The organism is Mycolicibacterium helvum (genome assembly GCF_010731895.1).
Taxonomy (GTDB): Bacteria; Actinomycetota; Actinomycetes; order Mycobacteriales; family Mycobacteriaceae; genus Mycobacterium; species Mycobacterium helvum.
In genome coordinates, this window is record NZ_AP022596.1 from 5,279,474 (window position 1) to 5,394,816 (window position 115,343).

Below are 115,343 nucleotides of genomic sequence, written 5' to 3' on the forward strand. Positions count from 1 at the left end.
AGTGCCACACCGTATCTTCACTGCCATCAGCGGGGATCAGCCAACCGAACTGTCCCTTGGCGGGGTCGGTCAGTTTGGCGGCCGCAGAACGAAAGTCGTCCCAGGTCCACTCGGGCGAGGGCGGCGCGACGCCGGCGTCGGCGAAGAGCTTCCTGTTGTAGACGATCGCCAGGTTGTCGACGAGTGCGGGCACGCCGACGACCTTGTCGCCGACCGTCGCCGCCTTGCGTTCGGCCTCGTAGAAGTCGTCCCACTTCCAGTCGGGCTTCTTCACTTCGTCGGCCAGGTTGACCAGCGAGGGGATCTTGGCGATGTTCGGCGACCATGATCCGAACATGTACGCGATGTCCGGTGCGCTGTTACCGCGAACAGCGGTAAGAACCTTTTGCAGCACAAGGTCGTTCGACGAGTACAGCTCGGACACCTTGACGTCTGGATGTTCCTTGTTGTATTGGTCGACGAGGCTCTTGAACACCTGGCCCTCGGTATCCTGGTAGCCGTGCCACACCGCGATTTCGGTGGGGCCCGATGATCCGCCTCCGCCACCACATGCGGCGAGGACGCCAGTGAGGACGGCGATCAGGGCGATGCACAACCTACGTCGAATCACGGTGACACTCCTTAATTGGCGATTTCTCGGGCGGACGTGGAGCGCAGAGATGGGGGCAGCAGATCACCGTGCGCGACGGTTAGCTCGTCGCACAGTTTCCAAATCTGATCGACGGTCAGTGTCGCGGCAGTGTTCGGATCGACCATCGCCGCTGCGCGCACCAGGCGTGGGTCACCCTGGACGGCAGCTCGTACGGTGAGATCCACCGGTCCGAGGAATCCCCGGTTGAGTGCCGCGCACTGCGGAGGGAGATCGCCGACCTTCATGGGGTGCGCACCGAGTGCGTCCAGAAGTGTTGGCACTTCAACGGCAACCCCGTTGGGCAGGTTGGTGATCAGCCCGTCGTTGACGACGTTGGCCGAGATCACGCGCGGCGTGCCTGTCTCCAGCGAGTGGATGACCTGCGGTGCGTATTCCGTCGAGCTGGTGTCGATGGCAAGCGATTGTGCGTCTGCCAATTCTGCTCGCGCGCGCGCATATTCGGCCAGGTTGGCTTCGCTGATGGACACGTACTCACCCACGTTGATGCGCAGCCGTTCGATCTCGGCGGGATCGTGAAGATACCAGCCGACGTATTCGCTGCTGTGCTCGCTGGTCTCCGTGGGGTAGTAGCCCAACCGTCGGTACATGTCGACGCGCACGCGCCTGCGCAGCTCGGGATCCGCGGCGATGCGTTCGTCGAGGAGCGGATAGAGGTTCTGGCCGCCACGTTCCCACCGCAGCACCCACGCCTGGTGGTTCACGCCTGCCGACCAGTACGACACCTCGTCATAGGGCACGTCGATGAGCTCGCACAGGCCGACCATCGTCCAGTACACGGAATGGCACAGGCCGAGGACCTTCAGTTGTGGCGCGACCGCGTGCAGGAACGTCACGTTCATCGCCATCGGGTTGGTGTAGTTCAGCAACCAGGCGTCGGGGCACAGCTCGGCCATGTCCCGCGCGATGTCAGCGAGGACCGGGAATGTCCGCAGCCCGCGGAAGATTCCGCCGACGCCGATCGTGTCGCCGATCGTCTGCTTCAACCCGTAGCGCGCCGGTATCTCGAAGTCGCGCACGGTGGCTTCGTGCATGCCGACCTGAATGACGTTGATGACGTAGTTCGCGCCATCGAGGGCACGACGACGGTCGAGGGTGGCGATGATCTCGGGATCGGCGCCGGCCGCGTGGGCGCTCGCTCGGGCGATCGCCTCTGCGGTCGCCAGGCGCTCGCGGTCGATGTCGTGCAGCACCACCCGCGTTGACCCCAACTCCGGGAACGACAGGATGTCGCCGAGCAGTTCTCGGGTGAACTCGACGCTGCCCGCGCCGATGATAACGACGGTCGGTTTCACCGCACGGCCCGCCCTTCAGTGCTCGCCGGACGATCGCCGACCACGGCTTCGGAGAGTGCCTCGCCTCGCTTCTCATCGCTGTAGACCATCAGCGTCGAGCCGATCAGTGCCAGCGCGATGCCGATCGCGCCGTAGAGGGTCGGCAGCGTCTGGTAGGCGATCAGCGAGATGATCACTGTGAGTGCGGGCGCTAGCGCATTGGTGGTCGGCGCCACAATCGAGGCCTTGCCCCTGGCGAGGGCCATCACGAGAGACAGCGCTCCGACGGCGTTGAGTACCTGGGTGGCCGCGGTCAGCGCAGGCGCCTGCCAGGGGAAGTCGGTGGGTACGTCGCCGAGGGAGATGAGCGCGACCGGTATCAACGCGAGGCCGCTGATGGTCATCCATCCGAATGTGGTGGCTTCGTTGACCCCGATCGTCGCGGTCTTGCGCATGAAGTACGCCTGCACGCCCCAGGCCGCGCAAATCAGGACTGACAGCAGCAGCCAGGGTCCCGACGAGTTCTCCGATTCTCCGCCGGTGATGGTGAACAACACGATGGCTGCCAGCGCCATGATCAGGCCGACCACTGCCAGTGGTGAAATGCGTTCCCGCAGCAGGACCATTGCCATGATGACGGTGATCGCCGGGGAGATTGAGACGATCGGGAAGATGAGGTAGGCCGGTCCCATTGTGAGTGCCTGGAACAGGATCAACTGGCCGCCGGCGCCAGTGAGTCCGATGAGCAGGCCGTAGATGGTCGCGGCCGGGCGGCGATCCCACCTCTTGCCGCGAAGGATGAACGCAGCGGGAATGATCATTGTCAGCGCCCAGATGCTGTAGATCATCTCGTCTGGATAGCCGTACTTCGACGACGGCAGCGCCGAGAATGCGCCCCAGACACCCCAGAACAGAATGAGAAGAGTGGCGTAGAAGATCCACCCGCGGGTTCGGGCTGTAGTGGTAGTGGCACTAGTCATGTGACGTCACCTCGTCGGGTTCTCGTCGGAAAGGCGTTGCACGGCTTCTGGACTCAGCGGATGACCGCTGTGTTTCGCGGCGTAGAGCGCACCGCCGACGGCTGGGTCCAGCCGGGGAGTTTGCAGGTCGTACTTGGCCGCAGCAGCCTGCAGTGCGGTGACGAACTGGCGCAGGAAGCCCTCGTTGGAGAACATTCCGCCCGAGTAGGACACCGGGACGGTTTCCTGATCGGTGAACCCGACCAGCGTCCGCGTCGTTTCGATGAGCGTGACCAGCTCCTCGACCGCGGCGGACAGGATGCGCGACGACGCCTCGTCGCCAGTTGCTGCGGCCTCGCAGACCGTCGTCGCCAGTGCGGCGATCTTGCTGCGGTTTCCCTTCCAGGTGTCGATCACCAGACTGACGACGTCGAGATCGCCGGTGACTTCCAGGCGGTCCTTCATCAATCCATGCAGCCGACCTTTCGGCAGCCTGCCGTCGCTCATCCGGGAGAAGGCGTTGAGCGCCTGCGCCGCAATCCAATACGCCGAGCCCTCGTCGCCGAAGAGTTCACCCCAACCGCCAACACGGTGGCCGACGCCCTGACGCTCGCCGTAGGTCATCGACCCGGTTCCGCTGATGACGTTGATACCGTCCTCGCCGGCGAGTGAGCCGGCCCATCCGCAGACCATGTCGTTGTCGCAGCTATACCGGTCGTGGCTGAGCACGCCGGCGGGCACGGCGTCGAGCGCCGCGATATCACCGCTGGCCTCGCCGTACCCGGGAAGCCCGAAGAAGGCCGCGTCGATGTCGGCGGGCGTGATGCCTGCTTGCCCGCAGATGTCCGTAACACCCTGCGCGAGTGACTTTTCGACGATGTCGAAGCCGTCGTTGAAGTAGTAGGACGTCGGTGCGGTCGCGCGGGCGATGACGTGTCCGGTGTCGTCGATGAGTGCGAAGGCGGTCTTCGAACCGCCGCCGTCGACGCCGAGGTAGCGGGCCACGTCATGCTCCGTTCTGCGTCATCGGGTAGATGGTGACGCCCTGGACGACCCGGTTGACCTCGCCGGAGGGGAAGGGATTGTCGGGTGTCTTGCCGTGCTCGAGCGCGGTGAACAGCGCGAGGTATTGGGCGAACACCAGAAACGGGAGGGCGGCAAGCGCGTCGTCCACGCCGTCGAGTCCCGGCAGCACGACGGCGGGACCAAGATCGGTGGGAAGGGGGGCGGTGGTGATCACCGTGACGGCGTCCTCGCCGAGTTGGGCACGGATCTCGGCGACGATGTCAAGGTCGTAGCGGCGCGTGTAGGGGTCGCTGGAGACGTACACCACGGCGAGTGTGTCTCCGTCGAGTGCGGACTTCGGTCCGTGCCGAAAACCGAGCGGGGAATCGAAGTAGGTGACCACGTCTCCGGCTGTCAGTTCCAGCATCTTCAGGGCGGACTCGCGCGCGAGCCCCGCCAGCGGTCCGCTGCCGAGATAGAAGAACCGTTGCTTCTTGGCTCGCGCGAGAGCCGCGATGTCCTGTTGCAGGCCGATGACCTGCTCAGCCGCCCGGGCCAGCGCGTCGACGTCGCGGTCGGTCCCGGGCCCGAGCAGCAGCAGGCACGTCAGCAGCATCGATGTGAGGCTCGATGTCATCGCGAAACCGGTGTCATTGGTGCGTTCCGGCATGTAGACGACGCGCGAGTTGGCCCGGCCGGCGTGCGTCCGGCCCAGTTCGCCGGCGGGATCGCAGGTCAGGATGAGATGTGTGATGTCGTCGACTAGTTCGTCGGCAAGGGCTGTGGTGGCCAGGCTTTCTGGACTGTTGCCCGAGCGGCCGAAGGACACCATGAGTGTCGGAGTGTGCCGCTCCAGGTGATCGAGCGGGCTGGCGACGATGCTGGTGGTCGGGATCGCTTCGACGCGACGGCCGAGATGGCGCCGCACAGCGGCGGCCGCGATCTCACCGATGAATGCTGAGCTTCCGGCGCCGGTCAGGATGACCCGGAGGTCGGGGCGCTCGGCGACCTCGCTGATGAACTGCGCGACCGCGGGGTCGGTGTGCCGGGCAACGTCACGCCACACACCCGGCTGTTGCCCGATCTCGAGAATCGTTGCCCCGCCTGCTTCTTGGGTGGGGATGGTTTTCGTCATTCGGTGACTCCACTCACGGCTCGGGCGTAGGGCCGCATCGCGTCGCGGATTCGATCGATCACCAGCGACGACGCTGTCGGATCGAGTTCGCCGGCGCGGATCCGGTCGTACTGATTGGGTAGGAATTGACTGATGAGCGGCATCGGTATCCCGACGTCATCGAGGTTGTCCAACAGACTCCGGCGCGCTGCGTCGACCTCGTCGTCGGCCCAGTAGTACCGGAGCCGGTCGCTGTAGCTGTACCGCCTGGCCGTCCTCTGATTTTGCGGGTTCCCGTCGTAGTAGCCCTGCCAGTATTCGGGGTTGGCGAGCATGCGGCGCTCGATGACATCGATCAGGTTGGACCGGGACGGCTGCGGCACGAGTTCGTTCTCGATGTGGGAGAGCGCAAAGAGCGCTTCGCGCATCGCGAAGGTCAGCGCCGGTCCGACTTTCATTACGGCCCAGTGGTCTTCGACGAGCTCTCGCAGTTGTGCGGGCCGCTGATAATCGGTCGAATGAGCCTCGAAGACCAGATGGGGCTCCTCGTCGAGGATTCGCCGTAGCGCCACGGTGGCATCGCGTTGGTAGTCGATGACCTGAAGGTGATCGAACTCGACGCCGGGCTGGACCACCAATCCCATCACCCTGGGCCACACGTGGTCGAGGCCCGCCTCCCGGAACGCCTTGCGATGGGCGGTAATCGTCTGCTGCGCACGGTCCGCGGGCGTAGGTGTCAGGGTTTCAAGGGTTTCGTGCGCTCCACCGGGCACCGGCACCTCCGTGCCGATGACGTACATCGGCAGGTCGGTGCCGTTGCGGTGCGCGCAGTCCTCGGCCACCTGCATCAGGCGGGCGGCGCGGCGGGCGACGATCTCGTCGTCGAGGACGTGCGGGTCGTCGGCGCAAGGCATGCTGCAGTCGAGGTGGATCTTGGCGTAGCCGGCCTCCACGTAGGCGGCGATGAGCGTGTCGGCCTTGGCCATTGCGGCGTCGGCGGTTTCGCCTTGCCACCGGTTCGGGCCGAGATGGTCGCCGCCTAGCACGATGCGTTCGCGCGGGAATTCGCAGCGATCGGCGATACCGAGAACGACATCGCGGAACTCGGCCGGACGAAGTCCGGTGTAGCCGCCGAACTGATCGACCTGATTCGAGGTGGCTTCGATGAGCACATGACTGCCGTCGGCGGCGGCCTGAACGATGGCCGCCTCGACGACGGTGGGGTGCGCCGAACACACGGAATAGATGCCGACCGCCTCGCCGGATTTGTGCCTGCGGATCGTGTCGGCGAGCGAGCTGATTCGCTGCCCGGACATTTGCAACATTGCTCGATCATGGGAAGCTCGCTCAGAGTGCGCAATGCAATGGCGTCAAGTGATCACTAAAACTGATCGTTTGACGCCAGCGCACAGGCCTGCGAAACGAAGGAGGCAATGCCGTGTCGACCAGGCGCACCGATCGGATGCGTGCGGTGCTGTCACTATTGCGCGAGCGCGGCGAGGTCGATTCGCAGGTGCTGCGCACCGAATTGCGGGTATCGGCCGCGACGCTACGCCGCGACCTCAGCGAGCTCGAGGATCAAGGCCTCCTGGTCCGGACGCACGGCGGGGCCCGGGCACTCGACCCCAGCGACAGCGAAATTCCCGTGCGGCTGCGCGATCACCGGACAATCGCCATCAAACGGCGGATCGCCCAGCACGCCGCCGCGCTGGTGCCTGCCGGTCCGCAGGCGGTGGCGTTGACCGGCGGGATCACCACGGGCGAAGTCGCACGATCGCTGAAGGGCCGCCCCCAGATGACGATCGTCACCAACTCCCTGACGATCGCCGCTGATTGCGCGGTCGACGCGCAGATGAAGGTGATCGCGACCGGCGGTCTGGTGCGGGCGAATTCGTTGGAAGCGGTTGGCCCGATGTCGGAACACGCATTTCAGGTGATCAACGTCGGAACCGCGGTCCTCGGCGCCGATGGGATGTCGGCGGAGGTGGGGGCGACCACGTTCGACGAGGCTGAAGCGCGCACTGCGATGGCCATGGCCGCCAGCGCGCAACAGGTCGTCGTCGCGGTCGACGGCTCCAAGATCGGCAAGGTGACACTCGCAAAGATGGTGACAATCAACGAGATCGATCACTTGGTGACAGATTCGACCGCCGACCCGGTTCAGCTGGAGCGGATCGTCGCGGCGGGGGTGCACGTCCACGTCGTCGAAGTTGGCGACGACTGAGGCTCGCGACTATCCGTGGATCGCGGTGATCAGCGTGGCGACCGTCTCGGCGATCGCATCGCGTGCGGGGGATAGGTAGCGGCGAGGATCGTTGACCTGAGGGTCAGCAGCCAGGTAGGCGCGCACCGCATCAGTGAACCGGACGTTGAGCAGCGTGCCCACATTGATCTTGGTGAGTCCCGCCTCGACGGCCTTACCCAGATCGGTGTCGGCAACACCTGAAGAGCCATGTAGCACAAGGGGAACCGATATCGCGGCACGCAGGCGCTTGACGAGCTCAAGATCCAGGGCGGCGTTACGCTGCGACATCGCGTGGGAGCTGCCGACCGCGACAGCCAATGCATCAACCCCGGTGGCTGCGACGAACTCGGCTGCCTCGTCGGGGTCGGTGCGCACGCCGGGCGCATGCGCACCATCCTTGCCGCCGACCTCACCGAGTTCGGCCTCCAGGAACAATCCCTCTTGATGTGCCCATTGCGCTGCGGCTTTCGTAGCAGCGACGTTGCCGGAATAGTCCAGGGCGGATGCATCGAACATGACGGACGAAACGCCGGTGCCGGCGCACGCGCGCAGGAGCTGCTCATCTTCGACATGGTCAAGATGAACCGCGACGTCGATTGCCGCCGCTGCGGCGACGGCGCTGGCCGCCGCGGCGATCGGCTGCAGCCTGCCGTAGTGGAATCTGACGGCGTTCTCGCTCAGTTGCAGGATCACCGGCCTACCAACATGTTCGGCTCCGGCGACAATGGCTTCGGCGTGTTCGAGCATGATGACGTTGCAAGCGAGTATTCCTGATCCCTCGCGGTAAGCGGTGGCGATCAGATCGGCGGTTCGAGCGAGCGGCATGTGCCTGTCCTATCAGCGGGGTGCCGCGGTGTCCAGCACGGCACCAAGGACGCTGTCAGCGAGAGCCTCCGTTTACCGCACCCGCGGTTGAATAAAGACTCCTTCCGCGCGCACGGTGACGCCGTCCGCGGTACTGAGGTGCCCGACGGCATAGGTCTTGGCTCCGTCGACTCGGTCGACGTGAGCTTCGGCCCGCACATCTCCGAGTCGCGTCCCCAGCTCGTAGCGCAGAGTGAGCGTCCCGGTGACCGCGGGGCGGCCGGGTTTGTGTGCGGTTGCGCCGAGAACGTGATCGAGAAGCAGCGCGCAGATTCCGCCGTGTACATGACCCGGTGGTCCTTCGTAAGCCGCGCCCAGCGTGACGTCGGCCCAGACACTGCCGTCGGCTTCATGGTGCACGACGAGAGGGGGAGCCAGGGCGTTGCGCAATCCAATGACAGCGTTACCCCACGCGCGAGGCCGCCCGTCGCTGCCCTGTTGAACGCCAAAAGACCCAGGGATCAGGGTTTCGCTCAATTCGTCGGCCGCGGCGTCGATTTTCGCTTTTGCTGACGCGATCCTGTCGGTATTGGATTGACTGCGGATGGTGACATCGACCAGCCGGCGAACGGAGTCGGTGAGCGACACGTAAAGCGCCTCGGGGTGCATACTCCAAGGTTCCAAGCGGTACCGGTCCCTATGCAATGCGGCGTCCCGGCCAGCGGTTGGTACAAGCGAAACCGCGTGACCTGGGTTGATACCCTCAATCCGTGACCGAACCAGAGCCTGCGACCACGCTGCCGCTGTCTGCGACGGGCTGGGCGCTGCTCGGGATGCTCTCCTACGACACGGAGCTGTCGGGTTATGACATTCGCAAGTGGATCGACTGGAGCATGCGGTACTACTACGGCAGCCCGGCGTTCAGCCAGATCTATTCCGAGCTGAAAAAGCTGGAAAAGATGGGTCTGCTCACCTCGCGACTGGATGGCACCGGCACGCGCAACCGCCGCCTCTACAAGATCACCCAAACGGGTATGGAAGCCGTAACCCGGTGGGCGCGGGAAGCCCCGCTGGAGCCGCCTTCACTGAAACACCCGGCGATCTTGCGGGTGACATTGGGCCATCTGAGCGATCCCGCTGCGCTCAAGCAGATGCTGCAAGACCACATCGCGTATATCGACGATATGCAACGCAGTGCCGCCAAAGAAGCACGGTGGGCCGCAGCAGATCCGTCATGGGCCTACGCCAAGGTCGCTCTGGACTGGGCGCAGCGCTACTACGCGTCCGAGCGCGAGCTCACCTTGAAGATGATCAAAGACCTCGATGAGGCAGAGGCGAACTTTCCGAAAGTCGGTGAGGGCGCGAAGATCCCGTGGCCGGATCCCGCGTATTGGTACGAGATCGAGCGCAAGGCCGACGCTGAAGACGTCGACTGACTACGAAGGGTTCGCCGCGTCGAGGGCGGCGATGTAGCCGTACACCAATCCTTGCGCGATGGTCGCACCAGCACCGGGATAGGTGTTTCCGAAGGCGTTGGCAGCCGTGTTACCTATCGCGTACAGCCCGGTGATGACGGTGCCGTCCTCACGGAGCACGCGGGCCCGCTCATCGGCGCGCAGACCACCGCAGGTGCCTAAGTCACTCAGCACCATCTTGACGGCATAGAACGGCCCTTTGACCAGCGGCCGCAGGTTCGGGTTGGGCGTGACCGTGGGATCGCCGTAATAGCGGTCGTATGCGCTTCGGCCCCGTTGGAAGTCGGGATCCTCGCCGGCGAAGGCGTTCTCATTGAATCGCGCCGTGGTCGCGCAGAAAGCATCGACGGGAACCCCCATTGCGGCAGCGAGCTCACTGAAATCATCTGCTCGAACAGCGATTCCTGCCTCATACCATCTTCGGGGGATGGCCATCCGGGGGAACAGTTCAGCGGCAAAGACATAGCTGTTGCGGTACTGCTGGTCGAAAACGATCCACATGGTGTCCACCGGCGTTCCCGCCGCTTCGAGTTGGAGAACTCGCTGTCCGAAGCTCATGTAGTCGGACGATTCGTTGGCAAACCGCTGACCGTTCTGGTCAACGATGAACGAACCGGGCAGTGACCGCTCAGCCAGCATCACAGCGGGGGCCGCGCCTGGCAGTGGCGCGACGGCGGGGAACCACCACGATTGATCCATCAGTGCAATGTCTGCACCGACATCTTGGCCGATCCGAATCGCATCACCGGTATTGGACTCTGCCCCGAGGCTGAGATTGCTTGCCAGGCTTTCGGATTGGAACTTCCACCGCATATCCATGCTGTGGTCGAAGCCGCCGGCGGCGAGTACGACGCCGCGCCGCGCTGTGACGGTGACGGTCTTACCCAGGTGTTCGACGACGGCTCCGGTGACGTTGGATCCGTCGGTGATCAACTCGGTCAAGGCGGTGCGCAACCAGATCGGGATCCCGGCGCGAATGGCACCGGCGAACAGACCGGCGGCCAGTGCCTGACCGCCGGCGGCATAGCGCCTCCCGAGGGCGAGGCCCCCAACACCCTGCGCAAGCCGCTTGGCGATAGTGGGCAGGCCCTTGCGGGGCACCCGACTCATGAGGTTCATCCATCGGTAGTCCGCGCCGGTGGTCGGCATCGGGAAGCTGGCCTCCATGATGCCGGGACGTAGATCGGGCAGGTAGGGGCCAAGAATCGCCGTGTCCAGCGGCCGGCATTCGCAGGTGCGTCCAGCAGCTGAACCACCCGGCACCTCGGGGTGGTAGTCGGAGTATTCCTTGGCCCAGAACAGCTTCATCGGTGTGGTGCGGCGGAGCATGTCGACAGTCGCCGGCAGGCCTGCGAGATAGGCCGTCGAACGCTCCGGTGGGGCCGAACCGCCAACGACACCGTCAAGGTACGTCTGCGCCCGGGTCGCGGAGTCAACACCACCGCATTCCTCGATCACCGAGCTCGACGGCAGCCACAGGGCGCCACCGGATCGGGCTGTCGACCCGCCGACGTGGGAAGACTTCTCGACGACAAGAACGGACAGCCCCAGCTCGTGGGCGGCCAGCGCCGCAGCGAGCCCGGTGCCCGACCCGACGACCAGAAGGTCCACTTCGGTGTCTGCGATGGTCAGTCCGGCGGGCACAGTGTCGTGGCTGGTGGCGGTCACGATTGCCGACGATAGGGCGGTCCGTGAAGATTTCGATTCCAGCATCCCTTTGAGCGGAACGCGGACCTCTGTGGGGCCATCAAGCGCAGTTCAATGGGTATCAGCCCGCGTATCCATCGATCGAAGGACGGACGCACAATGACGACGCATTCCGAGGCCGACGAAGTTCGGCTGATCGAGGCCGGTTCGGTGCCCACCCGGTTTGCCCGGGGATGGCATTGCCTGGGTTTGGTTCGCGATTTCGGAGACGGAAAGCCACACCAAATCAACGCCTTCGGCCAGAAGCTTGTGGTGTTTCGCGGCGAGGACGGTGCCATCAACGTGCTCGACGGATACTGCCGGCACATGGGCGGCGATTTGTCGCAGGGGACGGTCAAGGGCAACGAGATCGCATGCCCGTTCCATGACTGGCGTTGGGGCGGCGACGGCCGGTGCAAGTCGGTGCCCTACAGCAAGCGGACACCCCGGCTGGCGCGCACCGCGTCGTGGCCCACGCTGCAGCAGGACGGCATGTTGTTCGTCTGGAATGACCCCGAACGGAACGCGCCGTCAGACGACGTGACCATCCCACGTATCGCGGGTGCGACGAGCGACGAGTGGACCGACTGGCATTGGTACACCACGGTGGTTAATACGAACTGTCGCGAGATCATCGACAACGTCGTGGATATGGCCCACTTCTTCTACATTCACGGATCGCTGCCAACGCACTTCAAGAACATTTTCGAGGGCCAAGTGGCGACGCAGTATATGAACAGCGCCGGCCGTCCCGATATCGGGGAACCTGGCGAAACTCAGATGTTGGGGACGACATCGGTGGCGTCTTACTATGGCCCGTCGTTCATGATCGACGATTTGACCTACCATTACACCGACGTTGATCACCACACCGTGCTGATCAACTGCCACTATCCCATCGACGCTAATTCCTTTGTGCTGCAATATGGAATCATCGTGAAGAAGTCGGCTGAGTTGCCTGATGACCTGGCCATGCAAACGGCGATAGGTCTCGGTGACTTCGTCAGGATGGGCTTCGAGCAGGATGTCGAGATCTGGCGCAACAAGACCCGTATCGACAACCCGCTACTGGTGGAAGAGGACGGGCCGGTGTATCAGCTGCGACGCTGGTACGAGCAGTTCTATGTCAACATCGCCGATGTCACGCCAGACATGGTGGACCGCTTCGAATTCGAGCTTGACACCACCCAACCGACCGCAGCGTGGATGAAGGAAGTGGAGGCCAATATCGCGGCCAGGTCCTCGGCGTCCGGACCGGTGGGGTGACGATGACTGTGCGTCCAGACAACCGTCTCGACGACGCCCCGATGGTCCCGGTTGTTTGCGCGCGCTGCGGAGCTGGTGTGCACGTGCGGAAAAGCAGCTGGAACCAGACCAGCGTGCAGTGGAGCGGCCCCGCGTTGGATCGATGTGAAGAGCGGTGTACGGCCGTGCAATTAGTCGGAAATGGCGGACGAGGTCTGTTTCTAGCTTGTTCGGCACTCAAGAGATCGATTGCCGAGGCAGTGCGCGCTGGAACCGTCCCGGTCGTGGACAGCTCCACCGAGGCTTGAGTTTGCCGGTGAGTGTTGTCGTTGACGTCGACGAGACATACTGCGGTGGGCGGCTTTCGGCTTCCGGACCGGGCAGTTGGGGCAATGAGGGCGGTGGTGCACGGCTCCTTCGCCCTCACCTTCAAACTCGACAGAAGGGGTCAATGCATATCCCGTCGGTGCAGGGGTCAAGTTCAATCTGGTGTTGACACCAGGCCTGGGGTGGAACCCATTTAGGGCTGTGGCGAGCCCAGGATGGCCATGGTGCCGCCATGGCCGGATGACGTGGCCATAGGCGTGCGATCAAGGGCGGCGATGAAAAGATCATCAGGACTGGATGATTCGGGAACGCCAGAAGCGAAGGTGATCACGCCGCGGCCCTCAAAGCTGATCCAGCGAGCACCACTGTCAGCAATCGTCGTAGCAGTCTGAAGTCGGTCTTCTGCTGATAGATAGGCCAGGGTCGCGGAGTGCTGAATGACGGCGGTCGCCCCGGTGGGTACCTCTGCCAGGAGGGCGGTCAGGCCGTCACTCAGATCACCACGATCGGTGCGGATCGACACGTTTGCGGCCACGTTCAATGCTGCGAGGAGCCGGGCGCGTCGATCGTCGTGCTCCGGCCAGATCAGTGTGGTCAACCAGGCAGCAGTGTCTGGATCGGAGGCGTCTAGTGGGTTGAGGTCCAATCCGGCACGCCACACGACATCGGGTGTGGCGAGATGCGGTGGCAGGCCGCCCGTGGTGATCTGGCAATCGATGACGACCGATGAGGGCCCGGTGGGTGGGTGCACGATGGTGCCGTCGGAATAACGATAACTGTATTGGTCGGGAATGAGGCACAGCCCAGCGGCGGCACCGATCTCGATCAGGGCGATCGGTCCCGGTATCTGATGCACGAGAGGAAGCAAGACGGCGCATCGTGCGGGCTCGTTGGTTTGGGTGGAACGCTTCAGAATTGTGGTGCGTAGCCGGTCCCAGTGTGCCAGGACGCCTTCACGTAGGGAATCCGCGTTCCCGGGTTGCGCACCGTGCCAACGTAGACAGGCGAACACCAAGTTCGGTTGCCTCTTGGCTTGTGGCAGTCTGGCCAACCGGCTGAGGACTGCTGAATCCTCGACGACGGTGCGCGCCCACGACTCCAGGCTTGGCGAGCTGCCACGGGCCTGCTGGTCGGCAAACTGCGCATACACCTGCGCGATCCGGTCACCGACATCCACCATCTCAGGATGCCCTCCCGTCGCAGAGCTCGCCATTGCTGAAACAACGCGTTGGCCCGTTCTACTCTGGTCGGCATCGCTGATGGCTGTCTCATCACCTGATCAGCACGCCCGACCTGGTGTCTTCAGCAGCGCTGCGGGTGAATCGGCTGCAACAATCTGCACATGACAGCTAAGCCCGCCGTGCTGCTGCGCGCGGCGACCCCTGGCGACGATGCCTTCGTCGTCGAGATGGCGCGTCATGCGTGTGTCATTGAAGACTGGCCCCTTCCTGACCCGGACGACGATGAAGTGCTCGAGATGCTCCCGCCTTCTCAAGTCGTGCCGATCATCGCTGAGGATGAGGGCGGTGTACCCGTCGGCGCGGTGTGGACCTACCACAGCAGTCCGCCGCTGCGTTCTGATGCGGCCGGCGTGCCGTTGCCGGAACTGTGCATCGCTGTCGCGCCCGAGTGGCGCGGAGCTGGAATAGGCGGCTTGCTCCTGGCCGCGCTGTTCGCCGATCTTGCAAGAGATTTCGACACGATGTGCACCAACGTCCACGTACGGAATCCCGCCAAGCGTCTCTACGAGCGCACGGGATTCCGGGTGGTGGGCCAGGGCAACGGCCCGCTCGGGATCGCGATGGTCAAAGACCTCCGTTGACACGCTCCCGGAACTCGTTCAGCATCCAAACGCGAAGCTGAGCCTTAACTCGGTCGACGTCCTCGGCCTCGGTGTGCGACGGTCGAGTTATGTCCTGGGATATGCCGGATCGGCGTTGGCAGTTTCTGATCGGAGACGGCCGAGGTACTTTTGGACGCTGCTACCGTGCTGCCGTTGATTGCAGAGACCGACGTCGAGGGGGTCGGGTTCTACCGTGCCATCGGATTCACCGTCACCGCCCTGGGCGAGAAGTATCCTGGCGCGCAGAGGTTTCATGCCCACCTACACGCGCGACACGACGGAGCCACACGTTGAGGGCCTTGGTCTCCGTCCAGAACGGGGACAGCGGTCATATGACCTTGAGTCGAGTTGTAATTCGATAAGCCGGTCGGAGTCGTCCGTACCGTTGAGTAAACCCGTCGATCTCATCGGAATCGACTGATAATCTCCAAGTTCGATCGTTGTGGGCACGCGGCGGGCCGGCGATTGCGCTGCCAGAGTTAGGTGCTCAGGCTCAATCCATGGGTGTGGGGGCATGCAGTGTGACGAAACACGATCCGGGGTCGGCATGATTGAGGTTAGACAGGCGACAGCGCAGGATGCGATGGGTGTGGCGCAGGCGCATGTCCGCTCATGGCAAGTGGGCTATCGGGGACTCATCTCGCAGGGATACCTCGATGCCCTACGCCCGGAGGACAGGGCCCAAGGCTACGGCTTCGATCAGATGAAACGCGAAGGCCCTTTCACGCAGGTGGCCGTAGACGGTGACACGATATGTGGGCACGTCACTACCGGCCTAAGCCGAGACGACGACCGGCAAGGGGATGGGGAGATCTGGGCGATCTACGTCGACCCAGCCAGATGGGGCACCGGAGTCGGGCGCCACTTGATGGCCGCCGGATGCGAGCACCTCCGCCGTCAAGGTCTTGGCGCCGCGTGTCTTTGGGTGCTCTCTGGCAACGCCCGCGCCCGCCGCTTCTACGAATCCTTGGGATGGCGGTGGCAGGGGACCCAGCGGACCGACAACATCGGCGACGACGTTGTGTACGAAGTCCGCTACGAACGCGCACTGCTGCCGGCCAGCCTTCGATCTTGAGCTCGCTCGACGCGGGTGTCGCCCCCGGGGCCGTTCACCTTGCTGACCGACACGTCTCGGTTGAATGAGTCGACAGCGACGAACGGGCGGACGGCACGATCCGTCAGGCTGGGAGGTGGCTAGCGTTAGCAGTCGCTTCGTCCGGTGGGCCGCAGCTGGTGTGAAATCCTGGATCGGTGGGCTCAGGGTTCTTGTCGCAGATCCGATGCGTGGCGTTCGACGTCGGTGAGACGTTGGTCGATGAAACTCGGATATGGGCCGAGCTTGCGCAGCGGCTGGGCGTGACGCCGTTGACTTTGAGTGGTGTGCTGGGAGCCGTGATCGCCACTGGCAGAGGTCATCACGATCTCTGGGATATTCTCGGTGTCGACCGCCCCGTAGTTGGTCTGGACCCAGTTCATGGTGATCTGTATCCCGATGCTCTGGAATGTGTCGCGGCTGCGCGCCGGGTGGGGTTGACCGTCGGCGTCGCCGGTAACCAGCCTGCGACCGTCGAGCAGGTGCTCGTAGCGGCCGGACTGGAGGCTGACTTCGTCGCTTCCTCGATGACGTGGGGTGTGGCTAAGCCAGATCCCGAGTTCTTCGTCCGGCTGATCGCCGAAGCGCGCGTTCCTGCTGAGAGCATTTTGTATGTGGGTGACCGCCTCGACAATGACGTCCTGCCGGCCCGGGCGGTCGGGATGCGCACGGTGTTTGTCCGGCGCGGGCCGTGGGGCCATATTCACGCCCTCAAAGATGAAGCGGCGCTTGCTGATCTGCGTGTGGACTCCCTGCAGGAACTCGCCACGCTGTTAAGCGCTGTCCGCAGTTGAAGCCGACTCGCCGCTTTCTAGAGTGGGTTTTCGCATGGCGTGGTCGCGGGTGTGACCCATACGTTATGCGGCAGTCCCGGTTTCGATGGTGGTTCCGCCGAAGGTGAGGCGGTCGACGATCGCTGCGCAAAGCCTGGCTGCGTATTGGATCTGGCCGAGTGTCCGGTCATCGTCGGCCAGCAGCAGGAGGCCACGACGGTGGTGCCAGACGCCAATGGCATTGCTCTGGCGTCCAGGGCCGGACCTAGAGGAAATGTGACCGACCTTTCGACGTCCACGTGGACCGTGCGGCTGGGTCGATCGGCGGTGGACTGCCTATCTCAGTTGCGCATTGGCATGTGTCACCGATCAGCCCTCGTTGATGTTCAGGTGCAGAGCAGGGGTGGTCATCCGATCCGACTCGTCTACTGCTGTTGTGTCCCAGCGGCTGATGGTGAGGGCGGGTATAGCCATGGCCATTTCTGCGCTCCATGAGGTACGCCAGTCGTTGGGAAAGCAGCGTTGCAGGAGGTCGATCATGCTCGGTACAGCGGTCGATGCCCCAGGGGATGCGCCGAGGAGACCGGCGATGGATCCGTCGGCGCTGACGACGAGTTCGGTGCCCTGTTGGATGACCCCGATACGGCGGCGGTCGGGGGTGATCAGTTGCGCTCGTTGTCCTGCCGCGAAGAGTTCCCACTGGTTTGGGTCGGCGTGGGGGTAGTAGCGGCGAAGGTGAGCGAACCTCCTTCGCGGCCGAGCGGCTAGCTGAATGAGCAGGTAGGTGATCAGCGTCAGGTTTTGCAGGATCGCCGCTGCGATCACGTGCACGTTGTGCCAGCGAATAGTGGTGAAGAAGTCAGTCCACCGGCCGTGTTTGAGAAGTCTGGTGCTGAACGTTGCGTACGGTCCGAACATCAGGTGTGGCGTGCCGTCGATGACTCGTCTATCGAGGTGCGGCACCGACATCGGTGGCGCACCCATCTCAGCTTGGCCATAGACCTTGGTGTCGTGCTGGTTCACCACGGCCGGATCGGAACATCGCAGGAATGCCGCACCGACGGGCAGAACGGCGTATCCGCGGACCTCGGGGAGGTGTGCACGCTGTAACAGCCGCAGTGCGTGACCGCCAGCACCGACGAACACCCACCGTCCGCGCACCGTGAAGTCACCTATCTGGTTGCGGCCACATACAACCCACGATCCGTCACGGTCCTGGTGCAGCGCTTGCACCTCATGGCCCAAGCGGACCTGCCCACCACTCCGCGAGGTGATTATGCGGGTTAATCCCTTGGTGAGAGCGCCGAAGTCGACATCGGTGCCGCCTGGATGTCGAGTGGCCGCGACGACCTCGCCGGGATCGCGCCCCTGCATGACCAGCGGCGCCCATTGCGCGATCGTGGTGCGTTCATCACTGAACTCCATGCCGGAAAACAACGGATCGCAGGTGAGGGTCTCGAAGCGGCGACGCAGATAGCAGACATCGTGATCGCCGAACACCACGTCCATGTGGCCGGCGGTGTGGACGAATGTCTCCGGGTCGAGCAGTCCGCTAGCAGCGAGATGAGACCACCATTGACGGCTGGACTGAAATTGGGCCGCGATCGCTGAAGGTTTGGCGCCATCGTTGGGGTCGGGCATGTAGTTGAGCTCGCAGAATCCGCTATGCCCGGTGCCGGCGTTATTCCACGGGGCGCTGCTTTCGGTGGCCAGCGCGTCGGCGCGCTCCAGCATCACGATCCGCCAGCCGGGCTCGAGTAGTGCGAGCATCGAACCCAACGTCGCGGACATGATCCCGCCGCCGATCAACACGACATCAGCGGCCTGCCCGACACTGACGTTGTCCTCGGCGATGTGGGGGGATGGGGCCATGTGACACCAACTTTCGGCCAATCAATGATCTTGGTCTGCAGTGATGTCCAGGATTCGCCATGCACATCCGTTCCGTCCAATGAACGATCGGGGCGATATCATCCGATCATGGATCAATGGAGTGCGCAGCTTGCGCCACAACTACGGGCATTGGTCGCGCTCGCCCTCCACGACGGCCACATGACGCAAGCGGCAGCCAGCCTCGATATTCCGCAGTCATCGATGAGCCGGCGTATCAACGCCCTGCAGGCCACGCTGCGTGTTCCGCTGCTGATCCACAATGGCCGAACGGTTCGACTCACACGCGAGGCGCAACATCTGGCGTTGCGGGCCCGTGGTCCACTCGACGAACTGGACCAGATCCTCGCCGAGACCACTGGCGACGCAGACCCCGATCACGGCACTGTGCGCTTCGGCTTCCCGCTGACCATGGGATCCGGACACATCCCCGACCTACTCGCATCTTTTCGATACCACCACCCAGGAATTCGGGTGCAGCTCAAGCAGGCCCACGGATCCGAACTCGAAACGGACCTGCTGGCCGGCGACCTGGATCTAGCCGTCGTCATCCCCGCACCTACGCGCCTCCACCACATCACCATCGGCGCCCAAAGAATCTATGTCGCGGTGCCGGAGGACCACCATCTCGCGGCCGCGGGTGAACTGCAACTCGACGCTCTCGAAGGCGAAACGTTCATCGCCAACCCGCCCAGCTACAACCTGCGCCAACTCACCGAAACCTGGTGCCGCGAGGCCGGATACGACCCAGACGTTGCTATCGAAGTCACCGAGTTCGCAACCATCCGCGAACTCATCAGCCGAAACCTCGGCATCGCACTGCTACCTCACGATGACCGCACACCCACAGGTATCGCCGAGATCCCACTCGCCGGTCCGCACTACACGCGCACAATCGCACTGGCATGGGGCACCACCAGCCTGTCAGCGCCAACCCGCCGTCTCAACGACTTCCTGCTAAGTCACCGCGATCCGACCGCCGTAACCAACGTCATGACTCGCAATAGCTAGCTGCACCCAGGGGCCACCGTTCGTATGCGTGTGGACCGGGGGCGCGACCAATGATCGGTGGCGCGTCGTAAAGCTCTCTTGAGCTGGATTTTCGCGACGAGGACTAACAAGCCTCCACGAGATGCCAAGTGTTGGTTGACCCGGCGATAAGGGTTGAGCGCGCATCAGGTGCGGCCGCAGGGACACTAGACGTTCAGCCAGCCAGGTGATTCCAGGTATCGGCGAGATCCGACCATGGTCCGATGGCCGCGATTTGGCCGCGGACGAGAACGACCACTCTGTCGGCATTGGCCAGGGCGGCCTGCTTAGACGTGGCGCCGACGACTGTCGCGTGTTGTGCGCGCAGATTTGCCCACAGCTGGACCTCGGTGGTCGCATCCAAGGCACTCGAAATATCGTCGGCCACAAGGAGTTCTGACTCGGTCGCGAGTGCCCGGGCCAGCGCCAGCCGCTGGACCTGGCCGCCTGAGAGTCTCACCCCGCGGTGACCGATGAGTGCACTGACGCCGCCGGCTGCTTCGACATCGTCTGCCAGGCAGGCGTGGCTGATCGCCGAGGCGACTTGCCGATCGTGGTGGTCCATAGCGATGTTGTCGGCGAAGCTTCCCGACAGTACGCGCGGCACCTGGGCAACGTAGGCGACTTGTCCGGGGCGCAGGAATGTTTGGGGATCGGCGACGGGGGCGCCGTTCCAGCGGATCTCGCCGGTGTGGTGAACCAATCCGCATAGTGCTGCCAACAAGCTGGACTTGCCCGATCCAATCTGTCCGAGCAGCAGTACCAGCTCGCCCGCCTCGATGGTGAGGTCGACGCCGGCGATGCCGCGAGTGCCGTCATCGTGAATGGCACTGAGGTTGTGCAATTCCAGCCGTTGCAGCGGCTTTCGGGAAGCTGGGGTGGGTGGCGGGGCGGTTCCGGTCAGTAGGTTGATGCCCGGTGGGATGTCCATCAGATCAGCTCCGCCGGCGAACCGGCTGGTGGCCTGCTGCCACGCCCGCGTCCCGGGTGCTTCGGTGACAGCAGCGGCAACGACACTGCCGAAGTAGTCAAACCCGAAGACCGCACCGGAGACGAGCAGCGCTGAAGCCAGGCTCCAGCCGCCGCTGAGGTACACCGCCCAGGCTGTCAGGACGCCCAGATGCACGGTCACTATTGGCACGAGCGCGAGGATTGTCTCTACGCGGTGCTCTCGTACTGCTGCGTCGACACGATCCTTATCGACCCGAATGAGGTGTGCGTGTACGTCGTTGGTGGCTGCAGCGAGCTTGATCGTGCGGACGCACTCCAGGGTTGCGGCCAATGCCGATCCGAATGCGGCGCGCGATGCCGACGCGGCTGCGGCCGACCGGCCAGCGATGGACCTGCCGGCCACCGAAGCGGATGCCGAGGCGAGCATCACTGCCAGCAGAATGGCGCCCGCGATCAGTGTCCCGCTGAGCAGTGATGTGATGGCCACGATCAACACCGCGCTGATGACTTCGTTCCAACGGTCCGCGTAGCGAAGGAATCGGTCGGCATCTAGCAGTCGGGCCACCACCTCCCCAGGTGGTGTGCGGGCCAGTCGCCGCTGTCGGGTTTGGGCGGTGAGCACAGCCATCCGGATTTGCAGCACGCACACCGCCCACCAGGGTGAGTAGCAACGGACCGCCCAGGCCAGCAGGAAGGGCTGCACTGCGATAGTGATTGCGGTAGCGAGCGTCAGCAGTACTGGGGCGGTGCCGCTCTGCAGGGTTTGGACGGTATGTCCCCAGAGGTAGCCGGTGACGACGTTAGCGGGGTTGCCGACCAACCAGGTGAGGAGAAAGACCACACTGCCGAACAGTCCCCAGCGCGGGTAGGCCAGCACCACACGTGTGATGCCGCGGGCCAGGCTGGGCCCCGATTCGACCTCAGCCTGGCCGGTGGGCGGTCCGTGCCGGCGGGCCCCGCTGATTGTCGAGGAGTGCTCATCGATGGCTGACCGTGCGTCGACTGGGGTCACCTCGGCTCCAGACGCATCGAGGAGCCGCCGAAACGGGCCTGGCCGTGACTGCAATTCCGAGAGTGTGCCCGAATCGGCGATGCGGCCATGGTCAAGGACGACGACCCGGTCAGCACGCGCGACGGTCGAAAGCCGGTGCGCGATCACGATGCCCGTTCGCTTGGCCAACAAGCGGTCTGCGGCTCGGATCATTCGCTTTTCGGTAAGGGGGTCCATTCGTGCGGTTGCTTCATCCAAGATCACCACGTCGACGTCGCGAACCAGCAGCCGCGCGAAGGCGACGAGCTGCTCCTCGCCTGCTGACAGTGTGGTGCCACCGGGCCCGAGTTTGGTGTCGAGTCCATCGGGCAGGCCGTTGACCCAATCGGTCAGGTCCAGTTCGTTGATCGCCGCCTGCACGCGCTCACGCGGAAGGTCGGCGTAGAGGGCAATGTTATCTGCCAGAGTTGCAGCGATGATCTCGGTGCGCTGGGTGACCACCCCGACCGCTGCGCGCAAGCAGTGGAGGTCCAGGTCGCGGATGTCTATCCCACCGATGTACAGGGAGCCGGGCTCTGGCTCCACTGCGCGGGAGACCAGCGCCGCCAGTGTTGACTTCCCAGAGCCGGTTCGCCCCACGATGCCGCATGTCGTGCCGGCCGGGATACGCAGCGCAATTCCGCCGAGTGCGAAAGCGCCCTCCGCGTAGGAGAAATGTAGGTTGTCGAACACGATGTCGATGGGGCCATCGGGAACTGGCCTGCCGCCGACGGGTTCGGATTCGGCGGCGAGGAACTGCCGCAGCCGGATGACTGCACCCATGCCGGCTTGAAGGTCAGGTAATTGGCGGGCGAGGCCGGAGATCTCTCCGACTAGCGCCGCACTTACCAGCACCAGGGTCACCAGCTCAGCGACGCCCAGATGGCTGTCGGTAACCAAGGCGACGCCAGTGAGCACAACACCAGCAAGTAGTGCCTGAAGTACGCCGCCGGCACGAATGGTGATCCGTGATTCGACCGCGACGGCAGCTCGGAACCGTCGGTGGACAACGCCTGACAACTCCGCCACTCGCCGCAGGACGTACGCCTGGCCGAGGCTGGTCCGCAGATCATCGCGCGCGGCGATGGCCTCTTCGACAACGGCAGTGTGCTCAGTCCAGGCGGCCTCCTCCGCCACTCTTCGGTCGTTCAGTTCCCGCAGCAGCGGTCGGACGATCAGCACGATGAGAGGCCCCGCCACCGGGAAAGTGATCCACGCCGGCCACCATGTCGATCCAGCAACGATCCACATCGGTACCGCATAAGTCAACGTGCGCACCGCATCCCACACCTGGTGGCGCGCGAGCCCGCCGACCGCTCGAGCGTCGTCATCCACCCGATCGATGACCTCACCGACGGCCTGCTCAGACAGCCGCGCTAGCGGCTGCCGCCATGCAGCGGCCAAGAGATCGCCGCGCAGTCTGCCTTCTGCACGATCGGCCATCGCCGCCCAGACTGTCCGGCCCGTGGTGTCGGCGACGGCGCTCCCAATCAAACATCCCGCCAACACTGCGACCGTGGACCACAACGGGTCGGCGGCAAGCCGCCCGATAACGATGGCACTCAACGCTTGAAGCGCCGCGCCCAGCGCCATCGCGAGCATCGCGAGGACCACGACACCGCGACCCGCCCGCACCAGCCGCCGCCAGTCGACCGTGCGGTCCAGGTCATTGATCATTGCTGCTTGATGGACCGACAGGTGTGTCGGGGCCATCGAATACGAGGTCATCGTCCGGCCAAGGTCATCGTGCTGAGCGTAGAGACCCGCAGTGCCAGAATGCATCCCAATTTGACCCCCACGAGGGCCTGACTCTACCGGTGAGTGACGGCAATCAGCACGTGGATTTTTCGGCGCCGTGTCCGGCTACGCCCCGACGAGGACCTGTGGTTTTGCGCGCATGCTGACACTCCTTCGGCCGTTGCCTGGATCGGTGAACTGGAAGTTGGAGGCGGAGGTGCTAGATCCTGGGAGCTGCGCTCAGTCAGCGCCGTTGCGCCTGGATCAGCCAGTGCGCGGCGTCGTAGAACACGCCTTCATCGGTGAGATGGTCGGAGATGTTGGCACGCAACGTCTCTAGTGCGCGGCGGCGCGATCGGTCGTCCAGCTCGGCGAACGCGGATGCCGATTGGGCGGCGATGAAATCGAAGGCGTCGTCGACATCACGTCCGTAGAACATCGGTGCATGCAGTGCCGTCATCTCGATGTCGACAAAGCCGACGTCGCCCAGGATTTGACGTACACGGATCGGGTCACTGAGCGAGAACGGGTTCGGCGAGCTCGGCGAAGGAACCGGGAGGTCGCGTCCGCCTGCAGAGATGGTGCGGAACGTACGGATGCCCTCATTGCGGTCGAGTGGTTGCCACACCAACTGGACGAGTCGCCCAGCTGGCCGGAGTGCGCGTGCGATGTTGGAAAAGGCCTTGGTCGGGATGCCGAAGAACATGGTCCCGTGCCGGCTCACCGCGGTGTCGAATCGAGATTCGCCAAAGTCATACACCTGTGCGTCTGCCTGAACGAACGACACATTGCTCAGCGCTTCTGCTGCGGCACGCGTGGTGGCGAGCTCCAGCAGTGGCGAAGATAGGTCGACCCCTAGTGCCGAGCCGCGGTGGGCGATCCGTGCGGCATCGCGGGTGACCTGTCCGGCCCCGCAACCGATATCGAGAACCGCCGAATCATCGTGAATACCCGCGGCGTTGAGAAGTTCTGGGTGATACGCGGCCATGCCTTGATCGAATCTGTCAGCCCGGTCGGACCAGAAGATGCCATTGGCGCCGTCCCACGCGTGGAATTGATCGAGATTGGCGGAATCCAGGATCGCAATGCCACGCATCGGTCTATCCCCATTTCGACTGATGGCTTTCGCGCTCGCGGTCGGTGCCACGGGCCTCAAGCAGGCCTGCGACGCAGCAGTGCGCGGCGCTCGACGGAGACGATCTGTACCCACACCACAGTAGCGTCCGCGCTCGGACTGGACCACCCTGCGTTTGATGCACCGGCGTCATGATTTTTGGCCCCACAGTCCAGGGCGGTTGGCCTGGCGGGCTGGAGGCCCATGGTTACGGTGGGCTGATGCGTCACGCGATCTATCTGCCGTTGTTCGGCGCTTTGTCCGATCCGTCTGCGATCGCAGACATCGCTGCTGCAACCGAACAGGCCGGGTGGGACGGGCTGTTTGTGTGGGATCACGTGTTGAGTCCGGTCGAGGGGCGGTGGGAGATCGCTGATCCTTGGATCGCACTGGCCGCGGCGGCGATGGTGACAGAGCGGATTCGATTGGGCCCCATGGTGACTCCGTTACCACGGCGACGCGTGCTCAAGCTGGCGCGTGAGACGGTGACCCTGGATCGGCTGAGCCGGGGACGTCTCATTGTGGGGTTGGGCACTGGCGGCGACATCGCGCGGGAGTACTCGGCGTTCGGCGAGGATAGCGACGCGCGCCGACTCGGTCAGGTGCTCGATGACGGTACCGCTGTGCTGACGGCTCTGTGGGCTGGTCAAACGGTGACTTCCCGAAGGGCAGTGGTCATCGAAGCGGTGGAGGCGATGCCCGGCCCGGTTCAACAGCCACGGATCCCGCTGTGGTTTGGTACCGCACGCGCCGCCGGTAGACCGATCGACCGGGCCGCTCGCTACGACGGCATCTTCCCGCTCGGAGCGGATGCCATGAGAGTCGCGCGTATTGCAGATGCCATCGAGCAGGTACGGGGAGGAAGCTGCGCAGGCTTCGATATTGCGGTGGCGGCGCAGCCGGGTGACGATCTCGCCGGGTTGGCAGCTGCGGGTGCTACCTGGGCATTGCACGCCTTCTGGCCAGGCCACCGACCGGATCAGGTGCTGCGGGTCATCAGCCGAGGGGCACCGGACTGATCCACGTGGTCGGCCAAATCAAGTTATCCGGTTCGCTTCTGGCGCGGCCCACCCTGAATGGTTCGACGTCGGCCGTTTGTCGCCGCCGCAAGCGGCCTGCCGATAGGTTGTGGTGGTGGCCGAACGCGCGCTGCTATTTCTGGATGTTGACGGCACCCTGCTACCGGGCGGCGGGAAAAAGCTCGATCCGGCGCTGGTCGATTGGCGGGAATGGCAGAGCCACCGCAATCCGCAACTGGCGCGAATCGACCGCACGCACGGTAGACATCTGCTGGGCCTTGACTGCGATCTGATCTGGGCCACGGCCTGGATGCACGATGCCAACGAGGTGATCGCGCCGCTCCTCGGACTTCCGCCTCTGCCTGTGGCTGATCTGCCCGAAGCGCCGCTGGAGGATCCGGTCGGCACCCTGCATTGGAAGACGGCGGCGTTGGTTGCAGCTGCCCGTGGGCGTCGCTTCGTCTGGCTCGACGACGAAATCTCAGACGTCGACCGTACATGGGTCGATACGCATCACAAAGGACCAGCATTGCTTCACCGGGTCGATCCGAGTTCAGGCCTGACTGGTGCTGACTTCGCCGTGATCAGCAGCTGGCTGCTCGGGGGTGTTCTGTGATCCGCCGGCGAACCGAGCTCTGCGCGAAAGTCGTCATGATCGCCGGCGCCGGCCGCGGCATCGGGGCGAGCCTTGCGCGGCAGATGCACAGCCAGGGTTAGTCCCGTCTAGAACAGTCCGATCGCGAGAGCCATTGCAAGGAACAGCGTGAGTTGATAGGCGCTGTTGATGATGGTCAGCCGCGGCGGCTTCAGCTCAAATGCGTTGTGTTGGAGCAATGTTGTGGCCGAGAAGGCCAGCCAGGCTGTGGCGCCGACGAGAAGCGCGAGCCACGCAGAGCGGTGGCCGGCGGCGGCGAAAGTGACCGCGATGGCGACTGCCAGCCCCACCGCAGTCACCGTATTGGCGACAAGTAATTGAGCCATGTTCCGTCTGCTGGCTGCTTTGGATTGTTCGGCAGTGAGGCCGGTCAGGTCCCACCATGTGGTCGCGAAGAGCTTTCCGTACCACACACCGGCAATCGCCATCCCGGCGACGATTGCGATCACTACACCGAGCCAACTCAGCTGCATCTCACGGCTCCTCGACTGCGCTGTGGGGGTGTCGTCATGGTCCGCGGTCACGGGCACCGCATGTAATTTACAAGTGCACAATCAAAAATGAAGTGCCATTGGGCGGCGGGATGAACGAGCCACTCAACGAAGTTCTCGATGTATACGGCGGGGCTGACCGGTGGCCAACAAGACCTTGCGGCGGTATTTGCCCCTCGTCGCGGTGCCACCAGTGCCGATCAAGTGTCAGCGGCCAGCACTATCGTGACTGGAATGAGTCCGCGACCGCCGCCGCGACCTGCCGATCTTGATGCCGTTCGCGACTCGTATGACCGCGTAGCTGACAACTACGTCGAGATGGTGACGACCACGGGCATCGGGGACATCGGCACCCACCCGTGGCTCAAAGCGGCGATGGACGCATTCGCGGGCGCAGTCGCGCCGATAGGCCCTGTCCTCGACGTCGGCTGCGGGCCAGGAACGGTCACGGCCTATCTTGCCGAGCGCGGTATTGAGGTCTCAGGAGTCGATCTTTCACCACGCATGATCGACCACGCGCGACGCCTGCATCCCCAATGCGCGTTCACTGTTGGCTCGGCGACCGACCTCGACCTCCGTGCGGCATCGCTGGGCGGAGTCCTGGGTTGGTGGTCCTTGTTCAACTTGCCGCGCAATGTCCTGCCCGCAGTTCTGGCCTCTTTTGCTGCGGCTTTACGTCCGGGCGGTCAGCTGATCATTGCTACCCACGTCGGTGACGACGATGTCGAGCGGACCGAGGCCTACAACGGGGTGCCGGTCCAGTGGACCACCTACCAATGGCAGCCAGAAGAACTCATCACCCAAGTGCAAGAGGCGGGATTGCGACTCGTGGCCGACCTCCGCCTCCCCGCCGATCAAACCAGCGGACCCGCCACCATCCTTGTCGCACAACGAGACAGCCCATAGCCGGCCGGCCTCACTTGGACGACACCGGCATGAGGGGGATCTTCTTCATCGCGCTGGTGCGGGGGTCCGGAGCGGCAGCCGCGGCTTGGTGGTTCTCTTCGCCTCGGGTATAGGTCCACACGCAGAATGGCTCGCCTTGAGCGAACGTGAAGTCTTTGGGCGGCAGGTTGATATCGAGCTTGCAGCCCGGAAAGAACGGTGCTGAGATCCGCTGTTCGAAGGTGCAGTTCATCCAGGCCCGTGCTGGTGGATACAGCCCTTCGTCCGTGTATTTTTGGAGTACTTCGCAACGTCGCATGTTCAACACGACGTGATCAGGGTTGTAAACGATGTACTCACCGCCATACCCCAGGGTGCCGTCGATGCTCAGCACCGCAAGTTTGAGGAAATCGACCACATGCACGGGTTCGATCTTGAAGACCTTGGCCAGCTTCGGATACTGGTAGTCGATGATGAGCTGGTACATGTCGGGTAATCCGAGCCAGACCTCTTCTTCAGGGATGATCTTTGTCCACTGATCGATGAAGTAGTTGTGCCCCTTGAGGTATTGGTCCCAGTAGGTCTTGATGAGCCGGATCAAGGCGGGCTTGGTGAGGTCTTCGGTCTGCACATCGAAGGGGATGGCCTGGTACTGGGCGTTCTTCCAGTCCCAGCCCGGGGGAGCGATGAAGCGGCCCATCGGCATCACCTGGCGTAAGCCCGCCCGCGAGACCTCAGCGGCGATATCCATGGCGGTATTTATCCCCACCTTTTCCGAGTAGATCTTGACGTGCGCATGGGGCACGAAGTTCAACACGTCCTCGAAGACGCGCGCGAGGCCGAGTAGGAAGTCACGCGAAAAGTCTTGGATATTACCCACTTTGCCCATGAATTCGTGGGTGTAGTCGTCGTAGTTGAGTTCCTCGGCATCGGTGGTCACGGGGTTCCTCCTGGGTGGGCTGCGATCGGGCAAGGGCCTGTCAGAGTCCGCACATGTGGCAGAATCTGACAGGTTGACGCTAATCGTGGAGAGAAGCAGGTCACTAAGTGATTCCCGATCATCGGGAGGTCGGTGAGCCGGTGAGCGCGATGAAGATGAACGAGCTGGACAGGCCGGAGGAGCCGTAACTGTGGGTGTAGCGGGTAGGCCGGCGACGTTGACCGAACGGCGCGCCGCGGAACTGCGGCTGGACATCGCGTTGGCGGCGCGCGAGTTGTTTCTCGCCGATCGGTCGACGTCGGTGACTGTGGAGAGGATCTGTGACGCGGTGGGCATCGCGCCGCGGACGTTTCACCGTCACTTTCCGGTTAAGGAAGACGTCATCTTGCCGTTGTTCCGACAGTTCGGCAGCCTGAGCATTCAGGTGCTGGCCGATGCGGGATCACACGGCGACACCGTTGATGTTCTCGTCAAGGCGTTCAGCACCGAGGTGCCCAAACGTGGACGAATCGAGATCGATCGCACCTTCATGGCGTTGGTGATCGGCGACCCCCAGTACCGGCTGCGTTGGCTGGATTGGGGCCAAGACCTCGTCGTCCCGATTACCGACTTTCTCGAGGGCCGGTTCGACCTTGGGACTGACGCGTACACCCGAGAATTGCCCGCTCAGTTAGTGATTCAGACCTGCCGCTATGCTTACATCCACTGGGTGACGGATGGTGATTTCACTCGATTGCGGTCGGCCTTGCGGGCCGGTATGCGCATGATCGTCGGCGCCCTACCGATTCGGTCACCACAGACCTGATCGGTACGCGGTTTGGGACGGGATCGCCTAGCTGTCAAAGATTTCCAGGGGACCGACGTACCCCCGGTTGGCTTTGATTCGTTCAGCGAGGCGCCAGCTGCCATCGGCGCTTCGGCGCCAGGTGTCGTGGTAGTCACCCAGCGTGTAGAAGCGCACCGACGGGTCGGCGGTCGAGTTCAGATGAACGTCGCGGACGTAGGCCTTGCTCCTCGCGATATCGCCGTCGACATCGATGACGATATTTCCCAGTAGATGCTGAGTGGGCCCACAGCTGTCGAGATATCCACGGATCAGGCCGATGATCGCCGCGTTTCCTGCCACGCGTCCGGACCCGAAATCTCCTTCCGCATCGGCGGTGAGAATGCCGGCCATCGTCGCCCAGTCGCGATCGTCCATTGCGCGCGCGAAGAGGATCAGCGCCCGCTCGATAGCGCGCTCATCGCGCAGCAGGGGATCTGAATTCATGTGCTCGTTCCTATCACCGCTCAGGAGTGCGCTCCGCCGTCGACACGGATCTCGGTGCCGGTGATGAACGCGCCATCGTCGGAGGCAACCATGGCGATCACGGACGCAACCGCGCTCGGGTCGCCCAGGATTTCGCTCTCAGCGCCGTGCACCAACGGGGTCTGCTTGGTCCACAATCCGAGGTCGTATCCCTCGGGCATCTTGTCCAAAGTGCTGTTGGCCAGCGCGGTTGACACTCCGCCGGGTTGTATGTTGACGGCGCGCAGGCCCTGCTTCGAATACTCCAGTGCCAAGGAGTGGGTGAAGCTGAGGATGCCGCCCTTGCTGGCGGCATAGGCCGCCATATACGGATGGGCGAAGGTGGCCGCGGTTGAGGTGAAGTTGACTACGACACCACGCCCCGATTCCAGCAGCGCCGGCAACGCCTGACGTGTCATGAGGAAGGTGCCGGTGAGATTGACCGCTAGTGTGCGGTTCCATTCATCGAGGCTGGTCTCGTGGGTATGCGAACACGTCTGTATGGCAGCAACATTCACCAAGACGTCAAGCCCGCCCAACTCGGCCACGGCCGCGTCCACGGCGGCGGTGACCTCGCTTTCACAGGAGATGTCTAGGACAGCGGTTGTCAGCCGCTTGGCCGTGCCGGCATCTTCAGCGGAGGCAGTGGTGGCGGCCAAGCCGCCGACGGAGATGTCGTAGGCCACCACCGTGGCACCTTCGTCGAGCAGGCGGGCCACCGTCGCCGCGCCGATACCCGATCCGGCGCCGGTGACAATCACGCGGCGATCTGAGAAGCGTTCCATCCGGGTGCTCAGGCGAACTGAAAGGCGCTCACCGGCGCCTCATCTGGGTAGCTGGTCGGGCCGCCGAGATCGTAAGCGGCGTTGAGCGCTCCGATGAACTGTGGATCGTGCAACGGCTCGCCCGGCACATCGAGTTTGATGCCCTTTTCCTTGAGATCGTCGACCATCATGCCGATTGCCCGCTCGATCGTGATGTCGTCGGATCCGTCCATGTTCTTTTTCAGCTCGTCGAAGTCAGCGAACACTTCAGCCGACCAATGCACGAGGAACCGCAACTCGTTCGTGTGGTGGCGGGCGATGACGTTCTCACCGTTCTTCAACAGCCAGTGGTCGCGGTCGGCAGGGTCGCCGCCGAACACGGTATCGAATGCCAGGCCGGTCGGAACCTGTTGATTCAGCGGTCCATTGGCCTCACCGCGGTGCATCATCATCTCGTTCTGCACGACAACGCCACGATTGTTGATGGGCGGTAGGACCCGGCCGGGGGGCTTGAGCGGACCGTCGGGCCAGTAGGTGAAGCCCGAGCCGTCATCGAGCGAGAACCAGGTGATGACCTGTGCCATTTTGATCAGGTACTCCGTGAACAGCCCTGACTTACCCATCACACTGCACAACCAGGTCGGGGCGTTTTCATGGCGCACCCCGCGGAAGCTGGGGGAGTCTAAATGGCCTGGGTCGCGATTGGCGCACGGCCCATTGATGTTGAACAGCATCATCTCTGGCTTGGCGTACTGGGCGTTCCAGTAGCTTTTTGCATGCTCGATGAAGTCGGCGTTGTAGAAGCAGTCATGTAACTCGGGGTAGAGGACCGTTCCGTAGTTGGCCAGATACCCGCGGAACGTCGGGGTCAGGAACAGGTCGAGGGATGGGGTGAACGCCTCGGGGAACGCACCGCTCATGGTGGCCATCAATTCGTCGGCCGAAGCGAAGTGCTGAGCGATGATGAGATTCCAGGGGCCCTCGGCGTGGACGACGTTGAGCAGCCGCTGGCGCTGATCCTCGGTGTAGACATCGCTGATCTCGCGTGGCGGGGCGACAGGACGCAGGACATCGGACAGTTCGAGACGCCGCTCATCGGTCAGCATGGTGCTCTCCTTCAGTGGTGAGATATTCGATTGTGGGTAATGCCCGCACGGATGATCGGGTGGGCGTCCGTTGATCGGGAGATTCGTTGTCAGAAAGACGATGCGCAAATTTCACGTGGAGCAATGCGCCGATTTCTGCGATTGCCAGGCGGCCGCGTGCCGTGGTGTCGGAGCGCATCAGGAAGCCGTGGTACACCCCGGGATAGCGCGTCATCGTGGTCTGCACACCTGCCTCACGCAACCGGCGTGCGTAACGTTCCCCCCAATCCCGGATCGGGTCGCACTCCCCGGTGACGACGATGGCCGGCGGCAGGCCGCCCAGATCGCTGGCATAGGCCGGGATCTGGTACGGATCGTGGGGCGATCCGGCCCCGCCGTCGACCAACTCGTGCATATACACGATGTCGTCGTGGCGCAGCATCGGAGCATCCGGCATCGAGGTGATCGACGGTGCGCCCATATCTCTGTCCAGACCGGGGTAGAGCAACACTTGCGCGCAGATCCGTGGTCCGCCGCGGTCGCGGGCGGCGAGCGCCACGGCGGCGGCCAGCGAACCGCCTGCACTGTCGCCGACGATAGCCAGCCGGCCGATGTCCAGGTCCAGGTCGTCGCCGTGGCTGCTGATCCACTCAGTGGCCGCATACGCGTCCTCGAATTGTGCCGGCGGCGGAGACTCGGGCGCCAGCCGGTATTCGACGGCTGCGACCGCAGCGCCGCTGGCGTGGGCGAGCTCGCGCGCCAGCGGCTCGAAGGAATGGTTGGAACCCATCACCAGCCCGCCGCCGTGCAGGTGGACGAGCACCGGAGAACCAGACTCGGTAGTAGGGCGGTACAGGCGAAGGGGGATCGGGCCGGCGGGTCCCGGCACCGTCAACTCGTCGATGCTTGCCATTGGCTGCATGTCGGGGCGCGGTGCGGATTCGAGCCCGGCCCGTACGGCGGCCAATCCCCGGGCGCGCATCGGAGCGACGTCACCGAAGGACGCAACCCGGTCAGCGGCGTCACGGTCGAGCTGGGGGAGGCGCATGTCAGTTCTCGATCGGGTCGAACCGACGCTGCGTGCGCAACTGGGGAGCCTCTTGATTGGCCAACACGCGTGCCCGCTCCGCCATCGCCGACCCGACGTAGTCGGGTTGGGTGAGCAGATAGAACCGGCCTTCGGCGGCTTGCTCGAACACCGCTTCGGCAGCGGCCAGCGGGTCCATCGCGTCGGCCTTGATGTCGAGCATGGCGGTGCGCTGGGCCTCCGCAGCGTTGGTGTCACCGGATTGCACGCCCCCGGCGGACTCGAAGATATTGGAGACCACCGCGCCGGGCAGTACCGCTTGAACGTGAACGTGGTGGTCGTGACCGGCGGCCTGGACTTCCAGATGCAAGCACTCGGTAAGCGCGAGCACGGCATGCTTGCTCACGATGTACGGCGCCTGCAGGGGAACCACCGCGACCCCGCCGATCGAGGACAGGTTCCATACCCACGCAGGTGAGCTGGTAGCCATCATCTTGGGCAGAAACGCGCGGATACCGTGGAAGACCCCGCTGACGTTGATGTCCAGCACTCGCCGCCAGTTGGTGACCGGGGTGTCCCAGAGGTAGCCGAACTGTTCGATTCCGGCGTTGTTGATCAACAGTCGCACGTCGCCCAGATCGCGATACACGTCGTCGGCCAGAGCCTGCACGGCCTCGGCGTCGCTGACATCGCACACCGCGTCGAGCGCGGAACCACCTGCGGCAGTGAGCTCTTCACGAAGGGCCGCCACCGCCGCGGCGTCGACATCGGCCAGCACCACCGTCATGCCCAGCCGGCTCGCCTGACGAGCCAGGCCCGCACCGATTCCCGCGCCGGCGCCGGTGATGACGGCGACTCCGCCGCCGAAGGTCTCGCGTGCGCTCACGCGGGGGCGCTGGCGGAGGTGTTGGCGGTGTGCTGCGCGAGAGGCACGGAATCCTCGGCGTCGAGGATCACCGTCATCGAGGTGAACACGAGGCCGTCGTTCGATCGGCGGATGCCGGCGTCGACGACGCCGCTGGAAACGGCGAACGGAACGTTGTTGGTGATCTGGTTGACGAACAGATAGAACCGGACCGAGGTCACGTCACCGTCGACACCGGTGCGGAAAATGTTGGTCGCGTGGTGGCGGCACGGGTACGGGTTCTCGTTGCGGTGCTCCATGAGCCACGCGCGGGTTTGCTCGCCGCCGTGAAGTTCGGCCGCGAGGAGATGCTCGAATGGGCAGTTCCCGGAATCCGAACGGCTCAGGTAGTGCATCTCGTCGCCGATACGGGCGTCCACTTCGTTGAAGTGGCCCTGGTCGTAGTGATACCAGAACCCCGCGATGAACTCCTGGACCTCGGACAAGGCGATCTCGTTGCTCATGACGAGGAGTCAACCCCGGATGTGGCGCCAGTTACACCGCTGATGACCGTTGAGTGGAACACCGGGACCCGGTCAGCGACTATCGGCGATCAGGGCCCACAATCCCTCGGGTCCCGCAGCGGTTGCGGCGGCGGCGACCTGCTCGTCCCAGTGGCGCACCGACCCGTATTCGGACCGCCACGCCAGCGCCGCACGGGTGAATTCGTGCAATCGATGTTCCCGGGTCGTGCCGATCGCACCGTGCACCTGGTGGGCGTTGCGGGAGACCACCGACGCCGCGTGGCCGGCGCAGGAACGCGCGGTGGCGATGAGGAAGTCGAGGTTCACCGAGTCCCATTCTGTTGCGACGGCCACGTCGAGTGCCGCCTCGGTGGCGGCCCGGGCGAGCGCGGCCTCGGCAGCGGCATCCGAGATGAGATTCTGGATCGCCTGGAACTTGGCCAGCGGGCGCCCGAATTGCACCCTGGCGGTCACGTGTTCGATGGACATCTCCACGGCCCGTTCGAGTGCCGCGCACACCTGAATCCCCCGGAGCAGTGCCGACTTACGCTGAAGTTTCTCCACGAGCGCAGCACCGATAGGTTTCCCGGCTGTCGCCGCGAGCTCAGCACCGACCGTGTCTCGGGGCTCGCCGATTAGATTGACTCCCTCACGGATGGAGAGCGCGGCGGGCTCGACTTCGGCAACGCGATACTCGTCGCCGGCCCACCACACCACCACGATCCGATCGACGGAGGCGCCCCACGGTACGGGTGTATCGGGCCCACCGCGCGGGGATAGATGCACCGTGCGGATGGCGTCGTCGACTTCGCCGAGGGTCTCCAACAGCCAGCATGCCAACAAGTCGTGTTCGCCCAATGGCGTGCGAATCCCGTGGCGTGCAGCAGCGCTGAGTAGTTCAGCAGCCTCATGCCAGCCCGCCCCACTGCCGTCTGACTCCTCTGATCCCGTCAGCCGCGCCAAACCGAGGGACTCGAGACGCTGCCACAGCGCGCGGTCGAGAACAGCGCGCCCGCCGGTCGAGTGCGAGGGTCCGCTTCGGTGGTAGTCGGCGAAGACCGCGTCGATCATCGCGACCAGGTCCGGGTCGACCGCTGGAGCTGCGTTCGTCGAAAGGTGGCTTGTCGTCATCGAATGCCCAATCCGCGTGCTATCACGCCACGTAACACTTCGTTGGTTCCGCCGCGCAATGTGAAGCCGGGACGCTGATCGACCGCATCGGCGACCAGTTCCACCCATTCGACGGATTGCGTGGCACCGTACTCGGTTTCGAGGTCGGCGAAGTCCGCCACGTCACCTTCGACGGTCGTGCCCAACACCTTGACGACGGAAGCGGCCACATCGCAGCTCTCTCCGCGTTGCAACGCGCCTGCCACTGCAGTCGACATATGGTGAAGCCCGGCGATGCGAGCCACCAGGCGACCGAGTTCGCGATCACCCGATCTTCGCGGGTTGCCCGTGGTATCCACCGCGTGCGCGAGGAGCGGGAAGGTCGACAGGAAGCGTTCGGGGCCACTGCGTTCGAAACTCAGCTCCGAGGTGACCTGAGTCCAACCTTGTCCGATCTCACCGAAGACCATCGCGTCGGGGACGAAGACGTCCTCGAGGATGACCTCGTTGAAGTGATGGCCGCCGTTCATCGAGACGATGGGGCGGACGTCTACGCCAGGACCGCGCAAGTCGACGATGAATTGGCTCAGGCCGGCGTGGCGGTGCGCGGGATCCGCGGCGGCGGTGCGGGCCAGCACGATGAACGCGTGCGCGCGGTGAGCTCCGGAAGTCCAGACCTTGGTGCCGGTGAGCGACCAGCCGCCGTCCACCCGGGTTGCGCGGGTGCGCACGCTGGCGAGGTCGGATCCAGAATCCGGTTCGCTCATCCCGATCGCGAAGAAGTGCTCGCCAGCGACGATGCGTGGCAGGAAGTGCGACTTTTGGTGCTCCGTACCGTATTTGAGCAACGACGGCACAATCTGCCGATCGGCGATCCAATGTGCCGCAACGGGAGCGCCCGCGGCCAGCAATTCCTCGGTGACGACGAATCGCTCGTGGAAGGAACGACCGTGACCGCCGTATCGCTGGGGAACGGTCATGCCCAGCCAGCCGCGCGTGGCCAACGCCAACGTGAAGCCTTCATCCCATCCGCACAACCATGAATCGATCGACGGGCGGAACGCGCCGGCGGCCAGCTGATCAGCCAGGAAAGCCCGTACTTCCGCCCGTAGTGCGCCCGAGGGGGCGTCGCTACTGATCGGTGGTACCAACCGGGGCATCGCGGTGGTCACGTCGTCCTCCACTTCGCGATCCGGCGCTGGTGCTCGGAGTCGTGGTGAGCCAACGGCTGCATTGCGGCGGCCATTGCCAGAGTGGATTCCAGCGTTCCGGAGATCGATTCCTGCAGAAGCCGTTTGGCCATCCGCAGGGCGTGCGGCGGGTTGACCGCGATGCGTTCGGCCAAGGTCCGTGCTTCGGTAAGCAGGTCATCGTGGGGCACGACACGGCTGACCAAACCCCATTCGAGTGCCGTGCCGGCATCGATCCGGTCGCCGGTAAAGGTCAACTCTGCAGCCCGTGCGTACCCGACGGCACGCGGCAAGAACCAGGTGCCGCCGTCGCCGGGGATCAGGCCCAGCTGGACGAAGCTTTCGGCGAACGAGGCGCGCTCAGAGGCGATGCGAATGTCGCACATCATCGCCAGGTCGCACCCGGCGCCGATGGCCGCACCGTTGACCGCCGCGATCAGAGGAACTTCGAGACGGCCAAGCGCTCGCGGTATCCGTTGGATTCCGTCGATATAGGCCCGGCGTTGGTCAATGGCGTCCAACCCGAACATGCCGCGGCCGTCAGCCATGTCCTTGACGTTGCCGCCGGCGGAGAAGATCTTCCCGGCGCCGGTCAGCACGATCGCGCACACGGCAGTGTCGCAGTTCGCCGCGTCCACAGCCTGCTCGAATGCGGCGATGACAGCCGGATCGGTGATGGCGTTGCCGACCTCAGGCAAGGTGATGGTCCAGACCTGAACTGCGCCTTGCGTATTGACGTCCAGCGGTGAAGTCATGCGCCCGCCCTCAGTTGCAGGGACTTCGTCTGCAAGAATTCCTCGAGCCCGAAGCGTCCCAGTTCACGCCCGATGCCGGATTTCTTGTATCCGCCGAACGGTGCGGCCGGGTTGTAGGGCCCGCCATTGATATCGAGTTGGCCGGTCTGTACCTGGCGGGCGAACGCGATCCCGGTCTCGTCGTCGGCGGCCCACACCGCGCCCGAGAGTCCGTAGGGAGTTCCGTTGGCGATGCGCAGCGCATCGTCGGTGTCGGTGTAGGGGATGACTGCCAGTACGGGGCCGAACACCTCTTCCTGGCCGAGCTCGGATTCCGGATCGACATCGGCGAAAACTGTTGGAGCGAGGAAGAATCCCTCGTCTCGAACAGGCTCGGCGCCGCCGGTCAGCAGCCGGGCGCCCTCATTGGCGGCCCGCTCGATGAAGCCGCGGACGGTGTTGAACTGCGACCGAGAGGCCGACGGGCCGATGCGGGTTGCGGGATCCCAAGGGTCGCCCACGGTGTAACGGGCGACGGCAGTCTCGATCTGATCCAGTGCCTCGCCATAATGCTTCTGCGGCACCAGCATCCGGGTCCAGGCCATACAGGTCTGGCCTCCGTTGAGGAACGCATTGCCGACCCCGACCTTCACGGCGGTGGTCACGTCAGCTCCGTCGAGGATCACATTGGCCGATTTGCCACCCAGCTCGAGGGCGACCTTCTTGATCGACTGACCGGCCAATTCTCCGACGCGCGATCCGACACCGGTGGACCCGGTGAAGGACACGAAGTCGACGTCGGGGTGAGAGGCCAAGCGCTCACCGATGACCTGGCCCGGGCCCGACACGATGTTGATGACGCCGGGGGGTAGCCCGGCCTCTTCGCACGCCTCGACAAACGCGAACACCGACAGGGGCGCGTCGTTGCTGGGCTTGAGCACGACGGTGCAACCCGCGGCGATAGCGGGCAGCACCTTCGCGACCACCTGGTACAGCGGGTAGTTCCACGGTGTGATGGCACCGACAACCCCGTATGGTTCCCGCAGCACCAGGGAGTTGCCGATCCGCTCCTCGAATGCAAAGCCATCCAGTGCGTCGGCGAACCCCTTGGCCACCGCCAACGGAACCTGCGTCTGAACCGTGGCAGCGATGCGCACCGGGGCGCCCATCTCCGCGGTGATGAGATGGGCGATGTGGGGCAGACGTTTCTCCATCGCATCGATCACGCGGTGGAGTCGATCGCGGCGTTCGTCCACGCTGATCAGCGGGTCGAATGCGCGTCGCGCTGCGTCAACCGCAGCGTCGACGTCCGCGGCGGAACCGTTGGGCACGTGACCGATCACCTTCTCGGTTGCGGGATCGATGACATCGATCACGCCGCTGCCGGCCGGTTTCACCCAGCCGCCGTCGATGAACAGCGTGGGGTGCTCGTAGGTAGGCAAAACGAATTCTCCTCCGGTCGTGATGGTCAGGGGATCAAGCTGGCCCGGATGTCCCGCTTACCGTCGGCAGCGGCGAACGCATCGTTGATGTCGTCGAGCGCGTAGGACGCTGCGGCGAGCCGCTCGAATGGCAGCGAGTGCTGATGGCGGTCGAGGAATGTCAAGGCGCGGGACAGCACTGCCGGGTCATACAGCGACACCCCGACCATGGTCTTGTTGGAGAACACGAAGCGCGACGGATCGAAAGCGAAGGTCTGGCCGACGTTGATATTGCCGATCTCGACATAACGGCCGAACTGTCCGAGCATCTGCAGACCCTCCTCGATGGCCGAGGGGTGTCCCACGACCTCGACCACCACGTCGGCGCCGTGGCCGCCGGTCAACCCCCGCACCGCTTTCGCGCGATCTTTCGGCGTGCTGATCTCGTTGAGGTCGAGCACGGTGTCGGCGCCGAACGCTGTTGCGAGTTCGAGTCGCTCCGACACCCCGTCGATGGCGATGACGTTCGCGGCGCCGCGCGCCTTGGCCACGGCGATCGCGTACAGCCCCAAGGCTCCTGCGCCTTGGACCACAACGTGTTCGCCGAGCTGCATGTCGATGCGTTCTAGTCCGTACATCACTTGCGACAGAGCGCAATTAGCGCCAGCGGCGATATCGTCACCCACGCTGTCGGGCACAGAGTAGACAACCGCACCGGCCGGCAGCAGGTAGTAGTCACCGTAGCCGCCGACGAAATAGGGCGGCTCGTCAGCACGGCCCAGCATCGCCATCTTCAAGTTCAGGCACGCGTTGCGGCGGCCGGCCAGGCAATTCCTGCAGGTGTGACAGCAGAAGAAGTAGGGAAACACCACGCGCGCGCCATCACCCAGTGGTTTGCCGTTGGAATCGGTTGATACGCCCGAGCCCAGTGCGGCGACAGCGCCGACCATTTCATGACCGAGAACCGTCGGCAGCTGGCCGCCGAGACCCCGCGTCGCGAACGTTCCGTGCCAGGCATGGACGTCGGACCCACAGATATTCGCGCGCAGAACTCGGACCAGGATTTCTCCCGGGCCTACCTTTGGAAGGCTGACGGTCTGGATTACGAACGGCTTGCCGGGTTCGTCAAAGCGCGCGATGCGGCCCTCATACACGTGGGGAATCCCTTTCGATATCGGTGATGTCGACGCTGAACCGCTGGCGCAGATCGCGTTTGAGTAGTTTGCCGCTCGGGTTCTTCGGCAGAGAGTCGACGAAGAACACCTGCTTGGGAGTCTTGAACCCGGCGAGGTGGTCGCGACAATGACTCAGGATCTCGGCTTCCGACGGAGCGGCTCCGGCACGAGCGACCACCGCGGCGACCACAGCCTCCACCCAGACCGGGTGCGGGATGCCGAACACCGCCGCTTCTTCGATCCCGCTGTGCCGGTAGAGAACTTCCTCGACCTCACGGCTGGCGACGTTCTCGCCGCCGGTCTTGATCATGTCTTTCTTGCGGTCCACGACGTGGAGGAGACCGTGCTCGTCGTAGAAACCCAGATCCCCCGAGTGGAACCAGCCGCCGGAGAAGGCTTGGGCTGTGATTTCCTCGGCATCGAGGTAGCCGAGCATCAGATGTGGGCTGCGGTGGGCGATTTCGCCCACAATTCCGGCTGCGACGGGGTTGTCCGACTCGTCGAGGATGGCGGTCTCGACATTGACGACCGGCCGTCCCGCTGCCCCGGCATGGGCATCCTGCTCATCGGGTCCCAGCGCGGAGGCCAGGGGAGCCATCTCGGTCTGACCGTAGAAGTTCCACAATCGGAGGTTGGGAAGCCGCTGTCTCATCTCGTACAGGATCTCGGTGGGCATCGGTGACGCTCCGTAATAGCCTTTGCGCAGACTCGACAGGTCCACCTCGTCGAACACCGGGCTGCGCAGCAGGCTGATCCAGACAGTGGGCGGCGCAAAGTAATTGGTGACGCCATGGCGCTCGATGGTGCGTAACACCAGTTCGGGATCCGGCCGGGGCACGATAATGCTGGTGGCACCGAGATAGATGTCGGTGGCCAGGAAATTGTCCAACTGGGCACAGTGATACAGCGGCAGGGAGTGGACTTCGACGTCATCGCCGGACATGGAGCCGGCGACGATGGTGCTGATGTACTGCCACATCAGGCTGCGGCTGCTGTGCATGACCCCTTTGGGCCGTGACTCGGTGCCGCTGGTGTACATGACCCGCAGCAGTTGATCGTCGTCGATGCGGATATCCGGCGCTGGGCTGGTCGTGGTTAGCCAGTCGGCGAAGTCCGACCAACCGACTGGCGGGGACCGCCTGTCGGGTGCCAGCGCAATCTTTGTCGTGACGGTCGGGCTGGTCGCCATCGCCTGTTCGGCGACGGGCACCAGGTCGGTCTCGACGATGAAGGCGGAGGTCTTGCTGTGCCCGAGGATGTATGCGATCTCTTCGGCGGTCAGCATGAAGTTGATCGGCACGAGAACCACTCCGGCGCGGGCGGTGGCGAACGCCAGTACTGCGTACTGCCAGCAATTGCGCGCTAACAGCGCAACCCGATCGCCCGGGCGCAAGCCGTTGTCGTGGAACGCTGCGGCGGCTCGGTCCACCAGGTGGTCGAACTCGGCGAAGCTGAGCACCACGTCACCGTCGATGATGGCGGTCTTGTCGGGCTGCTTGCGTGCCGACCGGCGCGGGATGTCGGCCAGGCTGTGGCTGCGGGCACGGGCGATGACCGCGGCGAGGTCCTCAGAGTGCATGAGCCGCAGGGTAGGCAGGTCGGCCGTGGAAGTGGCGGTTCGTCTCCCGCTCAGTAGACACGCGGGCGTGGAGGGTGGCGACTCCGTCCGATACTCGACGCATGACCGTTACCACTGAATCGTCGTCATCGGCAGACAGCGCACCGGATCCGGCTGTCCTGCGCGCGCATCTGCGTCAGGCAGACCCCGGCGTTCTGGTTGCGGTGCTCGCCCAGATGACCGGTGACGCATCGGTCGTGGACCGGTACGCCAGCAAGATCGACCACGTCCCGGACCCGCCGGAGCGGGCGGGAACCACCGATCCCGCCACCGCGGATGCGTTGGCTGACGAGATCATCGCCGCGCTCGGTCGACCCCGGCCGGCCGGCGCGATCGCCGCGGACGATCGTGAGCTGTTCGCCGCCCTGTTGCCGATCGCGCTGGGAACCGACGTCGACGACGAACAGGTGGACCTGCTCCTCGAGCAAGGCGGTTTCCGATCCTCACAACCCACACTGCCCCGGACCACGCCGATCCCCTCGACGATGACGATGGCGATCATCGGGGCCGGCATCGCCGGTATCGCGGTCGCGCTGGCCGCGGCCGAGGAGGGTGTGCACTTCCAGATCTACGACCGCAACAATGAGGTCGGCGGCACATGGCTGACCACCACGTACCCGGGCATCGGCGTGGACACGCCGGCGGCGTACTACTCGCTGTCTCGGGAGGTGAACCCGAACTGGTCCAACTACTACCCGGAAGGTGCCGAATACCAGGATTATCTGGTGGCCCTGGCCGACAAACACGAGCTGCGCCGCCACATCCGCTTCGGTACCGAAGTGGAAGCGCTGTGGTGGGACGAGCAACGCCAGCAGTGGCAGATCCACTCACGCGCCGCCGACGGCGTCCGAAGCGTCGACTACGCCAGCGTCGTCGTCACCGCGGCCGGGTACCTCAACCGGCCTCGCTTCCCGGACATCAAAGGGCGAGAAACGTTCTCCGGAACCAGCATTCACTCAGCACTGTGGGACCCCACCCTCGACCTCACCGGGAAGAGGGTAGCCGTAATCGGAGCTGGGTGCACCGCCGTGCAGATCGTCGATGCCTGTGTCGACGAAGTCGAACACCTCACCGTCTTTCAACGGCAGCCGCATTGGGTGGCACCCCGCAAGCGCCTCTCCGATGAGGTGCCCGAGCACCGGCGCTATCTGGGCCGGGTGCTGCCGTTCTACGCCATGTGGCACCGGCTCAAGTCGTACTGGGGCACAGCAGACAACAACTATCCGATCATCCTGCAGGATCCCGAGTGGTCGCAGACGCACTTGTCGATCTCCCCGGCCAACGACGTCTTGCTGCAGATGTGTCTGGACTATATCGACCGCATGTTCGGGGCCGGAACGGAATTGGCGCGCAAGGTCACACCCGACTTCGCGCCCTACGGCAAACGCATCATTCGCGACCCTGGTGGCTACTACGCCGCGCTGACCCGCGAGCATGTCGATGTCGAGGCGAGTGAACCCGCCGAGGTGAACTCCGACGGAATCGTGACGGCCGACGGCCGCCAGATCGACCTCGACGTCATCATCTATGCCACCGGCTACCACCTCGACTTCTTGTCCACCGTCGACATCCGCGGTCGTGGCGGCAAGACGTTGGCGGGGGAGTGGGGAGACAGTCCCCGTGCTTACCGGGGCGGAACCGTTCCGGGATTTCCGAATCTGTTCATCACCTCGGCCCCCAACTACAGCCCAGGGCACGGAGCGGGGGCCAACTTCTCCATGGAGGTCCTCGCCCACTTCATCGTGGAGTGCCTGCAGCTCATGGCCTTACGCGGCGCGACGACGATCGAAGTGACCGAGAAAGCGTTCGAGGAGTACGTCGCCGGCATCGACCAGGCGATGCAAGGCACCGTGTGGTGCCACACCCCGAATGCGCACACGTACTACCGGTCGGAATCGGGTCGCGTCGTCGTCGCTACCCCGTATCGACTGGTCGACTTGTGGCAGCAGCACCGGGCTCCCGTCGAAAAGGACTTCGTCCTGCAATGAGTCAGATCCTTGCCGGCAAGACGGCGTTGGTGACCGGAAGCAGTCGTGGGATCGGGCGGGCGATCTCCCAGCGGCTTGCCGCCGAAGGCGCGACAGTCGCGGTCACCGCCCGGGCCCACACGCCCTCGCCCTCGCTTCGGTCCGGGAACACCGAGGCTCTACCCGGCACCATCGAGGAGACAGTCGCACTTATCGAAGACGCGGGTGGGAAGGCTTTCGGTCTCGCCGCCGACCTCGAGGATTCCGCAGCGCGTGACGGGCTGGTGGATGCGGTGGTGGAGCGTACCGGCCGTATCGACATCGTGGTCAACAACGCGGGGTTCGCCGACTATTCAGTGGTCGAAAACATGTCCCTGGAGACGTTCGACCGGACCGTCGAGCACTATCTGAGAACACCGTTCGTGTTGACGAAAGCCGCAGTGCCCCATATGCGTCGACAGGGGGCCGGCTGGATCGTGAACATCGGCTCGGTCACCGGGGTGCCACCGGTTCGGCCGTACCGCGACTACAACAAGACTGCGGGCGATGTGATCTACGCGTCCTGCAAGGCCGCGTTGCACCGGTTCACCCAAGGCGTTGCGGCCGAGTTGCTCGGCGCCAACATCGCGGTGAATTGTGTTGGCCCGTCCACGGCGGTGCGCACTCCCGGTGCGGCGTCGCTGATTCCGGACAATTTCCCCACCGAGCCAGTCGAATACCTGGCCGAGACCGTCTTGGCGATGTGCCACCTACCGGCCGAGCAGCGAACGGGTCTGGTGGCGTTCAGCTTGCACTACCCGTGGTCGCAACATCTTCCGGTCCATACGCTCGACGGGGCCACCACGTTGCCGCCACTGGAGCCACCGGCAACAGCGAACCCGAATATCCTGCCTGCCGGGCTCTGAACGGCTGCCGGTTTCAGTTCAGAACGGGCCCATCGGTTCGGCAGAAGCTGTGACACACGCGGTCTCGGATGATCATGTCGGTCGTCTCCGGATCGAACCAGCGATCGACCACGGCCCAGTGGACGGGGTGCATCAGGTAGGGCCCCATCAAGCCGTCCACATCGGTGAACTCCTGCTCGAAGACGTGAGTCCAGCCCGTGGTCCCGATCGCCTCGTCGACGCGGCTCAGTTGCCATGCCCGGATGGTCGACACATATCTGGGCATCATCGCCAGTTCTTGCTCGAATGCGCTGACCTGCTCCGCCGGAACCTCGGGTGGCACACGGAGCAGCAACGCTCGGTACACCGTGCCGGCGCCGCGACACAGGGGAGTTCCCCGATATGTCACACCGTTGACGTTGGTGATTGCCGGATCGCGAAGGGCATCATCGAAATTGCTTCGGGCCCAGGCATTCAGGTCCGCGAACCGAAGATGCACCAGGATGTCGCCGCCGTTGCGTGACCCCGACTCCGTTGGTTCGACCACGGCCCGCAGTGGCCCGCCGGCTTCGGCTGCCTTCCGTAATGCACTCAGTACCCGTGGGCGTTCCGGTTCGACCACATCCACCAACCGAGTGGCCCCGACCGTCGGGCTTCCATTGCGCGGGGCGGGCATCGGTGCTGAGGTCTCGGCGCGATCGATATCCTGGCTGCGCGTCGCGACGTTGCGGCTGCGCTCGACCACGAGCTCTGCGACATCCTCCCACCAGCGAGCGACCGTAGGATCGGGCCGAGCCCGCCAGGTCATCTGCCACCACGCTTGCGGGCTGGGCAATGACCAGGTGATCGTGACGACGTTGGGGCGGTCGTCGAACAGGATCGGTGGACTCACGAGTACATCGCGCAACTCCATGCCGCGGTCCCTGGCGCCGGGGGCGTAGCCGGACAGGTAGGAGTCGATGAAAGTCTGTGCGCAACCCGGGGCGGTGACCACGCGGTCGATGATGAACACCTCGGCCATGGTCGCGACGCTACGGTCCGTGGCCGCGGTGTTCCGCAGCGGCTCCCAGCCAACGGGAAGCCACTGTTGACCGCACGTGGTCGCAGCGCGATCGTGATGCGATGAGCGATCTGTTCAGCCCGGCGCGCCTTGGACCGGTGACCCTGCGCAACCGAGTGATCAAGGCCGCCACCTCCGAAGGGCGCTCGCCGACCGGTGAGGTCACCGATGATTTGATCGCGTTCCACCTGACCTTCGCCGAGGGCGGTGTCGGAATGACGACAGTCGCCTACTGTTGTGTCTCGCCCCAGGGTGCGAGCGCGCCGGGTCAGATCGTAATGAGCAACGCGGCGCTTCCGGGTCTGCGCAGACTAACCGATGCCATACACGGAGCCGGTGCAGCGATATCGGCGCAACTCGGACACGCCGGAGTGGTGGCGCCGCGAAAGCTCACCGGCATCACGGCGGTGGCCCCCAGTCGATTCGTCAATCCGACGTCCATGGCGTATTGCCGCGCCATCACAGTCGACGAAATCCGCACCGTCACCAAGCAATTCGGTCTCGCCGCTCAGGTCGCAATCGATGCCGGATTCGACGCGGTCGAACTGCATTTCGGTCATCTTTATCTGCCGAGCTCCTTTCTCAGCCCGCTCATCAATCGGCGAACAGATTCCTACGGCGGCAACATCGACAACCGTTCGCGGCTGGTCCGCGAGATCGCCCAGCACGTCCGTGAAGTGACGGGCGATCAGATCGCGGTGATCGCCAAACTGGACATGGATGACGGTCTGCCCGGGAGCATTTGGATCGACGAGGCACTGCGGACCGCACAGCTACTCGACTCGGATGCCACCCTGGACGCGTTGGAACTGACCCAGGGTTCGTCGGTGTACAAGCCGATGTACCTGTTCCGAGGAGACGTGCCGGTCAAGGAGTTCGCCGGTGTCATGCCGCCCGCGTTGCGTCCGGCTGTTCGGCTGTTCGGCAAGCGGACGATGGGTGTGTATCCGTACCAGGACCTGTACATGCTGGATGCCGCGCGCCAATTCGTGCCGCTCATGCGCAACACCAAGCTCATCCTCCTTGGCGGCATCACTGAGCGCGAGCACTTGCAGACCGGGCGGTCCGAGGGTTTTGACTTCTTCGCGATGGGCCGAGCGCTCTTGCGTGAACCCGACCGCGTCAATTCGATGATTTCGCAACCCGATTCACGCAGTCGGTGCAACCACAACAACAAGTGCATGGTGACGGTCTTCGGCCGGACGCATTGCGTGCTCGACCCGGTGCAACGGTACGGTGCGGTGGTGCCGTCAGCGTCCGAGCAACTCACCTAACGATCGGGCCGCATCCCGACGAGCCTGGTGGGCGAGGTCGAGCATCGGCATCGTCATGAAGCCATGGATGCCGCCCTCGAAAGAGCACCGCGTGGTGGGTGTCCCCGCCGCCGCCAATGCATTCGCATAGGCGATCCCTTCGTCGCGCAGTGGATCGTGGCCGGCCAGCACGACGACGGCCGCGGGTAGACCGGTCAGATCCGCCTGCAGTGGCGAGGCGTATGGATGCTGACGGTCTTCGACCGCAGGCACGTACTGATCCCAATACCACTGAAGCGCTGGGCGCGGGTTGTAGTAGCCGCGGCCGTAACGCCGGTAGGACTCGGTGTCGAAGTGGGCGGCGATCACTGGATACAGCAGCAACTGTGCGGCGATCGGCACGGAGTCACGATCTCGGGCCATCAACGTGGTGACTGCGGCAAGGTTTCCGCCTGCGCTGTCCCCGCCCACCGCGATCCGGCTGGGATCGCCGCCGAGTTCGGTGGCATGCGCCGCTGCCCACACGGTGGCGGCAAAGACGTCTTCGGCAGCGGTGGGCCATCGGTGTTCGGGAGCCAGCCGATAATCGACCGAGACCACCACGGCGGGAATCGAATTGGCAAGGTTGCGACACAACCCGTCGTGACTGTCGAGGTCGCAGAACACAAACCCGCCACCGTGGGCATACACGAGAATTGGCAGCGAGTCATCGGACTCGGGCCGGTAGATCCGGACACCCACGCTGCCACCCGCAACATCGATCTGGCGATCCACGACGTGGGACACCGGTTCGGGGTTCGGGTTGGGGACAAAACGGGCGCGGATCGCGGCGCGCACCTGCGCTCCCGTCATCGTATGCACTGGCGGAAACCCCGAGTCCAGGGTTTCGATCAGACCCGCGATCTGAGGATCGAGAGTCACGCCGGCTGCAGCGATGCCGAATCCCGTCCCAAGGGTCGGGGAGCGGGGCCGACGCGTAGCGGGCGCAGGGACTGCAGTGTCGGCGCGACACGGTCGGCACCATCCTCAGCGCTACGCCAGATACCCATCGCAGTCATTCTCACCGGCGCGACCAATCGATTGTCGAAGGCCATCCGGTTCATAGGTCCGCAGACCGAGACGGCGGCGACCGCTTGGCCGGCCGGGCCGATGGGGGCCGCCACACAGCCGAAGCCGGGCAGCGATTCCTCGCGCTCGAAAGCCACACCGTGCGCGCGGATCTTGGCCAACTCGGTGACCAGTTGGGGCGCTGTCGCGATCGAGAACCGGGTCTTGCGGTCGGTCAGGTCGACCTCCGTGATGTGGTTGTCGGCGAGGATCGCCTTTCCCACCGCCGTACAGTGTGCCGGCTGCCGACCGCCGACCCGGGTGGGAATCGCTCCGCCCATGTGGTCGCCGACCTTCTCCAGATACACAACATCGGATCCGTCGAGGACCGCCAGGTGCACAACCAACCCCGTCGCTCGGTGCAGGTCACGCAACAATGGAATGGCGGCTCGGTGAATGCGGTCCTGGTGCAGAGCCAATGATCCCAGCTCGACCAGCCGCATCCCGAGCTCGTAGTCGCGGCCGTCGCGGCGCAGCCAGCGCAACGCGACAAGACGCTCGAGCATGCGGTGCGCGGACGACCGCGGCAGGCCCGTTCGGCGCACGATCTGGGCCAGCGTCAAGCGGCCCGGGCCGTCGAAAGAATCCAGCACCAGCGAAATCCGGTCAATGACGGCGCTGGGTGTCTCGCCCGCCTTCTCGACAGCCATTGTCATGAGGGCCTCCTAGCTTCAGCATCATGCCAACCAGGCATATGACTATTAGTCATATAGTTTTAGCACAGGGATGTGCTCGCTGTCACATGAAACGCCGTGAGAAGTTGGCGGTCACCGCGAGAGCCCGCGGCAGAGTGCAGCACGCACTCACCACCGCCAGGTGGGAGAGGAGAGCTCGGTCTGGTCGAGCTACGCGCTCGACGCCGCACTACCCGCGCGACGGCCATAGAAACTGCCGTCACCGAGTGAGATACCGCTGGCGTAACCCCACGCCGCAAGCCCCGCGGTACAGCGCCCCGCCGCGAACAGTCCGGGGATGGGGTTCCCGCTGACATGCAGTACTTCGCCGTCCAAAGAGGTCATCAGTCCGCCGAGGGTGAAACCGCCGCAGCTCGCCCGCAGGTCGATCGCGCCGACCGGGGTCCCGACGGGCTTGATCCACTCCGGCTTCTTGTGCAGCAACGGATCCTCGCCGCGGGCGGCCGACTCGTTATAGGCCCCGATCGTCGCCTGCAGCGAGCCGACCGGCAGACCGATCTCGGCCTCGAGCTCGGCGACCGTCTCGCACACCCACGTCGCGGGCCGCTTGAGCACCGGGGTGGCCGAGATCGCGGCCATCGCGTGCTCTTGTGCGTCACCGTCGATGATCAGGTAGGCGGTGTCATCTTGTCGGTACAGCGTCAGCTGACCGATCCGGCCGGAATACATGTCCTCAGGGACATACCGCTGGCCGAGGGCGTTGACGAGTACGCCACGGACGGTCTGCTGTGGATCGATCAGGAACGCCACCTCGGTGGCATCCATGTGCGCGAGGTCGGCGCCGAGTGCCTGCGCCATCCGGATCGCCCGCCCGTCGTGCTGTTCGATCGACGCAGCGGGGCGTCCCGCGATAGCGGGTGCAAACTGCTTGACCATCGACTCGCTGTGGGCGAAGCTGCCCGCCGCCAACATGACCCCGCGCCGGGCGCGCACCCGCACCGGCCCGCCATACTGCTTCGCGATCACGCCCGACACCCGACCGTCGGACTCGACGACCAGCGTCTGGGCCCGCACGTCATAGATCGCTCGTACGCCGAGCGACGTCGCGGTCTCGACCAGCGGCTTCATCAACATGAAACCGCCGCTCTTCTCGCCGGCAACTTTCCCGGCCATCTGCGGGATGTGCCCGCGCGGAGCGGGTTCGGCGATCATGTTGAACGGGTAAGCGTTCTCGCCGCCGGTGAACATCAGACCCTGATCGCCGGGCGGCTCCCAGCCGGGCTCTCCCCAGAACTCCGGCTTGAACGGCACTCCGCAGTCGGTGAGCCAGTCGAAGTGGCCGAGGCTGCCCTCGCAGTAGTCGGCGATGCGAGCCTCATCGGCGCCCGGCCCCATCGCGACATTGAGGAAGGCCGCCATGTTCGCCGGGGAATCCTCGAAACCACAGGCCTTCTGGATCGGCGTGCCGCCGCCGAGGTAGATGAACCCACCCGCCATTGCCGCGGCGCCGCCCCACGATCCGGTGCGTTCGAGCACCAGGACATCGGCGCCGGAGCGCGCTGCCTCCACCGCAGCCGCCGCACCCGCGATGCCGTAGCCGACGATGACCACGTCGGCCTCATGGTCCCAGTGGTCGATCGACGATGCGGGAACCGGGCTGACGTCATCTTCGACTGTCATGGACGCATGGCCGCCGGAAGGTCGGACACCCACTGATGCCCCCAGTAGCTGTCGGCGGTGATTTCCTCTGCGGTGTAGTACATTTCGTCGACGCGCATCCCTTCGGTGCCGAATTCGATGTCCCAATCGCCCGGCGCGCGCACGTAGAACGACACCATCTTGTCGTTGGTGTGCCGACCCAGGGTCGACGATAGTGCAAAGCCCTCGGCGTCGACCCGATCTAGCGCCTGACCCACTGCGTCGAGCGAGTCGACTTCGACCATCAGGTGGATCAGCCCGGGATCGCGAACCGTCTGCGCGGGGCAGATCGCCAAACTGTGGTGACGTTGGTTGACACCCATGAACCGCACCCGGATCGGGCCGAATTCGGGCGGCGCGGGGACCCGGAATGCGCCGCGGGACTTGAACCCCAGGACGTCGGTGTAGAAGGCGAACGCTCCGTCGACGTCGAGGGCGGGCAGCACGACGTGGCCCAGTCCCTGATTGCCGGTGACGAAACGCGCGCCGAACGGGGTCACGACAGGGGAGTGGTCGAGGACCGCGCCGTGGAAGACCTCCAGCGAGGTTCCGGCGGGATCGTCGAAGGCGATCGCTTCCTCAACACGCCTGCTGTCTGCTTCATCCAGTGACAGTTGCTTGAAGGGAACACCGGCGGAATCGAGGGAAGTTTTGACCCGCTCCAGGTCGGCATGGTCGCGCACCTCCCATCCGACCGTGACGATTTTGTCCACATCACCGGGCACGACGATGATGCGCGCGGCTCGTTCGTCCATCCGTAGATACAGCGCTGACGCATCGGAACCCTTGCCCTGGGCAAAACCGAGGACGCCGAATGCGAAATGTCGCCAGCGTTCGATATCGGAGGCGGCAACGGTGACGTAGCCGAGGCCTTTGATGAGACTCATGTTTCTCCTGTCAGATCATCGCCCGGAGCGGCCCCTGCGGGTCCACGCCCAGCGAGCTCAGGGCGGCGGCGTGGTAGACCGTTCCGGGAACGTGGATCGCGTGCGCCTGCCCGACGTGCACATCACGCCAATACCGTTGCAGCGGTTTGTCCATGCGTGCAGCATTGCCGCCGCACCGCGCGAAGATCTCGTCGACCGCGGACACCGCGCGCCACACCGCGCGGACCTGGGTACGGCGACCCGCCGCTCGGTCCTCGAAAGACACCTCCTTGCCGGCGTCGACCATGTCGTAGATGCGGTCGGCGTTGGCGAGCAATTCCTGGCGGGCGGCGTTGATGTCGGCGGCCGCCTCGCCGATGGCATACATGACGTAGGGGTCGTCCTTGATCGCTACTCCGCTGGCGCTCACGCGCTCCCGCTGATAGTCCAGTGCGGCGGCCAGTGCACCTTCGGCGATGCCGATGGTGGCCGAGGAGATGCCCAGCGGGAACATCGTCGACCACGGCATCAGGTACAGCGTCTCGGTCATCCCGGCTTCCCGCTGAGCGGTGCCATCCATCACTTTCATCGCGTCCATCGTGCGATAGGACGGTACGAAGGCGTCCTTGACGATGACGTCCTTGGACCCGGTGCCACGTAGTCCCACCACATTCCAGGAGTCCTCGACGATGGTGTAGTCCTTGCGCGGCAGGATCATGTGCAGCATCTGCGGGGGCATCAGGGGCTTGCCGTCGGTGTCGCCGAGCATCGCACCCAGGAAGATCCAGTCACAGTGGTCGGTCCCGGAGCTGAACTGCCAGCGGCCGTTGAAGATGTAGCCGCCGTCGACCGGCCGGGCGACGCCCTGCGGGGCGTATGGCGAGGCCACCCAAGTATCGACGTCGTCGGCCCAGATCTCCTCGGCGACCCGCGGGTCGGCGTAGGCCAGTTGATAGGGATGCACGCCGACGACGCCGTTGATCCAACCCGCGGACGGATCGAGCGCGGCAGTGGCCATGACCGTCTCAGCGAATTCGCGCGGATGAACTTCCAGCCCGCCGTGGATCCTCGGCTGAAGCAGGCGGATGTTGCCCGCCGACTTCATCAGCTTCACGGTCTCGTCGGTGAGCTTGCCGGCCTTCTCGCCCTCAGTTCCCTGGCCGCGCAGTTCCTCGGCGACCTGGCGCACCCGGTCGATTACCCGCTCAGTCATCATCTGGTCCTATCGTCGCTGGGTGCTGTCGATGGTGTACCGGTGGGGCGGGGATTGCGGCAACGGTTCCCGGTCAGCGGAAAGCGGTTGTCGGCAGGCTCAGAACTCAATGTGCAGATCGTCGGAGACCGGCCGCGCCTGGCAGGCCAGGATCAGACCGTCGGCAAGATCCTCGGGCTCGAGAATGTCGCAGGTGGCCATGTCCACCTCGCCGCGCACCACGGTCGCCGCGCACGACCCGCAACGGCCCTCCTTGCATGAGTAGGGCACGTCGACGCCCGCGGCGATCATGGTATCCACCAGGGTCGCTTGTCGCGGCCATCGCAATCGGTGGCTCTCGCCGTTCAGGTCGAGGAGCACGCTGACGGCGTCACCATCGTCGGGACCGCCGTGCGACGCTGCGACATCGTCGGTGAACGGGTCACCCGACAGTGACTGGAAGATTTCGAGGTGGACCCGTTCGCGTGCCACGCCCGCCTCGGCGAGAGTGTCTTTGACCATCGCCATGAACGGCGCAGGCCCACAGATGAACGACTGCAACGTGGCAGAACCTGCCAGAACCGTTTGGGTGAACCCACTCATCTGGGCGCGAGTGGGAAGACCTTGGACGGATTCCAGCCAGTGCAGCACCGTCAATCTCCCGGCGTACCGCGCGGCCAGTTCGCGCAACTCGTCGGCGAAAATCACCGAGCGTTCATCGCGGTTCGCATAGCACAGCACCACTCTGCCCGTACCCGCTGCCAGCACGGATTTCAGAATCGACATGACAGGCGTGATACCGCTGCCAGCCGCCCACAGCAGGAAGTCCTCATCGAGGTCGGCCGGAGTGAACACCCCCGAAGGCGGTAGCACTTCGATGGAGTCGCCAGCAGATACGTTGTCGCACAGCCAGTTCGATGCGTATCCGTCGGCCGTCCGTTTCACCGTGACCTTGGGTGCGGAATCGGTGTGCGGCGAGCTCGCCAGCGAATAGCAGCGTGCCACCGACCCGGTCTGTCGGCTGGGCACTCGAAGTGTCAGGAACTGTCCGGGCCGATAGCGAAACCGTTCACGGTGGTCGTCGGGGATCTCGAACACCAGCGACGTCGCGTCAGCGCCCTCCGGTATGACATCGGCTACCGTCACCATCACACCCCGTCCCGGGATGACCACTTCACTGCCGTTGTCGACGTTGGGCATGGGATTGATTCTCCGGCGCGATGGCCGGTAGCCGCCGTCTTGGCGTCCGGTGACCGGGAGGGACCTCGTACGGAAGTCTCAGGACCGCTTACCGTTCGGCGCGTGAGCAGTGAATCGAAGACCTCTGTGGATGTCGTTGTGGTCGGGGCCGGGTTCGCTGGCCTGTATGCCCTGCACAAGTTCCGCTCGCAGGGACTGTCCGTCCGGGTGTTCGAGGGGGCACCTGACGTGGGCGGCACCTGGTACTACAACCGCTACCCGGGCGCCCGGTGTGACGTCGAGAGTGTGGACTACTGCTACTCGTTTTCCGATGAGCTGCAGCAGGAATGGACGTGGACCGAGAAATACGCCACCCAGTCAGAGATCCTGGCCTACATCAATTGGGTTGCCGACAAGCTCGATCTGCGGCGCGATATCACCTTCAACACCCGTGTGACGGGCGCCGCGCTCGACGAGCAGAGGTTGCGGTGGACCGTGAGCACCGACAGCGACGAGACCGTCGAGGCTCGATTCGTCGTGATGGCGACCGGCCCGCTGTCCGCAGCCATGACCCCTGACTTTGAAGGTTTGGACACCTTCGGCGGCGAGGTTTACCACACGGCGCACTGGCCGCACGAAGGCGTCGACTTCACCGGTAAACGAGTTGCTGTCATCGGCACCGGATCCTCAGGCGTCCAATCCATACCGATCATCGCCGAACAAGCTGAGCACCTGTATGTCTTCCAGCGCACGCCGAACTACAGTGTCCCAGCGGGCAACCGGCCCTTGACGGCCGACGAAGTCGCCGACACCAAGGCCAACTATGCCGAACGACGGCGGATGTCCTGGCGCAGCGGCGGCGGCTCACCGCACGTCGCGCATCCCAAGCTGACGATGGAGGCGACACCCGAGGAACGGCGGGCGGCGTTCGAAAAGCGCTGGGAGCTTGGCGGTGTGCTGTTCTCGAAGACCTTCACCGACCAGATGGTGTCCCTGGAAGCCAACGAGGAAGCGCGAAAGTTTTACGAAGAGAAGATCCGATCGGTGATCGACGATCCCGAGCTCGCCGAGCTTCTGATTCCGAATGACCATCCGATCGGCACCAAACGAATCTGCACGGACTCGAACTACTTCCAGACGTTCAACCGGCCCAACGTGACGCTGGTGAGCGTGAAGAAAACTCCTATCGAGTCGATCGACGCCACGGGCATCGCCACCTCTGAGGCGCACTTCGAGATCGATGCGTTGGTCTTGGCCACCGGATTCGACGCGATGACCGGCACGCTTGCGAAGATCGACATTGTCGGCCGTGGTGGCCGGCGATTGGTCGATGATTGGGTCAACGGACCGCGCACGTACCTCGGACTGGGCACCGACGGGTTCCCTAATTTGTTCCTGGTGTCCGGTCCGGGAGCTCCGGCGGTCCTGGCGAACATGGTGCTCCATGCCGAGGCCCACGTGAATTGGATCGCCGACGCCATCGAGTACCTCGATGATTGCGGCTACGACGCCATCGAGCCGACCACCGAGGCGGTCGACAACTGGATCGCCGAATGCGCCCAGCGTGCCGAGGCGACACTGTTCACAAGAGCCAACTCCTGGTACATGGGTGCGAATGTGCCGGGTAAGCCGCGCCAATTCATGCTTTTCATCGGTGGATTCGGGACCTACCTCGACATCTGCAGCGAGGTGGCCGCCGCCGGATACAAGGGGTTCGATCTGCTCAAGGTGCCGTAGATGCCGTCGGGCTTGCGCGACAAGGTCGTTCTGGTCACCGGTGCGGGCCGAGGCACGGGCCGGGTGCACTGTGAGCGGTTCGCCGACGAGGGTGCTGACATCATCATGGTCGACCACATCGGTGCCGCGGACGACCTCCGCGAAACCGCGCACCTGGTCGAACATCGGGGCCGGCGTGCCGTCGCCGGAACGGCCGACGTCGCCGACCTCGCCGCAGTCACCGCCGCGGTCGACAAGGGTGTTGGGAAACTCGGCCGTCTCGACGTCGTCGTCGCCAACGCCGGCATCCATTCTCCCGGCGGACCCGCGTGGCAGATCAGTCCGCAAGACTGGCAGCGCACCCTCGACATCAACGTGACCGGCGTGTGGCACACGGTCCGTGCCGGCGTTCCACACATCGGTCTCGACGGCGGCTCCGTCGTGATCATCAGCTCCACCAACGGTTTACGAGGCACCGCCGGTACCGCGCACTACACGGCCAGTAAACATGCCGTTGTCGGGCTGGCCCGCACGCTCGCCAACGAGCTGGGTCCTCGCCGTATTCGGGTCAATACCGTGCACCCCGGCGCGGTCGCCACACCCATGGTGCGGAACACGGCAACGTACAAGCGGCTGCGGCCCGATCTCGACAACCCCACCGAAGTCGACGCCGCCGAGGTTCTCACCGCGCGCAACCTGCTTCCGGTGCCGTGGGTTGAGCCCGTCGACGTGGCCAATGCGGTCGTGTTTCTCGCATCCGACCACGCCCGTTACATCACCGGAGCTCAACTGGTCGTCGACGCGGGCCTGACCCAGAAGACGATATGACCGGGCGGCTGGCGGGAAAGACCGCACTCATCACCGGGGCGGCACGCGGCATCGGCCGTGCCCAGGCAGTCCGGTTCGCCGAGGAGGGCGCGGCGATCGTGGGCCTCGACATCTGTGGACCCGTCGACTCGGTGCAGGTGCCACCGAGCACGCCGGAGGACCTCGACGAGACGGCGCGGCTGGTCGAAGATCGTGGTGGCCGCATGGTGACCGACATTGTCGACGTGCGCGATCTGGACGCGTTGCGGGCGGCAGCAGATCGAGGTGCCGGCCATTTCGGTGGACTCGATATCGTCTGTGCGACGGCGGGAATCACTTCCCGTGAGTATGCCGTCGACATGACCGAGTCAATGTGGCGGACCATGCTGGACGTCAACCTCACCGGGGTGTGGAACACCTGTACTGCTGCCATTCCCCATCTGATCCGTGGTGGCGGCGGCTCGGTGGTCCTGGTGAGTTCGATCGCCGGGCTGCGCGGCTTGGTCGGCGTCGCTCACTACACGGCCGCTAAGCACGGTGTCGTCGGCTTGATGCGAAGCCTCGCAATCGATGTCGCGCCGCACGGGATCCGGGTCAACTGTGTGCATCCGACCAACGTCGATACACCGCTGATTCAGAACGACGTGGTGCGAAGTGGGTTTCGACCCGACTTGAGCCGGCCGCCGACCAGGGATGAGTTCGCTGAGTCCGCAACCCGGATGAACCTGCTTCCGGTGCCGTGGGTCGACCCGGTGGACGTCGCCAACGCCAGTCTTTTTCTGGCGTCCGACGAGGCGCGTTACATCACCTCGGCCAGCTTGCCGGTCGACGCGGGCGCTACTCAACGATGAGTAGCGCTACTCAACGATGAGTAGGAGTTGAGAGACGGGTGTCCGAGCAGCGCGTGTATGTCGTGACCGGGGCGGCCTCTGGTATGGGAAGAGCCGCCGCCGACTGCTTGAGAGCTGATGGCCACCGGGTGATCGGCGTCGACCTTCGCGACACCGAGGTGATCGCCGATCTCTCGACCGCCGGGGGACGGTCGACCGCCGCCGGTGCGGTGCTCGCGATGACGAACGGGCGGCTCGACGGCGCCGTCTTGGCCGCGGGGGTCGGTCCTCGGCCCGGAGCGCAGAACGTACCGACCATCTTGTCGGTCAACTATCTGGGTGTCGTGGAGCTGGTCGAGGCGTGGCTGCCCGCACTCGCCGCTGCCGGCTCCGCGAAGGTCGTTGTCGTGGGGAGCAATTCGGCGACCACCATGCCGATGGTTCCCGGACGCGCGGTGCGCGCGTTGTTACGCGGTGACCTCGATGCTGCGGTGCGTGCTGTACGGATGTTTCGATCGGCGGCGCCGGCGATGGCCTACGGCGCCTCGAAGATCGCGCTGATGCGCTGGGTGCGCCTGACGGCGGTGCAGCCGGAATGGTCCGGCGCCGGGATCCGGCTCAACGCGATCGCGCCGGGTGCTGTGGACACACCGTTGCTCGGTGAACAGCTCGCGACACAACGCGAGGCCAAGGCCGTCACAACGTTCCCGGTGCCCATCGGAGGTTTCGGCAACGCCCGCCACCTCGGCGAGTGGATGCGATTCATGGTTTCCGACGCCGCTGACTTCCTCTGCGGCAGCGTGATCTTCGTCGACGGGGGATCGGACGCGTACTTCCGCGCCACGCACTGGCCACGGCGGGTTCCGACCGCCGGGATACCGCGGTACCTGTACCGAATGGTTGCGTTCAGGCATGTGCGATCGCGACGGTCGTAAGGTCGAACCGCGGAGATAGTGTTCGCCCGAGTGTGACCCGGTCGACTCCCAGTCAATGGCACACATTGTGTGACTGCGCTTCGACCGCGATGCACATTGGAGGCACACATGGAATGGGCGGAGGATCTGAGATGACTGCAGTCGACAACGACGTGGTGACCTACGAAGTCGTCGGCGGAACGGCGGTGGTCACGATGAATCGACCGCGGTACCGCAACGCGCAGAACTCCGTCATGACCTACGCACTCGACGCCGCGTTTCAACGGGCCGTCGACGACGACGATGTGCGCGTGATCGTTTTGGCCGGCAACGGTGACCATTTCAGCGCAGGCCACGACATCGGTACACCGGACCGCGACCACCACGTGTCCTATGAGAACAAGGCCGCGCTCTGGTGGGATCACGTCGACAAAGAGGGCGGCGACATGCGCTACGCCCGTGAGGTCGAGGTCTATCTGGGCATGTGCCGGCGGTGGCGCGAGATCCCGAAACCCACCATCGCGATGGTGCACGGTGCTTGCATTGCCGGCGGCCTCATGCTGGCCTGGGTCTGCGACCTGATCGTCGCCTCCGAGGACGCCTTCTTCTGTGATCCAGTGGTGCGAATGGGAATTCCGGGGGTCGAATACTTCGCGCACCCATGGATTCTGGGGTCCCGCTTCGCCAAGGAGATCCTTTTCACGGGGGACAAGTTCGGTGCGCAGCGCGCCTACGAGATCGGGATGGTCAATCGAGTCGTGCCCAAAGCCGAACTCCGCGACGCGACACTGGCGATCGCCGAGCGCATCGCGACAATGCCGAGATTTGGTCTCGCGCTGACCAAGCGGGCGGTCAACCAGTGCGAAGATCAGATGGGATTGCGCAACGGGATGGATGGGGTGTTCGGGCTGCATCACTTCGCGCATGCGCACAACGTGGAGGTGGGTCGAGACTCGCTCGGTGGGCTGGATGCCAAGACGATGGCCGCACCTCGTAAACGGCCGTAGCCCAGAGTTTTCCACAGACGCGCGTTCGTCCACAGCTGCCGCTGGAAGCCTCGAGACTGTCGGTGGCCCGACATAGAATTCGAACATGGTTTCGATCTCGGCAGCGTTGGATGCGCTGGACGCTGCGGTCGGACTTCTGGGTGCCGCTGATATCGAGGAGTTGCCGGCGGCCCAGCGGTTCGCCGCGATCGAGCGGCTGGAGAGTGCGGTGCGTCGCCAGGTCGCGGTATCCCATGAGCAGATCACCCAGCTGGAGCGCTACGAGGGCTGTCCGCCGATCCCGATCGTGTTGGCTGACGTGTTGCGGATCAGCCGGACAGCGGCCAAGCGTCGAATGCGCGATGCCGGACAACTGACCCCGCGCAGAACAATGACCGGCGAGCCGTTGGCGGCGCTGCTGCCAGAGACCGGCACGGCGTGGAAGGCCGGCGAATTGGATGGCGAGCACGTGCGCGTCATCCAGAAGTTCTTCCGCGATCTGCCCGATCACGTCGGTCTGGTCGAAGAGGAGAAGGCCGAACGCACCTTGGCGCAGCATGCCCGGACGCTGCGGCCGGATCAGCTGGAGAAAGTGGCCGATCGGTTGGCCGTCCACCTCAACCCCGACGGGAAGTACTCCGAGGAAGACCGGGCCCGCAAGCGCGGCTTCCAGTGGTGCGGGGGCCAACGCCCAGACGGAATGAGCGTCGGAAAGCTCATCGCTGATCCGGTGCTGAGGGCACAACTGGATGCGTTGTTCGCCAAAACTGCCGCGCGTGAGCCCGACGATGTGCGCAGTCATGCTCAGCGCCAACACGACGCGTTGGCCGATCTGGTCCGCAGCCGCCTAGGAGATCCGAAACTAGGCCAGCACAACGGACTTCCGGTCACCATGATCGTCACGACGACCCTCCAGGAGCTGCAGCGCCGTGCGGGACACGCAGTCACCGCCGGCGGGACGCTGATCCCGATCACGGACCTCATCAGAGCAGCCACGCCGTCATACAACTACTTGGCGGTGTTCGACGGTGTGACGGGCAAATCGCTGTGGTTGGGTCGCAGCAAGAGGTTGGCCTCAGCCGATCAGCGAATCATGTTGCTGGCCAAATACCGTGGCTGCTCAGCGCCCGGGTGCACCGTCAACGGCTACAACAGCCAGGTCCACCATGCGGCCAAGGATTGGAAGCACGGCGGCACCACCGACATCGACGACATGACCCTGGCCTGCTCATGCGACAACCTCCTGGTCGAAAACCACGGCTGGACCACCCGCCAACGTCCCGACGGCCAGACCGAGTGGATCCCGCCATCCGGCGTCCCGCTGCGCGGAGGTGTCAACGACTATCACCACCCAGAACGATTGCTTCCCAAAGACGACGAAAAAGATTGAGGTAAACGGCAGCTGACGCGCTATCCGCGCGCCGCTGAGCGGCCGGCCCGACGGCCGTAGAAACTGCCGTCTCCCAGCGAGATACCGCTGGCGTAGCCCCACGCCGCGAGACCCGCAGTGCAGCGCCCGGCCGCGTACAAGCCGGGGATTGGTTCGCCACTGACATGCAGCACCTCGGCCGAAAGGCTGGTGCGCAACCCGCCGAGGCTGAAGCCGCCGGTCGCATGCCGCAGATCGATGGCTCCGATCGGGCTGCCCAGCGGGCGTAGCCACCGAGCTTTCTTGTGTAGCAGGGGGTCCTCACCGCGTTCCGCACCTTCGTTGTAACGCGCCACCGTGTCTTGCAGGCTTCCGAAGGGGAGACCCATCTCGGCCTCGAGCTCGGCCACCGTCTCGCACACCCACTTCGGCTTCCGCAGAATAAGTTTCGGCGTTTGTGACGCCAGGGCCCCGTCCTGGCCCTGCTCGTCAATGATCAAGAAGGCTTTGTCCTCCTGGTAGTACAGCGTGTGTTGGCCCGCGCGGCCCGGGTAGGTGTCCTCGGCCACATAGCGCTGCCCTCGCGCATTGACCAGGATCCCGCGCACCAGCTGCTGTGGATCGACCAAGAAGGCGACCTCGGTGGCGTCCGTGTGCGCCAGATCGGCGCCCAGTGCCTGGGCCATCCGGATACCTTGTCCGTCATGGTGTTCCACCGCTGAGATGGGCCTACCGGCGATGCGAGGCGTGAAGCGGGCCATCATTGATTCGTTGTAGGCGAAGCTACCGGTGGCCAGCACCACCCCGCTGCGAGCCTTGATCGCGATGTCGGTGCCGTACTGGCGGGCGGTGATGCCGACCACCCTGCCGTCGGACTCGACGATCAGCGCCTGTACCCGCACATCGTAGACCGACTGTACGCCCAGCCCCGTCGCGGTCTGCACGAGCGGCTTCATCAGCATGAACCCGGCGCTGGCCTGGCCCTGCTTCTTGTTCTGCATCTTCGGCACGTGCCCCCGCGGCGCCGGTTCGGCAATGGTGTTGAACGGGTAGGCATCCTCGCCGCCGCTGTACATCAGTCCTTGGTCGCCCAACGGTTCCCAACCTGGCTCGCCGAAGAACTCCGGTTTGAACGGCACCCCGCAGTCCACCAGCCACTCGAAGTGGGCCACGCTGCCGGCGCAATAGTCGGCGATGCGCTCCGTGTCGGCGCCCGGACCCATCGCTGTGTTGAGGAAAGCCGCCATATTGTCAATGGAATCGCTGAAACCACAGGCTGTTTGCAGCGGTGTGCCACCACCCAGATAGATGAACCCACCGGCCAATGCCGCCGCACCACCCCAGGCGCCGGCCCGTTCGAGCACCAGCACATCAGCGCCCGCCCGCGCGGCCTCGACCGCCGCGGTCGCCCCGGCGACCCCGTATCCGGCGATTACCACATCGGCTTCGTGATCCCAGCTCGTTACCGAGGCGGCCGAGACCGGGCGGAGCTCGGCGCTCACGTCAGGGCCGCATGGCGGCCGGCAGGTCGCCGACCCACTTGTGGCCCCAGTAGCTGTCGGCGGTGATTTCCTCAGCGGTGTAACGAGTTTCGTCAACCCGTAGACCGCCAGTACCGAACTCGATGTCCCAGTCGCCGGGCGCCCGGACGTAGAACGACACCATCTTGTCGTTGGTGTGGCGGCCCAACGTAGAGGACAGCTGAAACCCTTCCGCCGCGATGCGGTCCAACGCCGCCCCGACCGCGTCGAGCTCGTCGACCTCCACCATCATGTGGATCAATCCGGGGTCGCGCTGGTGGGTTGCCGGCGCGATCGCCAGGCTGTGGTGGCGTTCGTTGATACCGAGGAAGCGAATCCGGATCGGCCCGAATTCCTTGGGCAGCGGCACCCGGAACGCTCCCCGGGACACGAAACCCAATACCCCGGTGTAGAAGTCGAACAGCCCGGGCGCGTCGAGAGCAGGTAGCACCACGTGACCCAGCCCTTGGTCGCCGGTGACGAACCGGGCGCCGAACGGGGTGACGACGGGGCTGTGGTCGAGGACCGCGCCGTGGAACACCTCCAGATGGGTGCCGGCCGGGTCGTCGAACGCCACGACCTCCTCGACTCGCCGGTCGTCGGCTTCGGACTGTGACAGTTGCTTATAGGCCACCCCGGCACCGTCGATCACGTCCTTCACCTGCTCGAGTGCTGCGTGGTCGCGGACCTCCCAGCCGACGGTGGCGATCCGGTCACCGTCGCCGGGAATCACGATGATGCGGGCGGCGCGCTCGTCCATCCGCAGATACAGCGCCGAGGGATCCGGTCCCTTTCCTTCGGCGAAACCCAAGACACCAAAGGCGAATTGGCGCCATCGGTCGATGTCGGCGGTGTGGATGGTGACGTAGCCGAGGCTCTTGAACAGGCTCACCAGTCCGCGCCTGTCAGATCATCGCCCGCAGCGGGCCCTGCGGCTCGACGCCGAAGGAGCTCAGCGCGGCGGCGTGGTAAGTGGTGCCCGGCACGTGGATGGCGTGCGCCATACCTGTGTGGGCATCGCGCCAGTAGCGTTGCAGCGGCTTGTCCATCCGCATCGCGTTGCCGCCCGAGCGGGCGAAGATCTCATCCACCGCGCTGACCGCGCGCCACACTGCGCGGACCTGCGTCCGTCGCCCGGCTGCCCGATCGGCGAACGAGACCTCCTTGCCGGAATCCACCATGTCGTAGATGCGGTCCACGTTGGCCAGGATCTCCTGGCGAGCGGCGTTGATGTCGGCGGCCGCCTCACCGATCGCGTACATCACGTATGGGTCATCTTTGATGGCGGTGCCTGCCGCGCTGACGCGCTCACGCTGGTAGTCCAGATGCGCAGCGAGTGCCCCCTCGCAGATACCGATGGTCGCCGAGGAGATGCCCAGCGGGAACATCGTCGACCATGGCATCAGGTAGAGGGTGTCGGTCATGCCGGCCTCCCGCTGGGCCGTGCCATCCATCACCTTGAACGCGTCCATCACGCGGTAGTCGGGGACGAAGGCGTCCTTGACGATGACGTCCTTGGAGCCGGTGCCGCGCAATCCGACAACATCCCAGGAATCCTCGACGATGGTGTAGTCCTTGCGCGGGAGGATCATATGCAGCATCTGCGGCGGCATCTGGATCTTGCCGTCGGCGTCGCTCTTGATGGCGCCGAGGAAGATCCAATCGCAGTGGTCGGTACCCGAGCTGAACTGCCACCGTCCGTTGAAGATGTAGCCGCCGTCGACCGGCTTGGCGATGCCTTGGGGGGCGTAGGGGGAGGCCACCCAGGTGTCGACGTCGTCGGCCCAGATCTCCTCGGCCACCCGTGGGTCGGCATAGGCCAGCTGGTAGGGGTGCACGCCGACCACACCGTTGATCCAACCGGCGGCGGGGTCCAGTGCGGCCAGCGCCATCACGGTCTCGGCGAACTCACGCGGATGTACTTCCAAGCCGCCGAACTTCGCGGGTTGAAGCAGCCGGATATGGCCGGCTTCCTTCATGGCCTTGACGGTCTGGTCGGTGAGTTTGCCGATCTTCTCGGCCTCTACAGCCTGCTCGCGCAGCTGATCAGCTAGCTGCATGGTTGTGTCGAGCACCGAAGCGGTCATCATTCATCCTTGTCAAGGTTTGGGCTGTCAGTTTCATCCTGAACCCGCGAGACGGTCAGTATCGGGCAATGTCCCGATGAGCGGGGCAAGTTAGCCGGTGTCGACCTACGCTGCTCGGCATGAGCGCAGGCAACGACGCACTCGACGTGGTGGTGGTCGGCGCCGGATTCGCCGGGCTGTACGCGTTACACAAGTTCCGTCAGCAGGGCCTTTTGGTCAGGGCCTTTGAGGCGGCCCCCGATGTGGGCGGCACCTGGTATTTCAACCGCTACCCGGGGGCGCGGTGTGACGTCGAGAGCGTCGACTACAGCTACTCGTTCTCCGACGCGCTGCAGCAGGAATGGACGTGGACCGAGAAGTACGCCGCCCAACCGGAGATCCTCGCCTATCTCAACTGGGTCGCCGACACACTTGACCTGCGCCGTGACATCACGTTCAGCACCCGGGTGACATCCGTCGTGCTCGACGAAACCGCCCTGCGCTGGTCGGTGGCGACCGATGACGACCAGACCGTCACCACCCGATTCGTCGTGATGGCCACGGGGGCGTTGTCGTCGGCGATCACGCCGGCATTCGAAGGTCTCGAGGATTTCGGCGGCGAGATCTATCACACCGCGCACTGGCCGCACGAGGCGGTGGATTTCACCGGCAAGCGGGTGGCGGTCATCGGCACGGGTTCCTCAGGCATTCAATCGATTCCGATCTTCGCCGAGCAGGCCGAGCAGCTGTACGTCTTCCAGCGCACCCCCAACTACAGCATTCCGGCAGGCAATACCGCGCTGACACCCGAGCAGGTGGCCGAGGTCAAAGCCACCTACCCCGAGCGCCGGCGGATCTCGATGCGCAGCGGCGGCGGTTCGCCTTATGTGGGCACGACCAGGCTGACCATGGAAGTGTCGGCAGAAGAACGGCGCGAGGAGTTCGAAAAGCGTTGGCGGCTAGGCGGTGTCCTGTACTCCAAGACGTTTCCCGACCAGCTGACCAACTCCGAAGCCAACGACGAGGCACGCAGGTTCTGGGTGGAGAAGATCCGGGCGGTGATCGACGATCCACAGATTGCCGAGTTGCTGATCCCCGACGATCACCCGATCGGATCGAAGCGAATCTGCACCGACGCCAATTACTTTCAAACCTTCAACCGGCCCAATGTGGCATTGATCAGCGTCCGCCGCACGCCCATCACCTCGATCGATCAGACCGGCATCAACACCTCAGATGCCCACATCAACTTCGATGCGATCGTGTTCGCCACCGGATTCGACGCGCTCACCGGCTCATTGGGCAAGATCGAGATCGTCGGTCGCGGGGGAGAGCGGCTGCTCGACGACTGGGCCGAAGGACCCCGCAGTTACCTCGGACTGGGCGACGACGGCTTCCCGAACCTGTTCGTCATCACCGGCCCTGGCGCGCCCGCTGTGCTGGCCAACATGGTGTTGCACGCCGAGTCCCATGTTGACTGGGTCGCCGACGCCATCGGCTACCTCGACAAGCATGGTTACGCCGGCATCGAGGCGACCCCGGAGGCCGTCGAGAACTGGCTCGCCGAACTCGATCGGCGCGCTGCGACCACCCTGTTCCCGCGAGCCAACTCTTGGTACCTGGGTGCCAATGTGCCGGGCAAGCCACGGGTCTTCATGCTCTTCATCGGCGGCTTCGGTGTCTACAACGACATCTGTGCCGAAGTCGCCGCCGCCGGATACAAGGGCTTCGAGCTGATCAAAGCGGGCTAATCCCGCTGCAGGAAGCTCATCACCGTGCTCTCGAAGGCTTGCTTGGCCTCGATCATCACCCAGTGCCCACAGTTGGGAAACACGTGCAGTTCGGCGTTGGAGATGGTGCGCATCGGGATCAGCGCCATGTCCAGCGGGCTGACCCGGTCGTCGCGGCCCCAGGTCAGTAGCGTCGGCGCCTTCACCTTGTGCATGGTGGCCCAGGGCAGTGGGAAATCGGCGTTGCGCATCATCTTCGTCATGGCCGCGAAGGCGGCCTTGCCGTACATGCGGCGCGCGCTGGCCAGCGTGTCCGGGTCGGTGGCCAGTGTCCAGCGCTCTTCAATGAGCTGTTCGGTCACCAGTGCGGGGTCATAGACCATCGAGTTGAGCCAGTCGACCAACCGTTGCCGGGTGGGGTCCTCGGTGAATTCCTGCAGCAGCCGGATGCCCTCACTGGGGCCTGAGCTGAAGATATTGGTGCCGATTCCGCCGATGGTCACCAGCTTGCCGATCCGGTCGGAAAAGTTGATCGCGAAGTTGATGCCGACGCCGCCGCCCATCGAGTTGCCGATCACATCGACTCGGTCCAGGCCCAGGGCGTCGACGAAGGCCGGCACCGCTGCCTGCGCGTCCAGCATGGGGTGGCCACCGAAGTCGTCGCTGACCCCGAAACCGGGAAACTCCAGCACCAGGCACCGGTAATGCTCGGCGAAAAATGCCAGGTTGCCGCGGAAGTTCCGCCAGCCGGTGACCCCGGGGCCGGACCCGTGCAACAGCAGCAGAACGGGTCCTTCGCCGGCCTCGTGGTAGCGCAGAACGCCCTTCTCGGTGGAGATCTCGCGCCGCGTGCCTTCGTAAGTCGTATCCACGGGTGCTATCCGATCACCGCCGCCGCCGGGATGGCAACCAGGCGTACCGGTGGACGGGCCGCGACATCCACAAATTCACCATTGGCCACAGCAGCCTCATTGGTCACAACGTGCGGTAATCTGCTCGGGGACCCGTGTCTTTCGGGTCGTGGCGGGCGAAGGGATGCCTATGACGCAGGTGTCTGACCAAGACGCTGCCGAGGCGGTTACCGAGAGGGACCCGGCGGCCGACTTGCCGCGAAACCGCCTAGATCGTTTCCGCCGCCGGCGGCTGTTGGCCCACGTGAGCATCCTGTCCAAGTTGATTCTCATGATGGTGCTCTGCACCGTGCTGGCGTCGGCTGTCATCGGCGGGATCGCGTTCCAGGCCGGACGCAGTGAGATGCGTGACGCCGTATTCAGCCGGTTGACCGAGGTGAGGGAATCCCAGGCGCGCGAGCTGACCTCTCAGATTACCGATCTGAGAAATTCGCTGATCATTTATACCCACGGAGTGGTCGCTCGCAACGCGCTCGAGGCGTTCACCGCGGGATTCGACCAGCTGGCGAACGCCCAGATCAACCCAGAGCAATCGCGGTCGATCGTCGACTACTACAACAACGGCTTCATCAACGAGGTCGAACGTTACAGCGGCACCAAGCTCGACCCCGCCGCCGTGCTTCCGACATCCAACGCCCAGCGATATCTGCAAGCCAACTACACCGCAAAGAGGCCCCTCAATCTCGATGACGGCGATCAATATGCCATCAGTCTGGATGACGCCCACGATGGAAGTGCGTGGTCCGCGGCCAATGCTCAGTACCAGGACTTCTTCCGGCAGATCGTGACACGCTACGAGTTCGAAGACGCGCTTCTGATCGACGGGCGCGGCAACGTCGTCTACAGCGCTTACAAGGATGTCGACCTCGGTACGAACATCGTCGATGGCCCCTACGCTGGATCCAAGCTCCACTCGGCGTATCTGAAGGCGATGACGTCGAACACGGTCGACTATGTCGGGTTCACTGATTTCGAGCTTTATCAGCCAGCCGAAATGCAGCCGACTGCGTGGATGGTGGCCCCGATCCTCAATGACGGCCGCACGTCCGGGGTACTTGCGCTGCAGTTCCCGATCACCAAGATCAACCGGTTGATGACGTTCGATCAGCAGTGGCGGCAAGTCGGTATGGGTGACACCGGCGAGACCGTGTTGGGTGGCCCCGACGATCTGATGCGATCAGATTCGCGTCTCTTCCTGGAGAATCCTCAGCAGTACAAGACCGATGTCGTCGACGCCGGCACTCCTTCTGACATCGCTGACATGGCGATCCGGCAGGGTGGCACCACCTTGGTTCAGCCGATGACCTCGGCGGCGACCCGCAACGCCCAAAAAGGGGAGACGGGAACCATCATCACTCAGGACTACCTGGGGCAGGACACGCTTCAGGCCTACGCGCCGGTGGTGATCAAGGACTCCGACCTGCATTGGTCGATCGTCGCGAAAGTGGATACCAGCGAGGCGTTCGCTCGCGAGACTTCGTTCACCAAGACCATGGTTTTGGTTACCACCGGGATCATTTTCGTGGTGTGTCTGTTGGCGATCTATCTGGCCCAGGTATTCGTGCGGCCGATCAGACGTCTGGAAGCTGGCGCACAGCGGATCAGCGCCGGTGACTATAACGTCACCATCCCGGTCGACACCCGTGACGAAATCGGTGATTTGACAGAAGCTTTCAACGAGATGGGCCGCAGTCTGACGGTCAAGGAGGACTTGCTCAACGAACAGCGCAAGGCCAACGACCAGCTGCTGAGTTCCCTGATGCCTGAATCCCTCGCTGAGCGGTTCAAGCAGGGTGAGGAGACCATCGCCGTCGAGCACCAGAATGTGACCGTCATCTTCGCCGACATCATCGGGCTCGAGCGACTGCAGGCAGAGTTGGCCCCCGACGCGTCGCTGACGTTGATCAACGAATTGATCCGCCAGATCGACGCAGCCGCAGACACTCTAGGAATGGAAACCGTTCGCACGGTGCGGAACGGTTATCTCGCGAGTTGCGGGCTTACCGTTCCGAGATTGGACAATGTCCGCAGGACAGTCGATTTCGCGTTGGAATGTGAGCAGATCGTTGACCGGTTCAACAACGAGACCGGCAATGACTTGAGCGTTCGGGCCGGTATCGACACCGGCGCTGTCAGCAGTGGTCTGCTCGGCCGACCGTCGGTGGTCTATGACATGTGGGGTTCTGTCGTCAACCTGGCTCACCAGATCAAAGACGGCTCACCGCAATCCGGGATCTACGTCACCTCCAGCGTCCACGAGGTGCTGGAGGAGACGATGCGATTCGAGTCGGCGGGAACCACGTTGGTCGACGGTGAGGCGCAACCGATCTGGCGACTCTCGGGGCGCCGCTGATGGCTGACATATTTACTTCCGCATGGTTTTACTGGGCGATCGGAATCGCAGTCGGACTGCCGCTGGGTCTGGTCGCGCTGACTGAGTGGCAACATGCGTTGCAGCGCAAGAAGAGTGTGCTGCTGCGGCCCGTGACGATCCTGCGAAACTATTTGCTCCCGCTGGCCGCGCTGCTGCTGTTGATGCTGGAGGCCAATCGGGTTCCGCCCCAAGCTACATCGGTGCGGGTCGTGGCCACGCTCGCAGCCTTTGTCGTGCTTGTGCTGATGCTGTCGGGAATCAAGGCTGCTGTGTTCCAGAGCGCACCCGACGGCTCCTGGCGTAAACGCATGCCGTCGATCTTCCTCGACGTGGTGCGTTTTGTGATCATCGCGGTAGGCCTGGCGATGATTTTCGCCTACATCTGGGGCGCTAACGTCAAAGGACTGTTCACCGCGCTGGGGATCACTTCGATCGTCGTCGGCTTGACGCTGCAGAACTCGGTGGGGCAGATCATCTCCGGGTTGTTGATGCTCTTCGAGCAGCCGTTCCGGCTGGGCGACTGGTTGCAGACACCTCAGGCCAAGGGGCGTGTGGTGGAAGTGAACTGGCGCGCTATCCATCTGGAGACCGGCACCGGGCTGCAGATCACCCCGAACTCGGTGCTGGCCGCGGCGTCGTTCACCAACCTCAGCCGCCCCGAAGGTAAGCACACGTGCGAAGTGGAGACCGTCTTCGCCCACGACGATCCACCCGAACGGGTATGCGCGATGCTCACCCTCGCGGCATCGGAGCTTCCTCAGCGTGACCCGAGCCGAAGCCCCAACACCGTCCCGATTGGCGGGATGCAATACCGGACGAAAATCCCGCTCATCTCGCCGGCAGAAGACGGCAAAGCCAAAGCTAGGTTCCGGCGCTGGATCTGGTACGCCGCACGCCGGGAAGGGCTGCACCTCGACGAAGCTGACGATTCGTTCTCCACACCGGAGCGGGTAGAAGAGGGCATTGTCAAGGTAGTCGGTCCGACATTCCGGTTGACCCGCGAGGAGCACGAGGACCTGGTCGAGCATGCCAGGATCGAGTGCTACGCCGACGGCGAGCGGATGCAGCGAGCGGGCGAGACACCCTCCGGGATGACATTCGTCCTGGCGGGCGCTGTGCAGATGAACGCAATCATGGAAGACGGCTCCGAGGTGATCGCCTGGACTCAGGATGAGGGTTCCTTCCTGGGGCAGTCCACGCTCACCCGTCAGCCGGTTCTCGGGTCCGCCTATGCGGTCGGGGAAGTCACCGCGGTATACGTCGGCCGCGATAAGATCGCTGATCTGGTGCAGCGCAATCCGCAGCTGCTACAGGAGCTGGGCCGGACTATCGAGGAGCGCCGCGCGCACGTGCTTCGGGCCATTGACCAGGCGGCCGAAGTGGATATTGATTGAGCGACATGGCTTCTGCCGCAGCGTATGACCTGGTGGTCGTCGGAGCCGGCATCATCGGTCTGGCCGTGGCCAGGGAGTGGATCCAGCGCCGCCCCGCCGACTCGGTGGCCGTCCTCGAACGCGAGGACCAGCCGGCACGCCACCAGACCGGTCACAACTCCGGGGTGATCCACGGCGGCATCTACTACCAGCCGGGATCGCTCAAGGCCCGGCTGTGCGTCGAAGGCGCCCGCCTGATGTACGAGTACTGCCAGCACAATGGCATCAGCCATGAACGTTGCGGCAAGCTGATCGTCGCGTTGTCTCCTGACGAGTTGGGTCGGCTGAACGACCTGGAGGCACGGGGCATCGCCAACGAAGTGCCCGGGCTGCGCCGGATCGGTGCCCAGGAGATCGCCGATATCGAACCCAATGCCGTTGGGCTGCAGGCACTTCACGCACCCAATACCGGCATCGTTGACTACCCCGCGGTGGCGCGGGCGCTGGTTGGCGAACTCGTGGCGGCAGGCGTCACGGTCCGCTTCGGCAGCGCGGTCACGGCGATCGACGGCGCCGACAAGCCGGTCGTCCACACCGCCGACGGTCCGCTGCGCGCCCACACGGTCATCGCATGCGCCGGGCTGTGGGCTGATCGGCTCGCCCGCCGCGCCGGAGCGCCGCGCGAGCCCCAGATCGTGCCGTTCCGCGGCGCCTACCTCGGACTGAAGTCCACCGAGCAGCCCCGGCTGAACGGGATGATCTATCCGGTGCCCAACCCCGAGCTGCCCTTCCTGGGCGTGCACATCACCAAGCACATCACCGGTGACGTGACGCTCGGTCCGACCGCCATGATGGTCGGCGCCCGCGACGCATACTCGTTGCGCCGGTTGAGTGTTCGGGATTCCTGGGAGACGCTGACCTGGCCGGGCACCTGGCGGGTGGCGCGCCGGTACTGGCGGGTGGGGCTCGGGGAGATCCGGATGGCCGCCAGCAGACGGGCCTTCGTCATCGCGGCTGCGCGCTATATGCCGGGCCTGTCGCTGGCCGACCTGGACGGTAGCTCGCACGCCGGCGTGCGCGCGCAGGCAGTCGGCCGAGACGGCACGCTGGTCGACGACTTCGTCATCTCCCGCGACGGTCACATCTCACACGTGCGCAACGCGCCGTCGCCGGCTGCGACCTCGGCGTTTGCGCTGGCCCGCGAACTGGTTGACCGCGTCACCCGCTGAGCGCCTCAGTACTGCTGATGCCCTGCGCTGGAGATGAGCCTGGCGGACGCCGACGGCTCAACCCCACTCGTGGTTCATCGCGCGCGACTCCGCGACGTCCTCGATCGAGGCAACAGGCCGCATCTGCGGCCGGGTGACGGCGATCAGCAGCATGGCGGCGCCCGCGGTGATCGCACCGAGCGCGAAGATGATGGTGAAGCTGCTTTCTGGGACGTGGCCGTGCTGTGACCGGCCGAGAAGGACTGCGACAATCGCCGCGGCGATCGAACTGCCGACGGTGCGTGCGATCGCGTTCATGCTGGTGGCGACACCGGTTTCGCCGGGCTGGACCTCGCGCACCACCAGCGCGGGCAGGGCGCCGTAGGCCAGGCTGATGTAGGCGTTGGCGAGCACACCGGCCGCGATCACCTGCCAGGGTTGGTCGTGCAGGGTGGCCAGTAGGACGAACCCGATGACTCCGGTGGCCGCGCCGACCACCAGCACCGTGCGTGCACCGAAGCGGTCGATGTAGCGACCGCTGGCCACTGCAGTGAGGAAGCCGGCGAGCGCGCCGGGCAGCAGGAAGACCACGCTGGCGCCGAGCACCGTCGCACCGAATCCGTAGCCACTGCCCGCCGGGGCCTGGACGAAGTCGGTCAGGCCGAGGAACGCGAAATACAGGCCCATCCCGACCAGGATGGTCGCGATGTTGGTCAGCAGAATCGGGCGGCGCGACAGCATTGCCGTCGACACCAGCGGTTGACGGCACCGACGCTCCCACCACCACCAGACGCCGAGCACGGCCACCCCGACGGCGATAGAGCCGACGGTGCGGGCCGAACCCCAACCCCAGCTGTGGCCCTGGGTGATCGCGAGCAGCACCGCGGACAGGCCCAGCGCGAGTCCGGCTGCACCGGCCCAGTCGACCGTGCCTTCGGTGCTGCGCGGCCTGCTCGGCAGGACCACTAGTGCGGCGATGATCACCAGCACGGTGAACACGGTGGTCAACCAGAACACCCGGTGATAGCCGGCGTCGCCGCGCATCAGCAGACCGGTGACGACCAGGCCCATGCCGCCGCCGAACCCGAGCGACCCGGAGAGCACGGCCATGGCCCGCATGAGCCGGTCGGCGGGCAACTCCTCGCGCAGGATGGACACCCCGATCGGGTAGAGGGCGTAGGACGCGCCCTGCAACACTCGCGCCGTGATCAGTAGCGGCAACGACGATGTCAGCGCCGCCAGCAGTGATCCGCCGAGCACGACGGCGAGGACGGCCAACAGCACTCGCTTCTTGCTGTAGAGGTCGGCCAGCCGACCGATCAGCGGGGTGGTGGCCGCGGCGGCCAGCAGGTTGGCGGTCACCGCCCAGCTGACGTCGACGGGGGAGGCGTGCAACTGGCGGGCGATGACCCCGAGTACCGGCACGACACCGGTCTGCAGGACCGCGACGGTCAGTGCGACGACGCTCAGGGCGGCGACCAGAAGCCCGGGGCGATGGTGGCCGATGCCGCGCGTCTCCAGTTCCGACACGTGGCCTCCGTCCTGATTGCCGGCACGGACTCGTTGATTATGTCGTCTAAGCATCCGGGCGCCGACACCGGGCTGCCCTATGCGAAGATGCCCGGATGGCCACCCGACCGGCGCATTTCATATCCGATCCCGACGGCATCTTCCATCCGACGGAGAACGCCCGAAGCCGCTGGGGCGCCGACATGCTCAACGGCCCGGCCGTGGTGGGCCTGGCGGCGTTCCATCTGGAACAGCGGTTCGGGGTGCCCGGGTTTCTGCCCGCTCGCCTCACAGTCGACCTGTTCAAGGCCGCCAAGCGGGTTCCGACGGTCGTCCAGTCACGACTGGTCCGTGACGGACATCGGGTGCGCAACAGCGAGTGTGACGTCATCCAGGGTGAGGTGATCGTCGCCCGCGCCACGCTGGTGCAGTACCGCCAGTCCGAAGCGCCGCCAGGCGAAGAGTGGGCGAGCGCGGCTTCGTTCACCCCACCGCCGAAGGCGGACCCACACGCGTACGTCATCGGCAGCGATGATGCCGGCTGGAGCCCTGGCGGGGGTGTCCACCAGAACACGTCACGAAAGCGCGTGTATCACAGTCCGATCGACGTGGTCTCCGGTCACGACATCACTCCGTTTGTGCGCAGTGTCATCGTCGCCGAGGCCACCAGCCTGGTCAGCAATATGGGCACCAAGGGCATCGGCTACATCAACGGCGACCTCACCGTTGCGCTCAGCCGGCTTCCGCAATCGGAAAGCATCGGTGTGCAAGGTGATTCGCACTGGGTATCGGACGGGATTTCGGTCGGCACGGGAACACTCTTCGATGATGCCGGCCCGTTCGGAACCGGCCTGGTCACCGCGATCGCCAACCCGGCCGCTCAGATTGACTTCAGCGCACCCGATGCGATGCCAGAGTTGAGCGTCTGAGTCAGATCAGGGCACGCAATTGGTCGTGCGGCAGCGCCGGGGGAGACGTCATCGGGCCACCCTACTGTCGGCCGGCGGCGGGCTCTACGCCAGAAAGACCACGGACGCTGGGAAAGATCTGCAACCTTCCCCAGCGCCGCCTGTCGCTCGCACCACACCCCCCAGTCGTGGTGCGAGCGACAGGCAATTCCGGCACCCCGACGGAATCCGTGTCTCGATTGTTGTTGATGCAAAACTATCGGCGCTGGGCTACCCGCGCACGCGTAGTGCACTACTTGATTTCAGCGTTCTAGCAGGTTGACTACCTGTCGCTACGCAGAGTCCGTGGCCGGGGCATGATCGTCAGTGGCCAGCCGAGAAGCGAACGGAGATCAGATGGCAGCGCGCGCGGATGTCTTGATAACAGCCGAGGCGCTGGTCAACCAGTTGGCAGCCGGTGAACCGGTGACGGTGCTGGACGTGCGCTGGACGCTGAGCGAACCGGACGGACACGAGCACTACCTGCACGGACATCTTCCCGGTGCGGTGTATGTGTCATTGGACGACGACCTGACCGACCACGGGGTGTCCGGCCGTGGTCGCCACCCACTGCCGTCGGGATCTGCGGTACAGGAAGCGGCGCGGCGCTGGGGCATTCGCAGCGGCGTTCCGGTGGTGGTTTACGACGACTGGAACCGGGCGGGGTCGGCCCGCGCCTGGTGGGTACTGACAGCGGCCGGGGTGCCCGATGTGCGGATCCTGGACGGCGGCTGGTCGGCGTGGCAGGCCGCCGGCGGCGCCGTCGAAGCAGGTCCGGTCGATCCGGTCCCCGGCGACGTCACCGTCTGCCACGAGGACCTCTACGCAGGGGCGTTGCCGACCCTGACGGCCGATGAACTCGACCGTGGGCCGCTGCTCGACGCCCGCGCGCCGGAACGGTTCCGCGGTGAGGTGGAGCCGGTCGACCCGGTCGCCGGCCACATACCTGGGGCGCGCAACGTGCCCAGCACGGTGCTGCTGGCTGGCGACGACACGTTCGTCGCCAGCGCCGTGGTGGATGAGCTGCTCAGCGAGCGCGGAATCGACGCTGCCGCCCCGATCGGGGTGTACTGCGGTTCGGGCATCACCGCGGCCGTCGCCGTCGCGGCGCTGACCGCGGCGGGCCACGAAGCTGCGCTGTTCCCCGGGTCCTGGTCGCAGTGGAGCTCGGATCCTGACCGGCCCGTCGCTCGAGGTGCGCAGTGACGATGGAGACGGTCCGGTTGTATCTGAAGATCCAGGCGATGAGCTTCTTGTTCGGCCTGGTCGGACCGATTTTTCTGGCCCTGTATTTCGCCGCCCAGCCCGACCCCACGTTGAGGTGGATGTACTACTGGGGGTTGGTGATCACCGCCATCGATGTGTTGGTGGCGCTGGGCCTCACCGATCAGACCCTGCGAGCCCATCAGGTCGCTCGAGAACAGCAGGAGGCCCGTTCATCGTGACGGTCGCACAGGAGTCGCCCGGCCGGACAGAAATCTCCGAGACGCGATTGCAGCGCTGGGAGACTCAAGCGGAGTGGCCATTAGCGGCATGCGCGGCGGTCTTTCTCGCACTCTTTTCCGTCAAGGTGCTGGCTCAACCTCAGGGCGCTAACAGGAACATCATCCACGGGATGTTGTTTGTGCTGTATCTGCCGTTTGTCATCGACTATGTCGCACGCCTGGTGCTGGCCGAACACCGTCTGCGATGGTTCGTTCGTCACCTGCTCGACCTACTGGTCGTCGTGTTGCCTTTGATGGGTCCACTGCTCCTGTTACGGCTGGTTGCGCTGGTAGGTGCGTTACAACGGGCGATCGGCGACGCGATCCGGGGCCGCGTCGCGGCATACACGGCGTTCAGTGCTGTGCTGTTGGTCTACGCAGCGTCGCTGGCGGTGCTGCAGGTGGAACGTCCGGCAACCGGTGCCAACATCACGAATTTCGGTGACGCTGTGTGGTGGGCGATCAGCACCATCACCACCGTCGGGTACGGCGACCTTTATCCGGTCACTGTGCTGGGAAGAAGCGTCGCCGCACTGCTGATGATTGGCGGGATCAGCATGGTTGGTGCGATCACCGCCACCATTGCGAGCTGGATCGTGCAGCGGGTCGCAGCCGAGGACACCGCTCAACAGGCCGCCACTGTGGCGCATATCGAAGGCCTGCAAGCTGAGGTGGCTCGCCTCGCCGAAATCATTGCTGGGCAAGCAAACCGTGGGGAGAGATGAACCGGGGACCGTTCGACGGCAAGGCCGTGATCACCGGTGCCGGCAAGTCCCAGGTCGGGCGGCGGCTCGGCCGAACCGGGCTGGAACTGACGCTGGAAGCGGTGCTCCGTGCGATCGAGGATGCTGGTCTGGCCGTGGACGACGTCGACGGCATCGCCAGCTACCCGGGTGCGGTCGTCGCCAACCCGGGCTTTTCCGGCGCCAACGTCACTGACGTGCGCACGGCGCTGGGGTTGCGCAGCCGCTGGTACATGTCCGGGCTGGAGACAGCGGGTCAGATCGGACCGGTGATCGAGGCGTGTATGGCCGTCACCCTCGGACTGGCCAACCATGTGGTGGTCTTCCGGTCGGTGTGGGAGTCGACGGCGGCACAACAGTCCGGTGGCGGCCATGCATCGGTGTTGCTCGGCGGGGGCGGGAAACTGCCGCCTCAGATGGAATGGACCGCCCCGTTCGGTGCGTTATCGGCTGCCAACTGGCTGGCGATGCCCGCGCAACGCTACATGCACGACTTCGGGCTCACCCGTGAGCAACTTGGTGCGATCGCGCTGACGGCACGGCGTAACGCGGGCCTCAATCCTGACGCGGTGTACCGCGACCCGATGACGATGGAGGACTATCTGAGCGCGCGGATGATCTCAGAACCGTTGTGTCTGTACGACTGTGACGTGCCCTGTGATGGGGCCACCGCCGTCGTCGTGTCCCGCCGGGATGCTGCCAACGGCTTGCCCCGTCACCCGCTGACGGTGGAATCCGTCGGCCCCGGGATGTTCGAAAGGCCAACCTGGGAACAGCGATTCGACCTCACCACGATGGCCGCACATGACTCGGCGGCCACCCTGTGGGAGAACACCGGGTTACGGCCGAATGACGTCGACATGGCCCAGCTTTACGACGGATTCAGTTTCCTGACAGTGATGTGGTTGGAGGCATTGGGATTCTGCGACCACGGCCGGGTTGGTGAGTTCATCGAGGCGGGGGAGCGGATCGCCCTCGATGGGCAACTGCCGCTGAATACCAGTGGCGGCCAACTGTCGGGCGGTCGCCTGCACGGGATGGGCTTTCTGCACGAGGCCTGCGTACAGCTGTGGGGTGAGGGTGGTGAGCGCCAGGCTCCTCGCACTCCCGAAGTCGTCGCGGTCGGCGTTGGCGGCGGTCCCGTCGCCGGCTCGATGTTGGTGAGCAGCCGATGAGTTATCAGCGACCGGGTTTGCGGCTGGCGCCCAGCCCGACACCCGAATCGGCGGCGTTCTGGACCGGTGGGCGCGACGGGGATTTGCTGATCGCTCGCTGTCACACGTGTGGGCATTTCTTTCACCCGCCCGGACCGGTCTGTTGGCGTTGCCGCAGCTTTGACGTGGCCCCCGAGAAGGTGTCCGGGAAGGCAACAGTCGCTGCGTTCACCGTCGACCGACAACCCTGGATCCCGGGTTTCGAGCCGCCCTACATCGTCGCGATCGTCGAAATTGCCGAGGATCCCGACGTCCGGCTGACCACCAATGTCGTGGACGTCGAACCAGAAGACATGCGTATCGGGCTCGAGGTGGAAGTGTTCTTCGAGGATTGGACGGGGTTATCCGGCGGGGAGGACACCCGCGTGTGGATTCCGTTGTTCCGGCCCGCAGCCCGTTGAGGGGCGGGGCTTAACTGTTGTAGGACAACGGGATTGGGTCAGTCGCGAACCCAGACGGAGATGTAGCCGATGGGGATGCCGGTGCGGGTGGCGATGCATTCGCGGGCGGCCAGTTCGACCTTGTCGCGCGAAGTCGCCTCAGCGGCGTCGTTGATCTCGGGAATCTGGATGACCCAGCGATTGGTGTCGAAGCGGATGTCGATCTCGAAACACTGACCGGCCATCGGCCGGAGCAGGGAATGGGTGCGAAGACCCCGTTGCGGACGGGTAGAGAAGCCGCGAGTTCTGTAATGAGTACGCATCTTCAGGCTTTCCGGAACGATTCTGGGCCGCGGCAAAACATACTCTTTAACGGTGCGGAATACAAAATCGCGGCAACCGAGCGCTGGCCGCCGAGATCGGTCGACTGGCCACCGCAGTTCGACTCCGCTCACGGTGGCGGTGGCGGTGGCGGTGACAACGACAAGCCTAAGGCGACGCCGGTCGTGACGCCCGGCAGTTGACCTCAGCAAACTGAACCCGCTGCCGGCACCCCGCGGCTAGGCTGCACCCTTACACATGCTCAAACGGGGGCGGGCAATGTCGGCAGCGAGGTTGGCGGGATACGTCGGGGGTTTGGCGGTCGCCCTCGGGGTCGGGCTTGCCATGGGTACGGCGAGCGCGCAGCCCGCGTCGGCCGCGCCAACCGGTGCGTCAGACAGTCCGAGCTCGCACAGCGGCGCGGCGAGCAGTGCGCGAGGGCCGAAAGCCACTGCGGCACGCCGGGCGCCGGCAGCCCGGGTGTCCCAGAACAGCGCGAAGCGATCAGTCGAGACTCCGCTTCGAGCAAGCGCCGTTGCTCAGACGGCTCGCACAGTGGGTCAGTCCAAACCGGCTGTGTCTTCGGCGGACTCGGCCCGCTACCCGCTGCGGGATCTGATCGTCACCTTCAAGAACACGCATTTGAGCGTGCCACTGCAGATGGTGTTTTTCGTCAAACAAGTTGCCGGCAATGCCACTTTCACCGAGAACTCGGTTTACGACCTCCACAATGTCGACCAGTACGACTGGAACAAGTTGACCGGCATCTCGTTCACGTTCTGGCGCCCTGACACCGATGCCATCATGGTCGCGTGGCGCTACAACGTCGACACTCAGATGTTCGAGATCGGGCCGTACTACAACCTCGATACGGCCAGGATCATGCCGACCGACGACGAGATCATCTCGGTACCGGTTGGTGAGAAGTTCACGTTCAACGTCGACTATCAAGGCATCACCCTGCAATACGGAGACTCGGTGGTGTACAAGCCGATTCCGGAAGGCCTACACCCGAATCAATTGTCCGCGTTCCGGATCAACAGCTGGTTCGGCGGGACGAGCCGGGCTCCCAGGACGATCTCGTACTACATGCAGTTGAAGCCGTGGTGGAAGACGTTGTGACGCTAGTTTCGCGAACTCGGGGGACAGATCGCGGGTTGCAAACCTAGCGAGTTGGCCATGGCGTACTGGTTCTGACACGCGTTCACGCCGGAGTCTGGTGGTGTGGTGGCACCCTGGGTTTCCGGGCAGGGGGTGGGTTGTAGGCCGATGGCGATCGGCATGGCGCTTTGGTTTTGGCAGGCGGTGGTCCCGGAGTCCGGTGGTGTGGTGGCACCCTGGGTTTCCGGGCAGGGGGTGGGTTGTAGGCCGACGGCGATCGGCATGGCGCTTTGGTTTTGGCAGGCGGTGCTTCCGGAGTCTGGTGGAGTGTTCGGGCCCTGGCTCGCCCGACAGGTGGTGGGGGGCAGACCAAGGGAGTTCGCCATGGCACTTTGGTTTTGGCAGGCGGTGATCCCGGAATCTGCCGGAGCGTTCCCGCCGGGACTGTCCTCCGACTGGTTTTTGTCCGGCGAGGTGGTCTCGTCCTGACTCGTATCCGGATTGGTCGCGGACGAGGAGTTCGGAGAGCCGGAGCCGTCCTGCTTGGCGCCCTGATCGTTGCTGGCGGAGTTATTCGTGCCCTGTTTGTTGTCGGCCTTCGGGGCGGTCGACGGGCAGGGCGGGGGGTTGTAACCACCACGCTGAAAACAACCGGCCACGGCAGTGCCGGTCGGCGGGACGGCATGGACAATTCCGAACCCCATCGTGGCGGTGACGACGATCAAGGCAACTGCGCACCGGCCCCAAACGCGCTGTCGCATCGATGGTGTGGGCAACTATTCAGATGTTGTTGATGCACTGGCACTCGCCGGCGCTCTCAAATCGCGCGCCGCCGAGTCGATCCTCGATCGGGCCGGAAAACATGCAACTGTTCCTTCCGCCGGGCTTACCCCTGGAAGGTAGCTGATCGTCTACGGAATTGCCGCGGTTGGAGCCAGGAGCCGAGATACTCCTCCGCGTGGGAGTGCAGCCCGATGTGTCAGACCCATCGGGTCAACTCGGGTAGCGACTCACTTTGGTCGGGTGGATGACAAACCGAACCCATTCTGCGGCAAGCATTTCGGCGAGCTCATCTGCCCGGTTCGGATCGTCGAGATCCCAGTAGCGGGCGGCGAGGCGGCCGGCCAGGTCGGTTGCTCCGTCAGGTTCGACCGTGGCGCGGCCGGTGACAGACACCCAGCGTTCGCGTTCACCCACCGGGGCGACGACGACGAGCGAGGCGCGGGGGTCGCGGCCCATGTGGCGCACCTTGAGCGAGTCCGGTCCGGTGAATAACTGGATCGTGGCCTCGGCAGTCGCCTCGAACCACACCGGACGGGGCTGTGCCGGGATGGGTCCCCCGGCCACGGACAGGAACCCGTGCAACGGGCGCTGGAGGAACTCGAGATCCTGTGTGGTCATTGAATTGGCGTCGTTGCTCATCGTGGTCCTTTCGGATGAGGAGATTGGGTGGTCATCGATGCCACGCTCCGGCCGCTGCAAGCCGCACGACATAGTCCTCAAAAGCACGAGGGGGCCGCCCCAGCAGCGAGGACACGCCGTCGGTCGTCGCAGCGAGCACCCCACGTTCCATCAGGAGGAACATGTCGGCGACGATGCGGGCGTCGTCTTCGCTCAACCCTTGCTCGACCGCTGTTGCGATGTACTCGGCAGAGGAGATCTGCTTGTAGGTGATGGGTAAGCCGGACGCCCGCGAGATCAGCTCGACGGCCTCACCGAAGGTAATCGCCCGCGGTCCGGTCAGCTCGTAGATGCGTCCGGCATGCCGGCCCGGCTCGGTCAGCACCACCGCCGCGGCGTCGGCGACGTCGTCGATGTCGATGAACGGCTCCGGGACGTCGCCGGCCGGCAGTGCCAGTTCGCCGGCGACGAGCGCGGCGTGGAACTCGCCTTCGTCGAAGTTCTGGTAGAAATTGGACGGCCGAAGAACGGTCCACTCTAGTGTCGAGCCACGCACGGCCTCCTCAGCGGAGCGCATGTCCAGCCCGAACCTGGCGTCACCCCAGGTATCGGAGCCGTGCCCGGACAGCAGAACTAGGCGTCGCACTCCGGCGGCCTCGGCCTGTGCGACGAACTCATGGACTCGACCGACCTCGTGGGGCGCCACCACGTAGACGGCGCCAACTCCCTGCAAGGCCGCGTCCCAGCCGCCGGGATCGGACCAGTCGAAGGGAGTCGGGCTGGATCGGGACGCAGCGCGTACGGCCGTGCCATGCAACCGCAAGCGGGCAACGATCCGCCGACCGGTCTTGCCGGAGGCGCCAAGGACGAGAACGGTGTCGTTTGTCATGCCCCCAGTGAACGGCACGAACCCAGAGCCTTCCATGGGTGATAAGCCGGATTACCTGTCCATTCGTCTAATCTCATGCAATGGCTGTGTTCGATGATCTGATTCGCGGGGTGCGGGCGCACGGCTCGTTGTTCGGCAGCTCCACCCTGTCGCCGCCCTGGGCGCTGCACTTCGTGGACGGGGCGCCGCTGACGCTGTGCACCGTCCTCGGCGGGTCGGGGTGGATCGTGCCGGAAGACGGTCCGCCCGAGGCGCTGCGCGACTACGACACCGTCGTCGTGAGGGGACCCGCGACGTTCACCTTCGTCGATGCGCTCGACACTTCGGCGGAGCCAATTGCGTGCGGGGAGAACTGCGCGACGCCCGAGCAGGGCGGTACTCGACACCGGCTCGGCTGGAACGACGGTGGCTCTAGCGACAGCGGCGCAACGACATTCATCGTCGGCGCCTACCCGGTGCGGGGCGAGATCAGCCGCCGGCTACTGGATGCACTGCCCGTCGTGTTACGCGTGGACGCCGGGGGAACGGGGGACCCCGTGCTGGATCACCTCGCCGCCGAAGTCGCCATCGACGCTCCTGGCCAGCAGGTGGTGCTGGACCGGCTGCTGGACTGGATGCTGGTGTGCACGCTGCGCGAGTGGTTCGACCGGCCCGGTGGAACGTCACCGGCCTGGTGGTCCGCCCAGCGGGATCCCGTGGTCGGCGACGCGCTGCGCCTCCTGCACGCCGACCCGGCGGCGCCGTGGACGGTGTCCTCACTGGCCGACCGCATCGGGGTGTCACGGTCTACGCTCGCCAAGCGGTTCACCGACCTCGTCGGTGAACCGCCGCTGACATACCTCACAGGATGGCGTATGACGCTTGCGGCGGACCGTCTGATCGGGCAGAAGTCGGCGACCATCGCCGAAGTTGCTCGGGCCGTTGGCTATTCGGATCCCTTTGGTTTCAGCGCAGCGTTCAAACGGGTCCGAGGCGTCAATCCCAGCGATTTTCGAGGAAATGCCACCCGCTCGGTGGACGAACCTTCCGGGACCGCGTCCTAGTCCATGAACTACAGGTTTCGCGACAATGTGGCAGAAGGGCAGTCCGCCTGCCTTACGTCACGGTGACGAATTGATACTGGGCCGCCTGTCGTCCCGGATTACTTCAACATTTCCCGGGTCGGGTGGCGTCCCGTTGTTGGCAGCTGCTATCTGGTAGTGGTGGTGACGCTCGGAGCAGGGTGCTGATGCTCGAATCATCGGCAGTGGCACCTCAATGCGTGTGACAGGTGTTGTCACCCTCGGGTTTGGGACCGTTAGGTGAAGATGGCGGGGGTTGTGAGGGGTCCGCGAATGGCGGGGGTGTCACGCCATGTTGGTTCACCGCAGAGGGTGAGTCGACGTGCCAGGACTTTTGGTAGCGAGGAGGTCATTTCGAGTCGGGCGAGTGCGGCGCCGAGGCAGTAGTGCGTACCGTGCCCGAAGGACAAGGATGCGGGTCCGTCACGATCGGGTTGGAGTTGGTCGGGCTGGGTGAAGACTGCTGGATCGCGGTTGGCGGCGGCAAGGACCACGAGGACGGGCTCGGTTGCGCGGATGGCGACGCCATCGACGATGTGATCGCAAGTGGCGGTGCGCCCGAGGGCCTGCACCGGACCGTCGAGCCGAAGCAGTTCGTTAAACAGCTGCCCGTCGATGGCGTCGACGGTGTCGACCAGCCGCACTCCGTCCGGGCCAGGCGTTAGTAGCCGAATTATAGAGGCGCCCAGTAGGTTCGCTGTGGTCTCATGGCCGGCAACGGCGATGATCACCGCCATGGTGACGACGTCGTCGAGTTCAAGATCTGGATCGGCACCGATAAAGCTGAGGAGGTCATCGCTGGGATGGGCGCGGCGGTCGGCCGCCAAGGGTAGTAGTTCGGTGAGCAGTGTGGCCAACGCTGCCGTTCCGTCCTCGACGACATCGGGGTCCACAAAATCGCCGAGCATTCTGCTGATAGCCGGGGATTCTTCCCGCAGCAGTCGCGCCGAGTCGACGTCCAACCCCAACCACGCCGCTGCGACCGCGATGGGCAGCGGCAACGCCACATCGCTCATAAAGTCGAACTCCACTCCGGCTGGAATGTGATCGATCGCTTCCGCGGCGATCGCCTCGATGCCTTCTGCCAGCCCGTTGATGAAGGTACGGGTGAAGACGTCACGGACTGCACCGCGTAGGCGGTGATGATCGCCACCGTCGGTGGTCAAGATGTTGCGGCGCAGAATGTCTGAGCCAATTGCGCGGACGGCGCGCGGCGCGTTCGGATTCGCCAGGGGGTTACTAGTCCAGCCGGGTTCGCCCAGGATCTGCTGGGCGGAGTGATAGCCAAGGATCAACCACGCACCGGCGTGGTCGTCCCAGACCACGTTGCCTTCGCGGCGGCGCTGCTCGTAGAAGGGGTAGGGGTCGGCGGGATCCCAGGGCAGTCTCCCGGTTGTGATGTCACGGGTGGTCATGATGGTCCAATGCAGAAGGTAGACCGCGCTCGTGTGCCCAGGCGTGGTGTTTCTTGCCGAGTTCGGTGACCGGTTCGGCTGTTCCATCGAAGTCCTCGACGATCGCCTGCACCGGCAGCGTGGCGTTGAGGCCGGCGCACACGCTGCTGACGGCCAGCTGGACGCGGGCGGCGAACACGTAGTCGTCAGGGGCGGTCATGCGGGCCACCGGATGGTCGGTGTCGCGGACGTCGAACAAGCTACGAACGACACGGTTTATCGATTCGGCGGTATAGGTCACGGGCTGCGGTGTCGTCGTCATGCTCTCGTAGAGAAGTTCAGACTGCCATTGATATAACTCTTCAGCGGTCAGGTCGGAGTCGGCGGTGAGGTAACCGGCCTGAACCATGATGTCGCGCATGTCCTCTTTGCGGCCTTCGGCGAGTGCGCGGTTCATGGCTACCTGTCGCCAGCGCTGGAGTTCGGGTAGGACCTTGACGCAGCCGAAGTCGACAAACCCCACGGTGCCGTCGGTGTTGAAGCGATAGTTACCGGGGTGTGGGTCGGCGTGCATCAGATTGGCGTGCCGGAAGCTTCCGTACGCGAATCGCAGAATGGTCTCGGCCCAGAGGTTTCTGAGATCCTGCTCGGCCTGTTGCGCAGCGCTCCAGTTCATCCCGTCGAGATAGGTCATCGTCAACACCCGATCGCCAGACATTTCGGTCACGACCTCGGGGACCCGGATGAACGGGTGTCCTCGATAGAGTTCGCTGAATGCGGTGATGGTGGCTGCCTCGTGCCGATAATCCACCTCTTCGGAGATTCGCGCCGCGGCTTCGCGGGCCACGCTCCGAACGTCCATCTTCATTCCCGATGCCGCCGCGGTGAAGCGCAGGAAGGTTGCTAGCAGCTCAGTGTTGGCCAGATCGTCACGGATGGCTCGAGCCACACCGGGGTACTGGATTTTGACGGCGACCTGACGACCGTCGTGCAGGACGGCGCGGTGCACCTGGCCGATCGATGCGGCTGCCATCGGCTGATCGGTGAAGTCGGCGAACTGCTCGACCGCAGAACCGAGTTCGGCATCGAGGACCTCACGAACCAGCATGGGGTGCATCGGCGGCGCATCGGCCTGCAGGCGGTTCATGGCTTTCTGGTAAGGCTCGAACCCGCCGGTACCCAGCGTGCGGGTGTCGAGCATCGACATGATCTGGCCGATCTTCATCAGGACACCGCGGGAGTGGCCGAGCAGTTCGGCGTAGCGCTCGGCGGTGCGTTCGTGAAACCGCTCGACAGCGCCTTCCTGGCCCGCTTTCTCCCGCAGGCCCGCGACGAGTCGCCCGCCAGCAGCCCGCGCGGTGAAACCCGCCAGCGGCATCGTGCGTCGAACCCGTCCCCGTGGAACGGCATCATCCTGGTGCGGCATTGCGTCCTCCGACCTTGCCTTCGGGAGTAAAGTACTCTCTTGTCAAAGGTAAGTGATCACTTGGGAGGGGTCAATGACAGCATCCGCGCCGACACGCGATCGGTTGGTCACCGAAGCGATGCGGCTGTTCAGCGCGAAAGGGTACGAAGCCACCAGCGTCTCCCAGATCGAAGCGGCCGCTGGATTAGCGGCGGGCTCGGGCGCCCTGTATCACCACTTCAAATCCAAGGAAGCGCTCCTGGCCGCCGGCATCGACCGACAACTGGACCGTCGCCGCGCCATGCATGACATCCGGGCACTATTCGCAGGTCTCGGAGACCTGCGAGCCGAGCTCACCGCGCTGGGCCGGTACCTGCTCACCGTCGTCGACGAGGAGATCGAGCTTCTGCAGATCGCCGCCCGCACACCGGCAGGCCGATCAATCCGCCTCGACACCGCCTACGCCGCGCTCGTCGACGGGCTCAACGCCGAACTGGCCGAATGGATCATCGCCTGGGCGCCGACGCTGCCGCAGCAAGACTGCACGACACTGGCTGCGGTGGGCGTGAACAGCATCCTCGGAACCCGTTTCGCGACCAGCCTTTTCCGCCAGGCCGAAGCACGCATACCCGACGATCGCTACCTCACGGAATGGACAGCACTGCTCGCCACCCGCATCGAAGCGCTTCCCTGACGTACGTGGCCAGTTCGCGCACTCGGCGGCGAACCTCCCTGCTGCGGCCGTGCTCCCAACGACCATCTGCTTGAGCTGGTGGGCCCACATGCGTTCGAAATTCGTCCAGTCCGTATCTCGTGATGTGCGGTTTCTTGAAGCTTGGCGGGTGCCCTGCCGTAGGGGAGGTGCTACGGATCCTTGAAGACGTCGTGGTCACCGACCCGACGCCAGCGGCACCGCAGCTGCTGGTCGACGGTGACGAGTTCGAAGGTGGCCCGGCCGTCGGGGCTCGCAAACGACCACGTCATCTCCAACACGCCTGGGGCGCCTTGGACGGATTTCACCCGCAGCGCTTTCGGCCAGACTGCTGCGGGATCGACTTCCAGTGCCGCGCACGCGGGTATGAACTTGGTCTTCAGTGCCTCTCGGAATGCCGCTTGATGTTCGGGTTTGAGCCGTTTGAAATCGGCGTCGAAGGCAGGGGTGGTTTCATACTTCATTGGCCGTCCGCGTGCGCGTCGAGCTGGCCGAGGTGTTCCAACAATGCGTCACCGTCGCGGTGGACCGAAACCTCACCCGCGGCGACATGGCTGTCCACCTCGCGCTCACGCTGCTGCCACCGTTCGGTCCAGAACCATCGCTGATCCGCCGGAATAGGTAATGCGGGCCTGAGTTCCAACACTCCGTCGCCGCGCTCGACGATTTCAACCTGTGCGCCTGGCTCATCGAGGTGCAGCCTGCGACGCACCTCGACCGGCAACGCCACAACTCCTCTGGACTGAACGGTCACATAACCACGGAACGTCATAAAACCATCTTCGCACAGATGCAGTATTACAGCAATTCAGAAAAACAGTTTTACTGGTACCGGCGCGTGCTTGAGAGGTGCGAGTTCGATCAGGGCTTGCGCTAGACCGCTCTCCCGACCCGGCATCAGATCGCCGCAGCTGACGCAGTCCACGTTTATGGTGACGCCACTGCAGCGCCGGCACGCGGGCCGGTTGTGGATGATGCCAGGAAGTACCCCTTGGTGCCCGCAAGCGCAGATGCCGGTGATGCGTTTGGCCGCCTGATAGCAAGTAACCACAGACCGATTCGTTGGGCTAGTTGGCGACCAGCTGGTAGTGGCGTCCGCATCGGTCGCAGGGGACCGGCCACCGCTGTGGGTCTTCAGGCTTCCGGCAGGGGAGCGGTCCGCGGTCGCGAATAGCTCCCGGCCCTCGGAGCACCAGTACTGCAAAAGGTCTACCACCCAAGGAAATTCGGGCGACGTCAGAACCGTCCGTCGGCGTGGCCCCGATCCCTTGGTGTCCTTGGCCCAGCGAACGGTCATCGCACCGAAGTTGCCATAGCGGGGAACGTGCGGGTTTGGTGCAAAGTCGGTCAGGTCGAGCATGACCAGTTCTCGTCGACGCAGTCCAAACGCGTAGCCGATCTTGAATGCCGTCGAGTCACGCAGCGCCGTTAGCCAACGTTCGGACACCTTACTGTGGGCGTCATCCACGACGTCGAACAGGTGCTGCAGTTCAGCCTTTGCAAATGCGCGGCGTCCCGGTGGAACCGCGTCGTCCGCGGTGTGCTGCGGCGTGTTCCATTCAAAGACGAACTACGACGGCACGTCACGGAATTGCTTCTCGCAGAAATCAACCCATCCATATCGACTGTCACTGACATAACTACAGAACATCGATATCGCGTTACTATACGAGCGCACCGTCGACAGAGCGATCGGTGTCGCCTGCGACCGTAGTTCAGCGAGGAATTGATCCACGTCGTTCGCTCGCCAGCGCCATGGGTACTCGTTGGTGAATTCGACGAATCGGGCGATCACACGGCACCGTGCTTTGATCGTGTCGATCTCGAGGCCACGAGCCAGCATCTGAGCTCGCCAGCCATCAAGCATTGCGTCGAAGACGGTCTCGTCTGCTCGCAGCAGCGAAACATCGTCGGCACGCAGAATCCGAGGGACGAAGCCCGGAAGCTCCTCAGCGGCCATCGCCGACTCCACCTGACAGTCGGCTCGACGACGTGATGCCGCCTGGGACGTTGACCGGGAAGTCGAACGGAGAATGCGCAATGTCTCAGCGGGACATAGTAATTCGTCACTGTGACGTTTTGGCGGGTTGTCGGCGGATGAGAGGCAGCCCGGTGCGGACTTTCCAGGCGGGCTTGAGTGAACTGGCATCGGGATCTCGTCACCTAACAATGAAATCGTTCATTAAGTAGTGATTGAAATCTACGTAGAGCTGGAGCAAACGGGGTGCCGTTGTATGGAACGGGAGGGGTCAAGCGTGTCAGCTGCACCGACGTTGTCATCACGCAGAGGTGCGAGTCCTTGCACCTAATGCAACCCGCATTGGGTTTTTGCCGATAAGCCACATTATGTCAAGTTAAGTACTGCATATTCCATCAGATGAATCACGCAGCATTTGTGTGACTCTCACCTGCCGTGCCGGTGCGGATCATCGAAAAGACCTGGACACCAGGAATTCACGGTTGCGGCGGAAGACCCCGAAGAATCCCGTAAGCCCGACGAAGATGCCAGTTAGCCCACCCAATATTTGGCTGGCTATACCGGGGCAAACGTGGTGCGGCGCGGTCGCGACCCCACCAGCGAAGCGTTGTGGACGCTGGCAGATGTGCAAAATCTGCTCGATATCTGGATCGCCACGGTCTGGCAGAACCGCCCGCACAAGGGGCTACGGCATCCGGCGATGCCCCGCAGGGATCTCACCCCCAACGAGGCCTTCGCCGCGCTGTCCGCGGTCGCTCCACAAGCCAATCTCGCCCTGACCGCCGAGGACTACATCGAACTTTTGCCGGTCGCCTACCGGTCGATCCAGCCCTATGGCATCAATTTCGCTGACCTGCACTACGACGCACCCGAACTCTACGAGTACCGCAACACCGCCAGTGGGCTGCCCGGGCCGGCTGCCGGCCGCTGGGAAATCCGTTACGACCCCCACCGCATCAACACGATCTTCGTTCGCGACCATCGTCGTGGCCGATGGATCCACGCTGATTGGACACTGGCCAAACACGCTCTAGCACCGTTCTCACTCGAGATCCTGCACGCCGCGAAACAGGCTGTCGCCCAACGCGGCGCACCTAACACGGCCGCAGAATACCTGGCTGAAATCACCCGAATCCAAACCGGACTACGCCGAACCGCACGCGAACAACGCCTCCACAACCGCACCACTCAAACACCCTCGGCCCTCCCCACGGCGGGCGCGCCGACCGTTGCCCCGCGGTGGCCGCGTCGACGAGGACTGACCGATGGCCGTGCCCGACACCTTGGCTGCCTGGCGGACTTTCGTGGCCCACCACCCCGTTCAGCCATCCACCCTCACCCCACGCCCTGTTGCTACCCAACATTTTCCGCCGATACCACTCGAGCGTTGTGAGGATCCCGTGAAAGTACGGCAGGCGTAGGTTTCACTGCCTCGAGTTTGGGAACCCACAACCAGGTGGACCGGGACGCGATTGTTGACGCAGCACTGGAACTCTTCGTCAGCCGGGGGTATCAGGCGACAACGTTCGGCGACATCGCATTGGCAAGTGGTGTCGAATCCGATCTGCTGGCCGCAGCGTTTCCGGACCACGTGTGCTTCATCTTCGCTGTCGCGGATGCCATGTTCGCCGCCGTCTTCGAAGAACTGGCCAAGGCCCCACAGGCGGAAGACCTCGTGGAAGTCCTGCGGGCCGCTCACCTCAGCGTGGTTGGTCGGATCGTCGCAGGTGAGGGACCTGTACCGCTAATGCGAATGTACCTCATGGGAAGGGTCCTCGCGACCAATACCGCTGTGGCGCAGGCTGTCTCGGTTCATCGCAAACGAGTGCTCACGTGCGGCATGGCTGATCAACGCGGCGTCGGCCACGACGATCCCCAGATAGTGAGGGCTGTGATGGTGTGGTCGGCGATCATGGCATGCACCCATGCGGCAGGAATCCACGACGGAGTGGCACCCGACCACTTCGCGACGGACCTCACGGAACGGCGGCTGGACCGGAATTGCAACCTAGTCCGTCGAGGCTGGCCATGACGGACTCGCTAGTGCGAGCATCCAGCTCAAGGGCTAGGCGGTACCCGGCGACACGAGGGATCCGTGCCACTGACTTCGTTGGGATCCCGGAAACCCCCACCGCGAGTGGCGAACACGGTCAACACCGGCACGCTCGTTGGCAAGGCCTCGAGCGGCAAGACGAGCGAGGGGACGCCCGAGAAGATCAGCAGGGCTTTGCCGATTAAAGCCGCGGTTGAACAGTAGCGGCGCAGCCCGGCAGCGTAATCGCAAATCCCCACGCCCTGCTGCGGACCATATCTTGACCTCTGCGACAACTCGGCGACCCACAGCACTCGCCAGACCGGAAATGACAACTTCACTGAGACGAACGGGACCACGATTGTCTCAGTCAACTTGGCATCTTCGCAGCTGGCGGATGACAACAAGACTGAGACCGGACATCGCCTGTTGTGTCCTGTCTCAATGAAGTTGTCATCTTTCGCAGTGAATTTGTCCTTTAACGGAGTCACTGCGCGTGGTGGTGAAGATGCGGAACTTGGCGGGCGCCGGCCTGGCCGTCTCGGGACATGCAGTGATGGCATCCATCGATGACCCAAAGACCAAGGGGCGCAATGCACGGACAGCTGTCGCAATCGATGTGCAGGCGGCCGCACATGGAGCACGCCACTGAAAGCTCGTCGAAAAGCTCGGCCATGTCGCGGCCTCCCTTAGCATCTGTTCATTTCGTGATGCGGTGTCTCTGCCGACTCTGGTGACCATACGTCTGGGTGAGGGCCCGCGGCATGAGTAGTGCAGTACTCGATTACCACACTGCGGGGTCCGGATGCCGTCGCACGGTTTGCGGTCCGCCCCGGTGACGGTAGTTGGCTCGGTACCAAGTTGTCGTGGAATGTGGCTGGCACGTTTTCGCGATCGATCGGTCGCCATTACGGAAATGACAACTCCACTGAGACAAACGAGGCCACGGTCTTCTCAGTGAACTTGGCATTTCTGCAGTTGACGGGTGACAACAAGACTGAGACCGGATATTCCTCCTCTCTTCAGTGGGTGCCCATAACCGTCGCTGTAGGCAGTTGTCAGTGGTTCGTCTTCATTCCAAGATCACTGTGGTGCCGCGACCAGGCACATGTGTGATCGAACGGCGATGTACCGGCTCGGGCTCGCGTCGGTCGGGACGTAGCTGGTTACTTGCGAACAATGCAGCCAGCACGATTCGCATCTCAAACTCCGCGAAGGTCGCCCCGAGGCAGCGGCGCACACCTCCGCCGAACGGAATCCACGTGTAGGTGCCCGCGTGATGGCCGAGGAATCGCTCAGGTCGAAATTGTTCAGGGTCGGGGTAGATTTCAGGTCGCCGATGCATGAGGTAGATCGACGGCACGACGGCCACCCCGGCGGGCAACGGCACCCCGCCGATCACCATCGGCTCTTTGAGCCGTCTGCCTACCAGCGAGACCACTGGTCGCAGTCGAAGTGACTCCTTTACGACGGCGGCAATGTACTCATGGGCATCGGCGCGTGCTGCCTCGACAAGTCGCGACTGGATGTCAGGGTGTCGGATGATCCGTTCGACCGCCCAGGCCAGCCCCGATGCCGTCGTTTCGTGACCGGCCAACAGCAGCGTGATGAGTTCATCGCGCACCTCGCGGTCACTCATCGGATCACCATCGGCGTGCTTCGCCTTTAGCAGCATCGAGAGCACGTCGGTGCGCTCATCAAGGTCGTCTACCTGCCGCCGCGCGGCGATCTCTTCATAGAGAAGTCGATCTACTTCTCTGAGAACTCTGTGGGTGAGCGCGGTCCTCATCTGTTCAGGGCCGACCACCAACATCATCATTTGACCGAAGACGTTCATGGAGAGGGCAAGCATGCGTCGCAGCGCGGCCCGCAGCCGATCTACGCGTTCCCCGTGCTGGAGTCCAAACACGACGCGCAGGATGACTTCCAGTGTCAACTTCTGCATCTGAGGGAGCAGTCTCACCGGTTCACCACGCGGCCACCGAGCGATCTCCGCCTCGGCAATGTCCCTGATTGTGTTCGCGTAGCTTTGCAAGTGGCTGCCGCGAAACGCGGGCATCAGCAGGCGGCGCTGCTCCCTGTGGGCGTCACCATCGAGCAGCATTACCGAGTTCGGCCCGACCACCGGCAACAGCACGCGGTTGGCTTCACCCGCGTGCAACAGTTCGGGAGATGCGGTGAATACCTCCCTGACCACCTCGGGATGGGAAACCATCACGATGGCTCCCAAGCCCACGAGCTTCATGGTGAACATGTCGCCGTGTTGGGCAGCGCAACGTGTCATGAAGTCCCACGGTCGCGCTATCCACGCCGCAGTCTGAACAGCGATGGGAAGTCGCGGGCCGGCTGGCAGCGTTTCGACAGTCATCAGTCCCCCACAAAGCCGCTCGGCAACATCAATTCGCCTCAGGACTCTAGGTGTTGGGCCTGCCAGTCATACCCGCAATGCTGAAGAAAAGTAAGCCGTCAATGTTTGGGAGCCGGCAAAGATGTGTGTCGACCTCAGGAGCGAGTAACGAGCAGCGCGCTAATTGATGGCAACAATCCAGGCAAGACATATCCCCTGTCCCCACAGCCGCGGAGCCGAAACTGACGGCCCCGGGCTCACATTCGCGCCACAGCGTCCCGCGTGTGGCCGGCCTACCAGGTGGAGAGCCGTCAGCGACACGGACAATAGCGATAGAAATTATCTATGCGGTCAATTTTGCCGGCGCGGTTTTGAACGAAAAGGCCCACACGGTCCAACGAACGCCGGGTGGAGTGATCGTTCGATTCGAACCACCCATAACCACCGGCCCGGGATAAGTCAGGTTATCGAGTGGTCGACTACGCGTGCGCCGCTATGTCGGCGCTGTCTAAGCTCCCGCCGCGGAAGGGGAAATCGGCGGGCATCGGTGAGGAGCGGCGTCATCTCGGCATTTGACGAACTGCAATACGCCGGGCATCTCGGTCAAGAATGCCTTGCTCTCGTCCAAAAGCTTCTGCGGGAGGAACTGCGAAAATTCCTCGCACTGGCGAACTTGGAGTTCGAGGATGTCGTGCAAGACTTCCTCGTTGACCGCATCAAGCCACTCACGGCATCGTTGCTCAGCCAGGCGACAGGTGACGACTCTCTTGCGAAACTGTTGCGAATGTCGATCAGGAATTGGCTGATTGACCGCGCACGGGAGACAGGTGTGGGGCATATTCGTCGCACCGTCGAGAAAGTGCTCAGCGCGGCAACAGATTTCGAACGTGTACCAGATGACGAGGTCGGTGCTGGACGATGGCGAATGGCGGGCACCGAGGCTCAACCATGGGTGGGCCGCGTCGGTGACCTTACCGCTGCGGCCTGGAGCGTGCGCGACGTTCGAATACCGAAGTGGTCCAGCACTACGCGACGTGCACCTCTCGCCGACCGCGAATCGCTAGTTGCGATCATTCGTTCGGTATTGACGAGTGCTGAGGGCAGCGTGGAGATCGCGCACTTAGTAGCTGTATTCGCCAATCGGTTCGCGGCCGCGCTGGACCCACGTTTCGCTTCGATCGATGACGACGATAATCCGATTGACGTTGAGAGCGTGACGCCCGACCCCGAAGAGAGCCTCCTCGCCGAGGAGCTCGCGTTGGACGTCGCCACCGCCGCAGCCGAAATCGCCAGCCGGCTTACGGACACCGAACGCGAGATCGTACCGATTCTCCACGACAGCAGGGCGATTCGGCTGAAACTCGGCAAGGGCCGTACACAGTGCGCTGCCTTCGGAGCCAGACTGAAGGCTAAGATTCGCGAACTTGCGGGTACCACTGACGATGCCGAGGAGATTGTCCGGGAGGTGGTGGCGCTATGCGGAGGCGTATCCAATGCCGGATGATCCGAGAGATGAGTCGTCAGACTCCACCACAGGGGAACACTCAGGCCCTTCGCGTGCGGAATGGAGGAGACAGTTGAGCAAGCGTGCGCGCGATTACCTCGAACTGGCGCGACGCGCGGCAGCCCCACAACTGTCTCCTACGAGACGCCGCGCCCGATTCGGTGACACCCGCGATCATCCGATAGAGGCGGGGCAGATCTGGCGAGCGTCGTGGGATGAAGTCAGCATGCTGGTGGTGGTTCGCGACATTGACCACACAGAACTGAAGGTCATCCCGCTGACCATAGACCCGCCGGCCGAGGATTCGGATTGTGTTGTGCTAGAGGCGAAATTGACGGCCTTCGATACCGAAGTCTCACTCTGGGCGGGGCTAGCCTCCACTCTGCCGTTGCGAGTGCTCGACGAAATCATCGATCAGCTGCCAAATGAGACCTCCGAATGGTTGTTCACTGCCGATCTGGCGAAGCCACCTCGCGGTGTGCGCCGTGGCCGGGCTCCTACAAACCCGTTCGAGCCTTCGATTGAAATCAGGGCCATGATTGATGACGACCTCACCACACTGCGATCGAGCCCGGCACTGCCCGTTGCGACCGATGAAGACAGCCGACCCGTCCCGTCATTGGCTTCATTGCTCGGCAAAAACGTCGATCTGGCGGCACTCGTCGCTGCGCTCTCGCCGCTCGGCTTAGACCAGCCGGCGGTCATGAGTCTTCTTCGCGGCAAGCGACCGGTTTCCCCGGAGATCGCTGATGCTGTCGCGACTGTCACCTGCATCGAGCCGGCGCAAGTCGCTGCAGCCGTCCAGCCGCTGCCTGCCCGGTTTGTCGAAGAAGTCGACCATCCGCGCTGGCGCCAAGTCTGGCGCGAACGCGCCGAACGCACTGGCAGCCGCGAAGAGGAAGCGCGCTTGGCAGCCAGCTACGAGATGTTCGCTCGCGCTGCACGCCAGACCGGCGCCCCGGAACCCGACTGGCATGCACGCTTGGCGCAGTTCCGAGTGGTCGAAGGACCTTTAGGGGCTTCGTGATGCTCGGCAGGTACATCGAAGAAGCGCAGGCACAGGCGAAGTGCATAGAAGCTGCCGCCGAGAGCCTCCATCCCGGTGCAATCGCGAGGTTGCGTGTAGACCCGCTTGGCGAATTGAGGAATTGGGAGGATCTCGCGGTCATCGAGATCGACGAGTCTTTGGACAGCTCGGCGTGTTCGGTCGCCGGCAGCTACCAGCCAAACCCACCGACACTCGTCGTGACCAAATCCCTGTCTCCCGCCCGTCGTGGGTTTACCGCGCTCCATGAACTCGGTCATCACCTGCAGCAAACCGATATCGGCCTGGGTAACGCGGTTTTCGGATACAGCGATCCGGATCAGTTCGAGGAGGAGGCCTGCGACGCCTTCGCGGCTGGAGTCCTGCTGCCCGATGAGGAGCTACGGGCCCGAATAGGTCCGCGTGGTCCGACCGCACAGGATGTGGTCGACGTGTACCACGTCCACTCATCTGCCTCGAGAGAGGCGTGCTGCGTGTGGGCCGCCCGGCACCTGCAGGGCGCGGGGGTCGTGGTGTTACTCGACAGCGCAGGCGTGGTTCGTTTCGCAGCACCGAAGAGTTTCATACCGCCGGCGAAGGACTCCGACCAGTCACGCACTCCGCTGATCGAAGCAGCACTGCGAAACCGCGATAGCGGAGCCAGCCGTGACGAGACATTCGTGATCTACCGGAACGGAACGACCAGCGACACCATGTATGGGCAGGCACGCTGGTTCGACGCCAACTACCTCGTCGCCGTCCTCGCCCGCGACAACGTCGCATGGAAGTCTCTCGCCCTGCCGCGTCCTCACAGCGGCAACCCTGGCAGTCCTCGATGGTGGACGTGCGAAACCTGCGACGATTCGTTCTCCGTCGCTGAACGCTGCAGCAGGTGTGGCGAACCGCAGTGCACCAACGGCCATTGCGGATGCCACGCCAAACGCGCCGCGAAAGACAAAACTTGCCCCCGCTGTTCCTTTGTCCTTCATCCGTCGCGATTCGACGAAGGCAGCGAAGTGTGTCGAGACTGCGTCTGATCAGGCCAAAGACGACGAGCCGGACGATTCCGGCGGTGTGACGTCAGACCTCAGTGAGAGGGTCACAGGGCCCTCCGGTCTATCGAGGAGACGTCATGCCCTATCGCAGCGCGATCAGCGGCCGCTACATCAGTAAGGCGGCCGCGGCCCGCCACCCGAACACCTCGGTGCGCGAATCACCCGGCTCGAACAGCGGATCTGGGACCCACTACCGCAGTGCGGGCACCGGTCAGTACGTTCCCGCGTCCGAAGCGGCCAAGCATCCGAAGACCACGCTCCGTGAGAAGGGCTGACGTGGGGTCCCAGGCAACCGCACGCGGCGTCGATAACGCACTCGCCTCGAACAAAGCTGTCGGCCCCGCCGGGCAGACCCGCACCGTTTCCGAACGCATCGCCCGGCGAGTATGGGTCGCGGCGGGTGGTCGCTGCACGATCTGCAATCGTTATCTGCTCGACGACGAGACCACCGGGCAGGATGTGATGATCGGGCAGCTCGCCCACATCGTCGGCTGGTCCACGGCCGACGGGTCTCCTCGAGGCTCTGAGGACCTGGACACAGCGCTCCGTAACGAAGCCGACAATCTGATGTTGCTGTGTTACGACCAGCACAAGGTCATCGACGAGAAGTCGCTGTGGACCGTGTACGACACGGACACCCTGCGCTCGATGAAGCGCATGCATGAGTCTCGGGTGCGTGACCTCACTGCGATGGGTCACGACAGGTCAACAACCGTACTCAGAGTGGTGGGAAGCATCCACGACCAGGCCGTCGATCTGACCGATGCCCGCATCCGAGAAGCTCTCTTCATCCGTAACCGATTCCCCGACTGGACCCTTCGAGGATCCGACGAGTACGAGGTTGACCTCCGCGCGCTGCCCGGTGAACGCGCCGGCACCTCCGTCTACTGGGCTTCAGCACACGCTCACCTTGACGAGCGAATCGGCCATCTGCGCAGGATGGTCGCCAAGGGCAGCGTCACTCACCTCTCGGTCTTCCCCCTCGCCCGCATCCCGGTGTTGATCCTCCTGGGAACGCTTCTCGACGACACCGTCCCCGTCGACCTCTACCCGAAGCGGCGCGACGGCGACGAGGGCTGGGGATGGACCCCCACGGCGGACCGTGTCGGCTTCGGCTTCACCAGGGCCCGCCTCGGCAGCGACCCCACGATGGTGGCACTACTGGTGTCGGTTTCCGGCTCCGTCGATCAAGACCGGCTGCCAGACGAGATCGATGGCCGTTACACAATTTACGAACTCCGACCGACCGACACGCTCCCAGCCCCAGGGCTGATTGGCAGCGCAGACGCACTCGATGCATTCAGCCAGACCTGGCGTGAGGTCCTCGCAACCGTCGAAGCCCAGCACCACGGTGTGCAGGGCCTCCCCACGTTCTCTGCCGTACCCGCTGCCGCGGCCGTCAGCATGGGACGACACCTCATGCGCGCCGCACACCCTCCCCTGCACATCTACGACCGCGTAACCAGCAGCGACACATACGAATTCACAACATCGACAGCCACAACAGCACCGTGAAGAGGAGCTCATGACCACCCCGACGATGAATCCACTGTCAGCCCTACTCACGGGAGCAGTAGACCTTCTCGACATCCCACCCCATCTCCGGGATCTCGTCGTTGCGCGCTACCAGGACGTCGGCCAATTCCTCGCCGACAACGGTGGCGATCGCTGCAGCATCTACCCGCAAGGGAGCTTCCTGCTCGGCACCGCCATCAACCCACCCCAGCAGACCGAATACGACATCGACCTCGTCTTCCGCGACGGGATCACCAAGGACGAAACCTCCCAAGCCGAGCTGAAGGAGCGCGTCGGTGACATGCTCGAGGCCTACAACGACCACAAAGTCGGCGCGGAGGACGCACCCGATGACTTCTCCGAAAAGCGTCGATGCTGGACGCTTTCCTACTCCAGTCAGGGATTTCATCTCGACGTGCTGCCGGCGGTCATCGACACCGAATTCAAGAAGTCACCGAACGGGATCCTGCTCACCGACACCAAGTTGAGGCCATGGCAGTACGCGAATCCCAAGGACTACGCGATCTGGTTCCGCGATCAGTCCGAGGAGATGCGACGCAAGATCGCCGCCAGCGCCCGCGCTGAAAACGTTGCCGATGTCCCAAACTGGGCGGTGCGCTCAACACTGCAGCGACTCGTCCAGGTGTTGAAGTGGCACTGCTACCTCGATTTCGCCGACGACATCGACAACCGACCCCCGTCGATCTTGATCACGACTCTTGCAGCTCACGCCTACAGTGGCCAAGACGATCTCGGCGCGGCCATCCTTGAGGTGATCGACGGAATGCCGAACTACATTTTGAAGTCCGAAGGACGTTGGCTGGTGCGCAATCCGGCTCAGCCCAAAGAGAATTTCGTCGACAAGTGGAACGAACCCGACACCGCTCATCGGCGAGAAGCGTTCAACGGCTGGCTTCGTAGGGTCCAACGAGACATCGAAATCGCCTCCGAAGCAAGAGATTCAGGTCTCGACATCCTCGTCGACCGCCTCAGCGATACGTTTGACCGAGGGGTGCTCGAGAAGTCCGCGGCCAACTGGGCGCGGACCACCGTGGACTTGAGAGGGCAGGCAAGGCTCGGAATCTCCTCAGGTACAGGTGCACTCGTGATCGGCTCGACGCGCCCAACTCCCCGGCACGGGTTCTACGGCCGTGGCCCGGCGTAATGAGTACCTGAACGTCAGCCAACAGGCATTCGCCCTCCGCAATCTCCTTCCTGACGCGACGATCACGCTCAGGCGCGGCACACGCCTGACCATGACCGCTGACCTTCAACCGACTCCGATGTCCCGCCACTACAGAGTCAAGATCGATTACCGGCTCGGTGCATTGCCCGAGGTAAGCGTGATCGCGCCGGAACTGCAACTCCATAGCGCGGCTGACGAACTGCCCCATACGTTTCCAGGCGAGAAGCTGTGCCTGCACCTCCCAGGTGAATGGTCACCCAGCATGTACATCGCGCGCACTACCGTCCCGTGGACCAGCGAATGGCTGTTCTACTACGAACTCTGGCTCATCACTGGGACCTGGGAGGGCGGAGGCCACGGTGAGTCCAGTTCCGCATGAGGCGGGGCGCATTGCTTCTTGCGACATGGCCGGCGTATCTCGACGGGGGCCGCAAATGCTCGAGCGTGACGTGTACGCGGACGCGGCCGCCAGTCAGCCTTCTGGGTCGCCATTACGGAATTGACAACTTCACTGAGACAAACAAGATCGCAATCGTCTCAGTCAAGATGGCATTTCTGCAGGTGGCGGATGACAACATCACTGAGACCGGACAGTCGTCGTCATTATTTCTTCCCCCATATATGAATGATGATGATGCCGTTGCATAACAACAAAGCATTACCTACCGCTAGTAAATCCATCGCACCCAGTTCGGCCATGGTGATATGCATAGAAACGGGTATGATTCGGTGCGCCCCAGGATATTCCGATTAGCTCCGCGTGCCTTGGTCATGCGCCGCAATGAGTGATTCATCGGATGAATCACGAAACTCCAGCCCGTTGCGCCCGCAACCAGGTTGGCTCTATGCGCGGGGTCCGCGGCCGAACGTGGCTGACGGACAATGCGATATCCAAACAAAGACCGGGTGCAACGACAACTCCGCAACCCGGGTTTGGCAGGATGGAGGACACTGACAGGTGTGCAGAATTTTCCGCGCCTCGCAAAACTATTCGGGTGCCAACTGGACAAGCTCGATGAGCCGGCTATCCGCGCAGCCATTGCCGCGCGCATTCCCGAGGGCGACGACCTCGATTTCAAGCAAGCCCATCACGATGAGCCGGACGAGCTCGCCAAGGACGTTGCGGCTTTTGCGAACAGCCGTGGCGGCCTGCTCGTACTCGGTGTCGCCGAAGACGATGGCTGCGCCAGCTTCGCGAAGCCGGTCGATATCAGTGATCAGATTCAACGCCACATTCAGCAGGTCATGGCCAGTCGGATCCACCCATTCGTGCACGGTGTGGAGCTTCGGGCCATCCCTACTCCCCAGGCTGGTCACGGGTTCCTGCTGCTTATAGTTCCGGCGAGCTCGCAGGCCCCACACGCGGTCGTCGAGCCTGGTAGCGACGGAAGTTTGCGCTATCCGGTGCGGGCTGGCACGACAACGCGTTGGCTGTCTGAGCATGAGTTAAGCGTCCGTTACGCCGACCGATTTCAGAGCAAGTCCGCCGCGAGCACTCGGCTCGACGAAATTCACACCGAAGGCCTGGCAAGGATCGCGGGATGGCGCTCTCCGTGGCTAGCGGTCAGCGTGGCTCCGTTGGTGCTCGGCTCCCGCGGCGTCGGAAGTGAACGACTCGCGGCCGAGATCGGCTTCACCCACTCCGTGTGGGCGCCGATAGCCACATCACCGTTCCGCAACGGCCAGGCCGTTTCTGGCCGCCTCGTTGCGGGCCGAGCCCGCGCGATCTTGACCGAACACATCGGATACGCCGGCCGATCCGAACATCCGCATGCCGAACTGTATTACAACGGTGCGGGATTCGCTGCTACGGACCGTGACCACAAACTCGCCAACGATGGTGCGCTCGTGGCTGCAGGCAAGGACCCTAGCGCCGATGCCATCCTGCAGGACGCCCTAGAAGTTCAGCTGCTGGCCCTGTTGTGGATGCTAGCCCAGCATGCCGCCGATACCGGCGCAGCTGGTGAGTTGCTGGTCCGTGCCCACCAACTCCCCCGGCAGCAGACCGGTTCCGGCCGCGTCGTCACGCCAGCGCAAATGTGGGAGCCGACTAGCTTTGCCGCCGATGACAACTGGAATGTTTACACGATTGCAGATGGCTCGTTCCTGATGCCACACCAAACTCAGCCGGTTGACACCACTGTTTTCTTGGACGAACTGGTAGGCAACGAACGTCGAACTGTGCAGGTGGCCTACGACATCGCCGCTGATCTGCTCGGTGACTTCGGCGTACCCGAGCCGATGATTCTTCGACCAGATGGCGAACTCAACGTGCGGCGGTTGCACACTTCCCGTAAGGACGCTATTACGGCTTGGGCTGAACCACTCGGCCTGGCGGCGCCACCCACTGTGTAGGTGTGGTGCCCCTCAGGACACGACTGGCAACGGGCTGGCGGCCCACGCCCGGCAGCGGGACCCTCACACGCACCATCGCGGTACCGCACTCCCCCAGCCTCAACTGCATCGCTATTGCGCACACGCCCGCAGACGAATACGACCGAACCGAACATGGCGGGTTACCGGTAAAGTGAAAGTGGTATTGCCCAGCGGCCCAACGGTTCTCGCCTATCGCGCAAGGCCGAGGAATGCCATCATCGCCCCGTCAGGATCGGCGGAGTGGATCCCGGCCATTCCAGGCGACGAGGCGGTCGATGGCGGGGGCGTCGTCGGAGATCGGGACAGCCTCGGCGAACGGGACGCCGACCTTGTCTAGGCCCCTCGCGGCCGAGATCTCCTCGTAGAGAGCTCGGCGGTTCTCGGCCGGGAGGATCTGGCGTGCCCCGTCGAACGCCGCGGCGACGACTGTGTCGTCCCAGTCGGGCTGCTGACCGGTCGCTGTCGCAAGGTCCCACGTGTGGACAGTCAGCTCGGAGAAGTAGGACGCCAGCACCTCGGCGCCGTTGCCTTCGATCCACGGCAGTGCCATGGGGCGTTCGAGCACGGCGTCGTCGCTCCAGGCATCCGCGGCTCGTCTCCCCGACTCCCGCCACGCATCGAGCCAGCGATCGTCGGCGACAGCGGTGTCGGTGACTGCGAAGGGATCTTCGCCGTTGCCGAGCGCGGCAACCCGGTCAAGCACGCCGATGAGGTGGGCGAGCAGTGCTCGCACGTCCATGTCTGTGCATGGCGTCGGGTCCGTGAGTCGCTCTGGCCGGACGCCGGCAATGACGACCCCGCTGGTGGCGATGGCACGGTCGAGGATTGGCCGGGGATCCTTGAGGTGGTCTGTGGTGGAACTAGTCGATGTGATCATGGCACCATTGTGCCGACCTAAACCGGTCACCTTGTGGCCAGTTTGATGTGGAAGTGAGGTCGCATGCGAGCCGACCGGCTAGTAGCCATCCTCCTCCTTCTACAACAGCGCGAGCAGGTCACAGCATCGGAGGTCGCTCTGGAGCTGGAGGTGTCCGAGCGCACCGCCCGCCGCGACCTCGAAGCGTTGAGCGGCGCCGGGGTTCCCGTGTACTCCATGCAGGGACGAGGGGGCGGGTGGCGCCTCCTGGGCGGCGGTCGCACCGACCTGTCCGGCCTGACGGCGAGCGAGTCTCGCGCTCTGTTTCTGGTTGCCGGACCCGCCTCGACGGTAACCCCGGCCGTGAAGGCTGCTCTGCGCAAACTCGTACGCGCGCTGCCCGAGCCCTTCCGGGAGCAGGCAGAGGCGGCCGCGACATCAGTTGTCGTAGACCCGCGACGCTGGGGATCCAGCCAGTCCGAGCCCCGACCACCCCGGTTTCTCGACGAACTTCAAGAGGCGGTGATCCGCGGTATCCAGGTACGGCTCGGCTACGTCGACCGTAAGGGCTCGGAGACCGAGCGGACCGTGCACCCACTGGGCATCGTCGCCAAGGGCTCGACGTGGTACCTGGTCTCCAATACGGAGGCCGGTCGACGGACCTTCCGGATCGACCGTGTCTCGTCGGTCGAGTTGACCGACGATGCCGTCGAACGGCCCGAGGGATTCGACCTTGCCGAGAGCTGGCGCGAGATCGCCGACGAGGTCGATCGAAAGCGCACTCCCCTCGAGGCCCAGGCCATGTGCGCTCCCGACGGGCTCGGTCTGCTCCGGATGGTGCTCGGGGGCCGCCTCGAAGTTGGCGGTTCCACGCCCGACGGCCGGATCGAGATCGTGATCCGCGGCCACAACGAGTACGCCCTCGCAGGCGAACTTGCCTGGCTCACTGAATGGCTCGAAGTCACCGGCCCGCAGGGCGTGCGCGACCACCTAGCTTCGATCGGCGGTGCGCTTGTAGCGCGGTACAGCAGAGCCGGGCGCCACTCGCTCAGCGACCTCGCAAACACTGAGGCCACGCACGCTCCCGACACACCGCTGCCCGCGCGGACTCGCCTGACAAGTCGCACGGTCTCGCGCCTCGGCCCCATGGGTATCCCCGATGGCCGCTGGCCGACGGAACGGGACGCGCCCACTCCCCGTCCGGGCGAACCAGTTTCGGACCAACCATCAAACCGCTGAGCTGCCAATTGCAGCGATTCAATCCGGAGCAACCGTGCTGACAGCCTGTGGCAGGTCGCCGGTGGCAATCCGCCGGCCCACCGCGGCAAGGAATACAGCGAAATCGAATACGGCGGGTTAGCAATAAACTACTGCATATTGCATCTGGTGAAGCATTGCCTGCGGCGGCGTGATGTTGTCGCCGTCCTCGTCGTGTACACACGCTACGGTCACCTCTGCCCCGGAGGCGGCAACGCCTGGGCTACCTCACCTTCGCTGAGGACAAGGCGGCCCATCCGTATGACGAGGTCTTCCACGACACCCCACCTTGCGCTCCGAGGGGCCGCGACTTCACTGATTGGCCTATGCGCCAGACGATTTTGGAACAATGGGAACCGGTCCGTTGCGACCGGTGCGGGATACCGCTGATGCGAAGCGGTTGTCGGCGAACGACATCCAACATGGCCGGCGAACTTTCGAGGTAGTTATAGACACGTGAGATAAATCCATTTATGCTGCTGACTTGCTGTCAGTAGCCTGTGCGCGGGCGGCACATGCAATCTTGGCTACTACCGGGGGAAGTTGCCGACATGAGTTCGACTCAGCGCTGCGAAATCGTTGCCGACGTCGTGGGGAACCTGCGTGTCCTGCCGGCCGAATTCGGTGGTATGGCTTCTTCGAGGTTCGGCGCCTTTGGGCACCAGCGAGTACTGACCTGGGTAGGCGCTTCGGCTGTGGCGCTAGGCATCGGTGCCGCGATCGCGTCTACAGCCGCGGTGGCCGCCGCGGACACCGGGGCGTCCGGCAGGAACGGATCGACTTCGTCGAGTGGCCCGTCGACCGGCAAGACATCCTCGAAGGCAACAGGGCACGCCGGTCCCGCTCGCACGGCGAAAACTCCATCTCAGACAAAGATTTCGTCACGTAGTTCCGGGGCTGGCGCCAGCGAGACCACCAAGCCCGGCTCCCCCGCCAGTGCAGTGTCGGCGCAGACGAGTCGCACGAGCGAGGTCGCCCCGCCCACCGATACGAGCGCCGAAGTCGCCACCCAGTCGCCTGCGATCGACTCAACGGTCTCAGTCGCGAAAACTCCGAGGTCCGCGCAGGTCGGTGTTGGTGGCGGCCTCGATTCGCTACTCAGCGTTTTCTTCAGCAACGGCACCGCCGCGCATCCCAACGGCGGCATCATCATCGGCAACGGTTATTCCTACACCGCCGACACCTGCCCGACGAGCGCGTGCAACGGTGGCCGCGCCGGCCTGCTCGGCAACGGCGGTAACGGATACAACGGTGGAAATGGCGGCGCTGCAGGCTGGTTTGGCGACGGCGGCAAAGGCGGCTCTGGTGCCACCGGCATCAACAACGGCGCCGGCGGCAACGGTGGCAACGGTGGCCTGATCGCGGGCAACGGCGGCGCCGGGGGCAACGGTACGCAAACCCAGGGCGGGGCCACGGGCGGAAACGGCGGATCGGCCGGTCTGTTCGGTAGGGGCGGAAGAGGCGGAAATGCCGGCGTGGCCCTCGGAGCCGTGGGCGCCAACGGTGGCAGAGGCGGCAACGGTGGCGCGTTCGTGGGCAATGGCGGGACCGGCGGCATCGGTGGCGACGCCATCGAATACGGCGGCAAGGCAGGCGCGGGCGGCAACGGTGGCAATACCGGGGTGATGTCGCTGGGTGGTGTCGCCGGAAACGGCGGCGTCGGCGGCAAGGGCTCCTACGGCGGGAACGGCGGAAACGGCGGAAACGGCGGCATTTTCGCCCTGTACGCCACCGGTGGCGTCGGCGGAACTGGCGGCGAGAGCCCATTTCTCGGCCACGGAGCCGACGTCGGTGGCAACGGCGGCCATGGTGGACGCGGCGGTCTGTGGATGGGCAACGGCGGCGCCGGCGGCGCCGGCGGCTACGGCGGCGGTGACGGTGGCGACGGCGGTGACGTGGGGGTGTTGTCGGTGTTTGGCCGAGGCGGCGCCGGTGGCGCCGGTGGTATCGGCCAACAAGGGCGCGCCGGCGACAACGGCACCGCGGAGGATCCGAATGGCTACGCCGGGTTCTCCGGCACCGAAGGAGGCAGCGGCGGCAACGGCGGCAACGGGAGTCTGCTTTTCGGCGTCGGTGGCAACGGTGGCAACGGCGGCAAAGGCGGCTGGGGCGGCACCGGCGGCAAAGGCTTCAGTTACTGGACGGCCACCTACAACGTCAGCACCGGCAACGGAATAAACGCCGGCGATGGGGGCACCGGGGGCGACGGCGGACCCGGCGGAGCCCTGGGTGGAAAGCCTGGCCGCGGCGCCTACCTGTTCGTAATGCCGTCGGGCGGGTCGGCCGGCGCCAGCGGTGTCGGCGGCCAGGGCGGCCAAGGCGGCGGTGGTGGAAACGGTGGAATCACCAACGACTCCAATGGGACTGGTGGTCTCGGCGGCCGGGGCGGTGACGGCGGAAAAGGCGGCTCAGGCGGTCAGAATAGCGACGGCGGAAACGGCGGCTGGGGCGGCAGCGGTGGGCGAGCAGGCTGGGGCATAGGTACCGGCGGCCAGGGCGGCGACGGCGGCAACGGTGGCACGGGCGGTGCCGGTGGCGCCGGAACCGCCACCACCGCCGCCGGCGACGGCGGAACCGGCGGTGTCGCGGGAGCGGGTGGCCAGGGCGGTCAAGGCCAATACAGCGACGGCGGCGACGGCGGCAATGGTGGCAACGGCGGTGACGGCGGAGCGGGGGGCACCGGTGGCCCCCGCCAAAGCAGCGGCGGTGGCGGCGGTAGCGGCGGTGGATACGGCGCCGGCGGCACCAGCACGTACGCCACGGCGGGCGACAATGGTCAGTACGGCAACGGCGGGAACCGGGGCCAAGACGGTTCCCCAGCTTCGGCGTCCGCCGCAGCTGTGGTGACCGTAAGCGACTCTGCGACAGCCAAACTGACCCGCGCTGCCGCGGCAGCCTCGGCGTCCCCGTTTGCTGCGCTGCAATCGATGTGGACCGCGATGACCCACCAGTTGTCCTACATCTTCTTCAACCAGGCACCCACCGTGGCACCGAGTGTGTGGAGCCAGTGGGGGCCCACCAAGCTGATCACTGTGGACCTCAATGCGGCCGGCAACAACGGTTTCCCAGTCACCTACTCCATCAAGACGCAGCCGAAGTACGGCACGCTCACGTTCGACGAGAAGACCGGCCGCTACAGCTACGTCGCGAATCCGGAGTTCGTAAACTCAGGCATCAGCGACAGTTTCGTGATCACCGTCAACAATGGTGATAGCGCGAAGTTGCCCGGCTTCGCCGGCTTCGTCCAGTCGACGCTGCACTCGGTCGCGGTCGCGCTCGGGATCGCCAAGCCGGACACCATCGACCGGCAGGTCAACGTGACCGTCACCGGCACAGGCGTTTACGGCGGCAACGTGGTGGAGCTGGCGCAGCTGTACCGGCTACAAAGCTACGGGAACTGCCTCTTGATGGCGTCGGCGATGGCGGCGGCTCAAGTCACCGGATCCTCAACCGTGGCCGAGGACACTGTCGTTCAGTGGGCCAAGGAACTGGATAGCGTCGCCTCCCCTGGGCGAAAGATGTACCTCAGCGAGCGGATCGAGCTGGGCGCGTCACCCAAAGATGCCCCGCGGTTGTTGGAGCAGCACTGGGCGGTCACAGCGGTTAACACCGACTACGCGACCTACGACGCAAATGGCAACCGGATCGCCAGGGCGACCGCCGCCGACGGGCAGCGTGCGCTCAACGACATGGACGCCGCCCTGGCGCAAGGCAGCGCGATCACCGTGGGTATCAACAGCAACTCGCTGTATTCGTCGCGGGCCGGCTGGCGTGCCCCATCGGCGAATCCCGACTTCACCACTTACAACCACCAGATCCAAGTGCTCAGGGTGGACACGGTCAACGGCAAGGTGTGGGTCAACGACAGCGCGTTGGACAGCGGGGGGCAGGAATTCAGCCTCAGTGGATTCATGAAGGCATGGGGGGCAACGGACTACAACCTGACGATCGTCACGGCACTTCCCCAGTCAGGAAGCAGCGACTCCGCAATCAGTGTGGTGTAAGCGAAGCCCGCCGCCGCGCCGACTGGATACTTCAGCGACGACCGAACATTAGTGAAAGTGGGGATGCCCGAAAGCCCCGCATGCGCCGACAAGATGCGCGAAAAGATCGAAGTGGGTTCGGGCTCGGCTCTCCGCTGCTGCAGTGTGTATCGTGCAAATCCACTGGACCACGCTAATTTTGGCTCGATAGTCGCTTTCGCTATGGAGCGTTGCAGGCGACCGCAATGCCATACGCCCGATAGCCGCGCCCGACTATTAGCGCGGCAAGCTCGTGAGCCCAACGCGCGATACTGAGGTCTCCGAGGATCTCGACGTTCACGCGGCGCTCGACAACGCCATCATCGAAGTCGGCAGGTTGACACCTTCGGAGATCCGGCACGACTACACGACGTGTCGAGTGCCGGTGACCCAGCCAGATGCATACCGGCAAAAGTAGACAGTTAAGACTGCATATATTAGTGTCAGTGGTAGGCCATCGGACCAGCGCGACACAGCGACTGGTCGCCATAGCGACCGCGCCACAAGCGAAAGAAGCACTTAGACAATGGAATTGGGCGTACACTATATTGACTTCCTACCCGGGGAACCAGCCCGACTTGCGATGATGCTCGCGGACTCGGCACGGGCTGCAGAAGAGGCCGGGGCCGCTATGTTCACCCTCGCCGATCACCTATTCCAGATGGAAGGCGCCGGACGTGCCGAGGATCCGTTCCTGGAGGGATACACCAGCCTGGGTTACCTCGCCGGCCAGACGCGAACGATTACGCTAAGCATGGCGGTCACTGGGGTCACCTACCGCTATCCGGGAGTACTGGCGAAAATCGTTACCACACTTGATGTCTTGTGCGGTGGTCGCTCGATGTTGGGCATCGGAGCGGCCTGGTACGAGCGCGAACACATCGCTCTCGGAGTGCCGTATCCGTCGCTGCGCGACCGGTTCGAGATGCTCGAGGAGGCTCTCCAGATCTGTGCCCAGATGTGGAGCGACGACAACGGTCCATTCACTGGGAAGCATTATCAGCTGGCGGAGACGATCTGCGCTCCGCGGCCAGTGCGTCGCCCGCCCATTCTTATCGGTGGCGGTGGTGAGAAGAAGACGCTGCGATTGGTCGCCCAGTACGCCGACATGTGGAACACAACGTCCTCCGATCCGCAGGAACTGGCCCATAAGATCGATGTCCTGCGGCGACACTGCGATGACGTAGGTCGCGACTTCGCCGAGATCCGTCTGACCGCAGCGCTATTCACCGCCGATCCATTCACAGGTGACGCTTTCATGCGGACCGCCGAGACCCTCGCCGGCCTGGGTGTTGACCTAGTCAACGTCGGACCGCTGCCAGGTAACCCGGATCCGGCCGGGTTCATCCGACGCCTCGGCGAGCAGGTAATACCGCGCCTAGCCAATCTGGGCTGACGTTGCGCGCGATTGCCGACCGACTCGGACGAGCCCCGTCGACCATTTCTCGGGGATTGCGGCGCAACAAGCCCGCCGGCCGGGCATACGCCGTGCTTTCCGCGCACGGCGTGTCGATCAGCCCGTCCATCCAATGCAACACGGCGGCCTTCATCTCTGCACTCATCGGCGTGGAGTCCGCCGGGAGTCGCTGTCCACCAACGCTATTCATTACTCACTTATCGGTGGACTGGCCAGGACATTGGCGCTGATCTTCGCCGGCCAACTCGAGCCCAACAATTTCCATATATCAGGTTCGATCGATCGAGATCCCCTATCCGCTTGGGTGTTCCGTGCCGTCATCATCAGGTGCGCGCGCTATCGTCGCCCCTGGTCGAGGGCGCGAGAGTCTGTCGCAGGCTTGACCCCGCGATTGGGGCGTAGCTAGCGCGCTAATCAACAATCATGGACTGCCACCTCCGGTTGATCTAGGCGACGATCCTGAGGCAATTGACTCATACTAATGAGGTACCATTAAATGTGTTCCTGTGAGGCGAGGAGTCAGCATGGATACATACGACGCGGCCAAGCGTCCGGGCGCCCCCAATGTGGTCATGATCGTGCTGGATGACCTCGGCTATGCCCAGTTGGGCTGCTACGGATCAGATATTCGAACCCCGGCCATTGATCGCCTCGCTCGCGAAGGGTTGCGATACAGCCGCTTTCATGTCACTGGATTGTGTTCGCCGACACGAGCATGCCTGCTCACTGGCCGCAACCACCACTCGGTCGGGATGGGCTTCCTTGCCGACATCCCGACTGTCCACCCGGGCTACACCGGCAAGATTCCGGCCTCGGCGCCAACGCTGCCGCGCTTGCTGCGGGATTCCGGGTGGAGCACGATGGCCGTCGGCAAATGGCATCTGGCGCCGCGCGGCGAACGAACGAGTGCTGGTCCGTTCACCCGCTGGCCGTTGGGACTCGGGTTCGAGCGCTACTACGGCTTCCTGCTGGGCGACGCGAATCATTGGGACCCACAACTGGTTCGAGATAACACTTATCTTGACGGCCCTGATGTGCGCCCAGCCGGCTACCACTTGACCGAGGACCTCACCGATGAGGCGATCAGGATGGTGGTCAGCCAGCAACAGTCAGCGCCCGGCAAGCCGTTCTTCCTGTACTTCGCCACGGGGGCCATGCACTCACCGCATCATGTACACAAGAGTTGGGCCGACGCCTATGCGGGGCAGTTCGACATCGGTTGGGACGCCTGGCGAGACGAGGTGTTCGCTCGACAGCTCGCCGAGGGCGTGGTGCCCGCAGGTACCACGCTCACCGGCCGGCCGGATTGGGTTCCGGCTTGGACCTCCCTCACTGCAGACGAACGTGCCGTGTATGCGCGGATGCACGAGGTGTATGCGGGCTTTCTGAGTCATACCGACAGCCAGATCGATCGATTGATCCGCACTCTGGAAGAACTCGATATCTTGGACAACACGCTCGTTCTCGTCATGTCCGACAATGGGGCCAGTGCAGAAGGGGGCGTGGCGGGCACCAGCAACGAACATCGGTTCACGCATCGGGTGCCAGAGTCGCTGGCCGACAATCTCGATCGCCTACCGGACTGGGGTGGCACGTCAGGGTATCCACACTATGCGTGGGGCTGGGCGTGGGCTGGCAATACCCCTTTCCGTTTGTGGAAGCGCTATGCCTGGCTGGGCGGCACGCGCGTCCCGCTGATCGTGCATTGGCCGCAGGGCATCCGTGACGGCGGCGCTGTCCGTTCACAGTTTGCGCACGCGATCGACGTCATGCCAACAGTCCTGGAAGCCTGTGCAATTCAGCCTTCGGCCTCTGCCGAGAGCTCCGAGGGCGGAATGCATGGGGCGAGCCTGTTGCGGACATTTCACGACGCGGCGGCGCCCGAACCCCGATCCACCCAGTACTTCGAAGTTGTAGGTTCCCGATCCATCATTGCCGATGGCTGGAAGGCCACGACCGATCATGTGGCCCAAGGCGTGATGGACGAGGAAGCGCTGCTTGAAGGAAGCCGGGACTTCGCCGCCGATCGATGGTCGTTGTTTCGGGTCGACGACTTCTCCGAAGGTCACGACCTGTCGGCGAGTCACCCCGACGTGGTATCGCGATTGGCCGCGCGGTGGGAAGCCGAGGCCGCTCGCTACAACGTTCTGCCACTGAGTGATTCGCTGGTGACGCGAGCGGCGGAGATGGTATGGCCCGAATTCCCGCCCGGGCAGCGTGTGGTGTTGCGCCCGTCGGGGGGGCCGGTCGCCGATGAGGCACTCCCCTTGCTGTACAGCCGGTTGTTCGCTGACGTCGAGGTCCCGCCGGAGGATGCCAACGGTGTGTTGTTTGCGATCGGCAACTGGACCGGAGGGCTGGCGGCATTTGTGATCGAGTCCAGGTTGCACATTGCTGTCGCCGCCCCGGGCGGCGACAGCATGGTGCGAGCCGATCGGCTACTGGTGGAGGGCCGCCACAGCGCAGGCTGTCGGTTACATCGCCTCGACGGCGGAACCCGAGTGGAGGCGGTGATCGACGATACCGTCGTCGGCTCTGTGATGGCCCGGGTGACGCTGCCCCATGTGTGGCAGCATGGCGGGACATCAATGTTCTTGGGCCGAGACCGCGGACTGCCGGTATGCGAGCTGTATCGACCACCGTTTGTGTGGAAGGGTCGATTGCATTCGGTGACAGTAGAATCCGATCTGGAATCGCTACCAGGTCAGGAACTTCTCCGGGCTGCGCTCAAGTCTGAATGACCGGACGCCGTCAAGGACGCAATGCCTCAACAGTTTCCGCCGACGCCGGCGCGTGGATGATCGCAGTCAGCGAATCGATGAGGTCCGACACGAACATCGCGGTGGGCGGCGCATCAGTTGCGGTTGTCCGTTGTCGCTGATGGTCGGCAACAGCGTTCAGGCAACTGATATAGAGAAAACGAAGCCGCGCCGCGGCGACGGCTTCGGGGAGATGTGATAGATAACCCCAAATAAGCTGATTGAGCTCTTGTCCGTGCTCGGTCAACGAGGGGTCGGCCAAGATCCACGCGTGCCCGCCTGGTTCGCCGTATCCGTGAAACAACAGCTGAGCCACCAGCTCGACATGGCGCTCCCCCCGCTCAATACTGCCAACCTGAGGCAGAACCAAGGCCTCGAGGAGGCGTCTGAGCTCGACCGGCTGATCGCCCGAGCGCGCCTGGTCGAGCAACCGTCCCCGATCCTGGTCGATACGTTCGAGACGGTCTTCGAGGATGGCCTTGATCAGCTCCTCTTTGGATCCGAAGTGGTAGTTCACCGCCGCGGCGTTGCTTTGGCCGGCGGCAAGTCTGATCTCGTTGAGGCTGACGGCATCGATTCCGCGATCGGCGAACATCGCTTCCGCAGTAGTGATCAGTTTGATACGCGTCGCCACCCCGCTGCTGTTCCGGCCGCGGGTGCGTGCCCGTTCCCGAATACGGTCCGACTCCGAGGGCATCGCCCGATCGTACGCATTTCCGACCCGAAGTATATAATGAGACCTCATTAGTCTTGTTATGGCGACGAGAAAGCTTGGTGCGCAATGCGGGTGGAGCTGGCATCGCTGGCGCTGGTCATCGCCGTGTCGCCGGCCTCGGTGCTTCCAGCGATCCTGATGCTCCACACGCCCCGTCCACTCGCCGCGGGATGGGCGTTCGCCACGGGCTGGACGTTGACCTTGGTAGCTGCGACATGGCTTTTCGTCGGAATCGCCGGGCAAGTGCCTGACGCCGCCGGTCCCCCGCCACACTGGATCCGACCCGCCACGCTGATTCTGGCGGTGCTCCTGATCCTCGCCGGCGCCGTCACCTGGATGCGTCGGGGGCGAGCCGCACGTGCGCCGGTATGGCTGCGAGCGCTGGATTCTGTTACTCCGCCGCGGGCCCTGATAGTTGCACCGGTTCTGGTGTCCCTGAACCCCAAGGTGCTCTCCGCCTGCGCCGCAGCCGGTTTCAGCGTCGGGGCTACCACGCAGACGAGCCTGATCCGGTTAGGTGATGTGGCCGGTTTCGCCGCGCTCGCCAGCGTGACCGTGATACTGCCGGTGCTGAGCTATGTCATCTGGCGTGAGCGCATGAACGCACCCCTGCAACGGCTCAAAGTTGTTCTGGAGCGCCATAATTCCGCGATCCTCGCGGTGGTCCTCATCGCGGTGGGGCTGCTGCTGTTACTGCAAGGCGCGTGATGACGCTGCCCTGATGTGAAGGAGAAAGCTCGTGTCCTTTCCTCACTCGCAATCCCACTCGAGGCGCGCGAGCAGACGATTGCTCGCTCTCCAGAAGCTCATGCTTTTGGCGACAGCAAAAGTAGGGTCTGGTCAAGACGTGGGCCGAACGCGCAGGATGACCCGTTCGATGGAGTCGCTCCAGCGGCGAGTGCGCGGCGTCGAGGAGGCCACCGACACGGTGTCCGGGGTGCCCGTTCGGTGGTTTCGTCCGGCCCGGGTCGGCGCAGGGCTGATCTTCCACGTGCACGGCGGGGCGTTCGTAGCCGGTAGTTCGCTGGCAGCCCGCGCCCATAGTGGCCTGGCCCGGCGTCACAGCGCCGAACTGGTGAGCGTCGATTACCGACCTGCACCGGAGCATCCGTTCCCCGCAGCACTGGACGATGTGTGGGCGGTCTATTCGGCGGTAGCGCATGACCGGCCCACAGTCATTGTCGGGGAATCCGCCGGAGGCGGGCTGGCCATGTCGCTGGTGCGACGGGTGCTCGACGAGGGTTTTGTCGCGCCGAAAGGTCTGGTGACGATGTTTCCTTGGGCGGATCTGACCAACAGTGCGGACAGCTTCCTGCGGAATGAGCACCGAGATCTGCTTTCCCGGGAAGGTCTTTCGCGGAGCGCTGCGGCCTACGCCGGTGACCATGATCTGAAGATGCCGCTGGTGTCGCCAATCTACGGCTCCTTTGCCGACTTTCCTCCCACACTGATCGTCGTCGGAACCCACGACTGTCTACTCGATGACTCCCGCAACGTCGCGACCCGAATGGGTGCCGCCGGTGTAGAAGCCACGCTTGTCGAGATAGCTTGCGGATTCCATGGTTTCGTTCTGTTACCCACTCCGGAGTCGAAGAAGGTCCAGCGGGACATATCGTCCTTCGTCGGTACTGCGCTCAACGATCAGTGCGGCTGAGGTTCTCGTTTCGCGGGCCACGCGATGCGCAGGGCCCTACCGCAGGCCGTGCTCGAGGAGATCGAAGATTGCGTTCAGCGCGTTGCGTGGATCGGGCTCGTCGCCGACAAACTGCGGGATCTCCAGGACGTAACGAGCCACTGCGCGAGCGGTGATGTCGTCGGATGGCCGACCCAGTTCAGCTGCAATGGCCTCGGCTAGAGGTGCCTCGCAGCGGATCCAGAGCTTGCGTGAGTACTCGCGGAGCGCCGGAGTGGTCATAATCAGTTCGGTACGTCGGACGAACGTGCGCGTGGGATTCTGTTCGAACGGCCCCCTGCCGGCCATGAACTCTCGCAGCGCGGTGAGCACCGACGTCTGCGGCGGCCGGCCATGCACTGCGGCCAGCAGACCTTCTCGTCGTTCCACTCCATCGTCGAACATGACGGCCGGTTTCCCGTCGGGAACGTGTTTGAACAGCGTGGGAACTGATACGTCGACCTCGTCGGCAATGTCTTTGACCGCCACGGCGTCATAACCACGGGTGAGAAAGAGGCGCTCGGCCGCCTCGGCTAACGCGCGGCGCGTTTGCGCATTCTTGCGGGCGCGGCGGCCCGGCGCATCAGTCGTCACCGGCTCATCGTAGCGAGTCGTGACAAGTTGCTAAGAACATTTACTCAATATATAACGTTAGTGACTAAATAAATCCGAGTTGGGAGTGCACATGGACGGCAAGACATCCGATCGCCCGACCGCCCTCGTCGTCGGAGGTAGCCTCGTCGGCCTCTCGGCGGCAGTCTTCCTCGCCTCGCAGGGAGTACCGACGACGCTCATCGAGCGGCATCTCGGCAGTTCGCCACATCCTCGCGCCATCGGCTACACCACTCGGACCATCGAGTTGTTCCGTAGCGTCGGAATCGAGCTACCGCCGAGCGCGCAGAACGGTCCACCGCGTCGGGCTCGCGTCGAAAGTCTTACCGGACAATGGTTCGAGGAGTACCCGTGGTCGCCACCGCTGCCCGCGGCCGCCGCAGGAGATGCAGCTGACCACTCACCGGTGCGCGCCAGTGCACTAGCCCAAGACGCTCTGGAGCCCATTCTCCGCGAACGTGCCGGCGCTCTCGGGGCTGATTTGCGGTTGGGTTGCGAACTGGTGTCCTTCCGTGACAACGGTGATGGTGTGACTGCCACCGTGCGCAGACGGCATGACGGCAGCGAGTACCGCATTGATGCGGACTATCTGGTGGCTGCCGACGGAGCCGACAGTGGGATCCGGAACAGTCTGGGCATCGGCCGCACGGGACGAGGCCTGCTGTCAGTGCAGCGCAGCATCCTGTTCCGCGCGCCGGAGTTGGACCAGTATCTGCGCCACGGCATCGTGCAATTCGAGATCGAACAACCCGGATTCGATGCCTTTCTGACCACCTACTCGGACGGACGCTGGGTACTGATGCTCAAGGACGACATCGACCGCACGGAAGAGGATCAACGGGCCGTCATCCGGCGCGCCACTGGAATCGATGACCTCGCGGTCGAATTGATCACCACGGGACGTTGGGACCTGTCGGCGCTCATCGCCGACCACTTCAGTTGCGGAAGGGTGTTTCTCGTCGGAGACGCCGCACACCAGCTCCCACCTAATCGCGGTGGTTACGGTGCTAACACCGGAATCGCTGATGCCCACAACCTCGCCTGGAAGATCGGCGCAGTGCACACCGGCGGCAGTGAGGCGGCGCTCCTCGATACCTACGACGCCGAGCGGCGGCCTGTGGCATGGCTACGTCACCAGCAGATTTTCGCCCGCGCTGACTACAAGGCCTACATCGACACCCCCACCTCGGATATCGAGATCATCGACGACGTCGCGATGGAACTCGGCCAGCTCTACCGCTCCGTCGCTCCGGCTGATACGGCCGGCCAGCTGCCGGACGCCCGCAGACCCGAAGAGTGGGCCGGGCAGCCCGGCACCCGGGCGCCACATGTATGGATCGCTCCACGTCGCTCGACGCTCGACCACTTCGGCCGAGGCTGGACTCTCGTCACCGGCTCCGAAGCGTGGCGCGGTGCCGCGCAGTCAGCCGCCGGCCAGCTCGGAGTGTCGATCGAGTTGCTCTGCTTCCCCGCTGAATCGACGCAGCACGCCGCCATCGCGAAGGCGTACGGGCTGGGACCCGGCGGAGCTTGCCTGGTGCGCCCCGACGGCTACATCGCATGGCGCGTCATGACGGCCCCGGCCGACCGCTCGGCGGCGCTGACGGACGCAATCAGCTATGCCGCAGCACTCCCCTCGCGTCCATCGAAGTGGGACGATCAGGCCGCCATCATTGACCTGACCGCGCGTTACGCCGACGCGATCAACCGTGGCTGGGCCGGCAAGACAATTCAGCCCGAGAGCGTTGCCGACATCTTTACGCCGGACGGCGTATTCGAGCACCCCGGCGCGGACCC

Annotated in this window: 102 protein-coding genes and 1 pseudogene (2 of these 103 running past the window's edge); 52 read left to right on the forward strand and 51 right to left on the reverse strand. The window is 64.1% G+C overall.

Going from position 1 to position 115,343, the window contains the following annotated elements; all coding sequences use genetic code 11:
- The 6 genes in view from G6N38_RS24805 to G6N38_RS24830 are tightly spaced (at most 11 nt apart) and all read right to left on the reverse strand, a layout consistent with a single transcriptional unit that may run on beyond the window.
- Positions 1-610: the start of an ABC transporter substrate-binding protein gene (locus G6N38_RS24805; protein WP_163750654.1), read on the reverse strand. 668 nt of this gene lie to the left of the window's left edge; the window shows 610 of its 1,278 coding nt (coding positions 1-610); its start codon is at positions 608-610; the stop codon falls past the left edge of the window.
- Positions 611-621: 11 nt separating this feature from the next.
- On the reverse strand, positions 622-1,944 hold the full coding sequence (melA, locus tag G6N38_RS24810; RefSeq protein ID WP_163750656.1) for an alpha-glucosidase/alpha-galactosidase: 1,323 nt from the start codon (positions 1,942-1,944) through the stop codon (positions 622-624).
- Positions 1,941-2,903 (reverse strand): DMT family transporter, encoded by a 963-nt coding sequence (locus tag G6N38_RS24815; protein ID WP_163750657.1) that lies wholly within the window; start codon positions 2,901-2,903, stop codon positions 1,941-1,943. The genes melA and G6N38_RS24815 overlap by 4 nt, the downstream gene beginning before the upstream one ends.
- Before the next feature lie 6 nt (positions 2,904-2,909).
- Positions 2,910-3,887, reverse strand: a complete 978-nt coding sequence (locus G6N38_RS24820; protein ID WP_163750659.1) for an N-acetylglucosamine kinase — start codon at positions 3,885-3,887, stop codon at positions 2,910-2,912.
- Between the two features lies 1 nt (position 3,888).
- A complete protein-coding gene (locus tag G6N38_RS24825; RefSeq protein WP_163750661.1) occupies positions 3,889-5,022 on the reverse strand; it encodes an SIS domain-containing protein in 1,134 nt (377 codons plus the stop codon).
- Entirely contained in the window at positions 5,019-6,326 is a 1,308-nt protein-coding gene (locus G6N38_RS24830; RefSeq protein WP_246227414.1) for a D-tagatose-bisphosphate aldolase, class II, non-catalytic subunit, read from the reverse strand. Before G6N38_RS24830 ends, G6N38_RS24825 begins: the two co-directional genes overlap by 4 nt.
- Positions 6,327-6,439: 113 nt before the next feature.
- On the opposite strand from G6N38_RS24830, the gene G6N38_RS24835 reads away from it, so the two are divergent.
- Positions 6,440-7,225 carry a DeoR/GlpR family DNA-binding transcription regulator gene (locus G6N38_RS24835; RefSeq protein WP_163750663.1) on the forward strand — a complete coding sequence of 262 codons (786 nt, stop codon included), beginning with the start codon at positions 6,440-6,442 and terminating at the stop codon, positions 7,223-7,225.
- 9 nt (positions 7,226-7,234) lie between these two features.
- Here G6N38_RS24835 and G6N38_RS24840 read toward each other — a convergent pair whose 3' ends face one another.
- Together G6N38_RS24840 and G6N38_RS24845 are read right to left on the reverse strand one after the other, a co-directional pair.
- On the reverse strand, positions 7,235-8,071 hold the full coding sequence (locus tag G6N38_RS24840) for a class II fructose-bisphosphate aldolase (protein WP_163750664.1): 837 nt from the start codon (positions 8,069-8,071) through the stop codon (positions 7,235-7,237).
- A gap of 72 nt (positions 8,072-8,143) precedes the next feature.
- On the reverse strand, positions 8,144-8,719 hold the full coding sequence (locus tag G6N38_RS24845; protein WP_163750666.1) for a PaaI family thioesterase: 576 nt from the start codon (positions 8,717-8,719) through the stop codon (positions 8,144-8,146).
- Positions 8,720-8,820: 101 nt separating this feature from the next.
- Here G6N38_RS24845 and G6N38_RS24850 point away from each other — a divergent pair, with 101 nt between their 5' ends.
- Positions 8,821-9,486: a PadR family transcriptional regulator gene (locus G6N38_RS24850; protein WP_246227415.1), complete on the forward strand. Its 666-nt coding sequence runs from the start codon at positions 8,821-8,823 to the stop codon at positions 9,484-9,486.
- Here the strand turns inward: G6N38_RS24850 and G6N38_RS24855 are convergent, their stop codons facing one another.
- Positions 9,487-11,193 carry a 3-ketosteroid-delta-1-dehydrogenase gene (locus tag G6N38_RS24855; RefSeq protein ID WP_246227417.1) on the reverse strand — a complete coding sequence of 569 codons (1,707 nt, stop codon included), beginning with the start codon at positions 11,191-11,193 and terminating at the stop codon, positions 9,487-9,489. It abuts the gene before it with no gap.
- A 138-nt stretch (positions 11,194-11,331) separates the two neighbouring features.
- On the opposite strand from G6N38_RS24855, the gene G6N38_RS24860 reads away from it, so the two are divergent.
- On the forward strand, positions 11,332-12,477 hold the full coding sequence (locus G6N38_RS24860) for a 3-ketosteroid-9-alpha-monooxygenase, oxygenase component (protein WP_163750675.1): 1,146 nt from the start codon (positions 11,332-11,334) through the stop codon (positions 12,475-12,477).
- A gap of 2 nt (positions 12,478-12,479) precedes the next feature.
- Positions 12,480-12,764 (forward strand): ferredoxin, encoded by a 285-nt coding sequence (locus tag G6N38_RS30840; RefSeq protein ID WP_170314183.1) that lies wholly within the window; start codon positions 12,480-12,482, stop codon positions 12,762-12,764.
- A gap of 212 nt (positions 12,765-12,976) precedes the next feature.
- On the opposite strand, the gene G6N38_RS24865 is transcribed toward G6N38_RS30840, so the two are convergent.
- Entirely contained in the window at positions 12,977-13,963 is a 987-nt protein-coding gene (locus G6N38_RS24865; RefSeq protein WP_163750677.1) for a DUF2332 domain-containing protein, read from the reverse strand.
- Between the two features lie 162 nt (positions 13,964-14,125).
- On the opposite strand from G6N38_RS24865, the gene G6N38_RS24870 reads away from it, so the two are divergent.
- The 3 genes from G6N38_RS24870 (at position 14,126) to G6N38_RS24880 (ending at position 16,513) form a co-directional block, all read left to right on the forward strand.
- Positions 14,126-14,605, forward strand: a complete 480-nt coding sequence (locus G6N38_RS24870) for a GNAT family N-acetyltransferase (protein ID WP_163750679.1) — start codon at positions 14,126-14,128, stop codon at positions 14,603-14,605.
- A 568-nt stretch (positions 14,606-15,173) separates the two neighbouring features.
- Positions 15,174-15,701 (forward strand): GNAT family N-acetyltransferase, encoded by a 528-nt coding sequence (locus tag G6N38_RS24875; protein ID WP_163750680.1) that lies wholly within the window; start codon positions 15,174-15,176, stop codon positions 15,699-15,701.
- 209 nt (positions 15,702-15,910) lie between these two features.
- Complete coding sequence (locus G6N38_RS24880) at positions 15,911-16,513, forward strand: HAD family hydrolase (protein ID WP_246227419.1); 603 nt, start codon at positions 15,911-15,913, stop codon at positions 16,511-16,513.
- 348 nt (positions 16,514-16,861) lie between these two features.
- Here G6N38_RS24880 and G6N38_RS24885 read toward each other — a convergent pair whose 3' ends face one another.
- Positions 16,862-18,364 (reverse strand): malate:quinone oxidoreductase, encoded by a 1,503-nt coding sequence (locus G6N38_RS24885; protein WP_163750682.1) that lies wholly within the window; start codon positions 18,362-18,364, stop codon positions 16,862-16,864.
- A 108-nt stretch (positions 18,365-18,472) separates the two neighbouring features.
- Here G6N38_RS24885 and G6N38_RS24890 point away from each other — a divergent pair, with 108 nt between their 5' ends.
- Entirely contained in the window at positions 18,473-19,393 is a 921-nt protein-coding gene (locus G6N38_RS24890; protein WP_163750684.1) for a LysR family transcriptional regulator, read from the forward strand.
- 193 nt (positions 19,394-19,586) lie between these two features.
- On the opposite strand, the gene G6N38_RS24895 is transcribed toward G6N38_RS24890, so the two are convergent.
- Both G6N38_RS24895 and G6N38_RS24900 read right to left on the reverse strand, forming a co-directional pair.
- The gene (locus tag G6N38_RS24895) at positions 19,587-23,069 is read right to left on the reverse strand and encodes an ATP-binding cassette domain-containing protein (protein ID WP_220101372.1); all 3,483 of its coding nucleotides are present in this window, start codon (positions 23,067-23,069) and stop codon (positions 19,587-19,589) included.
- A 304-nt stretch (positions 23,070-23,373) separates the two neighbouring features.
- The gene (locus G6N38_RS24900) at positions 23,374-24,225 is read right to left on the reverse strand and encodes a class I SAM-dependent methyltransferase (protein ID WP_163750686.1); all 852 of its coding nucleotides are present in this window, start codon (positions 24,223-24,225) and stop codon (positions 23,374-23,376) included.
- Between the two features lie 239 nt (positions 24,226-24,464).
- Here G6N38_RS24900 and G6N38_RS24905 point away from each other — a divergent pair, with 239 nt between their 5' ends.
- Positions 24,465-25,262: an LLM class flavin-dependent oxidoreductase gene (locus G6N38_RS24905; RefSeq protein WP_246227421.1), complete on the forward strand. Its 798-nt coding sequence runs from the start codon at positions 24,465-24,467 to the stop codon at positions 25,260-25,262.
- Positions 25,263-25,377: 115 nt separating this feature from the next.
- Positions 25,378-25,878, forward strand: coding sequence for an HAD domain-containing protein (locus tag G6N38_RS24910; protein WP_197748105.1), 501 nt, complete (start codon positions 25,378-25,380; stop codon positions 25,876-25,878).
- Positions 25,879-25,985: 107 nt separating this feature from the next.
- Here the strand turns inward: G6N38_RS24910 and G6N38_RS24915 are convergent, their stop codons facing one another.
- Positions 25,986-26,345, reverse strand: a complete 360-nt coding sequence (locus tag G6N38_RS24915; RefSeq protein WP_246227423.1) for a DUF1761 domain-containing protein — start codon at positions 26,343-26,345, stop codon at positions 25,986-25,988.
- 297 nt (positions 26,346-26,642) lie between these two features.
- On the opposite strand from G6N38_RS24915, the gene G6N38_RS24920 reads away from it, so the two are divergent.
- Positions 26,643-27,314 carry a class I SAM-dependent methyltransferase gene (locus tag G6N38_RS24920; protein WP_163750691.1) on the forward strand — a complete coding sequence of 224 codons (672 nt, stop codon included), beginning with the start codon at positions 26,643-26,645 and terminating at the stop codon, positions 27,312-27,314.
- Positions 27,315-27,324: 10 nt separating this feature from the next.
- On the opposite strand, the gene G6N38_RS24925 is transcribed toward G6N38_RS24920, so the two are convergent.
- Entirely contained in the window at positions 27,325-28,233 is a 909-nt protein-coding gene (locus G6N38_RS24925; protein ID WP_163750692.1) for a hypothetical protein, read from the reverse strand.
- 190 nt (positions 28,234-28,423) lie between these two features.
- Here G6N38_RS24925 and G6N38_RS24930 point away from each other — a divergent pair, with 190 nt between their 5' ends.
- Positions 28,424-29,038, forward strand: coding sequence for a TetR/AcrR family transcriptional regulator (locus tag G6N38_RS24930; protein WP_246227424.1), 615 nt, complete (start codon positions 28,424-28,426; stop codon positions 29,036-29,038).
- Positions 29,039-29,065: 27 nt separating this feature from the next.
- On the opposite strand, the gene G6N38_RS24935 is transcribed toward G6N38_RS24930, so the two are convergent.
- The 12 genes from G6N38_RS24935 to G6N38_RS24990 form a co-directional block, all read right to left on the reverse strand.
- On the reverse strand, positions 29,066-29,503 hold the full coding sequence (locus G6N38_RS24935) for a nuclear transport factor 2 family protein (RefSeq protein WP_163750694.1): 438 nt from the start codon (positions 29,501-29,503) through the stop codon (positions 29,066-29,068).
- A gap of 20 nt (positions 29,504-29,523) precedes the next feature.
- Complete coding sequence (locus G6N38_RS24940) at positions 29,524-30,306, reverse strand: SDR family NAD(P)-dependent oxidoreductase (RefSeq protein WP_163750696.1); 783 nt, start codon at positions 30,304-30,306, stop codon at positions 29,524-29,526.
- Positions 30,307-30,314: 8 nt separating this feature from the next.
- The gene (locus G6N38_RS24945; protein WP_163750698.1) at positions 30,315-31,391 is read right to left on the reverse strand and encodes a hypothetical protein; all 1,077 of its coding nucleotides are present in this window, start codon (positions 31,389-31,391) and stop codon (positions 30,315-30,317) included.
- Entirely contained in the window at positions 31,378-32,418 is a 1,041-nt protein-coding gene (locus G6N38_RS24950) for an alpha/beta hydrolase (RefSeq protein WP_163750699.1), read from the reverse strand. Before G6N38_RS24950 ends, G6N38_RS24945 begins: the two co-directional genes overlap by 14 nt.
- 1 nt (position 32,419) lies before the next feature.
- Positions 32,420-33,283, reverse strand: coding sequence for an SDR family NAD(P)-dependent oxidoreductase (locus tag G6N38_RS24955; protein WP_163750702.1), 864 nt, complete (start codon positions 33,281-33,283; stop codon positions 32,420-32,422).
- Entirely contained in the window at positions 33,280-33,765 is a 486-nt protein-coding gene (locus G6N38_RS24960; protein WP_163750703.1) for a nuclear transport factor 2 family protein, read from the reverse strand. Before G6N38_RS24960 ends, G6N38_RS24955 begins: the two co-directional genes overlap by 4 nt.
- Before the next feature lie 72 nt (positions 33,766-33,837).
- Positions 33,838-34,896: an acyl-CoA dehydrogenase family protein gene (locus G6N38_RS24965; protein WP_246227425.1), complete on the reverse strand. Its 1,059-nt coding sequence runs from the start codon at positions 34,894-34,896 to the stop codon at positions 33,838-33,840.
- Positions 34,893-36,035 carry an acyl-CoA dehydrogenase family protein gene (locus G6N38_RS24970; RefSeq protein ID WP_163752368.1) on the reverse strand — a complete coding sequence of 381 codons (1,143 nt, stop codon included), beginning with the start codon at positions 36,033-36,035 and terminating at the stop codon, positions 34,893-34,895. The genes G6N38_RS24965 and G6N38_RS24970 overlap by 4 nt, the downstream gene beginning before the upstream one ends.
- 8 nt (positions 36,036-36,043) lie before the next feature.
- Complete coding sequence (locus G6N38_RS24975; RefSeq protein ID WP_163750705.1) at positions 36,044-36,820, reverse strand: crotonase/enoyl-CoA hydratase family protein; 777 nt, start codon at positions 36,818-36,820, stop codon at positions 36,044-36,046.
- A complete protein-coding gene (locus tag G6N38_RS24980) occupies positions 36,817-38,241 on the reverse strand; it encodes an aldehyde dehydrogenase family protein (protein ID WP_163750707.1) in 1,425 nt (474 codons plus the stop codon). Before G6N38_RS24980 ends, G6N38_RS24975 begins: the two co-directional genes overlap by 4 nt.
- Positions 38,242-38,267: 26 nt before the next feature.
- Positions 38,268-39,374, reverse strand: coding sequence for a zinc-binding dehydrogenase (locus G6N38_RS24985; RefSeq protein ID WP_163750709.1), 1,107 nt, complete (start codon positions 39,372-39,374; stop codon positions 38,268-38,270).
- Positions 39,367-40,974, reverse strand: coding sequence for an acyl-CoA synthetase (locus G6N38_RS24990; protein ID WP_163750710.1), 1,608 nt, complete (start codon positions 40,972-40,974; stop codon positions 39,367-39,369). The genes G6N38_RS24985 and G6N38_RS24990 overlap by 8 nt, the downstream gene beginning before the upstream one ends.
- Before the next feature lie 101 nt (positions 40,975-41,075).
- Between G6N38_RS24990 and G6N38_RS24995 the strand changes: the two genes are divergently transcribed.
- Both G6N38_RS24995 and G6N38_RS25000 read left to right on the forward strand, forming a co-directional pair.
- Complete coding sequence (locus G6N38_RS24995; protein ID WP_163750712.1) at positions 41,076-43,001, forward strand: flavin-containing monooxygenase; 1,926 nt, start codon at positions 41,076-41,078, stop codon at positions 42,999-43,001.
- Positions 42,998-43,885 (forward strand): SDR family NAD(P)-dependent oxidoreductase, encoded by an 888-nt coding sequence (locus tag G6N38_RS25000; protein ID WP_163750713.1) that lies wholly within the window; start codon positions 42,998-43,000, stop codon positions 43,883-43,885. The genes G6N38_RS24995 and G6N38_RS25000 overlap by 4 nt, the downstream gene beginning before the upstream one ends.
- Positions 43,886-43,898: 13 nt before the next feature.
- Here G6N38_RS25000 and G6N38_RS25005 read toward each other — a convergent pair whose 3' ends face one another.
- Positions 43,899-44,540 carry a Dabb family protein gene (locus G6N38_RS25005; protein WP_246228100.1) on the reverse strand — a complete coding sequence of 214 codons (642 nt, stop codon included), beginning with the start codon at positions 44,538-44,540 and terminating at the stop codon, positions 43,899-43,901.
- 446 nt (positions 44,541-44,986) lie between these two features.
- On the opposite strand from G6N38_RS25005, the gene G6N38_RS25010 reads away from it, so the two are divergent.
- Positions 44,987-46,198: an NADH:flavin oxidoreductase gene (locus G6N38_RS25010; protein ID WP_163750717.1), complete on the forward strand. Its 1,212-nt coding sequence runs from the start codon at positions 44,987-44,989 to the stop codon at positions 46,196-46,198.
- Here G6N38_RS25010 and G6N38_RS25015 read toward each other — a convergent pair.
- The 6 genes from G6N38_RS25015 to G6N38_RS25040 all read right to left on the reverse strand — a co-directional run bounded on the left by G6N38_RS25015 (position 46,175) and on the right by G6N38_RS25040 (position 52,875).
- Complete coding sequence (locus G6N38_RS25015; RefSeq protein ID WP_163750719.1) at positions 46,175-47,098, reverse strand: LipP1 family hormone-sensitive lipase; 924 nt, start codon at positions 47,096-47,098, stop codon at positions 46,175-46,177. The two genes, G6N38_RS25010 and G6N38_RS25015, sit on opposite strands and share 24 nt — an antisense overlap.
- Complete coding sequence (locus G6N38_RS25020) at positions 47,095-47,940, reverse strand: IclR family transcriptional regulator (protein ID WP_163750720.1); 846 nt, start codon at positions 47,938-47,940, stop codon at positions 47,095-47,097. The genes G6N38_RS25015 and G6N38_RS25020 overlap by 4 nt, the downstream gene beginning before the upstream one ends.
- Positions 47,941-48,129: 189 nt before the next feature.
- A complete protein-coding gene (locus G6N38_RS25025) occupies positions 48,130-49,599 on the reverse strand; it encodes an FAD-dependent oxidoreductase (RefSeq protein ID WP_163750722.1) in 1,470 nt (489 codons plus the stop codon).
- Positions 49,596-50,504: a biphenyl-2,3-diol 1,2-dioxygenase gene (gene bphC, locus G6N38_RS25030; RefSeq protein WP_163750723.1), complete on the reverse strand. Its 909-nt coding sequence runs from the start codon at positions 50,502-50,504 to the stop codon at positions 49,596-49,598. The genes G6N38_RS25025 and bphC overlap by 4 nt, the downstream gene beginning before the upstream one ends.
- Positions 50,505-50,514: 10 nt before the next feature.
- Complete coding sequence (locus G6N38_RS25035) at positions 50,515-51,696, reverse strand: acyl-CoA dehydrogenase family protein (protein WP_163752370.1); 1,182 nt, start codon at positions 51,694-51,696, stop codon at positions 50,515-50,517.
- Between the two features lie 99 nt (positions 51,697-51,795).
- Positions 51,796-52,875 (reverse strand): ferredoxin--NADP reductase, encoded by a 1,080-nt coding sequence (locus G6N38_RS25040; protein ID WP_163750725.1) that lies wholly within the window; start codon positions 52,873-52,875, stop codon positions 51,796-51,798.
- A 102-nt stretch (positions 52,876-52,977) separates the two neighbouring features.
- Here G6N38_RS25040 and G6N38_RS25045 point away from each other — a divergent pair, with 102 nt between their 5' ends.
- The 6 genes from G6N38_RS25045 (at position 52,978) to G6N38_RS25070 (ending at position 59,497) form a co-directional block, all read left to right on the forward strand.
- Positions 52,978-54,591: a flavin-containing monooxygenase gene (locus tag G6N38_RS25045; protein WP_163750727.1), complete on the forward strand. Its 1,614-nt coding sequence runs from the start codon at positions 52,978-52,980 to the stop codon at positions 54,589-54,591.
- Positions 54,592-55,398, forward strand: a complete 807-nt coding sequence (locus G6N38_RS25050) for a mycofactocin-coupled SDR family oxidoreductase (RefSeq protein WP_163750729.1) — start codon at positions 54,592-54,594, stop codon at positions 55,396-55,398.
- Entirely contained in the window at positions 55,395-56,228 is an 834-nt protein-coding gene (locus G6N38_RS25055; RefSeq protein WP_163750731.1) for a mycofactocin-coupled SDR family oxidoreductase, read from the forward strand. The genes G6N38_RS25050 and G6N38_RS25055 overlap by 4 nt, the downstream gene beginning before the upstream one ends.
- 83 nt (positions 56,229-56,311) lie before the next feature.
- Entirely contained in the window at positions 56,312-57,142 is an 831-nt protein-coding gene (locus tag G6N38_RS25060) for an SDR family oxidoreductase (protein ID WP_163752372.1), read from the forward strand.
- Between the two features lie 131 nt (positions 57,143-57,273).
- Positions 57,274-58,128 carry an enoyl-CoA hydratase gene (locus tag G6N38_RS25065; RefSeq protein ID WP_163750733.1) on the forward strand — a complete coding sequence of 285 codons (855 nt, stop codon included), beginning with the start codon at positions 57,274-57,276 and terminating at the stop codon, positions 58,126-58,128.
- An 85-nt stretch (positions 58,129-58,213) separates the two neighbouring features.
- On the forward strand, positions 58,214-59,497 hold the full coding sequence (locus G6N38_RS25070; RefSeq protein ID WP_163750735.1) for an HNH endonuclease signature motif containing protein: 1,284 nt from the start codon (positions 58,214-58,216) through the stop codon (positions 59,495-59,497).
- Positions 59,498-59,517: 20 nt separating this feature from the next.
- Here the strand turns inward: G6N38_RS25070 and G6N38_RS25075 are convergent, their stop codons facing one another.
- From G6N38_RS25075 to G6N38_RS25085, 3 genes are read right to left on the reverse strand one after another with little or no spacing between them, the layout of a single operon-like run.
- On the reverse strand, positions 59,518-60,978 hold the full coding sequence (locus G6N38_RS25075) for an FAD-dependent oxidoreductase (RefSeq protein ID WP_163750736.1): 1,461 nt from the start codon (positions 60,976-60,978) through the stop codon (positions 59,518-59,520).
- 1 nt (position 60,979) lies between these two features.
- Positions 60,980-61,888, reverse strand: coding sequence for a VOC family protein (locus G6N38_RS25080; protein WP_163750738.1), 909 nt, complete (start codon positions 61,886-61,888; stop codon positions 60,980-60,982).
- A gap of 13 nt (positions 61,889-61,901) precedes the next feature.
- Positions 61,902-63,083, reverse strand: a complete 1,182-nt coding sequence (locus G6N38_RS25085) for an acyl-CoA dehydrogenase family protein (RefSeq protein ID WP_163752374.1) — start codon at positions 63,081-63,083, stop codon at positions 61,902-61,904.
- A 119-nt stretch (positions 63,084-63,202) separates the two neighbouring features.
- Here G6N38_RS25085 and G6N38_RS25090 point away from each other — a divergent pair, with 119 nt between their 5' ends.
- Positions 63,203-64,813: a flavin-containing monooxygenase gene (locus tag G6N38_RS25090; RefSeq protein ID WP_163750740.1), complete on the forward strand. Its 1,611-nt coding sequence runs from the start codon at positions 63,203-63,205 to the stop codon at positions 64,811-64,813.
- Here G6N38_RS25090 and G6N38_RS25095 read toward each other — a convergent pair.
- A complete protein-coding gene (locus tag G6N38_RS25095) occupies positions 64,810-65,664 on the reverse strand; it encodes an alpha/beta fold hydrolase (RefSeq protein ID WP_407662816.1) in 855 nt (284 codons plus the stop codon). The genes G6N38_RS25090 and G6N38_RS25095 overlap by 4 nt on opposite strands.
- A 169-nt stretch (positions 65,665-65,833) precedes the next feature.
- Here G6N38_RS25095 and G6N38_RS25100 point away from each other — a divergent pair, with 169 nt between their 5' ends.
- From G6N38_RS25100 to lhgO, 3 genes are read left to right on the forward strand one after another with little or no spacing between them, the layout of a single operon-like run.
- Entirely contained in the window at positions 65,834-68,056 is a 2,223-nt protein-coding gene (locus tag G6N38_RS25100) for an adenylate/guanylate cyclase domain-containing protein (RefSeq protein WP_163750743.1), read from the forward strand.
- Positions 68,056-69,471 carry a mechanosensitive ion channel domain-containing protein gene (locus G6N38_RS25105; protein ID WP_163750745.1) on the forward strand — a complete coding sequence of 472 codons (1,416 nt, stop codon included), beginning with the start codon at positions 68,056-68,058 and terminating at the stop codon, positions 69,469-69,471. Before G6N38_RS25100 ends, G6N38_RS25105 begins: the two co-directional genes overlap by 1 nt.
- Positions 69,472-69,476: 5 nt before the next feature.
- Positions 69,477-70,679: an L-2-hydroxyglutarate dehydrogenase gene (gene lhgO, locus G6N38_RS25110; RefSeq protein ID WP_163750747.1), complete on the forward strand. Its 1,203-nt coding sequence runs from the start codon at positions 69,477-69,479 to the stop codon at positions 70,677-70,679.
- A 57-nt stretch (positions 70,680-70,736) separates the two neighbouring features.
- On the opposite strand, the gene G6N38_RS25115 is transcribed toward lhgO, so the two are convergent.
- Complete coding sequence (locus G6N38_RS25115) at positions 70,737-72,188, reverse strand: MFS transporter (protein WP_246227426.1); 1,452 nt, start codon at positions 72,186-72,188, stop codon at positions 70,737-70,739.
- Positions 72,189-72,283: 95 nt separating this feature from the next.
- On the opposite strand from G6N38_RS25115, the gene G6N38_RS25120 reads away from it, so the two are divergent.
- From G6N38_RS25120 to G6N38_RS25145, 6 genes are all read left to right on the forward strand, one after another.
- On the forward strand, positions 72,284-73,096 hold the full coding sequence (locus G6N38_RS25120; RefSeq protein WP_163750751.1) for an acyl-CoA thioesterase domain-containing protein: 813 nt from the start codon (positions 72,284-72,286) through the stop codon (positions 73,094-73,096).
- Positions 73,097-73,471: 375 nt separating this feature from the next.
- Positions 73,472-74,320 carry a sulfurtransferase gene (locus tag G6N38_RS25125; protein WP_163750753.1) on the forward strand — a complete coding sequence of 283 codons (849 nt, stop codon included), beginning with the start codon at positions 73,472-73,474 and terminating at the stop codon, positions 74,318-74,320.
- Between the two features lie 2 nt (positions 74,321-74,322).
- The gene (locus G6N38_RS25130) at positions 74,323-74,559 is read left to right on the forward strand and encodes a hypothetical protein (protein WP_163752378.1); all 237 of its coding nucleotides are present in this window, start codon (positions 74,323-74,325) and stop codon (positions 74,557-74,559) included.
- The gene (locus G6N38_RS25135) at positions 74,556-75,323 is read left to right on the forward strand and encodes a potassium channel family protein (protein ID WP_246227429.1); all 768 of its coding nucleotides are present in this window, start codon (positions 74,556-74,558) and stop codon (positions 75,321-75,323) included. Before G6N38_RS25130 ends, G6N38_RS25135 begins: the two co-directional genes overlap by 4 nt.
- Complete coding sequence (locus G6N38_RS25140; protein WP_163750755.1) at positions 75,320-76,516, forward strand: thiolase family protein; 1,197 nt, start codon at positions 75,320-75,322, stop codon at positions 76,514-76,516. The genes G6N38_RS25135 and G6N38_RS25140 overlap by 4 nt, the downstream gene beginning before the upstream one ends.
- On the forward strand, positions 76,513-76,956 hold the full coding sequence (locus tag G6N38_RS25145) for a Zn-ribbon domain-containing OB-fold protein (protein WP_163750757.1): 444 nt from the start codon (positions 76,513-76,515) through the stop codon (positions 76,954-76,956). Before G6N38_RS25140 ends, G6N38_RS25145 begins: the two co-directional genes overlap by 4 nt.
- A gap of 38 nt (positions 76,957-76,994) precedes the next feature.
- On the opposite strand, the gene G6N38_RS25150 is transcribed toward G6N38_RS25145, so the two are convergent.
- Positions 76,995-77,180 (reverse strand): long chain fatty acid-CoA synthetase Faa4p, encoded by a 186-nt coding sequence (locus G6N38_RS25150; protein WP_163750759.1) that lies wholly within the window; start codon positions 77,178-77,180, stop codon positions 76,995-76,997.
- 652 nt (positions 77,181-77,832) lie between these two features.
- Here G6N38_RS25150 and G6N38_RS25155 point away from each other — a divergent pair.
- Positions 77,833-78,378, forward strand: a complete 546-nt coding sequence (locus G6N38_RS25155) for a hypothetical protein (RefSeq protein WP_163750761.1) — start codon at positions 77,833-77,835, stop codon at positions 78,376-78,378.
- A 972-nt stretch (positions 78,379-79,350) separates the two neighbouring features.
- Here the strand turns inward: G6N38_RS25155 and G6N38_RS25165 are convergent.
- Together G6N38_RS25165 and G6N38_RS25170 are read right to left on the reverse strand one after the other, a co-directional pair.
- Positions 79,351-79,779, reverse strand: a complete 429-nt coding sequence (locus G6N38_RS25165; RefSeq protein ID WP_163750762.1) for a pyridoxamine 5'-phosphate oxidase family protein — start codon at positions 79,777-79,779, stop codon at positions 79,351-79,353.
- 31 nt (positions 79,780-79,810) lie between these two features.
- Entirely contained in the window at positions 79,811-80,647 is an 837-nt protein-coding gene (locus G6N38_RS25170) for an NAD(P)H-binding protein (protein WP_163750764.1), read from the reverse strand.
- Positions 80,648-80,727: 80 nt separating this feature from the next.
- Between G6N38_RS25170 and G6N38_RS25175 the strand changes: the two genes are divergently transcribed.
- On the forward strand, positions 80,728-81,690 hold the full coding sequence (locus tag G6N38_RS25175; RefSeq protein WP_163750766.1) for an AraC family transcriptional regulator: 963 nt from the start codon (positions 80,728-80,730) through the stop codon (positions 81,688-81,690).
- Between the two features lie 254 nt (positions 81,691-81,944).
- Here the strand turns inward: G6N38_RS25175 and G6N38_RS25180 are convergent, their stop codons facing one another.
- Positions 81,945-83,123, reverse strand: a complete 1,179-nt coding sequence (locus G6N38_RS25180) for a cytochrome P450 (protein WP_170314184.1) — start codon at positions 83,121-83,123, stop codon at positions 81,945-81,947.
- Positions 83,110-84,528 carry an ABC1 kinase family protein gene (locus G6N38_RS25185; RefSeq protein ID WP_179968446.1) on the reverse strand — a complete coding sequence of 473 codons (1,419 nt, stop codon included), beginning with the start codon at positions 84,526-84,528 and terminating at the stop codon, positions 83,110-83,112. Before G6N38_RS25185 ends, G6N38_RS25180 begins: the two co-directional genes overlap by 14 nt.
- Positions 84,529-84,601: 73 nt before the next feature.
- Between G6N38_RS25185 and G6N38_RS25190 the strand changes: the two genes are divergently transcribed.
- Positions 84,602-85,201, forward strand: a complete 600-nt coding sequence (locus G6N38_RS25190) for a TetR/AcrR family transcriptional regulator (RefSeq protein ID WP_163750768.1) — start codon at positions 84,602-84,604, stop codon at positions 85,199-85,201.
- 170 nt (positions 85,202-85,371) lie between these two features.
- On the opposite strand, the gene G6N38_RS25195 is transcribed toward G6N38_RS25190, so the two are convergent.
- The 3 genes and pseudogenes from G6N38_RS25195 to G6N38_RS31115 all read right to left on the reverse strand — a co-directional run.
- On the reverse strand, positions 85,372-85,683 hold the full coding sequence (locus G6N38_RS25195) for a hypothetical protein (RefSeq protein WP_163750770.1): 312 nt from the start codon (positions 85,681-85,683) through the stop codon (positions 85,372-85,374).
- Positions 85,680-85,991: an AbrB/MazE/SpoVT family DNA-binding domain-containing protein gene (locus G6N38_RS25200; RefSeq protein ID WP_163750771.1), complete on the reverse strand. Its 312-nt coding sequence runs from the start codon at positions 85,989-85,991 to the stop codon at positions 85,680-85,682. The genes G6N38_RS25195 and G6N38_RS25200 overlap by 4 nt, the downstream gene beginning before the upstream one ends.
- Before the next feature lie 372 nt (positions 85,992-86,363).
- Positions 86,364-87,179: pseudogene (locus G6N38_RS31115) on the reverse strand (phage integrase N-terminal SAM-like domain-containing protein); the annotation flags it as partial.
- 589 nt (positions 87,180-87,768) lie between these two features.
- Between G6N38_RS31115 and G6N38_RS25215 the strand changes: the two are divergent.
- Together G6N38_RS25215 and G6N38_RS25220 are read left to right on the forward strand one after the other, a co-directional pair.
- The gene (locus G6N38_RS25215; protein ID WP_246227432.1) at positions 87,769-88,590 is read left to right on the forward strand and encodes a Mu transposase C-terminal domain-containing protein; all 822 of its coding nucleotides are present in this window, start codon (positions 87,769-87,771) and stop codon (positions 88,588-88,590) included.
- A 63-nt stretch (positions 88,591-88,653) separates the two neighbouring features.
- Positions 88,654-89,229 (forward strand): TetR/AcrR family transcriptional regulator, encoded by a 576-nt coding sequence (locus G6N38_RS25220; RefSeq protein WP_163750774.1) that lies wholly within the window; start codon positions 88,654-88,656, stop codon positions 89,227-89,229.
- 1,072 nt (positions 89,230-90,301) lie between these two features.
- Here G6N38_RS25220 and G6N38_RS25225 read toward each other — a convergent pair.
- Positions 90,302-91,597, reverse strand: coding sequence for a cytochrome P450 (locus tag G6N38_RS25225; protein WP_163750776.1), 1,296 nt, complete (start codon positions 91,595-91,597; stop codon positions 90,302-90,304).
- 526 nt (positions 91,598-92,123) lie between these two features.
- Here G6N38_RS25225 and G6N38_RS25230 point away from each other — a divergent pair.
- From G6N38_RS25230 to G6N38_RS25265, 8 genes are all read left to right on the forward strand, one after another.
- On the forward strand, positions 92,124-93,080 hold the full coding sequence (locus G6N38_RS25230; protein ID WP_163750778.1) for a hypothetical protein: 957 nt from the start codon (positions 92,124-92,126) through the stop codon (positions 93,078-93,080).
- A 73-nt stretch (positions 93,081-93,153) separates the two neighbouring features.
- Positions 93,154-94,107: a hypothetical protein gene (locus G6N38_RS25235; RefSeq protein ID WP_163750780.1), complete on the forward strand. Its 954-nt coding sequence runs from the start codon at positions 93,154-93,156 to the stop codon at positions 94,105-94,107.
- An 89-nt stretch (positions 94,108-94,196) separates the two neighbouring features.
- On the forward strand, positions 94,197-95,141 hold the full coding sequence (locus tag G6N38_RS25240) for an ImmA/IrrE family metallo-endopeptidase (protein WP_163750782.1): 945 nt from the start codon (positions 94,197-94,199) through the stop codon (positions 95,139-95,141).
- 95 nt (positions 95,142-95,236) lie between these two features.
- Positions 95,237-95,434, forward strand: coding sequence for a hypothetical protein (locus G6N38_RS25245; RefSeq protein WP_163750784.1), 198 nt, complete (start codon positions 95,237-95,239; stop codon positions 95,432-95,434).
- Position 95,435: 1 nt separating this feature from the next.
- On the forward strand, positions 95,436-96,674 hold the full coding sequence (locus G6N38_RS25250) for an SAVED domain-containing protein (RefSeq protein ID WP_163750786.1): 1,239 nt from the start codon (positions 95,436-95,438) through the stop codon (positions 96,672-96,674).
- Between the two features lie 10 nt (positions 96,675-96,684).
- The gene (locus tag G6N38_RS25255; protein ID WP_163750788.1) at positions 96,685-97,839 is read left to right on the forward strand and encodes a nucleotidyltransferase domain-containing protein; all 1,155 of its coding nucleotides are present in this window, start codon (positions 96,685-96,687) and stop codon (positions 97,837-97,839) included.
- Positions 97,826-98,239 carry a type II CBASS E2 protein gene (locus G6N38_RS25260; protein ID WP_163750790.1) on the forward strand — a complete coding sequence of 138 codons (414 nt, stop codon included), beginning with the start codon at positions 97,826-97,828 and terminating at the stop codon, positions 98,237-98,239. Before G6N38_RS25255 ends, G6N38_RS25260 begins: the two co-directional genes overlap by 14 nt.
- 581 nt (positions 98,240-98,820) lie before the next feature.
- Positions 98,821-100,215 (forward strand): AlbA family DNA-binding domain-containing protein, encoded by a 1,395-nt coding sequence (locus tag G6N38_RS25265; RefSeq protein WP_163750792.1) that lies wholly within the window; start codon positions 98,821-98,823, stop codon positions 100,213-100,215.
- Between the two features lie 247 nt (positions 100,216-100,462).
- Here the strand turns inward: G6N38_RS25265 and G6N38_RS25270 are convergent, their stop codons facing one another.
- The gene (locus G6N38_RS25270; protein WP_170314185.1) at positions 100,463-101,113 is read right to left on the reverse strand and encodes a TIGR03086 family metal-binding protein; all 651 of its coding nucleotides are present in this window, start codon (positions 101,111-101,113) and stop codon (positions 100,463-100,465) included.
- A 63-nt stretch (positions 101,114-101,176) separates the two neighbouring features.
- On the opposite strand from G6N38_RS25270, the gene G6N38_RS25275 reads away from it, so the two are divergent.
- The 5 genes from G6N38_RS25275 to G6N38_RS25295 all read left to right on the forward strand — a co-directional run bounded on the left by G6N38_RS25275 (position 101,177) and on the right by G6N38_RS25295 (position 110,529).
- Complete coding sequence (locus G6N38_RS25275) at positions 101,177-102,331, forward strand: helix-turn-helix transcriptional regulator (protein WP_322790545.1); 1,155 nt, start codon at positions 101,177-101,179, stop codon at positions 102,329-102,331.
- A 569-nt stretch (positions 102,332-102,900) separates the two neighbouring features.
- The gene (locus G6N38_RS31060) at positions 102,901-106,353 is read left to right on the forward strand and encodes a hypothetical protein (protein ID WP_163750796.1); all 3,453 of its coding nucleotides are present in this window, start codon (positions 102,901-102,903) and stop codon (positions 106,351-106,353) included.
- 544 nt (positions 106,354-106,897) lie between these two features.
- A complete protein-coding gene (locus G6N38_RS25285; protein ID WP_163750798.1) occupies positions 106,898-107,767 on the forward strand; it encodes an LLM class F420-dependent oxidoreductase in 870 nt (289 codons plus the stop codon).
- Positions 107,768-107,769: 2 nt separating this feature from the next.
- Positions 107,770-108,018 (forward strand): helix-turn-helix domain-containing protein, encoded by a 249-nt coding sequence (locus tag G6N38_RS31270; RefSeq protein ID WP_407662819.1) that lies wholly within the window; start codon positions 107,770-107,772, stop codon positions 108,016-108,018.
- Between the two features lie 294 nt (positions 108,019-108,312).
- Complete coding sequence (locus G6N38_RS25295; protein ID WP_163750800.1) at positions 108,313-110,529, forward strand: arylsulfatase; 2,217 nt, start codon at positions 108,313-108,315, stop codon at positions 110,527-110,529.
- Positions 110,530-110,539: 10 nt separating this feature from the next.
- Here the strand turns inward: G6N38_RS25295 and G6N38_RS25300 are convergent, their stop codons facing one another.
- Positions 110,540-111,244: a TetR/AcrR family transcriptional regulator gene (locus G6N38_RS25300; RefSeq protein ID WP_163750802.1), complete on the reverse strand. Its 705-nt coding sequence runs from the start codon at positions 111,242-111,244 to the stop codon at positions 110,540-110,542.
- Between the two features lie 84 nt (positions 111,245-111,328).
- Between G6N38_RS25300 and G6N38_RS25305 the strand changes: the two genes are divergently transcribed.
- Complete coding sequence (locus tag G6N38_RS25305; RefSeq protein ID WP_163750805.1) at positions 111,329-111,970, forward strand: GAP family protein; 642 nt, start codon at positions 111,329-111,331, stop codon at positions 111,968-111,970.
- A 169-nt stretch (positions 111,971-112,139) separates the two neighbouring features.
- Positions 112,140-112,916 (forward strand): alpha/beta hydrolase, encoded by a 777-nt coding sequence (locus G6N38_RS25310; RefSeq protein WP_163750807.1) that lies wholly within the window; start codon positions 112,140-112,142, stop codon positions 112,914-112,916.
- A 36-nt stretch (positions 112,917-112,952) separates the two neighbouring features.
- On the opposite strand, the gene G6N38_RS25315 is transcribed toward G6N38_RS25310, so the two are convergent.
- Positions 112,953-113,528, reverse strand: coding sequence for a TetR/AcrR family transcriptional regulator (locus G6N38_RS25315; protein ID WP_163750809.1), 576 nt, complete (start codon positions 113,526-113,528; stop codon positions 112,953-112,955).
- Positions 113,529-113,619: 91 nt separating this feature from the next.
- Here G6N38_RS25315 and G6N38_RS25320 point away from each other — a divergent pair, with 91 nt between their 5' ends.
- Positions 113,620-115,343, forward strand: the 5' portion of a protein-coding gene (locus G6N38_RS25320; RefSeq protein ID WP_163750811.1) for an FAD-dependent monooxygenase. The gene runs 268 nt beyond the window's last position; only the first 1,724 of its 1,992 coding nucleotides appear in the window; its start codon is at positions 113,620-113,622; its stop codon lies beyond the right edge, outside the window.

Coding starts and splice junctions, on each gene's coding strand:
- G6N38_RS25255 (WP_163750788.1), top strand. CDS start 96,685: ATGACCACCCCGACGATGAATCCACTGTCAGCCCTACTCACGGGAGCA.
- G6N38_RS25060 (WP_163752372.1), top strand. CDS start 56,312: ATGGGAAGAGCCGCCGCCGACTGCTTGAGAGCTGATGGCCACCGGGTG.
- G6N38_RS24840 (WP_163750664.1), bottom strand. CDS start 8,071: ATGCCGCTCGCTCGAACCGCCGATCTGATCGCCACCGCTTACCGCGAG.
- G6N38_RS25010 (WP_163750717.1), top strand. CDS start 44,987: ATGAGCGATCTGTTCAGCCCGGCGCGCCTTGGACCGGTGACCCTGCGC.
- G6N38_RS25040 (WP_163750725.1), bottom strand. CDS start 52,875: ATGCCCAACGTCGACAACGGCAGTGAAGTGGTCATCCCGGGACGGGGT.
- G6N38_RS24830 (WP_246227414.1), bottom strand. CDS start 6,326: ATGTTGCAAATGTCCGGGCAGCGAATCAGCTCGCTCGCCGACACGATC.
- G6N38_RS25185 (WP_179968446.1), bottom strand. CDS start 84,528: ATGCCGCACCAGGATGATGCCGTTCCACGGGGACGGGTTCGACGCACG.
- G6N38_RS24875 (WP_163750680.1), top strand. CDS start 15,174: ATGATTGAGGTTAGACAGGCGACAGCGCAGGATGCGATGGGTGTGGCG.
- bphC (WP_163750723.1), bottom strand. CDS start 50,504: ATGAGTCTCATCAAAGGCCTCGGCTACGTCACCGTTGCCGCCTCCGAT.
- G6N38_RS24915 (WP_246227423.1), bottom strand. CDS start 26,345: ATGGCGATTGCCGGTGTGTGGTACGGAAAGCTCTTCGCGACCACATGG.
- G6N38_RS24935 (WP_163750694.1), bottom strand. CDS start 29,503: ATGAATTCAGATCCCCTGCTGCGCGATGAGCGCGCTATCGAGCGGGCG.
- G6N38_RS25120 (WP_163750751.1), top strand. CDS start 72,284: ATGGCCACCCGACCGGCGCATTTCATATCCGATCCCGACGGCATCTTC.
- G6N38_RS24860 (WP_163750675.1), top strand. CDS start 11,332: ATGACGACGCATTCCGAGGCCGACGAAGTTCGGCTGATCGAGGCCGGT.
- G6N38_RS24890 (WP_163750684.1), top strand. CDS start 18,473: ATGGATCAATGGAGTGCGCAGCTTGCGCCACAACTACGGGCATTGGTC.
- G6N38_RS24865 (WP_163750677.1), bottom strand. CDS start 13,963: ATGGTGGATGTCGGTGACCGGATCGCGCAGGTGTATGCGCAGTTTGCC.
- G6N38_RS25055 (WP_163750731.1), top strand. CDS start 55,395: ATGACCGGGCGGCTGGCGGGAAAGACCGCACTCATCACCGGGGCGGCA.
- G6N38_RS24965 (WP_246227425.1), bottom strand. CDS start 34,896: ATGACGACAAGCCACCTTTCGACGAACGCAGCTCCAGCGGTCGACCCG.
- G6N38_RS24895 (WP_220101372.1), bottom strand. CDS start 23,069: ATGATCAATGACCTGGACCGCACGGTCGACTGGCGGCGGCTGGTGCGG.
- G6N38_RS25225 (WP_163750776.1), bottom strand. CDS start 91,597: ATGACTGTCGAAACGCTGCCAGCCGGCCCGCGACTTCCCATCGCTGTT.
- G6N38_RS24900 (WP_163750686.1), bottom strand. CDS start 24,225: ATGCGTGGCATTGCGATCCTGGATTCCGCCAATCTCGATCAATTCCAC.
- G6N38_RS24815 (WP_163750657.1), bottom strand. CDS start 2,903: ATGACTAGTGCCACTACCACTACAGCCCGAACCCGCGGGTGGATCTTC.
- G6N38_RS25065 (WP_163750733.1), top strand. CDS start 57,274: ATGACTGCAGTCGACAACGACGTGGTGACCTACGAAGTCGTCGGCGGA.
- G6N38_RS24870 (WP_163750679.1), top strand. CDS start 14,126: ATGACAGCTAAGCCCGCCGTGCTGCTGCGCGCGGCGACCCCTGGCGAC.
- G6N38_RS25140 (WP_163750755.1), top strand. CDS start 75,320: ATGAACCGGGGACCGTTCGACGGCAAGGCCGTGATCACCGGTGCCGGC.
- G6N38_RS25310 (WP_163750807.1), top strand. CDS start 112,140: ATGGAGTCGCTCCAGCGGCGAGTGCGCGGCGTCGAGGAGGCCACCGAC.
- G6N38_RS25195 (WP_163750770.1), bottom strand. CDS start 85,683: ATGAAGTATGAAACCACCCCTGCCTTCGACGCCGATTTCAAACGGCTC.
- G6N38_RS25245 (WP_163750784.1), top strand. CDS start 95,237: ATGCCCTATCGCAGCGCGATCAGCGGCCGCTACATCAGTAAGGCGGCC.
- lhgO (WP_163750747.1), top strand. CDS start 69,477: ATGGCTTCTGCCGCAGCGTATGACCTGGTGGTCGTCGGAGCCGGCATC.
- G6N38_RS25150 (WP_163750759.1), bottom strand. CDS start 77,180: ATGGCCGGTCAGTGTTTCGAGATCGACATCCGCTTCGACACCAATCGC.
- G6N38_RS24825 (WP_163750661.1), bottom strand. CDS start 5,022: ATGACGAAAACCATCCCCACCCAAGAAGCAGGCGGGGCAACGATTCTC.
- G6N38_RS25000 (WP_163750713.1), top strand. CDS start 42,998: ATGAGTCAGATCCTTGCCGGCAAGACGGCGTTGGTGACCGGAAGCAGT.
- G6N38_RS25180 (WP_170314184.1), bottom strand. CDS start 83,123: ATGACCACCCGTGACATCACAACCGGGAGACTGCCCTGGGATCCCGCC.
- G6N38_RS24970 (WP_163752368.1), bottom strand. CDS start 36,035: ATGCCCCGGTTGGTACCACCGATCAGTAGCGACGCCCCCTCGGGCGCA.
- G6N38_RS25085 (WP_163752374.1), bottom strand. CDS start 63,083: ATGACCGCTTCGGTGCTCGACACAACCATGCAGCTAGCTGATCAGCTG.
- G6N38_RS25100 (WP_163750743.1), top strand. CDS start 65,834: ATGACGCAGGTGTCTGACCAAGACGCTGCCGAGGCGGTTACCGAGAGG.
- G6N38_RS25275 (WP_322790545.1), top strand. CDS start 101,177: ATGCGAGCCGACCGGCTAGTAGCCATCCTCCTCCTTCTACAACAGCGC.
- G6N38_RS25190 (WP_163750768.1), top strand. CDS start 84,602: ATGACAGCATCCGCGCCGACACGCGATCGGTTGGTCACCGAAGCGATG.
- G6N38_RS25050 (WP_163750729.1), top strand. CDS start 54,592: ATGCCGTCGGGCTTGCGCGACAAGGTCGTTCTGGTCACCGGTGCGGGC.
- G6N38_RS24845 (WP_163750666.1), bottom strand. CDS start 8,719: ATGCACCCCGAGGCGCTTTACGTGTCGCTCACCGACTCCGTTCGCCGG.
- G6N38_RS24975 (WP_163750705.1), bottom strand. CDS start 36,820: ATGACTTCACCGCTGGACGTCAATACGCAAGGCGCAGTTCAGGTCTGG.
- G6N38_RS25070 (WP_163750735.1), top strand. CDS start 58,214: ATGGTTTCGATCTCGGCAGCGTTGGATGCGCTGGACGCTGCGGTCGGA.
- G6N38_RS25145 (WP_163750757.1), top strand. CDS start 76,513: ATGAGTTATCAGCGACCGGGTTTGCGGCTGGCGCCCAGCCCGACACCC.
- G6N38_RS24950 (WP_163750699.1), bottom strand. CDS start 32,418: ATGCGCCTCCCCCAGCTCGACCGTGACGCCGCTGACCGGGTTGCGTCC.
- G6N38_RS25025 (WP_163750722.1), bottom strand. CDS start 49,599: ATGACAGTCGAAGATGACGTCAGCCCGGTTCCCGCATCGTCGATCGAC.
- G6N38_RS24945 (WP_163750698.1), bottom strand. CDS start 31,391: ATGCTGACCGATGAGCGGCGTCTCGAACTGTCCGATGTCCTGCGTCCT.
- G6N38_RS25005 (WP_246228100.1), bottom strand. CDS start 44,540: ATGCCCGCCCCGCGCAATGGAAGCCCGACGGTCGGGGCCACTCGGTTG.
- G6N38_RS31060 (WP_163750796.1), top strand. CDS start 102,901: ATGAGTTCGACTCAGCGCTGCGAAATCGTTGCCGACGTCGTGGGGAAC.
- G6N38_RS25175 (WP_163750766.1), top strand. CDS start 80,728: ATGGCTGTGTTCGATGATCTGATTCGCGGGGTGCGGGCGCACGGCTCG.
- G6N38_RS25270 (WP_170314185.1), bottom strand. CDS start 101,113: ATGATCACATCGACTAGTTCCACCACAGACCACCTCAAGGATCCCCGG.
- G6N38_RS25305 (WP_163750805.1), top strand. CDS start 111,329: ATGCGGGTGGAGCTGGCATCGCTGGCGCTGGTCATCGCCGTGTCGCCG.
- G6N38_RS24940 (WP_163750696.1), bottom strand. CDS start 30,306: ATGGAACGCTTCTCAGATCGCCGCGTGATTGTCACCGGCGCCGGATCG.
- G6N38_RS25300 (WP_163750802.1), bottom strand. CDS start 111,244: ATGCCCTCGGAGTCGGACCGTATTCGGGAACGGGCACGCACCCGCGGC.
- G6N38_RS24990 (WP_163750710.1), bottom strand. CDS start 40,974: ATGCACTCTGAGGACCTCGCCGCGGTCATCGCCCGTGCCCGCAGCCAC.
- G6N38_RS25090 (WP_163750740.1), top strand. CDS start 63,203: ATGAGCGCAGGCAACGACGCACTCGACGTGGTGGTGGTCGGCGCCGGA.
- G6N38_RS25130 (WP_163752378.1), top strand. CDS start 74,323: ATGGAGACGGTCCGGTTGTATCTGAAGATCCAGGCGATGAGCTTCTTG.
- G6N38_RS30840 (WP_170314183.1), top strand. CDS start 12,480: ATGACTGTGCGTCCAGACAACCGTCTCGACGACGCCCCGATGGTCCCG.
- G6N38_RS25125 (WP_163750753.1), top strand. CDS start 73,472: ATGGCAGCGCGCGCGGATGTCTTGATAACAGCCGAGGCGCTGGTCAAC.
- G6N38_RS25165 (WP_163750762.1), bottom strand. CDS start 79,779: ATGAGCAACGACGCCAATTCAATGACCACACAGGATCTCGAGTTCCTC.
- G6N38_RS25295 (WP_163750800.1), top strand. CDS start 108,313: ATGGATACATACGACGCGGCCAAGCGTCCGGGCGCCCCCAATGTGGTC.
- G6N38_RS25020 (WP_163750720.1), bottom strand. CDS start 47,940: ATGACAATGGCTGTCGAGAAGGCGGGCGAGACACCCAGCGCCGTCATT.
- G6N38_RS24885 (WP_163750682.1), bottom strand. CDS start 18,364: ATGGCCCCATCCCCCCACATCGCCGAGGACAACGTCAGTGTCGGGCAG.
- G6N38_RS24960 (WP_163750703.1), bottom strand. CDS start 33,765: ATGAGCAACGAGATCGCCTTGTCCGAGGTCCAGGAGTTCATCGCGGGG.
- G6N38_RS25105 (WP_163750745.1), top strand. CDS start 68,056: ATGGCTGACATATTTACTTCCGCATGGTTTTACTGGGCGATCGGAATC.
- G6N38_RS25035 (WP_163752370.1), bottom strand. CDS start 51,696: ATGACTGAGCGGGTAATCGACCGGGTGCGCCAGGTCGCCGAGGAACTG.
- G6N38_RS24995 (WP_163750712.1), top strand. CDS start 41,076: ATGACCGTTACCACTGAATCGTCGTCATCGGCAGACAGCGCACCGGAT.
- G6N38_RS25285 (WP_163750798.1), top strand. CDS start 106,898: ATGGAATTGGGCGTACACTATATTGACTTCCTACCCGGGGAACCAGCC.
- G6N38_RS25200 (WP_163750771.1), bottom strand. CDS start 85,991: ATGACGTTCCGTGGTTATGTGACCGTTCAGTCCAGAGGAGTTGTGGCG.
- G6N38_RS24905 (WP_246227421.1), top strand. CDS start 24,465: ATGCGTCACGCGATCTATCTGCCGTTGTTCGGCGCTTTGTCCGATCCG.
- G6N38_RS24920 (WP_163750691.1), top strand. CDS start 26,643: ATGAGTCCGCGACCGCCGCCGCGACCTGCCGATCTTGATGCCGTTCGC.
- G6N38_RS25170 (WP_163750764.1), bottom strand. CDS start 80,647: ATGACAAACGACACCGTTCTCGTCCTTGGCGCCTCCGGCAAGACCGGT.